Origin of the sequence: Flaviaesturariibacter aridisoli (assembly GCF_004343705.1) — a bacterium.
GTDB lineage: Bacteria > Bacteroidota > Bacteroidia > Chitinophagales > Chitinophagaceae > Flavisolibacter > Flavisolibacter aridisoli.
This window is the reverse complement of the sequence record NZ_SKFH01000001.1, coordinates 226736-341798: the sequence shown is the minus strand read 5'-3', so window position 1 is coordinate 341798 and position 115063 is coordinate 226736. Positions and strand designations below refer to the sequence as shown.

At 60.7% G+C, this 115063-nt stretch carries 101 protein-coding genes (2 of these 101 cut by a window edge); 43 read left to right on the top strand and 58 right to left on the bottom strand.

Features of this window, described 5'->3' with window-relative positions:
- Positions 1-5640, bottom strand: the 5' portion of a protein-coding gene (gene sov / locus E0486_RS01515; protein ID WP_131850366.1) for a T9SS outer membrane translocon Sov/SprA. It extends 1596 nt beyond the left edge of the window; 5640 of the gene's 7236 nt are visible here — the first part of the coding sequence; its start codon is at positions 5638-5640; the stop codon falls past the left edge of the window.
- A gap of 58 nt (positions 5641-5698) precedes the next feature.
- Complete coding sequence (ruvA, locus tag E0486_RS01510) at positions 5699-6295, bottom strand: Holliday junction branch migration protein RuvA (RefSeq protein WP_131850365.1); 597 nt, start codon at positions 6293-6295, stop codon at positions 5699-5701.
- A 468-nt stretch (positions 6296-6763) separates the two neighbouring features.
- Here ruvA and E0486_RS01505 point away from each other — a divergent pair, with 468 nt between their 5' ends.
- From E0486_RS01505 to E0486_RS01485, 5 genes are all read left to right on the top strand, one after another.
- Positions 6764-7756: a beta-ketoacyl-ACP synthase III gene (locus tag E0486_RS01505; RefSeq protein ID WP_207906179.1), complete on the top strand. Its 993-nt coding sequence runs from the start codon at positions 6764-6766 to the stop codon at positions 7754-7756.
- 386 nt (positions 7757-8142) lie between these two features.
- On the top strand, positions 8143-8532 hold the full coding sequence (locus E0486_RS01500; RefSeq protein WP_131850364.1) for a hypothetical protein: 390 nt from the start codon (positions 8143-8145) through the stop codon (positions 8530-8532).
- On the top strand, positions 8514-9191 hold the full coding sequence (locus tag E0486_RS01495; protein ID WP_131850363.1) for a hypothetical protein: 678 nt from the start codon (positions 8514-8516) through the stop codon (positions 9189-9191). The genes E0486_RS01500 and E0486_RS01495 overlap by 19 nt, the downstream gene beginning before the upstream one ends.
- Before the next feature lie 279 nt (positions 9192-9470).
- A complete protein-coding gene (locus E0486_RS01490) occupies positions 9471-9761 on the top strand; it encodes a DUF4242 domain-containing protein (RefSeq protein ID WP_131850362.1) in 291 nt (96 codons plus the stop codon).
- 127 nt (positions 9762-9888) lie between these two features.
- Positions 9889-10308: a VOC family protein gene (locus E0486_RS01485; RefSeq protein WP_165917148.1), complete on the top strand. Its 420-nt coding sequence runs from the start codon at positions 9889-9891 to the stop codon at positions 10306-10308.
- 329 nt (positions 10309-10637) lie between these two features.
- On the opposite strand, the gene E0486_RS01480 is transcribed toward E0486_RS01485, so the two are convergent.
- On the bottom strand, positions 10638-11369 hold the full coding sequence (locus E0486_RS01480) for an ester cyclase (RefSeq protein WP_131850360.1): 732 nt from the start codon (positions 11367-11369) through the stop codon (positions 10638-10640).
- A 129-nt stretch (positions 11370-11498) separates the two neighbouring features.
- Positions 11499-12077: a hypothetical protein gene (locus tag E0486_RS01475; RefSeq protein ID WP_131850359.1), complete on the bottom strand. Its 579-nt coding sequence runs from the start codon at positions 12075-12077 to the stop codon at positions 11499-11501.
- A 217-nt stretch (positions 12078-12294) separates the two neighbouring features.
- Here E0486_RS01475 and E0486_RS01470 point away from each other — a divergent pair, with 217 nt between their 5' ends.
- The 9 genes from E0486_RS01470 to E0486_RS01430 all read left to right on the top strand — a co-directional run bounded on the left by E0486_RS01470 (position 12295) and on the right by E0486_RS01430 (position 20400).
- The gene (locus tag E0486_RS01470; RefSeq protein ID WP_131850358.1) at positions 12295-13455 is read left to right on the top strand and encodes a sensor histidine kinase; all 1161 of its coding nucleotides are present in this window, start codon (positions 12295-12297) and stop codon (positions 13453-13455) included.
- A gap of 76 nt (positions 13456-13531) precedes the next feature.
- Positions 13532-15424, top strand: a complete 1893-nt coding sequence (locus E0486_RS01465) for a hypothetical protein (protein WP_131850357.1) — start codon at positions 13532-13534, stop codon at positions 15422-15424.
- A gap of 45 nt (positions 15425-15469) precedes the next feature.
- A complete protein-coding gene (locus E0486_RS01460; protein WP_131850356.1) occupies positions 15470-16531 on the top strand; it encodes an NADH:flavin oxidoreductase/NADH oxidase in 1062 nt (353 codons plus the stop codon).
- Between the two features lie 151 nt (positions 16532-16682).
- Positions 16683-17504 carry a DUF6159 family protein gene (locus E0486_RS01455; RefSeq protein ID WP_131850355.1) on the top strand — a complete coding sequence of 274 codons (822 nt, stop codon included), beginning with the start codon at positions 16683-16685 and terminating at the stop codon, positions 17502-17504.
- A gap of 181 nt (positions 17505-17685) precedes the next feature.
- A complete protein-coding gene (locus tag E0486_RS01450; protein WP_131850354.1) occupies positions 17686-17955 on the top strand; it encodes a glycine zipper domain-containing protein in 270 nt (89 codons plus the stop codon).
- Positions 17956-18062: 107 nt separating this feature from the next.
- The gene (locus E0486_RS01445) at positions 18063-18752 is read left to right on the top strand and encodes a hypothetical protein (RefSeq protein ID WP_131850353.1); all 690 of its coding nucleotides are present in this window, start codon (positions 18063-18065) and stop codon (positions 18750-18752) included.
- A gap of 100 nt (positions 18753-18852) precedes the next feature.
- Positions 18853-19539: a hypothetical protein gene (locus tag E0486_RS01440; protein ID WP_131850352.1), complete on the top strand. Its 687-nt coding sequence runs from the start codon at positions 18853-18855 to the stop codon at positions 19537-19539.
- A gap of 75 nt (positions 19540-19614) precedes the next feature.
- On the top strand, positions 19615-19851 hold the full coding sequence (locus E0486_RS01435) for a DUF6576 domain-containing protein (RefSeq protein ID WP_131850351.1): 237 nt from the start codon (positions 19615-19617) through the stop codon (positions 19849-19851).
- Between the two features lie 75 nt (positions 19852-19926).
- Positions 19927-20400, top strand: a complete 474-nt coding sequence (locus tag E0486_RS01430) for a GNAT family N-acetyltransferase (protein WP_131850350.1) — start codon at positions 19927-19929, stop codon at positions 20398-20400.
- 182 nt (positions 20401-20582) lie between these two features.
- Here E0486_RS01430 and porT read toward each other — a convergent pair whose 3' ends face one another.
- Together porT and ubiE are read right to left on the bottom strand one after the other, a co-directional pair.
- Positions 20583-21323, bottom strand: coding sequence for a type IX secretion/gliding motility protein PorT/SprT (gene porT / locus E0486_RS01425; RefSeq protein ID WP_131850349.1), 741 nt, complete (start codon positions 21321-21323; stop codon positions 20583-20585).
- Positions 21287-22036 (bottom strand): bifunctional demethylmenaquinone methyltransferase/2-methoxy-6-polyprenyl-1,4-benzoquinol methylase UbiE, encoded by a 750-nt coding sequence (gene ubiE / locus E0486_RS01420; RefSeq protein ID WP_131850348.1) that lies wholly within the window; start codon positions 22034-22036, stop codon positions 21287-21289. The genes porT and ubiE overlap by 37 nt, the downstream gene beginning before the upstream one ends.
- A 34-nt stretch (positions 22037-22070) precedes the next feature.
- Here ubiE and yihA point away from each other — a divergent pair, with 34 nt between their 5' ends.
- Together yihA and E0486_RS18695 are read left to right on the top strand one after the other, a co-directional pair.
- Positions 22071-22679 (top strand): ribosome biogenesis GTP-binding protein YihA/YsxC, encoded by a 609-nt coding sequence (yihA, locus tag E0486_RS01415; protein WP_131850347.1) that lies wholly within the window; start codon positions 22071-22073, stop codon positions 22677-22679.
- 112 nt (positions 22680-22791) lie between these two features.
- A complete protein-coding gene (locus E0486_RS18695; protein WP_165917147.1) occupies positions 22792-22944 on the top strand; it encodes a hypothetical protein in 153 nt (50 codons plus the stop codon).
- On the opposite strand, the gene E0486_RS01410 is transcribed toward E0486_RS18695, so the two are convergent.
- From E0486_RS01410 to E0486_RS01365, 10 genes are all read right to left on the bottom strand, one after another.
- Entirely contained in the window at positions 22941-23414 is a 474-nt protein-coding gene (locus E0486_RS01410; RefSeq protein ID WP_131850346.1) for a ribonuclease H-like YkuK family protein, read from the bottom strand. The genes E0486_RS18695 and E0486_RS01410 overlap by 4 nt on opposite strands.
- Positions 23415-23503: 89 nt before the next feature.
- The gene (locus E0486_RS01405; RefSeq protein ID WP_131850345.1) at positions 23504-25093 is read right to left on the bottom strand and encodes a reprolysin-like metallopeptidase; all 1590 of its coding nucleotides are present in this window, start codon (positions 25091-25093) and stop codon (positions 23504-23506) included.
- Between the two features lie 11 nt (positions 25094-25104).
- Positions 25105-25545 (bottom strand): hypothetical protein, encoded by a 441-nt coding sequence (locus E0486_RS01400; protein WP_131850344.1) that lies wholly within the window; start codon positions 25543-25545, stop codon positions 25105-25107.
- A gap of 219 nt (positions 25546-25764) precedes the next feature.
- Positions 25765-26130: a CoA-binding protein gene (locus E0486_RS01395; RefSeq protein ID WP_131850343.1), complete on the bottom strand. Its 366-nt coding sequence runs from the start codon at positions 26128-26130 to the stop codon at positions 25765-25767.
- Between the two features lie 103 nt (positions 26131-26233).
- Positions 26234-27385, bottom strand: coding sequence for an NAD(P)/FAD-dependent oxidoreductase (locus tag E0486_RS01390; protein WP_131850342.1), 1152 nt, complete (start codon positions 27383-27385; stop codon positions 26234-26236).
- On the bottom strand, positions 27375-28088 hold the full coding sequence (locus E0486_RS01385; RefSeq protein WP_131850341.1) for a methyltransferase domain-containing protein: 714 nt from the start codon (positions 28086-28088) through the stop codon (positions 27375-27377). The genes E0486_RS01390 and E0486_RS01385 overlap by 11 nt, the downstream gene beginning before the upstream one ends.
- On the bottom strand, positions 28085-29167 hold the full coding sequence (locus tag E0486_RS01380) for a type III polyketide synthase (RefSeq protein ID WP_131850340.1): 1083 nt from the start codon (positions 29165-29167) through the stop codon (positions 28085-28087). Before E0486_RS01380 ends, E0486_RS01385 begins: the two co-directional genes overlap by 4 nt.
- Positions 29164-30027 (bottom strand): UbiA family prenyltransferase, encoded by an 864-nt coding sequence (locus tag E0486_RS01375; RefSeq protein ID WP_165917146.1) that lies wholly within the window; start codon positions 30025-30027, stop codon positions 29164-29166. The genes E0486_RS01380 and E0486_RS01375 overlap by 4 nt, the downstream gene beginning before the upstream one ends.
- A 130-nt stretch (positions 30028-30157) precedes the next feature.
- Positions 30158-31486 carry a signal recognition particle protein gene (gene ffh, locus E0486_RS01370; RefSeq protein ID WP_131850338.1) on the bottom strand — a complete coding sequence of 443 codons (1329 nt, stop codon included), beginning with the start codon at positions 31484-31486 and terminating at the stop codon, positions 30158-30160.
- 204 nt (positions 31487-31690) lie between these two features.
- A complete protein-coding gene (locus E0486_RS01365) occupies positions 31691-32566 on the bottom strand; it encodes a sigma-70 family RNA polymerase sigma factor (RefSeq protein ID WP_243697348.1) in 876 nt (291 codons plus the stop codon).
- A gap of 241 nt (positions 32567-32807) precedes the next feature.
- On the opposite strand from E0486_RS01365, the gene E0486_RS01360 reads away from it, so the two are divergent.
- Positions 32808-33188 carry an START-like domain-containing protein gene (locus E0486_RS01360; protein ID WP_131850337.1) on the top strand — a complete coding sequence of 127 codons (381 nt, stop codon included), beginning with the start codon at positions 32808-32810 and terminating at the stop codon, positions 33186-33188.
- A 93-nt stretch (positions 33189-33281) separates the two neighbouring features.
- Here E0486_RS01360 and E0486_RS01355 read toward each other — a convergent pair whose 3' ends face one another.
- Entirely contained in the window at positions 33282-33914 is a 633-nt protein-coding gene (locus E0486_RS01355) for a hypothetical protein (protein ID WP_131850336.1), read from the bottom strand.
- Positions 33915-33942: 28 nt separating this feature from the next.
- On the opposite strand from E0486_RS01355, the gene E0486_RS01350 reads away from it, so the two are divergent.
- The 5 genes from E0486_RS01350 to E0486_RS01330 all read left to right on the top strand — a co-directional run bounded on the left by E0486_RS01350 (position 33943) and on the right by E0486_RS01330 (position 38189).
- Entirely contained in the window at positions 33943-35364 is a 1422-nt protein-coding gene (locus tag E0486_RS01350) for an LptF/LptG family permease (RefSeq protein WP_243697347.1), read from the top strand.
- Between the two features lie 100 nt (positions 35365-35464).
- On the top strand, positions 35465-36193 hold the full coding sequence (locus E0486_RS01345) for a superoxide dismutase (protein ID WP_131850335.1): 729 nt from the start codon (positions 35465-35467) through the stop codon (positions 36191-36193).
- Between the two features lie 13 nt (positions 36194-36206).
- Positions 36207-37205 carry a cation diffusion facilitator family transporter gene (locus E0486_RS01340; RefSeq protein WP_207906178.1) on the top strand — a complete coding sequence of 333 codons (999 nt, stop codon included), beginning with the start codon at positions 36207-36209 and terminating at the stop codon, positions 37203-37205.
- A gap of 121 nt (positions 37206-37326) precedes the next feature.
- Positions 37327-37728, top strand: coding sequence for an OsmC family protein (locus E0486_RS01335; RefSeq protein ID WP_165917145.1), 402 nt, complete (start codon positions 37327-37329; stop codon positions 37726-37728).
- The gene (locus E0486_RS01330) at positions 37728-38189 is read left to right on the top strand and encodes an RrF2 family transcriptional regulator (protein ID WP_131850333.1); all 462 of its coding nucleotides are present in this window, start codon (positions 37728-37730) and stop codon (positions 38187-38189) included. Before E0486_RS01335 ends, E0486_RS01330 begins: the two co-directional genes overlap by 1 nt.
- 95 nt (positions 38190-38284) lie before the next feature.
- Here E0486_RS01330 and E0486_RS01325 read toward each other — a convergent pair whose 3' ends face one another.
- The 3 genes from E0486_RS01325 to E0486_RS01315 all read right to left on the bottom strand — a co-directional run bounded on the left by E0486_RS01325 (position 38285) and on the right by E0486_RS01315 (position 41036).
- Positions 38285-38995, bottom strand: a complete 711-nt coding sequence (locus E0486_RS01325; protein ID WP_131850332.1) for an RluA family pseudouridine synthase — start codon at positions 38993-38995, stop codon at positions 38285-38287.
- 138 nt (positions 38996-39133) lie between these two features.
- Positions 39134-40297 (bottom strand): pseudouridine synthase, encoded by a 1164-nt coding sequence (locus tag E0486_RS01320; protein ID WP_131850331.1) that lies wholly within the window; start codon positions 40295-40297, stop codon positions 39134-39136.
- A 64-nt stretch (positions 40298-40361) separates the two neighbouring features.
- Entirely contained in the window at positions 40362-41036 is a 675-nt protein-coding gene (locus E0486_RS01315) for a hypothetical protein (protein ID WP_131850330.1), read from the bottom strand.
- Positions 41037-41188: 152 nt separating this feature from the next.
- Here E0486_RS01315 and E0486_RS01310 point away from each other — a divergent pair, with 152 nt between their 5' ends.
- Positions 41189-41356, top strand: a complete 168-nt coding sequence (locus tag E0486_RS01310) for a phosphatidate cytidylyltransferase (protein WP_131850329.1) — start codon at positions 41189-41191, stop codon at positions 41354-41356.
- A 406-nt stretch (positions 41357-41762) separates the two neighbouring features.
- On the opposite strand, the gene E0486_RS01305 is transcribed toward E0486_RS01310, so the two are convergent.
- The 6 genes from E0486_RS01305 to E0486_RS01280 all read right to left on the bottom strand — a co-directional run bounded on the left by E0486_RS01305 (position 41763) and on the right by E0486_RS01280 (position 52038).
- Entirely contained in the window at positions 41763-43931 is a 2169-nt protein-coding gene (locus E0486_RS01305; RefSeq protein ID WP_165917144.1) for an ATP-binding protein, read from the bottom strand.
- Positions 43932-43961: 30 nt separating this feature from the next.
- Complete coding sequence (locus tag E0486_RS01300; RefSeq protein ID WP_131850327.1) at positions 43962-44159, bottom strand: hypothetical protein; 198 nt, start codon at positions 44157-44159, stop codon at positions 43962-43964.
- A 155-nt stretch (positions 44160-44314) separates the two neighbouring features.
- Positions 44315-45010, bottom strand: a complete 696-nt coding sequence (locus E0486_RS01295; RefSeq protein WP_131850326.1) for a LytR/AlgR family response regulator transcription factor — start codon at positions 45008-45010, stop codon at positions 44315-44317.
- 59 nt (positions 45011-45069) lie between these two features.
- Entirely contained in the window at positions 45070-48189 is a 3120-nt protein-coding gene (locus E0486_RS01290) for a WD40/YVTN/BNR-like repeat-containing protein (protein ID WP_131850325.1), read from the bottom strand.
- A gap of 480 nt (positions 48190-48669) precedes the next feature.
- Positions 48670-51033, bottom strand: coding sequence for a TIM-barrel domain-containing protein (locus tag E0486_RS01285; RefSeq protein WP_165917143.1), 2364 nt, complete (start codon positions 51031-51033; stop codon positions 48670-48672).
- Positions 51034-51294: 261 nt separating this feature from the next.
- Positions 51295-52038, bottom strand: coding sequence for a DUF6261 family protein (locus E0486_RS01280; protein ID WP_131850323.1), 744 nt, complete (start codon positions 52036-52038; stop codon positions 51295-51297).
- 608 nt (positions 52039-52646) lie between these two features.
- Between E0486_RS01280 and E0486_RS01275 the strand changes: the two genes are divergently transcribed.
- Complete coding sequence (locus tag E0486_RS01275) at positions 52647-53249, top strand: WG repeat-containing protein (RefSeq protein WP_131850322.1); 603 nt, start codon at positions 52647-52649, stop codon at positions 53247-53249.
- Positions 53250-53376: 127 nt separating this feature from the next.
- Here the strand turns inward: E0486_RS01275 and E0486_RS01270 are convergent, their stop codons facing one another.
- Positions 53377-54060, bottom strand: coding sequence for a GNAT family N-acetyltransferase (locus E0486_RS01270; protein WP_131850321.1), 684 nt, complete (start codon positions 54058-54060; stop codon positions 53377-53379).
- Between the two features lie 87 nt (positions 54061-54147).
- Positions 54148-54990, bottom strand: a complete 843-nt coding sequence (locus E0486_RS01265) for a class I SAM-dependent methyltransferase (RefSeq protein ID WP_131850320.1) — start codon at positions 54988-54990, stop codon at positions 54148-54150.
- A gap of 189 nt (positions 54991-55179) precedes the next feature.
- Here E0486_RS01265 and ade point away from each other — a divergent pair, with 189 nt between their 5' ends.
- From ade to E0486_RS01250, 3 genes are all read left to right on the top strand, one after another.
- Positions 55180-56814, top strand: coding sequence for an adenine deaminase (ade, locus tag E0486_RS01260; protein ID WP_131850319.1), 1635 nt, complete (start codon positions 55180-55182; stop codon positions 56812-56814).
- A gap of 78 nt (positions 56815-56892) precedes the next feature.
- Positions 56893-57360 carry a YsnF/AvaK domain-containing protein gene (locus tag E0486_RS01255; RefSeq protein WP_131850318.1) on the top strand — a complete coding sequence of 156 codons (468 nt, stop codon included), beginning with the start codon at positions 56893-56895 and terminating at the stop codon, positions 57358-57360.
- Between the two features lie 23 nt (positions 57361-57383).
- Positions 57384-58235: a YsnF/AvaK domain-containing protein gene (locus E0486_RS01250; protein WP_131850317.1), complete on the top strand. Its 852-nt coding sequence runs from the start codon at positions 57384-57386 to the stop codon at positions 58233-58235.
- Positions 58236-58303: 68 nt separating this feature from the next.
- On the opposite strand, the gene E0486_RS01245 is transcribed toward E0486_RS01250, so the two are convergent.
- Positions 58304-59395, bottom strand: coding sequence for an anhydro-N-acetylmuramic acid kinase (locus E0486_RS01245; RefSeq protein ID WP_131850316.1), 1092 nt, complete (start codon positions 59393-59395; stop codon positions 58304-58306).
- 171 nt (positions 59396-59566) lie between these two features.
- Here E0486_RS01245 and upp point away from each other — a divergent pair, with 171 nt between their 5' ends.
- Complete coding sequence (gene upp, locus E0486_RS01240) at positions 59567-60217, top strand: uracil phosphoribosyltransferase (RefSeq protein WP_131850315.1); 651 nt, start codon at positions 59567-59569, stop codon at positions 60215-60217.
- A gap of 62 nt (positions 60218-60279) precedes the next feature.
- Complete coding sequence (locus E0486_RS01235; RefSeq protein ID WP_131850314.1) at positions 60280-61290, top strand: PorP/SprF family type IX secretion system membrane protein; 1011 nt, start codon at positions 60280-60282, stop codon at positions 61288-61290.
- A 210-nt stretch (positions 61291-61500) separates the two neighbouring features.
- Here E0486_RS01235 and trmD read toward each other — a convergent pair whose 3' ends face one another.
- The 6 genes from trmD to dinB all read right to left on the bottom strand — a co-directional run bounded on the left by trmD (position 61501) and on the right by dinB (position 67445).
- On the bottom strand, positions 61501-62175 hold the full coding sequence (trmD, locus tag E0486_RS01230) for a tRNA (guanosine(37)-N1)-methyltransferase TrmD (RefSeq protein ID WP_131850313.1): 675 nt from the start codon (positions 62173-62175) through the stop codon (positions 61501-61503).
- Positions 62176-62229: 54 nt separating this feature from the next.
- Positions 62230-62649 carry an RNA-binding S4 domain-containing protein gene (locus E0486_RS01225; protein ID WP_243697346.1) on the bottom strand — a complete coding sequence of 140 codons (420 nt, stop codon included), beginning with the start codon at positions 62647-62649 and terminating at the stop codon, positions 62230-62232.
- A 106-nt stretch (positions 62650-62755) separates the two neighbouring features.
- On the bottom strand, positions 62756-63874 hold the full coding sequence (locus E0486_RS01220) for an AI-2E family transporter (RefSeq protein WP_131850311.1): 1119 nt from the start codon (positions 63872-63874) through the stop codon (positions 62756-62758).
- A gap of 150 nt (positions 63875-64024) precedes the next feature.
- On the bottom strand, positions 64025-65401 hold the full coding sequence (locus E0486_RS01215; RefSeq protein ID WP_131850310.1) for a dipeptidase: 1377 nt from the start codon (positions 65399-65401) through the stop codon (positions 64025-64027).
- 137 nt (positions 65402-65538) lie between these two features.
- Positions 65539-66282, bottom strand: a complete 744-nt coding sequence (locus E0486_RS01210) for an FkbM family methyltransferase (RefSeq protein ID WP_131850309.1) — start codon at positions 66280-66282, stop codon at positions 65539-65541.
- On the bottom strand, positions 66282-67445 hold the full coding sequence (dinB, locus tag E0486_RS01205) for a DNA polymerase IV (protein WP_131850308.1): 1164 nt from the start codon (positions 67443-67445) through the stop codon (positions 66282-66284). Before dinB ends, E0486_RS01210 begins: the two co-directional genes overlap by 1 nt.
- 98 nt (positions 67446-67543) lie before the next feature.
- On the opposite strand from dinB, the gene E0486_RS01200 reads away from it, so the two are divergent.
- A complete protein-coding gene (locus E0486_RS01200) occupies positions 67544-68125 on the top strand; it encodes a Crp/Fnr family transcriptional regulator (RefSeq protein WP_131850307.1) in 582 nt (193 codons plus the stop codon).
- Positions 68126-68319: 194 nt separating this feature from the next.
- Positions 68320-68949 (top strand): DinB family protein, encoded by a 630-nt coding sequence (locus tag E0486_RS01195; RefSeq protein ID WP_131850306.1) that lies wholly within the window; start codon positions 68320-68322, stop codon positions 68947-68949.
- A gap of 96 nt (positions 68950-69045) precedes the next feature.
- On the opposite strand, the gene rimM is transcribed toward E0486_RS01195, so the two are convergent.
- The 3 genes from rimM to E0486_RS01180 all read right to left on the bottom strand — a co-directional run bounded on the left by rimM (position 69046) and on the right by E0486_RS01180 (position 70929).
- Positions 69046-69564 (bottom strand): ribosome maturation factor RimM, encoded by a 519-nt coding sequence (gene rimM / locus E0486_RS01190; RefSeq protein WP_131850305.1) that lies wholly within the window; start codon positions 69562-69564, stop codon positions 69046-69048.
- 167 nt (positions 69565-69731) lie between these two features.
- Complete coding sequence (gene rpsP / locus E0486_RS19320; RefSeq protein ID WP_131850304.1) at positions 69732-70196, bottom strand: 30S ribosomal protein S16; 465 nt, start codon at positions 70194-70196, stop codon at positions 69732-69734.
- A gap of 130 nt (positions 70197-70326) precedes the next feature.
- A complete protein-coding gene (locus tag E0486_RS01180; RefSeq protein WP_131850303.1) occupies positions 70327-70929 on the bottom strand; it encodes a DNA-3-methyladenine glycosylase in 603 nt (200 codons plus the stop codon).
- 180 nt (positions 70930-71109) lie between these two features.
- Between E0486_RS01180 and E0486_RS01175 the strand changes: the two genes are divergently transcribed.
- Positions 71110-71868 (top strand): EI24 domain-containing protein, encoded by a 759-nt coding sequence (locus tag E0486_RS01175; RefSeq protein ID WP_131850302.1) that lies wholly within the window; start codon positions 71110-71112, stop codon positions 71866-71868.
- On the top strand, positions 71865-72569 hold the full coding sequence (locus tag E0486_RS01170; RefSeq protein WP_131850301.1) for an SAM-dependent methyltransferase: 705 nt from the start codon (positions 71865-71867) through the stop codon (positions 72567-72569). Before E0486_RS01175 ends, E0486_RS01170 begins: the two co-directional genes overlap by 4 nt.
- An 8-nt stretch (positions 72570-72577) precedes the next feature.
- Here the strand turns inward: E0486_RS01170 and E0486_RS01165 are convergent, their stop codons facing one another.
- Together E0486_RS01165 and E0486_RS01160 are read right to left on the bottom strand one after the other, a co-directional pair.
- Positions 72578-72982: a hypothetical protein gene (locus E0486_RS01165; RefSeq protein ID WP_131850300.1), complete on the bottom strand. Its 405-nt coding sequence runs from the start codon at positions 72980-72982 to the stop codon at positions 72578-72580.
- A gap of 60 nt (positions 72983-73042) precedes the next feature.
- On the bottom strand, positions 73043-74416 hold the full coding sequence (locus E0486_RS01160; protein ID WP_131850299.1) for a M20/M25/M40 family metallo-hydrolase: 1374 nt from the start codon (positions 74414-74416) through the stop codon (positions 73043-73045).
- Between the two features lie 123 nt (positions 74417-74539).
- Between E0486_RS01160 and bshA the strand changes: the two genes are divergently transcribed.
- Entirely contained in the window at positions 74540-75676 is a 1137-nt protein-coding gene (bshA, locus tag E0486_RS01155; RefSeq protein ID WP_131850298.1) for an N-acetyl-alpha-D-glucosaminyl L-malate synthase BshA, read from the top strand.
- A gap of 131 nt (positions 75677-75807) precedes the next feature.
- Here bshA and E0486_RS01150 read toward each other — a convergent pair whose 3' ends face one another.
- From E0486_RS01150 to porU, 6 genes are all read right to left on the bottom strand, one after another.
- On the bottom strand, positions 75808-77094 hold the full coding sequence (locus E0486_RS01150; protein ID WP_131850297.1) for a murein hydrolase activator EnvC family protein: 1287 nt from the start codon (positions 77092-77094) through the stop codon (positions 75808-75810).
- 52 nt (positions 77095-77146) lie between these two features.
- Positions 77147-77953, bottom strand: coding sequence for a lipoprotein insertase outer membrane protein LolB1 (gene lolB1, locus E0486_RS01145; protein WP_131850296.1), 807 nt, complete (start codon positions 77951-77953; stop codon positions 77147-77149).
- Positions 77954-77959: 6 nt separating this feature from the next.
- On the bottom strand, positions 77960-78403 hold the full coding sequence (gene dut, locus E0486_RS01140) for a dUTP diphosphatase (protein WP_131850295.1): 444 nt from the start codon (positions 78401-78403) through the stop codon (positions 77960-77962).
- Between the two features lie 35 nt (positions 78404-78438).
- Positions 78439-78918, bottom strand: coding sequence for a 2-C-methyl-D-erythritol 2,4-cyclodiphosphate synthase (gene ispF / locus E0486_RS01135; protein WP_131850294.1), 480 nt, complete (start codon positions 78916-78918; stop codon positions 78439-78441).
- A 138-nt stretch (positions 78919-79056) separates the two neighbouring features.
- The gene (gene porV / locus E0486_RS01130; RefSeq protein ID WP_131850293.1) at positions 79057-80271 is read right to left on the bottom strand and encodes a type IX secretion system outer membrane channel protein PorV; all 1215 of its coding nucleotides are present in this window, start codon (positions 80269-80271) and stop codon (positions 79057-79059) included.
- A 76-nt stretch (positions 80272-80347) separates the two neighbouring features.
- Positions 80348-83767 carry a type IX secretion system sortase PorU gene (porU, locus tag E0486_RS01125; protein ID WP_131850292.1) on the bottom strand — a complete coding sequence of 1140 codons (3420 nt, stop codon included), beginning with the start codon at positions 83765-83767 and terminating at the stop codon, positions 80348-80350.
- Positions 83768-83982: 215 nt separating this feature from the next.
- Here porU and E0486_RS01120 point away from each other — a divergent pair, with 215 nt between their 5' ends.
- The 5 genes from E0486_RS01120 to E0486_RS01100 all read left to right on the top strand — a co-directional run bounded on the left by E0486_RS01120 (position 83983) and on the right by E0486_RS01100 (position 88830).
- Complete coding sequence (locus tag E0486_RS01120; protein ID WP_131850291.1) at positions 83983-85539, top strand: SUMF1/EgtB/PvdO family nonheme iron enzyme; 1557 nt, start codon at positions 83983-83985, stop codon at positions 85537-85539.
- A 161-nt stretch (positions 85540-85700) separates the two neighbouring features.
- Positions 85701-86984, top strand: a complete 1284-nt coding sequence (locus E0486_RS01115; protein ID WP_131850290.1) for a UDP-N-acetylmuramoyl-tripeptide--D-alanyl-D-alanine ligase — start codon at positions 85701-85703, stop codon at positions 86982-86984.
- 3 nt (positions 86985-86987) lie between these two features.
- Positions 86988-87443, top strand: coding sequence for a DUF983 domain-containing protein (locus tag E0486_RS01110; protein ID WP_131850289.1), 456 nt, complete (start codon positions 86988-86990; stop codon positions 87441-87443).
- 45 nt (positions 87444-87488) lie between these two features.
- Positions 87489-88097: an RNA polymerase sigma factor gene (locus E0486_RS01105; RefSeq protein ID WP_131850288.1), complete on the top strand. Its 609-nt coding sequence runs from the start codon at positions 87489-87491 to the stop codon at positions 88095-88097.
- Positions 88084-88830, top strand: coding sequence for an anti-sigma factor (locus tag E0486_RS01100; RefSeq protein WP_131850287.1), 747 nt, complete (start codon positions 88084-88086; stop codon positions 88828-88830). Before E0486_RS01105 ends, E0486_RS01100 begins: the two co-directional genes overlap by 14 nt.
- On the opposite strand, the gene E0486_RS01095 is transcribed toward E0486_RS01100, so the two are convergent.
- The 3 genes from E0486_RS01095 to E0486_RS01085 all read right to left on the bottom strand — a co-directional run bounded on the left by E0486_RS01095 (position 88799) and on the right by E0486_RS01085 (position 93115).
- Positions 88799-91549 (bottom strand): CHAT domain-containing protein, encoded by a 2751-nt coding sequence (locus E0486_RS01095; RefSeq protein ID WP_131850286.1) that lies wholly within the window; start codon positions 91547-91549, stop codon positions 88799-88801. The genes E0486_RS01100 and E0486_RS01095 overlap by 32 nt on opposite strands.
- Before the next feature lie 23 nt (positions 91550-91572).
- Positions 91573-92346 carry a hypothetical protein gene (locus E0486_RS01090; RefSeq protein ID WP_131850285.1) on the bottom strand — a complete coding sequence of 258 codons (774 nt, stop codon included), beginning with the start codon at positions 92344-92346 and terminating at the stop codon, positions 91573-91575.
- A 97-nt stretch (positions 92347-92443) separates the two neighbouring features.
- Positions 92444-93115, bottom strand: a complete 672-nt coding sequence (locus tag E0486_RS01085; RefSeq protein WP_131850284.1) for a hypothetical protein — start codon at positions 93113-93115, stop codon at positions 92444-92446.
- A gap of 92 nt (positions 93116-93207) precedes the next feature.
- Between E0486_RS01085 and E0486_RS01080 the strand changes: the two genes are divergently transcribed.
- Entirely contained in the window at positions 93208-93663 is a 456-nt protein-coding gene (locus tag E0486_RS01080; protein WP_207906177.1) for a PPC domain-containing DNA-binding protein, read from the top strand.
- Between the two features lie 249 nt (positions 93664-93912).
- On the opposite strand, the gene E0486_RS01075 is transcribed toward E0486_RS01080, so the two are convergent.
- The 5 genes from E0486_RS01075 to E0486_RS01055 all read right to left on the bottom strand — a co-directional run bounded on the left by E0486_RS01075 (position 93913) and on the right by E0486_RS01055 (position 110006).
- A complete protein-coding gene (locus E0486_RS01075) occupies positions 93913-94932 on the bottom strand; it encodes a PorP/SprF family type IX secretion system membrane protein (RefSeq protein ID WP_165917142.1) in 1020 nt (339 codons plus the stop codon).
- A gap of 5 nt (positions 94933-94937) precedes the next feature.
- A complete protein-coding gene (locus E0486_RS01070) occupies positions 94938-103751 on the bottom strand; it encodes a T9SS type B sorting domain-containing protein (protein ID WP_165917141.1) in 8814 nt (2937 codons plus the stop codon).
- A 2872-nt stretch (positions 103752-106623) separates the two neighbouring features.
- Positions 106624-107223: a TMEM175 family protein gene (locus E0486_RS01065; protein ID WP_131850281.1), complete on the bottom strand. Its 600-nt coding sequence runs from the start codon at positions 107221-107223 to the stop codon at positions 106624-106626.
- A gap of 143 nt (positions 107224-107366) precedes the next feature.
- Complete coding sequence (locus E0486_RS01060; protein ID WP_131850280.1) at positions 107367-107888, bottom strand: CAP domain-containing protein; 522 nt, start codon at positions 107886-107888, stop codon at positions 107367-107369.
- A 69-nt stretch (positions 107889-107957) separates the two neighbouring features.
- A complete protein-coding gene (locus E0486_RS01055) occupies positions 107958-110006 on the bottom strand; it encodes a DUF3857 domain-containing transglutaminase family protein (RefSeq protein WP_131850279.1) in 2049 nt (682 codons plus the stop codon).
- A gap of 209 nt (positions 110007-110215) precedes the next feature.
- On the opposite strand from E0486_RS01055, the gene E0486_RS01050 reads away from it, so the two are divergent.
- Positions 110216-111292: a ferredoxin--NADP reductase gene (locus E0486_RS01050; protein WP_131850278.1), complete on the top strand. Its 1077-nt coding sequence runs from the start codon at positions 110216-110218 to the stop codon at positions 111290-111292.
- A gap of 94 nt (positions 111293-111386) precedes the next feature.
- The gene (locus E0486_RS01045; RefSeq protein ID WP_131850277.1) at positions 111387-111629 is read left to right on the top strand and encodes a hypothetical protein; all 243 of its coding nucleotides are present in this window, start codon (positions 111387-111389) and stop codon (positions 111627-111629) included.
- 49 nt (positions 111630-111678) lie between these two features.
- Here the strand turns inward: E0486_RS01045 and E0486_RS01040 are convergent, their stop codons facing one another.
- Both E0486_RS01040 and E0486_RS01035 read right to left on the bottom strand, forming a co-directional pair.
- Positions 111679-112242, bottom strand: coding sequence for a DsbA family protein (locus E0486_RS01040; protein ID WP_131850276.1), 564 nt, complete (start codon positions 112240-112242; stop codon positions 111679-111681).
- Positions 112243-112353: 111 nt separating this feature from the next.
- On the bottom strand, positions 112354-112722 hold the full coding sequence (locus tag E0486_RS01035) for a response regulator (protein ID WP_131850275.1): 369 nt from the start codon (positions 112720-112722) through the stop codon (positions 112354-112356).
- A gap of 294 nt (positions 112723-113016) precedes the next feature.
- On the opposite strand from E0486_RS01035, the gene E0486_RS01030 reads away from it, so the two are divergent.
- Positions 113017-113847, top strand: a complete 831-nt coding sequence (locus E0486_RS01030) for a glutamate--tRNA ligase family protein (RefSeq protein WP_131850274.1) — start codon at positions 113017-113019, stop codon at positions 113845-113847.
- Here E0486_RS01030 and E0486_RS01025 read toward each other — a convergent pair.
- Together E0486_RS01025 and E0486_RS01020 are read right to left on the bottom strand one after the other, a co-directional pair.
- Positions 113816-114853, bottom strand: a complete 1038-nt coding sequence (locus E0486_RS01025; protein WP_131850273.1) for a PorP/SprF family type IX secretion system membrane protein — start codon at positions 114851-114853, stop codon at positions 113816-113818. The genes E0486_RS01030 and E0486_RS01025 overlap by 32 nt on opposite strands.
- Positions 114854-114861: 8 nt before the next feature.
- Positions 114862-115063: the end of a PKD domain-containing protein gene (locus E0486_RS01020; protein ID WP_131850272.1), read on the bottom strand. Its footprint extends 3965 nt past the window's final position; only the last 202 of its 4167 coding nucleotides appear in the window; its start codon lies off the right edge, out of view; its stop codon occupies positions 114862-114864.

Sequence of the window (115063 nt, the reverse complement as noted above, 5' to 3'; positions counted from 1 at the left end):
GAGGGTCGTGTTGACGTTCTTCGTCTGGCCGTTGAGCAGCTTGTTACCGAGGTTGATGGTGTCGGTGCGGGCCAGCAACGAGGAGGCGATCCACTCGTATTTCGCGGTGTACGACACGGTGGCCTGCGTCCAGTCGAGAAGCGGAAACTTCGCCGTGGGCAGGTTATAGGTGAGCGTACCGGTCTGCGAATAGTGCGTGGTGCGGCCGCCTTTCCAGAAGTTGTTCGCCACCGTGTCGCGCTGCTCTTTCGTGAGGCGCCCGTAGGGTTCGTCCACGATGGCATTGGTCACGGCGCTGAAGTCGAACAGCAGCGACCGCGTCAGGTCCCAGCGCAGGGTATAGTAGCGATCGAACGTAAAGCGCTTGTCGTAAGACTCCGGAATGATGAACGCATCGCCACCAACGTTGCGGGGGCGCAGCGCGCCAAACTGGCGGAACACGTCGGCCTTGAAGCCCACCTGCGGCTTGTAATTGAAGTTGAAGTCGCGGATAAAGGCCAGCCAGGGCGAGCGCGAGCGAATGAGCTTCTTCAGCGGCTCCACGTACTTCGGCTGCGGGGCATAGTTGTAGCCTACGGCCGCGCGGGTCCGCTTGATGTCGTCTTCCTCGATGATCGGGTTCGTATGCGCCTGGTGGGTATACGAGTAATTGAGGTTGATGTTCGAAATATCCCAGGGCTGCGTCGGCTTCCCATTGGTCTTGCGCTTGCGCACGTTGGTGAAGTTGACGGTCTTGATGGTGGTCTGGTCCACGGCATTGGTGCGGATCGAGTCGCGCTCGTCGGCGGGCGCTTCGGCGAGCTTGTCCTTCAGCCGGATGTCGAGGTCGTAGGGATCGTACTTCGGCGTATAGACGGCTTTCGTCACCCCTACGTATACCGGGATCTCGATGGCGGCCTTTTTCGGAATGAGCTTGCCGAGGTCGAGGTTGGCGGCGATGTCGTACTGCGAAAAATCTTCGCGGGCGCGCTCGTTCACGCGCTGCTCGAGGGTACCGAAGCCGGCTTTCTTTATGGTACCGGCAAAGGAGACTGAGCCGAGGTCGGCGAGGCGCAGGTCCACGCGGCCGAGGGCGGCCCAGGAGCCTTCCTCGTTGAGGCGCGAAAGGCGCAGCTCGTTGAACCAGGTTTCAGCGCAGATCGGTTCGGTCTTTTTGTTCTGCACACCAAGCAGGATGCCGCGCACCTCGCCGAGGTTGGGGTTGCCGAAGATGGAGAACACGCGGTCGCCGATGGTGGTGCTCCAGTATTTCGAGGGCGAGGTACCCGAGCGGTTGCGGGCCATCTTCACACGCGCCAGCTCTTCGAGGTCTAGCTCGAGGCTGTTGCCCGAAGGCCAGATGCCGCCGGAGTCTTTCGTGCCCCAGGGCGTGATGCGGAGCGGAATCTTGATTTCGTAATAGTTGCTCACAAAGTCCGAGCCGATGCGGATCACGGCCTGCATCTCGCCGTCCTTGATGTCGTTGCCGGGGCTGGCGGAGCTTTCGGCGTGGATGAACATCGACAGGCTGCCGTACTGGCGCAGGTCCATGTTGAGCGTCTTGAACACCCCGCGCGATTCGTTGGGCTGCAGGCCGCACACGCGCACGCTGAGCGCCTGTTCGTTCTGGAGCAGTTGCACGTTGTTGTTGGACAGCTGCTGCTGGCGGTCGATGCCCGGGGGCGTTCGGTACGGGATGGGCTCGCGCTGGTCGTTCTCTTCGAGGTTCACAGCGAGCACCTCGGTGGTGGTCGAGCCGGTTACGGGCGGGCGCACGTTGCCGAGCGTGTCGATCTCGTTGGTGAATTTGCGCCATTGGTTGCGCACGAGTTCCAGCTTACCGAAGCGGGCCACGAGCGTATCGTCGAAGCCGGTGAGGAACATCCGCATGAAGCGGATCGACTTGAAGTCGGGGATGTTCGGCGTCTTATAATAATAGGCCTGGATCGGGATGCGGAACAGGTACCACTTCTCGTTGCGGGTGCTGCCGTCGGCGAGGCGCACGGGCACGTCGCGGATGTCGGTGATGTAGTTGGTGCCCGCCAGCATGTTGGGCTCGAGGTGCACGCGGTACTGGAAGTAGGCTTCCGTTTCGTTGAGCGTGTTGTCGCGGTTCAGCTCCTCCTGGTCGGGGTAGAGCGTAAACGCGGAGGAGAACTGGTCGGCGCTGTTGGCCACCGGCGAGTTGCCCTGCGGGTTGTTGATGTTCTTGTACCGCTCGAGGATGCCGGTATTGTCGCCGAAGGCGGCGTCGCGGTAGTGGCGGAAGTTGTCGTTGGAGGGGTCGGCCTGCAGCGCCTGGCGGGCGGCCTGGTCGGTGACGATCGACTGCAGCTGCTGCACGTAGGGGGCAAACTTGCGCTGCTCGGCGCTGTCGGGGAGGCCGTCGAAGCCCACGTCCTGGAAGGGACGGTCGGCGGGGTCGTTGGAGAAGGCGTTGGTCACCTGCTGCGGGTTGCGCGGCACGCGGCCCCACACCGTTTCATCGGTGGGCGTGGCCGGGCTCGACGGCGTGGGCAGGCCGTTCTCGAACTGGCGCCGGCCGTCTTTCAGCACGTCTTCCGACAGGTTGCCGAGGTGGAAATAAAGGTCGCCACCATTGCTGCTGGCGCGGTTGGTAAAGGGGTTCTGCATCCAGAACTCGATGAACTCGATGTTGCCGGATTCAAAGTCGGTCTGGTCGATGGAGCGCATGATGCCGGCCCAGGCCTTCTTCGGGTTGCTGAGGCCGTTGGCGGCATTCACGGCGCCGGGGCTCGTGTTGTAGTTATACGGACCTTTCTCCTTCGGGTAATAAGCGAGGTCGAAGGTGGTGAGGATGCCCTGGCCCACGTCGAGGGTGCGCTTGGGGAAGATCTCGTTCTGGAACACCTGGCGCACTTCGGGCTTCGACAGCTCCACGAGGTTGCGCTGCAGGGGGTTGTTGGCGTTGCTCTTTTCCTGCAGCACCGGCTCGATGTTGTACCAGGCCAGCTTGGCGCGGTTGTCGTTGTAGCGCAGGTCGTTGGTCAGGCTGCCTTCGGGTACCAGCGGCGTGCCCGAGGGGTCTACGGCGCCCTGGGGGGCGGAGGCCAGCGTCCAGGCCGACAGCGGGAACCGCAGGTCGATGGAGGAGCGGGTGCCTTCGAAGTCGTCGATATAAATAAGACCCTCGTTGCCCTTGCCGATCTGCGGGGCGTGGCCCGGTTGCAGGTAGGCGGCTTCGCCGTAGGCCGTGATGGCCGACATGGCCTTGGTGCTGTAAAAGGGCAGCTTGTCAAGGAGGCGCGACAGGCGCGGGATGTCTTTGCGGTAGTCGAAGTCGACGCCGTACATCGTGTTGCGGATCGGGTCTTCGCCGTATTGCTGCTTCGTGAAGAAGGGCCGCTCCGAGAGGCGCACCATCGTACCGCCGAGGGTTAGGTGCTTGTTGGCCAGGTAGTCGAGGCGCAGCGCCATGTAGTTGCGCTGCTGCAGCCCGAAGGTGGCGTTGTTCTCGAACTGTATCTGTACGGGAATGCCGCTCTGGATGATGGCGGGGTTGATCACGTGGAGCGTGCCGAGGTCGTAGTTGATCTCGTAGTCGATGCCTTCCTGCAGCACGCGGCCGCCGGCCACGGCCGTTACCGATCCGCGGGGGATGTTGAAACCGAGCTGGTAGTCCACGTTGTTGGCCTGCTTCGACTTGCCTACCAGCTTGAAGCGGTTCAGGTTGGCGTAGGTCTGGGCGATGGCTTTGATGGTATCGTACAGCGGGTAATAGAGGTAATAGCGGCGGATCGTATCGGGCGCCGTCGGCGGACCGTCCTTGAAGGCATATTCCAGGTCGCGGCCGAAGGGTTCCAGCACCGGGAAGATGATGCGGCTCTGCGCCGACACCACGGTAATGCCTTCGATGTAGTCGAACACGCCGTTGGGCTGCGGGTCGTTCTGGTTGTTGAGCCGGTCGAGGTTGAGCAGGTTGAGCAGCGGCACGCCGAGATACTGCGGCTTCACCGTGGGCGTGATGGTGGCCACGGTGTCGCTCAGGGGCAGGTAGCGCTTCTCGCCGAGCGAGGGCTGCTCGTACACCACATCGAGCTTGAAGTCTTCGCGCTGCAGCGAGCCGTAGCCCACCGTATACACGTTCTTCATCATCAGGCGCCAGATGGGCAGGTTGGGCCGCTGCGAGGTGGCCTTCAGCATTTTGAGGAACAGCACCTTCTGCGAGTTGCCCGAGGAATCCGGCGGCACGTCCTGCGAAAATTCACCCACCTGGTAGCGCTTACCATTATAGGTGTATTCGAAGGCGACGCCCAGCACCTCGTCGGGGAGCAGGGGCTGGTTGAGCGAGATGTAGCCGAGGCGCTCGTTCACCTGGAAGTCGACACTCTGCGTGAGGCGGCGGGCAAAGGTCTTTTCAAAGTCCTGCACCGACTGGAGGCCGAGGCCGGTGAGGGTGGACGTGGCGGTGGACGAGTTGCGGGCGCCGGCCGAGCCGTTGAGCACGGCGTAGAGCGAGCCGGCCATGTTGGTGGGCAGGCCCGCGGGGCCCGGGTTGCCGAAGGGGGTCACCTCGCCGAGGTCCATGAGGGCCAGGACGTCGCGCACGTTGGTGGTGGCGCCGGTGCGGTTGGTTACCCAGGCTTCCACGCGGGTGATCTGCACGTTGCTTTGCACCACGGGCAGGTTGGACAGGGCCTTGTTGTAATTAAGGCGGAAGTATTGCGCCAGCAGGAAGTGGCGGTTTTCCTCGTATTCGTCGGCGCGGATATTAAAAGGAGCGGTGGCCGCGGAGCCCTGGAGGTTGGCGCTCTGGCGCTGCGAGCGCTGGTTGGCCAGCACGGCGGTGGCGTAGAGCTTGCCCATCTGGAGCTGCGTCTTCAGACCGAAGATGTTCTGGGCGCCCGGGATGAGCGTGCCCTTGGAGGTGAAGTTGACGTTACCGGCCTGGAGCACCTTGAGCATTTCGTCGCTCTTGCCCTGGTAATCGAGTTTCAGCTGGTTTTCGAAATCGAAGTTCGCCTGCGTGTTGTAGTTGATGGGCAGCTTGATCTTGTCGCCGATGGAGGCGTCCACCTGCAGCTGCGCGTTCATCTGGAAGTCGAAGCCCCCGTTGCGGCGGGCGCGTTCGGGGAGCGTGGGGTTGTTGATCTTCTGGCCCTGGTAGCCGGCGGCGATGTCGACGTAACCCGAGGGGTTGATGGCCACCTTGCCGTTGCCGGTGATGCGGTTCATCCAGTCTTTGGAGAAGCCGAAGTTGGGGCGGGCCTTGCGGTTGTTGAGGGAAAAGAGCGTGTTGGCACGGCGGCGGAAGTATTCCTGCTCGTCGCGGCGGGCCTGCAGGCGCTGGAATTCTTCCATCGAAAAGGTCATCGGCGTGCGGTAGTAGCGGTTGCCGATCTTTTCCACGATATAGTATTGCTTCGTTTGCGGGTCGTACTCCACCGTCCGCTTTACGTAGCCGGTATCCTTCAGGTCGAAGGGGTTGCGGTTGTTGTAGTTGTAGGGGTCGCCGCGGCGGTCCTGGATCGGGTAGCGGAGGGAGTCGGGTCCGGGAACGGGAACGGTATCGGTGCGGGGTTGGCCAGGAGCGAAAAACCCGGGAGCTCCCGGGGTACGTGCGAAGGCGCCACTCATGCATACGAGCAACAGGAGGGCTACAGGCAGCCAGCGCGTGGTTAGGTTCTGTCGGGGATTCAAGCGGTTTTCTCAGTCAATTAGCGTGATCAATGGGTTCTCGGGCGGTTACAGTCGGTTCTTACAGGGATTGGAGGGCTTTTTTGATGACTTCTTCCACGCCCAGGTCGGGGCTTTGGGCCACGACCTTGCGCACGGCGGCATCAGCGGCCGCCCGGGCAATACCGAGGGCCACCAGCGCATTTAACGCATCCGTCTCCAGACTATTGCCTTTCCACGACGATATATTTTGGGCGCTGCCGCCGCCTTCCACCGGGTTTTTCACCAGCTTCTCGCGGAGTTCGAGCACGATGCGCTCGGCGGTCTTGCGGCCGATGCCCTTGACGCGCTCCAGCTGGCGGGCATCGCCGTTGGCGATGGCGCGGCCCAGCTCGTCGGGCTTCAGGTACGACAGCATCACGCGGGCCGTGGCGGCCCCCACCCCCGACACGCCGAGGAGCATGCGAAAAAGCTCCCGCTCGCCCTCACCGGCAAAGCCGTAAAGGATGTGGGCGTCTTCCCGCACCAGCAGGTGGGTATAAAGGGTGCCCTTCTCCAGGTCCTGGATGGCGGAATACGTATGCAGGCTGATGTGTACTTCGTAGCCCACCCCGGCCACATCCACGTATACGGATGCGGGGGTTTTGTGCACGAAGTCCCCTTTCAGAAAAGCGATCATATCTACGAAAATAAGGGTATTGACACCTATCTGAAGGGCCCGGAAGGGAAAGAAGGTCCGGAACCGCAAAGAAAAGAAGCGAATAAGGTGTTCCGCGAAGCGGTTGGCGGAACGGGCGGTCCGGGACGAGCGTTACCGGCGCGGGCGTGTGCCATAGCGCAAGGCGGGGCGGACACGGTTCGGTGAGATCCCGGCGCGGGCGCGTGGAATAGAACCAGATGAGCGGACACGGTTCGGTGAGATCCCGGCGCGGGCGCGTCGACCAACGCGAAGCGCTGTGGGCATCCGCCGGTGAGATCCCGGCGCGGGCGCCGGGATGACGGTCGCCCTTGAGGGAACCATGGGCGCGGCCGGGAGCGGGCCCCTTATGACGACTGCAGTCCCGGCCGCGCCTGTATTGTCTCCCTGGCCTGCCCGTCGTCATCCCGTACGCTTGCGTACGGGATCTCTATCCTACCTTTGGCGCCTATGATCCAGAAAATCAACGCAGCCATCACCGCCGTCGGCGGCTTTGTTCCCGAGACCAAGCTCACCAATGCCGACCTGGAGAAGATGGTAGACACCAACGACGAGTGGATCCGCACCCGCACGGGCATCGAAGAACGCCGCATCCTGAAGGGCGAAGGCCTCGCCACCTCCGACATGTGCGTGCCCGTGATCAAGCAGATCTGCGAAAAGCGCGGCATCTCGCCCGAAGAGATCGACTGCATCATCGTGGCCACGGTTACGCCCGACATGGTGTTTCCCGCCACCGCCAATATCGCTGCCGACAAGGCCGGCGCCAAAAACGCCTGGGGCTTCGACCTGGAGGCCGCCTGCTCGGGCTTCCTCTTCGCCCTCACTACCGGCGCCGCCCTCATCGAGAGCCGCCGCTACAAGAAGGTCGTCATCATCGGCGCCGACAAAATGAGCGCCATCGTGGACTACAGCGACCGCCAGACCTGCATCATCTTCGGCGACGGCGCCGGCGGCGTGCTGCTGGAACCCAACCACGACGGCTACGGCGTCCTCGACTCGCTGCTCAAATCCGACGGCTCCGGCCGCCAGTTTCTCCACATGAAGGCCGGTGGCTCGCTGAAGCCGCCGACTGCCGAAACCGTGGCCAATAAAGAACACTACGCCTACCAGGAAGGCCAGACCGTATTCAAATTCGCCGTCAAAGGCATGGCCGACGTGAGCGCCGAGCTCCTCGACCGCAACGGAATGACCGGCGACGACATCGCCTGGCTCGTGCCCCACCAGGCCAACAAGCGCATCATCGACGCCACCGCCGACCGCATCGGCCTGTCGCACGACAAGGTGATGCTCAACATCCAGAAATACGGAAATACGACGGCGGCCACCATCCCGCTTTGCCTGTGGGAATGGAAGAACCAGCTCAATAAAGGCGACCACATCGTGCTCGCGGCCTTCGGCGGCGGGTTTACCTGGGGGGCGACGCTGGTGAAGTGGGCTTATTGAGAAGTTTGTAGTGTGGAGTTTGTAGTTTGTAGTTGCGCGAGGCGCGGCGAATGCTTTGAAGGCACCCGGAAGGGTGCCTTTTTGTTGCAGGGAATTACCTGTTGAAACAGCGTGCGAACCATAAATTCCGCTCCGCAGGGGCGCAAAATGATCCGTTGTTTCCTGCATACCCCGGGTTGCACCCGGGACTACCGACAGACCGCCCCTGCGGAGCGGGCAGCCGCCAAATCTTTCCGTAGCCCTCCGTATTTCTACCCTCCGAAATACCGTATTTCCTCTATTGTTTTCTCCAAAACAGCAGGCTACTTTTAAATCCGATCCAGCCTCCTTCCCCAACCAACTGCTAGCCACCCCCGAAAAGCACCGCCCCCACCAAACCAGTAGCTATGGCGCTGCAACCTACTTCCTCCTCCCCAGTTTCCACCTGCCCCGCCCGCGGGTGGGTCTGCTTCGCTGACAAAACCGTCAACCACCTGCCGCGGCCGCCGGATGGCACTTCCATTTTTGACAAGGGCACTGCGGCGTCCATCCGGGCCACTTCCGATTTTGCAAGTGGCATCCGGCAGCCGATCCAGGCCACTTCCGGTTTTGACAATGCCATCGCGCAAACGATCCATGGCACTGTCGATTTTGACAATGCCATCGCGCGGTGGATCGATGCCCCTGTCGGTTTTGACAGGTGCATTCCGCCGACGATCCGCCGCCTTTCCGATTTTGACAATCCCAATTTACCAAAACAATTAATAATCAACTCTTTATGCGCATCAATCCTGTAAAGCTTTTCGGGAACTTCTTCAACGATCCCAAGATCTCCAACTACCGCATGCTTCTTTTCGGTGAAGACGCCTATTCGTCGCTGAAGGAATTCCTGGCCGACATGGCCGCGGGCATCGAGCTTCCGCTGGCCACCTACCGCGACCTGCTGGGCGGCGTCATTACCGCCCGGGCGGTGCTGAAGGGCCGCACCGTGTCGGTAGACGACTATTCCGATGCCTTCCTGAGCACGATCCGGCGAACGGAAGATTCCCTCGGCGTACACAACATCCGCAAAGGACATCCGACCTACCTCGAGTTTTTTCCGCAGGGCCTCGACGGCTATAACGACATCAACCGCGGCAGCGCACATGCGCTGATGCAGCTGGCGGCCGCCGCCGCCAGCAAGCACCCTGACCTGTTGACCACCGAGCTCGCCGCCGAGCTCGCGGCCTTCCCCGAAGGCTGGCTCCGTGTACGCGGTGCCCAGCAGGTGCAAGCGGGCTCTGCCGACGATAAGGCGGCCTCCGTGCGCGCCGCCCGCCGCGTGCTGGAAACAGCCCTCTGCAAGGCGCTGCACGAAGTGGGCGCCCGCTACCCCGCCGACGCCGCAACGGCCGGTTCCTTCTTTTCCTTCGACCTCCTGTATGCGGCAGAGCGGAAGAAGGAAGAAGCGGTGTAGGGAGTTGCCGGTTTCCGGTTTATAGTTTACAGTTTAGAGTTTATAGTTTATAGTTTGTCAAAAGGCGTCGCTCCCGCGGCGCCTTTTGGTGTCATTGCGAGCAAAGCAGCCTGCTCCGCTCGCAATGACAGCTTTGCCTTCGCGGGCGCCAGCAACTACAAACTATAAACTACAAACTAAAAACTTTCCCTCACCTCATCCATCCTTCCTTCGCGACATGTTCGTAAATTAGAAGTAGCTACGTTACCCGCCTTTCCTTCGTCATCAAAACCCAACCATATGCCCAAGTTTGTGATTGAGCGCGACGTACCCGGTGCCGGCCAGATGACCAGCCAGCAGCTGCAGGAGATGGCCCAGAACTCCAACAAAGTGCTCCGCGACATGGGGCCGCGCATCCAGTGGCAACACAGCTATGTAACCGACGACAAAATTTATTGCGTCTACATTGCCTCCGACGAAGCGACAGTGCGCGAGCATGCCAACCGGGGCGGCTTTCCAGCGAACCGGATCAGCCGCGTGGAGGAGATCATCGATCCCACCACGGCCGAAGTGCCCGAACTCGCCCACTGATTCCCCCGAAAAACGGAGCCCCCGCCGCGGCGGGGGCTTTTTTGTGCCCGGATCACCAAACCATCAAAACCTCCAAAACCTTCAAAACCACCAAAACCTTCTCTTACGTTTGCACAAACAACCGCTTATGCATACCCACGCTATTCCCTACGTCAACTTCGACGGGCAGGCCCGCGAAGCCCTCACGTTTTACAAAGACTGCTTCGGCGGCGAGCTGCAGCTGCTGGAGGTCGGATCTTCGCCGATGGCGGCGCACTTTCCGCCCGAGGCGCATAGCCGCATCATGCACGGCCAGTTGAACAACGGCGCCTTCGTGCTCATGGCCTCCGACCTGACGCCGCCGCCCTTCACCGCCGGCAACAACTTCGCCGTGATGGTCGCCTGCGCCACCGAAGAAGAATGCCGCCGCTACTTTGAAAAGCTGTCCGACGGCGGTCACGTATACGACGCCCTCAAGATGCAATTCTGGGGCGCCCTCTTCGGCGTGGTCACCGACCGCTTCGGCGTGCGCTGGAGCATCGGCTGGGACCCGAAGTCGGCAGCTTAATGAAGCTCGCAGAGTCATCGTGAGGCGGGAGGCGTGAGGCGTCAGGCGTGAGGCGTCAGGCTTCAGGCGTCAGGCGGGAGGCGTGAGGCGTGAGGCGTCAGGCGTCAGGCGTGAGGCGTGAGGCGTCAGGCGTGAGGCGTGAGGCGTCAGAAGAACATTCACTACTGTCGGGCAGTCCCTGCCCACACCTGACGCCTCACGCCTGACGACTCTTTCGGGCAGTCCCTGCCCACACCTGACGCCTCACGCCTCACGACACTTTCGGGCCGTCCCAGTTCACGCCTGACGCCTCACGCCTGACGACTCGGGCAGTCCCTTGAAGACCGCTTCTAATACACCTGCCGCAGGATCTCGCGGTGGCTGCGCTCCACCAGTGGCTTGAAGCTGGCGTACCACTGTTGCCAGGCCTCCTGGCTCATATTGCCGCTAAGGCCCTGCTCGTAGGCGCTGAGGCTGTCGAAGCCCTTTTCGAGTATGAGGCGGTAGGAGTCGCCGGTGAAGTCGGTAAACACGCGGGTGCCCGGGTCGCGGGGCACGAGGTCCTTGTCGAGGGCTTCCACCAGCAGCTTGCGGGCTTCGCGGAAGGCGCCGAAGTGCAATTGAAAAGCATCGCGCACCACGTATGCGCTGCGCGTGTGGGGCTGCGCGGGCTGCATGCCCAGTTGCTGGTAAAATACGGCAAGCGAAATAAAGAACCGGTTTTCGGCGATAAGTCCGTCGCGGAGGGTATAGGCTGCCTGGAGGGGAATGGCCACTTCCTGGCCGGTGGCAGCGATGCCGTTGAATTCACCCACGTGCCGCCCGCGGATGGTGCCTTCCATCATCGCTTCGTGCTCGTGCACGAACAGGAGGTCTACCTCGAGGCGGGCATCAAAAGCCACCCGGTACACCTGCTGGAGCAGGGCGCCTACTTCGGCGCGGCCGCGGTGCACTTCGCCCGTGGAGAGGTTGCGGTACACGACGTCTTCGGTGAGGTAACGTGGGTCGTGGGTCTTGAAATAATCCTGCAGATCGTGCAGCACTTCCGGCCGGACGTCTTGCAGTTGGGAAGCTTCGTTCATAGCTGTATCGTTTAGAGGTTAGGAAATCGTACAACTATTTCAAAGGGTGCGTGGGTGGGTACTTTAAAGTTACGAACGAAGGGGCCGCCTTCCTAAAAAAACGAGCGCCCCGAAAGGCGCTCTGCTATATCAATGATGGGTTGCATACCAGGCCGTTCGATGCGGCAAGCCGTCGCTCAAATCCGGCAGTCCTTCGCCGCCGAGGTAGAACAATTGCACCGAGCGGTCGCGGCGCACCACGAGGCGCTGCCCCGCGGCGTTGAACAGCAGGAAGTCTTCCTCCTGCGCGGGCAGCCGCAGCCCGTATTGCTGCGCCAGCAGCGCCGCCACCTCGGTGCCGGCATCGGAAAAGGCGGGAAACACCTGCTGCACCAGCGCCAGCCGTCCTTTCACGAAATGACAGATCACGTAGGCGCCACGGCGCCCGCAGCGGCTGCCGTAAAGCGCGATCCGCACGCCCTCCCGTTTCTGCACGTGGCGGGGCAGGCCAAGCTGCAGCGCCACCTGGAGGGGGCTGCTGCCGAAACGGAGACCAGGCGCTTCAAGCGACGCGGTGCAGGCGTGGCGGAACGGGAAGGATCCGCCCAGCTCGCGGTAAAGTCCGGGTAGGCTGTCGCCGATAAGGCTTTCATAATAGGCGCTGCGGCTCACGGGGGCCAGGAAGTCGCCGAGGCGGGGCAGCGGGAGGCGGAGGGTATGGAGTTGCATAGGGCACTCGGATTTACCTACCGAATCTACTCAACCCCATCCGTAAGCGCGGCAGGCGGCAGCGCCGATTTCTGTATTTTAGGGGAAACCCGCTAGCGCCGGTAAGCAATGCTGCCGGCACTCCTTAATCTCAAACCGCTGCTGCGGGTAAGGAAGCTGTTCCGGCGCCTTTGCTCTTCGGCGGCCCATCCGTAATTTGCCGCTCGCCCTTTCTACCATGAGTGAACCCACCCTTGACCAGGCCCTTTTTAGCGAACTATTCGACTGGCAACCGCAGGCCTACGTGTGGCTGCGCCCCATCTGGAACGAATCGGGGGAAGGCGTGGCCGATTTCGAATACGTTTTCAGCAACGATACCGGCCTGCAATACCTGAAACTGTCGCGCGCGCAGCTGGGCCACCTGCGCCTTTCCGACACACCTTCGCTCACCGACGAAATGCGTCCCAAAGTATTGGCCGAGCACCTGCGCGCCTTCACGGACGGCGAAACGGTTACAGCCGATATGTATAACCCGATCATCAACCGCTATGCGCGCGTGTTCCGCGTCCGCTTTCGCGGCGGCGTGCTCACGATGATGCAGGATAAGTCGGACGAGCGCCGCGCCATCCAGGAGATCAGCGAGCGCACGCGGCAACTGGAGCAGTCCAATGCCGACCTCGAGGAGTTTGCCTACGCCGCCTCGCACGACCTGCAGGAGCCGCTCCGCAAGATCACCACGTTTTCCGACCGCCTCGCCCACGAGCTGGCGGGCACGCTGTCGGCGGGCCAGGAAGGATTGCTGCAGCGCCTGCAATCGGCGGCGGGCCGTATGAAGGGTCTCATCGAAGACCTGCTGGCCTACTCGCGCGTGAGCACCCGCCAGGAGGCATTCAGCCCGGTCGATCTCAACGCGGTGCTGGGCGAAGTGCTGCAGGACCTCGACGGCGCCATCCAGGAAGCCGGCGCCGACGTGCAGATCGGGCCGCTGCCGAAGCTGGAGGGCGATGCGCGCCAGCTGCAGCAGCTCTTTCAAAACCTGCTGGGCAACGCCATCAAGTACCACAGTACGGAGCGCAAGCTGGTCATCGCGGTCAGCGGCCGCCTCCTGCCACCCGGCGATGAAGCACCGGCGGCAGCGGGCCTCTCCGGCGACGGCTGGTACCTGGTGGAAGTGCGCGACAACGGCATCGGCTTCGACATGCAATACGCCAGCAAGATCTTCCAGGTATTTCAACGCCTGCACGGCCGCGCCGAATACGAAGGCTCCGGCATCGGCCTGGCCATCGTGCAGAAGGTGGCCTTCCGGCACGGGGGGGCGGTGCGGGCGCTCTCCCGACCCGATGAGGGCGCGACCTTCCAGGTGCTGCTGCCCGTGGAAGCACTGAAGATCCAAACCTAACGGCGCCGTACAGGCCATAAAGACGATTCTTCCGAACCCGCCGGATGCTGTACCTTGGTGCCAACCAATTGCCCGCATGCTTCGTCCCCTCTCCTTCCTCTGCCTGCTGCTGACCGCTTCGGTATCGGTAGCGCAAACTGTTTTCGGTATCTCCGGCTTTGCCACAGGCGCCGCGGCGCTGCAGCAACAGGCCACTATAGAAGCACGTCCCAAGGAAGTGCTCTTCGGGATCCACTTCAAGGGCGACGACGTGGTGTTCCAGCTGACGAGTGAAAACTGGTTCCACAAGATCTTCAGCGGCCCGGGCGATGCCCTGACGGCCGACCTCGTACCGCGGGCCCGCCTTGAATGCGGCGCGGCGCCGCTTGCTGCCGGCAACTGGTACCGCGGTGTGGTGCTGAAGCCCGTGCTCTATGAAGAAATGCTCCGCACCCTGAAGCGCTTTCCCGACGGAACCGTAGAAGTACGGATCGGCCCGGTGCCGCCGTCGCTGCGCGGACAGGAGCTGGAAGGCAACCTGGTGATCCTTCGCAACCGCGAGGTCAGCTTTTACCGCAACTTCACCCACCTCGACCAGTCGCTCTGGGAGCTGCTCGACATGGGCCTGTATACCGACTCGCTGCTGCGCAACGGCGCCGCCGCGAAAGACGGGAAGGCCTTTTTCTTTTCCCGGAAGGCGACAGTGGTCATTCCGTTCCGAAAAGGAGCGGCCCGCTTTGCACCCGCCGACATCGCGCCGCTCTACGATTCGCTGAGCCGCGGCGGGCAGCGGGTGCGCAAGGTGAGCATTCGCGCGTTCTCCTCCGTGGAAGGCGCGCTGGCAGCCAACCTCACCCTGCAGCGGCAGCGCGGGCAAAGCATCGCCGGCGCCATTCAATCGTTCCAGAAAGACCCGATCCGCACCGAGTTGAGCAGCGGTGAAAACTGGGTGGAGTTTGTACAGGCCCTGCCGGGAACGCCCTTCGCCTACCTCGCCGGCCTGCCCAAGGCGGCGGTAAAACAACGCCTGCAAAACCGGGCGCTGCTCGACTCGCTCGAATACCTGCTGGCGCCGCAGCGCAAGGCCGTCGTTACCCTGTACCTCGATCAGAACGAAGGCCTGCGCCTCCCCGCGGACAGCCTCCTCCCCCGCTTCCGCCAGGCCCTCGGCCGCGCGCGGCTCGACGAGGCCAGCGCGATCCAGCGCGAGGTATTCGGCCGGGTGGCCGACAACCACCTTCCCGACGACTTCCTGGCGCGCCTCGAGATACCGGCTGAAAAGCCCTACAGCCGCCTGCTCAACGACCAGGTGGTGTACCGCCAGCTGCTGCGCGAGATCAGCGAGGACGAAGCGTTGCAGGAACTGCGGAAGATCGAACAGCTTGACCCTTCGAATCTGCGCGTGCAGTACAACATCGCCGCGCTGCTGCTGCGCCTCTGGCAATACAATGAAAAGGCGGCGGACCGCAACGACGTGGCGGCACGCATCGCCCGGCTTCGCCGGCTGGGTACACCAGCGGCGCTCGTGGACCGCATGGAGATCAACTCCCGCATTGTGCTGTGCGAGATCCTGATGCGGCAGGAGAAATTCGCCGAAAAAGACCAGCTGCTGGAAGAAGTGAAGAACCGGTACATCCGCCCCGACTGGCCCGACAACGACCTGCTGTCGATCGGCCGCTATTTCTGCCATTACGCGCAATACCAATGGGCCGACGAGCTCATTGCGCCCCGGATGGAGCGGGTTGATGTGGATGCCGACCTGCTGTTCTTTTACATCAACCTGGCGTTTTTCACCGGCCACGATTTCGAGGAAGACGAAGGCATGCGGCGGATCCTGCTCAATGCCGAAAGCATCGACAATGCCCGTGTGTGCGGCTTCTTCCGCGCCACCGACCGCGGCGGCATCAGCATGCAACTGCTGCTCGAGCCTTTCTGGAAAAGCCTCTACTGCGAGAACTGCGCGCGGCGCGCGCTCGAGAAAAGCCTCTGAGGCTACAGGGCCCGTCGTTAGTTTTGATGCCCAACCCCTGAGCGCATGTCCCTACTCTTCGAGCCTATCGTCTTCCGCGGCCTTCGCCTTCCTAACCGCATCGTGGTATCGCCCATGTGCCAATACAGCAGTGTGGACGGTTTCGCCAACGACTGGCACCTCGTGCACCTGGGCAGCCGCGCCGTGGGTGGCGCCGGCCTCATCATCTGCGAGGCCACGGCCGTATCGCCCGAAGGGCGCATCAGCCCCGACGACCTCGGCATCTGGAGCGACGCCCACATCGAAGGCCTGAAGCGGATCACCAGCTTCCTCGAAACACAGGGCTCCGTGCCCGGCATCCAGCTCGCCCACGCGGGCCGCAAGGCCAGTACCAGCGCACCCTGGAAGGGCGGCACGGCGGTCAGCGAAGGCGGCTGGACGGTAGTGGCGCCCAGCGCCAAAGCCTTCCGCGACGACTACCCGCAACCCGTAGCGCTGGATGCGGCCGGCATCCGCAAGGTCATCGGCGACTTCACGGCCGCTACGCAGCGCGCACGCGCCGCCGGTTATAAAGTTGTAGAAATACATGCCGCCCACGGCTACCTCCTGCACCAGTTTCTCTCGCCCCTGAGCAATGAGCGGGAAGACGAATACGGCGGTTCCTTCGACAACCGCGTGCGCCTGCTGTTGGAAGTGACCGACGCCGTGCGCGCGGCCTGGCCTTCCGACCTTCCCGTATTTGTACGGATGTCGGCCACCGACTGGACCGAAGGCGGCTGGACGCCCGAAGACTCGGTGGCCCTCGCGCGCCTCCTCTCGGAGCTCGGCGTGGACCTGATCGACTGCTCCAGCGGCGGCAACGTACCGAAGGCGCACATCCCGGTGGGACCGCTGTACCAGGTTCCTTTTGCCGAGCAGATCCGCCGGGAGAGCGGCATCCGCACCGGCGCGGTGGGTATGATCAACAGCGCGGCGGAAGCCGAAGGCATTCTCCAGGCCGGGCAGGCCGACCTCGTGCTCATTGCCCGCCAGTTGCTGCGCGACCCCTACTTCCCCCTCCACGCGGCACAGGAACTGGGCGACGATCTTCCCTGGCCGTTACCATACGAGCGCGCGAAGCCGCGTTAAGGAACATCAGGTTTGGCATCATATCGTATGCGCGTCCTTTTGCTTTTTAGGTTATTTCTTCCGTTCCTGGCTGTGCGGCCGCATTTTTTTCCGGCCGCTTTAAAACAACGAGCGGGATTTTGTAGCTTAGTCAAAACCTAAACTTTCTTCTATGTCTTTTTTTGATCGCCTCTCCACCGGCTGGCGCATTGCGCTCAACAGCTTTTCCATTCTGCGTGCCAACAAGCAGCTGCTGATTTTCCCGGTGCTTTCCGGGCTGTCACTGCTCCTGATCATCGGCTCGTTTGCCGGCGCTTTCTTTGCTTTTGCCGACATCGATCAATTCAACCCCGACAATAAGGTGTTCACCTACGGAACGATGTTCGTGTTTTACCTCGTCAACTATTTTGTCATTACCTTTTTCAACATGGCCCTCGTGCATTGCACCCGCCTGTATTTCCTGGGCCAGGAAGTGAGTGTGCGGGAAGGCATCCGGTTCAGCGTCAGCCGCCTCCCGGTGATCTTTTCGTGGGCGCTCTTTGCAGCCACGGTGGGAACGATCCTGCGGGTCATCCAGGAAAATTCCGGGCTGATCGGCAAGATCATCACCGGTATTATCGGGATCGTTTTCAGTATCGCTACGTTCTTCGTGGTGCCCGTGATCGCGTATGAAGAACTCGGCCCCATCGATGCCTTCAAACGCTCTTCGCAGCTGATGCGCGAGAAGTGGGGCGAGAGCCTCGGATCGCGGTTCAGCTTCGGGGTCGTGAACCTGCTGGGCCTGCTGCTGGTGGTATTACCGCTGTTCCTCCTCGGCTTCACCGTGCATCTCGTGCTCGGTATCGTGCTTGGCCTCGCCGGGCTGTTCCTGCTGATGACGGTGATGAGCGCCGCCCACACCGTATTCATCTCGGCGGTATACCATAACGTAACGGGTAGCCCGACGGAGCATTTCGACCAGCAACTGGTAGACGGCTTGTTCCAGGGTAAATGATCCGGGCATGCACCTTACTCAGGAAAGGGCCCTTCGGGGCCTTTTGTTTTTTTGGAAAAAGGCACCGCCCTTCAGCCGGTCTCCGTAGTTCCAACCCGGCTTTTAACAAGCGTAGCGAAGAGCTGGGCATGGATTCTGGCACGTTTCTTTTTTGAGAAAAGGCGGAACAAATCAATGGATTATGAAAAAGCTTGTTTATAGCGGTTTGCTGGCCCTTGCCCTGAGCGCCTTCAGCCAGGAGGCCGATGCCCAGACCACGACCACGCGCAGCCGCGCCCGGCAGAACACGGTCATAGGTGCCGCAGCCGGTGCCGCCACCGGCGCCGTCGTGAGCCGCAAGAAAGGTAAAGGCGCCGTTATCGGCGGTGTTGTGGGCGCGGCCGGCGGTTATGCCTGGGGTAAGCACCAGGACCGCAAGAAAGGCCGGAAGGTGAAGGTCAAACACAACTAGCATCCCCCGAAAATCCCCCGAACAGACCGTCCAAATGGGCGGTTTTTTTTTGCGTCCGGCGGGCGTTAGGTGTATTTTTAGGGAGACTCAGCATCAAACAAAAACGTATGAAACTAACTGCCCGCTTCTACTTTGCCGCCCTTTTCGGCGGCACGTCCCTCCTCCTGTCACTGGCCGCCTGCCAGCCGCACGACCACACCCCGCCCCAGCCTGTGGTAACCACCCCGGTGGATTCTTCGAGCGTGGCAATGGACACGGCTCACTGGACCTATTTCGGGGTGCAGTCGGTAGCCTACGTGGCTCCCACGGCGGGTAAGTTCGAGTATACAAGTGAAGGTGTGAAAGCAACCGCCGAGAGCTACCGGCTCGGGGCCTTCCTGCTCACGAGGTTGCCCTATACGCTGACCAACCGTACCATCAAAGTAGCCTGGAAGCCCCGCGACGGCGGTTCTTTCTGCAACTATATGTTCTCCTTTGCCGACAGCACCGGCACCATTTACGAGCCGGTGACCAACCTGAGAAATTTCGAAGACCTCAACAACCTCAGCACCCGCAACGCGGTGGGCAACTCGGTGATCATTTCCGCTGATCTCTGGTATTATACGACCATCGTGACCGGCAATGGCAGCTACACGCTCAGCACCGCCACCGGCAACTACAGCGGCAGTGGCGGCACCGTGATCGAGAGCCGCAGCGGCTCGTTCACCCGCAACCGCGGTCGCATCAGCCTCCGCGCCGGCGACCCCTTCGGCGGGTCTGGCGCCAGCATCGTTATTCACGAGCTTTCTATTCGCTGACCGATACCTTATTTTTCGAAAGCCGGCCCCGCGCCGGCTTTTTTTATTGCCCGAAAAAAGTAAATTTGGGAAGCCCAAAGGCTGCCAAATACCTGCATATATGGGTCGTTTATCCCAATTCAGCTTCCTTGCCCTCACCTGTTGCCTGCTTACGGCCGGCTGCCGTGTGGTGTCAGACGAATACCCCGGGCTCCCGATTCCCCCCCCGCCACCGGCGACGGCCGACAGCACAATGGTGCCCAACGACAGCGCACACTGGCGGCACTACGACCTGGGGCGGCGCGCCTTCGAAACGCCGGCTCCCGGCCACTTTGAATTTGAAAGCGACGGCGTGCACGGCTACAACAGCAGCCCCGGCTTCGGCAGCATCCTCTTTACCGCCGGTACCTACGCGCTCGACAACCGCGAGATCCGCATTACCTGGATGTGCAACGATGCCGGCAGCAGCAGCGACTTCGCGCTCGCCCTGGCGGACAGCTCCGGCCTGATGTACGACCCCGCCAACAGCCAGCCGCTGTACAGCGATCTCAACAAACTTTCCACCCGCAGTGCCTACAGTGGCAGCACGGAAGTACGCAACAACGTGTGGTATTTTTCCAGCATCCGCAGTAACGGCGGCCAGTATACCGTGAGCACCTATTACAACGGCTTTCCCGACGAGGGCGGCATTCTCATCGAAACGAAGAGCGGCCCGCTTCCCTTTCGCCGGGGCCGCGTGTTACTACGCTCCAACGCTCCGGCCCGCGCCGGCTGCCTCCTTGTCATCAACCGGCTGTCCGTACGCTAAGGCTTAGCCCGAAGTTAACAGCCGCAAACCAACTGCCGCCCTATCTTTATCCGACCATCCAGGAATGAATTCACCATGTTGCTTCTGATTACCTTTCTTGTGGTAGGCGCACTGGTCTACCTCTTTACGCGGCGCTCACAGCCCCCCCGCTACGAACTCGGCGATTACAGCATCGACGACCAATACAACGCCGGCCGCAAGCTGCGGCAGGAGGAAGTGGACCGCCTTCTTGAAAAGGTGGCCCGGAAGGGCATGCAGGGCCTCAGCGCCCGCGAGCGCGCCTTGCTGAAGGAGCACGCTGAAAGCCTGTAGGCCGGGGGGGCCATTGACTGATAATCATTGGATAAGGACCATTCAATAGGGCGCTGAGGCCTGTAAATTTTTACCATGCTGTATTCCCATCCCGACGCGATCGTTCTTCAACGCACTGATGCGGCTGATCCCGACTTCCGCGCGCTTGTGCAGCAACTCGATGCCGGCCTCGCCGAACTCAATGGCGACACGCAGGATTTCTACGGGCAATACAACGGGCTCGACGCCATCCGCTATGTGCTGCTGGCACGTCGCGACGGTGCGGCCGTGGGCTGCGGCGCCATCAAAGAGTGGGCGCCCGGCGCTATGGAAGTAAAGCGCATGTTCGTGCAGCCGGGGGCGCGCCGGCAGGGCATCGCCGCCCGCGTGCTGGCGGGGCTCGAAGGCTGGGCCCACGAGCTGGGCTACGAAAGCACCGTGCTGGAAACGGGCACCAACAACCCCGAAGCGGTAGCCGTGTACCGGCATGCCGGCTACGAAGTGATTCCCAATTACGGGCCGTATGCAGGCGTGGAAAGCAGTATTTGCTTTCGGAAACAACTCGCCTGACCCATCCCCTGGCCCCTTCCCCGAGGGAAGGGGAAATAAAACCCGGATCGCGATGCGATCCGGGTTTTCAAGAGCAAGCCAATAAGATTGTTGAAAACAAAAAGATGGTTCCACCTATGTGCCCCCCTTCGCGCCGCCGGCCGTAGTCTAGGGCGCGGAGGCCGGGCGGACAAGGGGCCGGGCTATCCTTCGAGGTGAATGGAAAACACGATCATCCGGCTCTGGATGCGGTCGATGACGTTGGAGTATTTGAGGTTGGCATCGCGGTCGTGCATGTTGCGCAGGCCGTTGGAGAATTTCACTTCGGGCGAGAAGATGAAGCTTTTGAAATAGAAATTGAAGCCGAGGCCGCCTTCGATGCCGTAATCGAGCTTGCCGATCTTGATCATGTTCTCGGCCTGTCGCGCCTTGGCATTGGAGGCCAGGTCGTAATCGAGCTTGACGCCGCCGAGCATATACACCCGGAAGTTGCCGATCCGGTCGGAGCGGAACTTCAGCTGCAAGGGGAACGAGGTGATGACCGACTCGACCTTCTTGGTGACGTTGAAGCCGTCGCCGTCCTCGAAGATATCCTTGTATTTGAGTTGGTAAATGATGTTGCGCTCCATGAAGATGAGCGTCGGGTTGAAGCGCGCTTCGAAGCGGTGGTTGAGCCGCAGGGTGGCCAGCAGTCCGAGACCGAAGCCGCCCGAGTTGGTAGGCTCCATCACCAGCACGGTATCCTGTGCGAGGAAGTAGGGATGCTGCTCGATGTGAAAGCGGGCCATATTGCCGGCGAGGGTGATGCCGAAGTAGTACGGCTTGGCTTCATGCTCCTCGAGGTTAATCTCCTTCATAAACTGCGCCTTTGCTCCCAGCGAGCATACGAACAGCAGTACCCATCCAATCAATCCTGCCTTTTGATTCCGGCGTATAAACAACATATTCCTAAGCTTAGCGGTTTGAACGAGGTATTGATATAACCCACGTTGTTCATAATTGCGACAAAATCCTGCCGGTCGGGAAAGGCGTTTGCGGAGGCGTTGAGGTATTGATAGGCCTGTTTATTCTGACGGAACCACTTTGCCAATTGCGGGGCCAGCCATCCCATATACCATCCATACAACTGGCGCACGACCGGCAGTCGCGGGCGGCTGAATTCCAGCACTACCAGCGGTGCTCCCGGCTTCAGTACCCGCAGGATCTCACCGAGGCCTTTTTCGAGGTGCTCGAAGTTGCGCACACCAAAGGCCACCATTCCCGCATCAAACGTATTGTCGTCGGCGTTTATTGTCTCACTGTCGCCGCTGACCAACTCAATTTGCGTTCCAAGATTGGCTTTCCGCACCTTTTCGCGGCCCACCTGGAGCATCCCTTCGGAGATATCGATCCCTACGATCCGCGCGGGGCGGAGGCTGCGCGCCGCCATCAGCGCCATGTCGCCGGTGCCGGTAGCCACATCGAGCAGCAGTTGCGGCTTGTAGGGCGCGAGGGCGCGCATGGCCGCTTTGCGCCACAGCACATCGATCCGTGCGCTCAGCACGCGGTTCATAAAGTCATAGCGCCCGGCGATGTCGTCAAACATCTCGGCCACCTGCTGCTTCTTGTTCCCTTCTTCGGAAAAGGGCTTTATCTCGTCGTGGGCAAAGCGCTTCATGGGGCGGCAAAGGTAAGGCTACTATCTTTGCCGCATGGAGATCATCAAAGCCGAATACCTCATCAGCTCACCGTCTGTGGATATGTGCCCCAAGGCCGACCGGCCCGAGTATGCATTCATCGGGCGTAGCAACGTGGGCAAAAGCTCGCTGATCAACGCCCTCACCGACAAAAAGGAACTCGCGAAGGTGTCGCGCACGCCCGGCAAGACGCAGCTGATCAACCACTTTACCATCAACGCCAAAAGCGGCCATAGCTGGTACCTCGTAGACCTTCCGGGCTACGGCTTCGCCAAGCGCTCGCAAAGCCTGCGCAAGGAGTGGTCGAAGATGATCGAGAATTATATCCGGAAGCGCGAAAACCTGGTGAACCTCTTTGTGCTGATCGACAGCCGCCACGAGCCCCAGGAGCTCGACCTCGAGTTCGTCAACCAGTTGGGCGCCTGGCGCGTGCCCTTCGCGCTCGTGTTCACCAAGTCGGATAAAAGCACCCAGCGCGAGGTAGCCGCCAACGTGCGCCGCTTTCTCGACGCCCTTTCCGAATCCTGGGAAGAGCCGCCGCCGCACTTCGTTACTTCCGCCGAAAAGCGGACGGGCATTAAACAGATCCTCGGATTTATCAGCTCGCTGACCGCCAACGGATGAGAATGCAATTAGAAGGCGACCGTTTGTATAAATACGGAAGCCGGGCGGAGCAGAATGTCTTTACTTTTGTTGCCGAATGATTCCAGCTGCACTTAAAACCCGCGAGAAAAGAGTGGTACAAGCGCTTTTCGTTGTGGTATTGCTCACCTTTTTCGCCGCCGAGCAGGCGCGCTCGCTGCTCGACCGGGGACAGCGCTTCGCCGGGGCGCCCGCAGCGGTCCGGGCGGCTACCGGAGCCGCCGCTTCCGTAGCCTTTCGCCGCTAATTCACCATCTTGTCGGCGCAACAGCTGCTGGCAAAGGCATCCGGCTTCGCCTTGAACGCAAACCCCATCCCCAGGATATAGCCCATCGCCTCACGCAGGGCGTCGTTGCTTTTGAAGCCGGGATTGGTGTTGATGTCCGCATGTACTTCCATGTCCACATTGTATAAAGTAAAAAGGTTGCACAACTCGTAGGCAACCTCTATACTCTTCGCAACTTCTACCAGCATCCGCTCTTTTATGGAGTAGGATTGGGTCGTGCGATCATTGTGGATGAACATGAACCCGCCGTGGCCTTCCCGCAGGAATACGATTACCGTGGCGAACTCGGTATCGCGGCCTTTGACCTGGGAATCGGTGCCGATGCAGACCTTGAGCCGTTGCCCCTTCTCCGTCTCCCGGCGGATGGTGTCTTCCACCGCCTGGTAGATCGGAAGGTCGATCGTTGCGCCGTTGAATCTTCTCCAACGCATAGATATAAGGTTTCCCTAATATACGAAAAAAAATGGACCGCAGGCGAATCCCAGGCGCACCGTGTGGAAATAGGGTGCAAAAACGGGCGTCAGGGCTGAACGAACTTTTCGAGGAACACCTCACCGCCCGCCCAGAAGCGGATCCAGTAAGTGCCCGCGGGCAGCGACGGCAGCGATAGCGTCGATCCGCCCGTTGGAAGGGTGCCGTGGGCTAACAGCTGGCCGAGGCTGTTGCCCACCTGGTACTTCGTTTCGGTTGTCACCTGCACGGTCAGCGCACCGCCGCGTACCAGGTTCTGCAGCAGGCGCGGGTGGCCGTCCGAGGCCGCGGGGGCGATGAGCACCGTGTTGGAATAATAGCTACGGCCGTTGTCGAAGGTTACGTGCAGGCGGTATTGCAGGCGCCCGGTGGCGCCATAGCTATAGGCACGCTCGGCAGCGCCGGGTTCGGCGAGGGGGCGGAAGTTGCGGCCGTCGCCCGACACTTCCAGCTCCTGGCGCATTACGGCCTCATCGGCATCGATACCCCAGGAAAGGCTGTGGCGGCCGGCGCCGGCGCGGCCCTGCAGGCGCAGGCTGCGCAGGGGCAGCACCGTCAGCGGCATGGTGCTGCCGCGCAGGGCGTAAGATCCGAGCGAGCCGTATTCGGGGGCAAACTGGTTGCCCTTGCCGTCGATAGACAGGTAGTAAGTGCCGGCAGGCAGCAGCGTATCGATCACCGAGTTGAGCAGCGGCGCGGGATTATAAGAGCCGAGCGGGTTGCCGTCGGTATCGAGCAGCTGCACGAGGATGTCGAGGTTGGAGCCCACATTGCCGGAGCCCAGGTTGAAGGGAATAGCATCAAGGCGAAAGCGGCCCGTTTGCGCCAGCGCGAAGCGAAACAGGTCGCGGTCGGAGCTGCGCTCGATCACACCCTGCACGTAAAAGGTGTCGGCATTGCTGACCGCCGAACGAATGAGCTCGCGGCTGTCGGGCACGTCGTCGGCGCGGAACGTGATGCCGTTGACCGCTTTGGTGATGACGTCCACGTCGCTCTGCTGGGTGCTGCAGCCCTGGTTGGTGGGCCCCAGGTTCCAGGTGGTCATGTTGCGGTAGTAGCCCACGCCCATGATGGGCGCCCAGCCGATCTCGCCCGTGCCGGTACCCTGGTTGTAGTCGGTGATCTTACCGCAAGAGGTGTTGTACGACGCCTGGTGGCGCAGGCCGAAGGTGTGGCCTGCCTCGTGGGCACCGGCCTCGGAAAGCCATTTGGTGTTGTAGTTGAGCAGGGCCGTGAACACGAAGGCAGGTGTGTTGTCGCCCCACGAAAAAGAACCGATGTAGGAAACGCCGCCAACGCTGTTGCCGTACCAGCCGTTGGTAATAGTGAATACAACGCGCATGCGTTGCTTCGGCGGTGCGCTCCAGTAGCGCGTGGAGTCGGTGGTGACGTTGATCTGGAACGGGCGATAGTCTTCGGCGATGCGGTTGAATATCTCCGTTTGCTGCTCCAGGCTGATGTTGGCCGGGCCGCATACGATGGGGCCGTTCAGGTTCCATTGCGTACCGTTAATGGTGTGGCCGTCGAAGTCGAGGAAAATCACGGGGGCGGCGGCGTCATAGCTGCTCCAGGCCGGCGGCGTTTGGGCCGTGGTGAAGAGCGAGAGCAGGAGGCAGCAGGAAAGAACCAGTGGGCGCATCGGGAAAAAATTTATTCGCTGAGCAGATCGTAGAGGGCGCGCTTTTCGAAGCGCAGCCCGCTTTTGTCGGACACGAGCTCGAGAGCGTCGGCGCGCTCGTAGCTAAGGATGCGGCCCGACCATTCGAAGCCGTTGCTGCCGGCGCGGCGCGCCAGGGCGAAGGTGTTGCCGCCTTCGAGGCGGATCACCACGGTCTCCAAACCGCGATCAACGCCATCGCCGCGCGATACCACACGGCCGGTCAGGCGGAGGTCCTGCAGTTGCAGGCTCACAGGGCTGCCCTCGGGTTTCTGAAGCAGGGAGTCGAGCTGCTGCAGCACCACGGGTACGATCAGCGGCAGGGTCATGAATTGGCGGGGTTTGTTAGCATCGGGCTCCCGAAGCGGGGCCTTCTGGGCCTGGGCGGCGGCGGTGAGCAGCAGCCCCATAAGCAGGCAGGCAATGGGTTTCATGGTCGGTGTTTTAAGGTCGGGGCGCGGGCCCATGGCTTAAAGTTCCGACGATGGCTAACCGAAAAGCGCTCTCTTTCGGTGAACCGGCCCAAACCGGGGCGGAAGGGGGGAATTTATATGTTAAGTAAATGTAATGGAAGAGCTTCCATTCTCCTGTCACAGCTCATCAATAGCCTGTGGCTTCCGGGTCAACTCCAAGCAACCAAACGCCAAACTTTCCTAATACTCCCCGGTGCTGAGCATGACCAGTGTGCAGCCCAATACGGGTTGAATGCCGGCTTGCTTTGCCTTGGCGATGAGCTCGTCGTTTTCCGTGCCGGGATTGAAAATGATCCGCTTCGGCTTCAGGCCCAGGATATAGTCGTAATAGGGCTTCTGGTTTTGCGGGTTGAGGTAGAGCGTAACGGTGTCGATGCCTTCTTCGGGTTGCTGCCCGGTGCTGATGGGCACCCCCGACACCTCGCCGGGCTTGCGGCCGATCGCCACAACAGGATGCTGGTGCGCCGATAGCCGGCGGATGGCCAGGTAGCTATAGCGGCTCGGGTTATCCGACGCACCGAGGACAAGGGTCTTCTTCACACTCATGGCAAGGAAAGTACAAAGGGTGTGCCTGTCGTGAAGCGTGAACCGTGAAGCGTGAGGCGTGAGGCTTCTTATCCGCTGAAAATCCGGGATCGGAGATCTGAGATCAAAAAATCTCCCCGTGTGTGCTCCGTATGACCGGTTTTGCCAGCGCCGGAAAGGCACAGAAGAGTCGCACAAACGCAATGCTGGCGCGGCGGCTGCCGAAGAAGCGTTGCAGCAACCGCCCACGGCCGAGGCGCCCCGAAAAATGGGTCCGCCAGCCCTTGGCATAGGCGTCTTCCATTTCGCGCCGGCTACAGGTGCCTTCGAGGAAGGCGGCGGTGAGCCCGGCCGCCAGCTTGCCGGTGTGCAGGGCAATGCTCATCCCGTTGCCGCAGAGCGGGCTGATCATACCCGCGGCATCGCCGAGCAGGAGCACGCCCCGCTCCACGGCCGCTTTCGTTTGGAAGGAGATCTGTGAGATCGTAAGCGGGAAGGGTTCCAGCACGGAGCTTTCGGAAAAGATCCGGCGCAAGTGCGGGTTCGTGCCGAGCACTTCTGCTTCCAGGCGCGCCAGCTTGCCGCCGCAGGCCCGCAACGCTTCCGCGCGCACGAGGTAACAAAGCGAGGTGCGCCCCTCCTCTACCCCCGAAATGCCGCAGTAGCCGCCGGGGAAGTTGTGCAGACCGATGCTGTGCGCCGGCCAGTTGCTCTGCAGGTGGTACTTAACGGCCACGAAATTGTCGAGCCGCCGGTCCGTGCGCTGCAGAAAGGCACGGCCCCACCCAACGTCCAGGTTGGCGCGCTTTCCCCAGGCACCGCAGCAGGCGCGGGCTTCTATAACGCGTGTTGCGCCGTCCCGTATTTCTACGGTGATGCGGAAAGGTTCGGTTCCGTCAACAGCGGTTACGCGGGCGCCTTCCACCACCGTCACAGCGGCGGCGCGGGCGCAGCTGGCGAGCGCCGCGTCGAGCTTGTAGCGGCTGATGCCGAAGCCACCCAGGGGCAGTCGCGCCTCGAAGGCGCGCCCGTCGGGTGCCGTAAGCCGCAGCCGGTGGATCTCCGGCAGGTCCCAGGTTTCGAGCGGCAGGCCGAGGTGCTGCAGGTAGCTCCAGCTTTCAAACGACACGTACTCGCCACAAACGCGGTGGGCCGGGTAGTGTCCTTTTTCAAAAAGGATCACCGAATGGCCGGCCCGCGCCAGCCCGATGCCTGCCGAGAGGCCCGCAAGGCCACCGCCGATGATGGCGGCGTCGTATCGTGTTTCATTGCTCATGGTTGTGTACGAGGACCAGCCAGCGAAAGGCCCACTGCCAGCTGCATCGGTAGCGCGTGATGCCCGCGCCCCGCAGCAGACCCGCCCATTCGGCCCGGCGGAAAGCACGGAGCACCGACAGCGGCGCATCGGCTTTCACCATATAGCTTTTGGAGAACAGGCGGGTGAGCAGGCGGATGGAATACCAGGCCAGCGGGTGCCGGTGCAGGTCGTTAAGGAAAAATCCGCTGCGGCTTTGCGCCCCCATCCAGCGCAATTGCTCCAGCAGTTGCCCGTCAGTGAAGTGGTGACAAAAAAGCGAGGAAAAGAGGATGTCGGGCTTATCGGACCAGCGCAGGTTACGGTAGTCGGAGCAAACGAAAGCGATGCCGCTGTTGCCCGCGCGGCCTTCAGCATAAGCGATGCATTCCGGGTTGTAGTCGACGCCGGTAAGCCGGAGTTCCAGTCCGCGCGCGTCGGCCCAACGGCGTATGGCGCGCAGGTTATCGCCGCCGCCGCATCCGATTTCGGCGATGTGCGGCACGGTGCCCGGCACCTGGTATCGAAGCAATGCCTGAACGCCTTTGAGTGTAATCCGATGGCCGCCGAGGCGCGTGTTGATCACATCAAGCTCGCGCATGTTGTCGGCGATATCGGCAAACGGAATTCCCGGCCGGTCGAGCAGCTCGGGCTCGTAGCTGCGTATGCGGAAGTCGGGCTTCATCGGTGGGCCGTAAAGGTTTCAACGGTAAGGCCCGGGCCGAAGGCGGCACCCACGAGGCGCGGGATCGGCGCGTGCCCTTCGAGCATCCGCTTGAGCACAAACAGCACCGTGGCCGACGAGAGGTTGCCGTAATCACGGAGCACAGCGCAGGAAGCCTCCAGTTGGCCGTTGCTGAACCCGAGGCTCTTGCAGATCGCTTCGAGGATTCGCTTGCCACCCGGGTGGATGCACCAGTGGCTAACGTCGGAGGTCGGGCAGCCCTGCGCCGCGAGCGCCCGCTCCACGATGGGCCGGAAGTCGCGACCGATGAGGTCCGGCACATAGCCGCTGAGCGTCATCAGGAAACCGGTGGACGACAGTTGCCACGACATATCCGCCTTACCCTGCGGCAGCACCTCGCTGTAAAAGCCGTCGATCGTCAGCCCCGCTTCCGGCGCGGCATCGGGCGCCATCAGCACGGCGGCAGCACCATCGCCGAAGAGCAGCGAAGACGCGATATTGTCCATACTGGCACCTTTCTGAAAATGCAGCGTACACAGCTCGGTGCATACGAACAGCACACGCGCCGACGGGTCGCTGCCGCAGAGCGCGTGGCCGAGGCGGAGGGCGTGGAGCGCGGCATAGCAACCCATAAAATTGACCGACGTGCGGAAGATCGTTGACGACAGCCCGAGCAGTTCCTGCACCTGCAGGTCGAGGCCGGGCGCACTCATGCCGGTGCAGCTCACGGTGATGAGGTGCGTGATTGAAGTGGCGTCGAATTGTGCGCCGAGACAGTCGCGGATCGCCGCTGCCGACAGGGGGGCCGCCTCGAGGTTGTATACATCCATCCGTTGCTCCAATGATGGAAAGGGCTCGAGTTCCTCGGTGGGCGGGTAGAATTCCCATTCGGGCGCCGGACGGCTGTAATCGGGCAGGACGGAATAGCGCTGCCTAATGCCGCTTTGCGCGTACAGGAAGCGCAGCTTGCGCCGCTCCCGCTCGTCGGGCGCGTACACCTGCTGCATGAACTGCAGGATATCGCTTTGCTCGTGGCGGTAGCGTGGAACCGCGGTGCCGATGGACAAGATCTTGCTCACGAAAAATTGGGTAGGGTAAGGATGAAAAAATAGAGCGTCATACAAACCGAAGCGATGATGTTCATGCGCAGGCTGTGCTTGAAGTCCGCCGCCGCTTCGTTCTTCCACACCTTCAACATCCAATACAGGAAATAGATCACTACCGGTAAGGTAAAAACGAGAAAGGCGAGAATAAACGATCCGGAGCCTTCGGCGGCATAGGTGGCATACAGCAAGGCGGTGGCTACCCCAAACAGCAGCCCGCTGAACAGGAAGGAACCGCGCTTGCCGAGGCGGTACGAGATGGTAACGACGCCATCGGCAATGTCGGCTTCGTGCTGGTATACCTGTGTGAGCGGGTAGAGCGCACCGATGAGGCAGCTGGAAGCCAGGGCCGGTAGCAACTGGGGGTCCATCCCGTAATGACCGTCGGTTGTTCGGGCAACGATCCAGTAGATCCAGGCGCCCTGGAAAATGAATACGGTGAGAAAACCCGCCACCGGGAAGCGTTTCAGCCGGATGCCCCGGTAGCTGTAGGCCCGGGAGGCGATGATGTAGACCGCAACACCTGCCGTAAAAAAGGGACTGACGAGGAAATAAGAAAGCAGCAGGGCCGTCGCATCCATCACGATCGTGACCACGAATAGCTCCCGCGAGGGCGCCGGCGGCCGCTCGAGCCCGCCAATGGGCGTTTCGTCGCGGTCCATATACGAATTGTAGCCGTTCGATGCCGGGTACACGAGCAGGTGCAGGATGGCAAAGATGATCCAGGCGATGTGGGTGTCGAGATGTTCCGACTCGCTCAGCGCAAACAGGAACACCGGCAACAAAAACAGCGAAAAGGGAAAGCGCAGCAGTTGTATGGTGGAACGGCGAAGCATCAGCATAAGTTACGCAAAAAACATATGCCACCCCTGAAAGTAAGAAAGTCGGCCTTCGGCAGGCTCAGGCTGACAATTGTGTCACACTGAGCGTAGCCGAAGTGTCCGACTTCCGACTTAAAAACTTGCTTTATCGCTTTCCGAACCCGCCGGGCATCATCTTCCCCATTGGCATCTTGTTCATCATCTTCATCAGCTCGCGCATCTGCTCGAACTGCTTCATGAAGTTGTTGACGTCGGAGATGTCTTTGCCCGAGCCTTTGGCGATGCGCTTGCGGCGCGAGCCGTCGATCAGATCGGGGTTGCCGCGCTCGGCGGGCGTCATGGAACCGATGATGGCCTCGATACCCTTGAAGGCGTCGTCGGAAATGTTGATGTCTTTGATCGCCTTGCCCACGCCGGGGATCATGCCCAGCAGGTCTTTCAGGTTACCCATCCGCTTGATCTGCTCGAGCTGTGTTTTGAAATCGTCGAAGTCGAACTGGTTTTTGCGGATCTTCTTTTCGAGACGCTTCGCTTCTTCTTCGTCAAATTGGGCTTGGGCCTTCTCCACCAGGGTGGTGATGTCGCCCATGCCGAGGATCCGCTGGGCCATCCGCTCGGGGTAGAAGACGTCGAGGGTGTCGAGCTTTTCGCCCGAGGAAATGAACTTGATCGGCTTGTTGACGGTGTATTTGATGGAGAGGGCCGCACCGCCGCGGGTATCGCCGTCGAGCTTGGTGAGCACCACACCGGAGAAGTCGAGGCGGTCGTTGAAAGCCTTGGCCGTGTTCACGGCGTCCTGGCCCGTCATGGAGTCCACCACGAAGAGGATCTCGTTGGGGCTTACGGCGCCTTTGATGTTGGCCACTTCGGTCATCATCGCCTCGTCGATGGCCAGGCGGCCGGCAGTGTCGATGATCACCACGTTTTTATTCTTGCTACGGGCTTCGCGGATGGCGTTCTGGGCGATCTCCACCGGGTTCTTGTTCTCGGCTTCGATGTGCACGTCCACGCCGATCTGCTCGCCCAGCACCCGGAGCTGCTCCATAGCCGCGGGGCGGTACACGTCGGCAGCCACCAGCAGGGGGCTCAGCTTGCGTTGCGTTTTGAGGTAATTGGCCAGCTTGCCCGAAAAGGTGGTCTTACCAGAGCCCTGCAGGCCGGCGATGAGGATCACGGCCGGCGCGCCCTTGGCGTTGAGTTCGGCCACATCGCCGCCCATGAGGCGCACGAGCTCGTCCTTCACGATCTTGACCATCAGCTGGCCGGGCGAGATGGCGTTGATCACCTTTTCGCCCTGGGCCTGTTCGCGCACGGTGTCGGTGAATTCCTTGGCGATCTTGTAGTTGACGTCGGCGTCCACGAGGGCGCGACGGATCTCTTTTATGGTAGAAGCGATATTCAAATCGGTGATCCGGCCTTCACCTTTCAGATTCTTAAACGCACCTTCCAGCCGGTCCTGTAATGATTCGAACATATGTAGTCGGTTTTAAAACAGAAAAGTGAACCTAAGGATTCACTTTAAATTTTGGAGGGCAAAGATACGGCCCGGAGGGAACAGACGAACAGGGAACAAGGAACTCAGCATTCAGACGGGAAGTGGGAATGTTAGGAAGATGGGACGACGCGCCCCCTTCTCCATTCATTCTTCTTAGCTCCCTGTCCTGCGGTTCCGGCGCCGTCAGGCGCCGAGATACCCGCGCAAAAGGGTGGTTTTATTGGTGCTTTGCAGCTTGGCGATGGCCTTGTCCTTGATCTGCCGCACGCGCTCCCGGGTGAGGTTGAAGCGCAGGCCGATGTCGTCGAGGCTCAGGGGCTCGGCGATACCGATGCCGAAAAAGTAGCAAACGACCTCCTGCTGGCGCTCGGTGAGCGTCTGGAGGGTGCGCCGGATCTCGGTGCGCAGCGAATCGCGGTAGGCTACGGTACGGTCGGTGCTGTCGGCATTGGGGTTCACGAAGCGGTCAAGCAGCGTCCCGTCCTCGCCTTCCGACACGGGCGAGTCGGTGCTCAGGTGGCGGGTGTTGAGGGCCAGGGTGGCGCGCACTTCCTCTATCTCCATGTCGAGCAGCTCGGCTACTTCCTCGGCAGTGGGATCGCGCTCGAATTCCTGCTCCAGCTGCGTTACGGCCCGCTGCACACGGGCGGTAAGCCCCACCTTGTTGAGGGGCAGACGCACGATCCGCGACTGCTCGGCGAGGGCCTGGAGGATCGACTGGCGGATCCACCACACGGCGTAGGAAATGAATTTGAAGCCCTTCGTTTCATCGAAGCGCTGGGCCGCCCGGATGAGGCCGACGTTGCCTTCGTTGACGAGGTCGGGTAGCGACAGCCCCTGGTTCTGGTACTGCTTGGCCACCGACACCACGAAGCGCAGGTTGGCTTTCGTGAGGCGTTCGAGCGCGGCGGCATCGCCCTGGCGGATGCGGGCGGCGAGGCGCGCTTCCTCCTCGGGGGTGACGAGCTCGACGCGGGCGATTTCCTGGAGGTACTTTTCCAGGCTGGGCGACTCCCGGTTGGTGATCGACTTAACGATCTTGATCTGACGCATACTCATAGGAACGAATTATGGATTCTGGATTGGAGGCGATACGGTTTGGTTGTGCCGGAATACCCATCACTGGCCGTGAGCACGGAGCCGTCAGTGGCATAACTCTTTCCAAATTAGCGATTCCGGCGCTCCAACCGAAATCTTTTTTGCAGAGCTTAGGGTCGCCCGGGCGAAGCGGCTAAAAAATATTTTGTGCTTTCGGCTATTTTCCTATAATTGCACACCACCTGAGGATTAAAATGAGCCGATGAGTAAAAAGCAAATGTTCACCCTGGAATTCCCCGTTCGATGTTCCCCCGCCATCCTGTATGAATTTCTGTCCACTTCCTCGGGCCTGCAGGAATGGTTCGCCGACCATGTAGACGACCAGGACAATGTGTTCACCTTCGGCTGGAACGGCACGGAAGACACGGCGGAAGTGCTCGAAAAGGAAACCGACAAATACATCCGCTTCCACTGGAGCCACGCCCCGAAAGACGAATTCTTCGAATTCCGCATCGAAAAGTCCGAGGTTTCGAACCAGACCATCCTCGTCATCAAGGACTTCGCCGACAAGAAAGAGATTAAAGACCAGAGCCAGCTTTGGAACCACCAGGTGAAGGACCTTTTTCACCGTTTAGGAAACTGATACCAAAGAAAATGCCTCCGTCCGGAGGCATTTTCTTTGGAGGGAAGAGTACATGAGCAATGGATTACATGAGTCATGGGGTAAGAAATCGGCCTACCACTCCCCTCTGAACCTCATCCCACACACCTCCAAAAGCCGCTGCCAGCTTTGCAGCAGGTCTTCGGCCACGAAGTGCACGTCGCGCAGGGGAAATTCAGCAGCGATCTTAAGGTGGTCGGCGCGCTCCACCCGGTCGGAGAAGGCACCGGCGTTCATCAGTGCGATGGCGCGGTAGTTATCCTCTTCGAAATGATGCTGCCAGGGATCCTCCTCGTTGATGCCGATAAAATAGTTGTTCTGCGACAGCAGCCCGTGGGCTTCTACGATGTTGTGGGCAAACAGGTCTTTCCATGCGCCCGACAGGTGCAGGGTACTGCTGAACGAGTGGCCCCACCAGAAGAGGGTGCGCACCGCGAAAATGCTCCGGCTGTCGAAGGACCGCGGGTAGTCGAGCACGAGGTAAGGAAGCCCTAGGTAGTTCTCGCCCTTCGAGATCTTGGCCGAAGGACCCAGCGCATCGGCCAGCGGCCCCGGGTCGGCGAGGTAGGCGGCGCGCTGCATCTGCCCCTCGAGCGATTCGAGCAGGCGGCGGATGCCGTAGAGAATCCTGTTTTTCGTTAAAATCACACCCGCGTTGCACATCAGTTCCATCTCCGCAGGTGAAAACTGTATTTTTGCTTCGTCCACGCTCAAAATTAGCTCCGTAACTGCCGCTGTGATCAAGAAATTAGACAAGCTCATCATCAAAGCCTTTCTCGGTCCCTTCGCGGCCACCTTCTTCATCACGCTGGTGGTGTTGGTGCTGCAGTTCTTCTGGCTCTGGATCGACGACTTCGTGGGGAAAGGACTGTCGGTGGGCGTTATCCTCGAGTTCATCCTCTACCAGGGCGCCACGCTGGTGCCGCTCGCCCTGCCGCTGGCGGTGCTGCTCTCCTCGCTGATGACCTTCGGCAACCTCGGCGAAACTTACGAGCTCGTTGCGGTCAAGTCTTCCGGCATCTCGTTGCTGCGTTTTATGCGGCCGCTCTTCTTCGTGGTGCTCGTCATTTGCGGCATCGCCTTTTATTTCGGCAACAGCGTCATCCCCATTACCCAGCTCAAAAGCCGCACGCTGCTCAGCGACATCGTTTGGGCGAAGCCCGCCTTCGATATCAAGGAAGGCGTTTTCTACGACAAGATCGGCGGGCTCGCCATCAAGATCGGCAAGAAGGAAAACGACTCCATCATCCGCGACATCATCATCTACGAGCAGGCCGGCAATGTGCAGGACAACTTCATCGTGGCCACCGACGGCATCATGCGCGTATCGCCCGACAAGCGCTTTCTTGAATTCAACCTGAAGAACGGCTGGCGCTACCAGGAGCGCGGCACCGGCATGGGCGGCGCCTCCGAATTCGTGCGCCTCGGCTTCAAGGAATACAAGAAAAGCCTCGACCTCGTGGGCTTCCAGTTTACCCGCTCCAAGGCCGACTCCAACAACGCCGGCAACTTCCGCGTGATGAGCATGCCGCAACTGGCCAGGGTGATCGACTCGATGAAGCGCGGCAACGACACCATCGGCCGCCGCGTAACGCGCGACGTATTTGTTCAAAGCTCTTTCGCCACGCTCGTCGACTCCAACTGGAGCCGCGTGCCACCAGCCGACCCGGCGCCGGCACCGCTGCTTACGCTCATCAACGATTCGGTGCGCAACATGCTCAACCAGCGCGTGGTGAGCCGCATCGGCATGCTGCGCAGCAGTGCCGACGCTCTCTACACCTCCACCGAAGACCAGGCCAAGGAAATGCGCCGCTACGAAATCGAGTGGCACCGCAAGATCTCGCTGTCGCTGGCCTGCCTCGTGCTGTTCATGATCGGCGCGCCGCTGGGATCTATCATCCGCAAGGGCGGGCTCGGTAACTCGCTGCTTTCCTCCATCGTGTTCTTTATGCTGTTCTACTTCATCGCCAACACCGGCGAGAAGTTTGCCAAGGAAGGCGAATGGTCGGTGTTCGCAGGCATGTGGCTGGCTACGTTCGTGCTAACACCTATCGGCCTGTTCCTTACCTGGAAGGCCATCCATGACTCGCAGCTGTTCAACAGGGAATACTACAGCCGCCTATTCCGGAAGTTCCGGCGGAAGAAGAAAAGTTTGTAGTTTGGAATTTGTGGTTTGTAGTTGGCCTGAACCTTCTAAACCCCCTAAACTTTCGGAAACCTTTTTGTCCCCCGGTTACCTTTGCCAAAACCTTCTCCCTATGGCACCCTCCCGTCGCGAATTCCTGGTCACCTCTGCCAAGGCCGGCCTCGGCCTGGCTATCGGTTCCTCGCTGGCTTCCTGCGCCGGCGCTCAGAAAGCACTGGTGTTGAAAGAGCCGACGGGCTACAAGCAGGAGCCGCTCCACTATGCGTACAACGCCCTCGAAGCGGCGATCGACGCGCGCACGATGGAGCTGCACTACAGCAAGCACGCGGCCGCCTACGCGAACAACCTGAACGATGCTGCGAAAGCTGAAGGCGTCGACACGTCGAAGCCGCTGGAAGATGCGCTGCGCAACGTATCGAAGCGCTCGGCCAAATTCCGCAACAACGGTGGCGGCCACTACAACCACGAATTATACTGGAAGACGATGAGCCCCGCCGGTGGCACCCTCGATGGCCCGCTCGCATCGGCGATCACGGCCTCCTTCGGTTCCGACGAAGCCTTCCGCAAGCAGTTCGCCGACGCCGGCACCGGCCGCTTCGGCTCGGGCTGGGCCTGGCTGTACGTCGATAACGACAAGAAGCTGCGCATCGGCTCCACGCCTAACCAGGACAACCCGCTGATGGACGTTGCCGAGATCCACGGGCAACCCCTGCTGGGCCTCGACGTGTGGGAACACGCTTACTACCTGCGCTACCAGAACAAGCGCGCCGACTACATCGCTAACTGGTGGAAAGTCGTCAACTGGAACTACCTGCAGCAACGCTACCAGAATTTCGTTTAACCGTATTTCTACCGTGCCCCATTCGCCCCAAAAAAGCAACCTGCGCCTGCAGTTCTGGATCGCCGTCGCCTCCTGCCTGCTGTTGCTCGCCAAGTTTTTCGCCTACTACCGCACCAACTCCGTGGCGGTACTTACCGATGCCCTTGAAAGCATCGTCAATGTAGCCGCCGCCTTTATCGGGCTGTACAGCCTCTATGTGTCGGCCAAGCCGCGCGACGCCGACCATCCCTACGGCCACGGCAAGGCCGAATTCATCTCCGCCGCCGTAGAAGGAACGCTCGTGCTCTCGGCGGGCGCGCTGATCATTTACAAGGCCGTCAAGACCTTTATCGTTCCCGAAAAGCTCGGCACCCTCGACACGGGTATCTACATCATCGCCGGCACCGCGCTGGTAAACTGGATCCTCGGCTACGGCGCCGTGCGGCAAGGCAAGCGCAATGGGTCACTGGCGCTCATCGCCTCGGGCAAGCACCTGCAAACCGACACGTATTCCACCCTCGGCATCGTGGTGGCTCTTTTGCTGATCCGCTTTACCGGCGCCCTCTGGCTCGACTCGGCGGTGGCCGTTGCCATGGGCGTACTCGTTATCTACACCGGCTACAAAATCCTGCGCGCTTCGCTCGCGGGCATCATGGACGAAGCCGACACCGAGCTCCTCGGCCGGATGGTGGACCTGCTCAATGCCAACCGCCGCGACGGCTGGGTAGACCTGCACAACCTGCGGGTGATCAAATACGGCAATACCCTGCACATGGACTGCCACCTCACCGTGCCCTGGTATTTCAACGTGCACCAGGCACACCACGAGATCGACCGGCTGGCCGAACTGGCGCGCGCCGGCTTTGGAGAATCGCTGGAGCTCTTTGTGCACTCCGATGGCTGCCTCTATTTCCAATGCCCCATTTGCGACAAAAAAGACTGCCCTGTGCGGCAGCATCCGTTCCGCCAGGAGATCACGTGGACGGTGAACAACATTCTCCAGAACAAGAAACACGGACCTGAAGATCTCTGATGTCGGAAGTCTGATACCTGATTTGTCTGGAACCCACATCAGACATCCGAGATCAGGCATCGAAGATCTGCGTATGCTCAACGGCTGCCTTATCTTCGCTTTTGACACAAACGCTTCATGCATGAAAACAACCACGGTTTGGAAAGGCGGCTCGGCCTATGAAAGCGAGCAGCCCAACGGCGCGAAGATCGCCATCAACGCTACGGCCGGCTTCAGTCCGAAGGCACTGCTGCTGAGCGGCCTGGCGGGTTGCACAGGCGTCGACATCGTAGATATACTGGAGAAGATGCGCGTTCCCTTCGCAGCGCTGGAGATCGAGGTGAACGCGGAGCAGACCGACATGCACCCGCGCGTGTTCACCGGCATCGACATCATTTACACCCTCCGCACCGACGAAGAAAACCGAGACAAAGTGGTGAAGGCCATCGAATTGTCGCTGGATAAATACTGCGGCGTGGCCGCGATGCTGCGCAAGAATTCGCCCATCCGCTACACGCTCCACCTGCAAAACCCCGACGCCTGATGCTGACGCAGAAAGCCATCTATGCCTTTCGCGCCCTTACCTACCTCGTCGACCATATCGATTCGGGGCCGGTGCTTATTGCCGACATCGCCGACAAAAAGCGGATCCCCCTCAAGTTTCTCGAAAACATTCTCCTGCAGCTCAAGAAAGCCGGGGTGCTCGACAGCAAAAAGGGCAAAGGCGGTGGCTACTTCATCCGCAACCGCCCGGAAGAAACCTCCATTGCCACCATCATGCGCACCGTCGACGGACCCATTGCACCGCTGCCCTGCGTAAGCCTGTATTTCTACGAGCGCTGCCACAATTGCGACGAAAAGAACTGCGGTCTCCACGACATCATGGAGCAGGTGCGCGACGCCATGCTGGGCATTCTCGAAAACAAGACAATGGCGGATCTGAAGACCGGGAAGGAGGACCTGGTTTCTTCACTGAAAAAGGCGGTTCCGAGAAAGAGTTTATAGTTTTTAGTTTACAGTTAGGAAGGCGGTGCTTTGCACCGCCTTCCTAACTGTTGTCGCATTGCGTAACTGTAAACTAAAAACTGTAAACTCCGAAACTATTTCCGCAGCTGCTGCAATGTCGCCCGCATATCCTTCGGAAGCGGTGCTTCGATCGTCAGCTCTTTTCCGTCTACGTTCTGTATGGTGAGCGCGGCGGCATGAAGGGCCAGGCGGTTAAGCAGCGGACGCTCCTCCTCGAACTTGCCCAGTGTAAATTTCTTCCGGAACTCCGACAGCAGCACGGGCTTGCCGTCGCCGTACAGCGGATCGCACACGACGGGGTGGCCCAGGTGCTTCATGTGCACGCGGATCTGATGCGTGCGGCCCGTCAGGATCCGGAACTGCATCCACGAATAAAGACGGAAACGCTCCAGCACGGTGAATTCCGTGATGCTTTCCTTGCCTTTGCGCCACACGGTCATGATCCCTTTCTTGGTCGGGTGCTCGGCGATCGGCTCGTTGACAACGCCTTCCGACTGAAACGGAGTGCCCAGCACGAGCCCGTTGTAGATCTTGCGGGTGCTGCGCTCCTCGAATTGTTTGGAGAAGTGCCGGTGCGCTTCTTCGGTCTTTGCGAAGATCACAAGGCCGCTCGTGTCGCGGTCGAGGCGGTGCACGGTAAAGATGGCGCCATAGCGCTCCTGCAGCAGGTTGCGCAGGCCGGGAACGGCTTCCCGGTCGGGGATGGTCAGCAGGCCCGAAGGCTTGTTCACGGCCACCAGGTAGTCGTCTTCGTATAGGATAGCGTCGGAGATCTTGAATGACATAGAATTAATCTGCTAGTCTGCGAATACCTTAGACCTAACCAGGCAGGCCCGCTTTGTTGCTGTTTGCGCTACTGATCAGCATCCGCATGTACGTTGCCAGCCTGCATTAGCAGGTTTGCAGACTAGCTGATTCGCACATTATTTTTTCCCTTTCTTGAAAAACTTGAGATCGCGTACTTCCTTCTCGTTGAGAAAGCGCCACTTGCCACGGGGTACGTTCTTTTTGGTAAGGCCGGCGAAAATAACGCGGTCCAGTCCTTTTACATCGTAGCCGTAGTGTTCGAAAAGACGGCGTACGATGCGGTTGCGGCCGCTGTGGATCTCGATCCCGATTTCTTTTTTATTACCCGCATCGGTGAAGGCCAGCGAGTCCACGTGGGCAAGACCGTCTTCGAGGGGTGTGCCTTTCAGGATGTCTTCGAAATGCGCCTTCGTCAGGGGCTTGTCGAGCGTCACGGCGTACACCTTCCGCACCTCGTTGCTTGGGTGGGTGAGGCGCTGGGCCAGCTCGCCGTCATTGGTGAGCAGCAGCACGCCCGATGTGTTGCGGTCGAGGCGACCTACCGGGTATACCCGCTGGTCGGTGGCTTTGGCAATGAGGTCGAGCACCGTCTTCCGCTGCTGCGGGTCGTCGGTGGTGGTCAGGTAGTCTTTGGGTTTGTTGAGCAGGATGTACACCAGGTTGCCCGTGGGCGTTACTTTTTTTCCGCCGAAGCGCACTTCGTCGCTCTCCTGCACTTTATAGCCGGGCTCAGTCACCACGATTCCGTTCACTTCCACTTTGCCTTTCTTCACCAGCTCCGCAGCTTCGCGCCGACCGCAAACGCCGCCGTGGGCCAGGTACTTGTTGAGCGGCATCTGGTCGAGGGTACCCTTTCCGGCTGTGCCGCTTTTCACAACCACCTTCCGTGCAGGACCTTCGGCCTTTTCGGTGCGGCCGGCGGCCTGGGGACGGGCTTCCCGGTCAAAGCGATCGGGTTTGCCGCTGCTGCGTTCGGGCTTGGCGCCCTGGCTCCTGGCGCCGGCGGGGCGACTGGCTTTGCCTGCCGTGGTCCGCCCCTCTTTGGGGAATTTGCCGGGCTCTTCAGCGCCGGCTCGCCGGGGTCCGCCGCCGCTGCGCGGTGCTGCATTACCGTCGGCGGATGCCTGCCGGGAGGCAGCTTTGTCGGCACGTTGCTGCTCAAAAAACGCTTTCCGCTCGCGCGTTTGCGCCTTCTTTTCCTGCCTCAGCTGCTCCTTCAGGGCCGAGCCCTTCTTGGGACCGCCCTTGTGAAACTTCTCGAACCCAGACTTCTTGTTCATCCGGCAAAAATAGAAAAGACCGTGCGAGGGCACGGTCTTTTCTTCATGATGGCTGTGAAAGGGGTTAGCGTACCGCAGCATCCTTGCGGCCTTTTCCTTTGCGCATCGATTTCATTTTTTCCTGCTGGGCGGGTGTCAGCACGGCTTTCATTTGCTCTGACTGGGCCTTGAACAGCTCTTTCGACTTGGCTTTCTTCTGCTCCTGTGTCAGGCTTTGATCCTGGCGGATGGCCTCAAGCTGGGGGCGGTACTGGTCGCGGATGGCCTTCATGCGTTGCTGCTGATCGGCGGTGAGGTTGAGCTCCTGCTGCATTTTCTGGAAGCGTTCGCCGCGATCACCGCGGGCCTGCCCCTCGGGGCGACGGCCGTGTACCGTATCGCGACCGCCGCGGCGGTCTTTCCACTGCTCGCGGAACTGGGCAGCCTTCTGCTGCTGCTCGGGCGTCAGGATAGCCTTGCGCTCGGCGCCGTATTTTTCATGAATGGCCTTAGCCTGGGTGCGGCGCTGGTCGGCGCTCAGCGACGTATTGCCGCGCAGGGCATCCATTTCGGTCTTTTCGCGGTCGTGGATGGATTTCAATTTCGTTTTCTGGTCGGCGCTCAGGTTGAGCGCGGCCATATCCTGGCGGTGTTCTTTACGGTCGCCTTTGTGCGCTTTCCCTTCTTTGCCGGTGGTTTGTGCCTGGGCGGCGCCTGCCAGCAGGAGGATGGCGAGGGCACTGGTAAGGATACGTTTCATATGCTCTGTGTTGTTTTTTTTAAAAGGATACTACATAGACGGAGCCCGAAGACCAGGGTTTAAGGCGGCTGCCGTTAAATAACGTTAAATGCCATTGGCGCTCCCCGGCCCCCCTTGGCAATGCATTTGCAGGAAGGGAATAAAAAGGCACTATGAAACGGAATTCCTCGCTCTGGCTTTTCGCGCTGGCACTGGCAACGACCCTTACTTCCTGCGAAGTTGTAGGCGGCATTTTCAAGGCCGGCTTCTGGACGGCCATCATCCTGATTGTCCTGGTGGTCGTGCTGATCCTCTGGCTGGTAGGCCGCGGTCGCCGGTAATAAATGTTGTAGAAAGAGTACGGAAAGGGGGAAGCGGGCTGACGCGCCCGTCTTTCCGGGCTATTGCGGGAGCGGCTGCCGCCTGCTCCCGGTGATGGCTATGCGCCGTCCACAGCTTAAAAAGCCCTTCGTAGAAACGAGAGGCTTTTCATCAGGACTTGTTATCCCTTTGTTATGGCAAGTTGGAACATTAAAAGAAAAAAAATGCCCCGTCAAGAATGACAGGGCTTCACCCTTAACCATACGAAACCAAGATCTTATATTCTGAGTTAGAATGTACTGTTTGTTTCGTTTACGTTGTAAAGCTACGGTTCCGGGGCACGCCACGCAAATTTCTATCGTCCAAACCCGTAAAAAAGACGGTAGACCTCGCCGAAACACCCGCCCAAAGTTTAAGGGATAGCCCTTACGATGCAGCGCTCAGCAGTATCCGGGCTTCGGCTACCGCTTGCTCACATACGAGCCGCACTTCTTCGAGGTCCTCATGAAAGTGGGTTTGCTCCGGTTGCGACACGGCTTCCACCTCCATCCGGTGCAGGCAAGGCTGCAGCCGCTCGGTGAGCCCGAGGTACGCCACCGAGCTTTTCATACCGTGGGCGATGCTTTTGATCTGGATGAAATTGCCGGCCTGCACCGCTTCCTGGAGCAGTGCCAGTTCCTCGGGCACCTGCACCACAAACTGGCGTACGATGGCGTTCTCGAACTCCGTGTCGCCGAGCGACAGCTCGTGGAGGTAGTTCAGGTTGATCACCGGGGTGTGGTCGGATGCCGCTTGCATAGGCTGGTAGTGTTGCTGTAGGATCGTATAAAGCTCCTGCTCCTTGATCGGTTTGGAGATGTAATCGTTCATACCGAAGGAAAGGCAGCGCTCCTTTTCGCCGGTCATGGCGTGGGCGGTCATGGCAATGATGGGCACTTCCGAGCGCAGCTCGCCGCGGATGGCCTGCGTGGCGTCGTAGCCGTCCATCTCGGGCATCTGGATGTCCATCAGCACCGCCGCAAACGGCTCCTGGCGCAGGGCCTCCACCGCCTCGCGCCCGTTGTTCACCAGCAGGTAATCGAGCCCCCACTGGCGCATCAGGTGGCGTATAAGCTGCTGGTTCATCTGGTTGTCTTCGGCCACCAGTATGCGCATGCCCTGGATCGGGTTCTGGACCGTGTCTACGGCGCGCACCGGCGCTACGGTCACGTTATGAATGGGCCGGAAGGGCAGGCGCACCAGGAACTCCGACCCCTTTCCTACTTCGCTGTCCACGTGAATATGGCCGCCCTGCAGGTCAATCAGCTGGCGCACGATGGCCAGCCCCAGGCCGGTGCCGCCGAACTTGCGCGTGGTTTCGGCCTCGGCCTGCTGAAAGCGGTCGAAGATTGAATTGAGCTTGCCGGGCGGAATGCCCACACCTGAATCCTTGATCCGGAACTGGAGCACCACCTGGTCTTCGGCCTGTGTGAGCGCGCTTACTTCAAAGTGTACGAAGCCGCGCTCGGTAAATTTCACCGCGTTGCTCAGCAGGTTGATCAGTACCTGTGTCAGCCGCACGGGGTCGCCGCTAAGAGTGTCGTGGATGGAGGGCTCCACGTTGATGGTGAACTGCAATCCCTTCGCGCGGGCCTTTTCCTCGAACATCACCTGCACCGAGCCCACGAGACCACTAAGGCTGAAGGGCGTCTGCTCGATGTGCATCATCCCCGCCTCGATCTTCGACAGGTCGAGGATGTCGTTGATCAGTGTCAGCAGGTTCTGGCTGGAGGAATAGATATAGTCTACATATTGGGTTTGCTGCGGGCTCAGCGTCGAGCGGCGCAGCAGGTTGGTGAAGCCCAGGATGGCATTCATCGGCGTGCGGATCTCGTGGCTCATGTTGGCCAGGAACTGTTCTTTGATGAGCGCGCCTTCTTTGATGCGTTTTTCCGATTCGTTGAGCATCTGGATCATCCGTTCCTGCTGCCGGCCTTTATTGACCACGTAAAAGAACGCGAGCACACAGGCCACGCAGGCAATGATGGCGAGGCCGAGCCCCATATAGCTGGCGCGCTGCCCGCTGCGCTCGATGCCGCCAATGATCGCGTTGAGGCTGCCCTGGCGGGCGCTGTCGAGGCGCGCCACTACTACCTCGATGCTGTCGCGGAGTTCTTTGCCGCGGCCCGAATTCACCACGTGCTCGCCGGCGTCTTTGCCCTGGCGGTAGTAGGCGTTGAGGATGGCGAAGCTGAAGGCGATCTTGCGGTTCACGAGTTCTTCGAGCAGCTGCTCGTCGGCGCGGAGCGCCGGCTCGCCCAGGTCTTTGCGGATGCTGTCGACACCGGTGCGCAGGGCTTCGATCTTGGCGTTGACGCCCCGGATATGGTCGCGGTTATCGGTAATGATCGCGCCGCGGATGTCGCTCTCCACGGTCAGGATGTCGGCCTCGAGGCGGCGCAGTTTGTTCTGCGTGGCCACTTCGGCCAGCAGGCGCCGGTTGCCGTCGGTCAGCCGCTTGACGTTCTCCGCGGTGATGACCTGGATAAAGACGATCAGCAATACGCCGACGATAAAAAACCACAGGGCTAAGTATTTCAGGCGACCGTCCTTCATCAAGAGGTCTAAAGTACGAAAAAGGCGGGTCTACGCAACAGCGGCGATGGCTTTTCGGAATTTACGGTAACCCCACCACGAAACAACGATACTGCCGAGCAGGGCGAAACCGGAGAGCAGCAGCACCGCCAGGCGGCGGCTGTTGAAGGCCTCGGTCACGAAGAAATACTCCGAGCCGACAAGCACGGCGAAGCAGGTGAGGAAAAAAAACAGGTAGCGTCTGCTCATACAGGTAGCCTTTCGGCAGCGGGAGCCGGGGTTAGATTTTGGTGGATAGCGCCGGGACGCTACCGGCCAAAAATAGAGACAGGGGTCCCGCGGGGCCCCTGTATTAGCTAAGTGTAATCTTTTATTCGGCGAACCGGCTTTCCGGGCGGTTGAAATCAGAGCAGGTTGAGGCGTTTGTTCAGCGCCGTGCGGTAGGTATCGGCCACGGGCACCGAAGCCTTGCCGATGGAGATGACGCCCTCCTGGATAAAGTCGATCTTGCTCAGCGACACGATATAGCTGCGGTGCACACGGATGAACTTCTGCGGCGACAGCTTTTCCTCGATGGACTTAAGCGTGGCGTGCAGCACGTGGAACTTCGCCGGTGTATGCACCTTCACGTAATCGCCCATGGCCTCGAGGTAGAGGATCTCCTCCACGTTGATGCGCTTGAGGATGCCGTTGTCTTTCACAAATACGAACTCCTGCGCTTCCACCTTTACTTCCTCTTTGTCGGAAGCGAGGGTTTCCTGCGCGCGCTCCACGGCCTGCAGGAAGCGCCCCGGCTGGATCGGCTTCACGAGGTAGTCCACCACGTTGAGCTCGAAGGCCTCTACGGCGTAATCGGTCTTGGCTGTGGTGAAGATGATCAGCGGCGACTTGTGTCCGAGGTTCTTCGTCAGCTCCAGTCCGGTCATCCCGGGCATCTCGATGTCGAGGAATATAAGGTCGATCGGTTGCTTGTTGATGATGTTGTAGGCCTCCATCGCATCTTCGCATTCCGCCACCAGGTCCAGGTCTTTCACCTGGCCTACCAACTGCTTCATGGCCATGCGGGCCATCTTGTTATCGTCTACGATAATACACTTCATAGCTAAGGATGATCGTTGATTCTTGAATCGCTTACCGCCCGAAAGTTAGGGCAAAAACCCTACCGTACCCCAATCACCGGCAATGCTTTTTCCCGGATGATTTCATTGAGGCGCTTCACATCCACGTCCTGAACGAGGCGCAGGCGGGCCAGTTCGGCATCGATCTGCACCGCCAGCTCGCGGTAAACTTCCTGCACCTGCCGGCTCGGGGCGAAGTTGCCGCTGTTGGCCACGTCGAAAAGTCCCGAGAGCTTGTCGTTGAGGCGAATGGGGTAATTGAGCACGTCCTGCCCGCTGCGGGCTTTCGTCTGGTACAGCGTTTCCTCGATTCGCTGCAGCCGCTTCTGCACCGTATCGGCCGCTTCCTTCACCTCTTTGGGTACGCTCTTCCCCTGTAGCTCCAGGAAGGCGTCGATGCGGCTCCGGAGGGCGCGGATGTCTTTCAGTGCTTTCTGCGTTTCGTTGAATTTGTCCTGCACCATTTTCAGAAATGCGAACTGCGCGGCGTAATCGGCGACGGTCGCTTTGTAATTCGGGTCGGGCAGGATCGTCGCCGGCACTTCGGCCGAATCGCGGTCCACCACGATACGCACATAGTATTGTCCCGGGGGCGCCAGGATGCCGCCGGGCACGCCGTTCCAAAGGATCATCCCCTCGATGCGTTCCGACTCGGGGTAGAGCGCGTTCCAGGCAAAGCGGTTGAAGCCGTCGGCGATGTCGATCTTACGGGCGTCTTCTGTCGCATGGCTGCTGAAGCTGCGGATCTCTTTGTGGTCTTTGTCGAGTACCACCGCGCGCACGCTGCTGCTGTCGGCCAGACCGCTGACCCAGAAGGGCACCACGATGGCACCGGGCGGATTGGCCCCGGCATTGCGCGGCGTTGTGGTAAATGAAGCGTTGCCGCTGCCTGCCAGGCGATAGGCCGGCGCCGGCGTAAACACCTGCAGGCGTTTGCGCGCCGTGGCCGGCGTCCACTGCTGCAGCGGCCCGAGGTCGTCGAGCACGTAGAAGGAGCGGCCCTGCGTGGCTACGATGAGATCGTTGTCTTTAATGGTCATATCGGTCACGGGCGTCTCCGGCAGATTCAGCTGGAAGGGGCGCCATGTTTGCCCGCCGTTGCGCGACAGGTAGAGCCCGTATTCGGTGCCGGCATAAAGCAACCCGGGCACCTTCGGGTCGGCACGGAGGCAGCGCGTGAAGTGCAAGGGCGGGATACCTGATGTAAGCAGCTTCCAGCTTTTTCCGTAATCCTCGGTCTTGTAGATATACGGGGTGAAGTCATCAAGCTTGTAGCGTGTGCCCACGAAGTAGGCGGCGCCTTTCTGGAAGGGGTCCGCCTCCACGCAGTTCCATAGCATCCATTTGGGCAGTCCCGCCGGTGTGACGTTCGCCCAGGTAGCGCCGCCGTCGCGGCTCACGGAGATGACGCCGTCATCGGATCCGGTCCAGAGCAGGTCTTTCTCGTAGGGCGACTCCAGCGCGGTGAAGATGGTGCAGTAATATTCCACCGAGGTATTGTCTTTGGTGATGGGCCCGCCGCTGGGGCCCTGCTTGCTCTTGTCGTTGGTAGTGAGGTCGGGCGAAAGCTGCTTCCAGGTGGCGCCTTCGTCTTCGGTGGCGAAGAGCACGTTGGCCGCGCAATAGAGGCGCTTCGGGTTGTGGGGCGAAAAGAAGATGGGGAAGTTCCACTGGAAGCGGTACTTCTGCACGTCGGCGCCCGCGCCGATCGGGTTGTCGGGCCAGGGGCTCACGGCGCGGTTCTCGCCGGTACGATGGTCGAGGCGCGAAAGGTAGCCGCCATAGTTGCCGCCGTATACGATGTCGGGGTTGAGCGGGTCGGCCACCACGTAGCCGCTTTCGGCGCCGGCGGTGGGCTCCCAGTCGCTGTCGGTAATGCCCCCGCGCCCGCGGCCGCGGCTGCGGAGGCGAATGGTGCTGTTGTCCTGCTGCGCACCGAGGATGCGGTAGGGAAAACTGTTATCCGTAGAAACACGGTAGATCTGAGCGGTGGGCTGGTTGCGCAGCGTGCTCCAGTTCCCGCCGCCATCGAAGCTCACTTCGGCGCCGCCGTCGTCGCCCAGGATCATGCGGGCCCCGTCTTCGGGATCGATCCAAACGTCGTGGCAGTCGCCGTGGCCGACGGGGATCGACTGGAAGGTCTTGCCGCCATCGCGGCTGCGCATGAAGTTGACGTTGGGGGCATACACCGTGTTCTCGTTCTTCGGGTCCACGAACACTTTCGAGTAATACCAGGCGCGCTGGCGGATGTTGTTGTCGGAGGAAGTAAGCGTCCAGGTCTCCCCCGCGTCGTTCGACACGAAGAGGCCGCCTTTCTCGTTCTCCACGAGCGCATAGATCTTGTCGGGATTCGTGGCCGCTACCGCCACGCCCACGATGCCCCATACGCCTTTGGGCAGGCCCTTGCGGGCGCTGAGGTTGGTCCAGGTGGCGCCTCCGTCGGTGCTGCGCCAGAGGCCGCTGCCGGTGCCGCCGCTTTCCATGCTCCAGGGCGTGCGCTGAACGCGCCACATACCGGCATAGAGCACCGAGGGGTTGCCCGGCTCCATGGCGAGTTCGGCCGCGCCGGTGCTGCTGTTGACAAACAGTTGCCGCTTCCAGGTCTTGCCGCCGTCGGTGGTTTGATACACGCCGCGGGTGTCGTTCGGTCCGAACGAATGGCCGATGACGGCGGCCCAGGCGGTATTGGGATCGCGCGGGTGCACGAGGATGCGGCTGATGTGGCGCGCGTCTTTGAGCCCGCAGTTCTTCCAGGTGCGGCCGGCGTCGTCGGAGCGCCAGATGCCGTTGAGGCCTTCGCTTTCGTTGCCGCGGAGCGTGTTCTCGCCTTCGCCGGCATACAGCACGTTGTCGTCGGAAGGCGCGACGGCCACGGCGCCGATTGAGCCGCCGAAATATTTATCCGAAACGTTTTTCCAGTTGGAGCCGCCGTCGCTGGTCTTCCACACGCCGCCACCCACCGCACCGAAGTAGAAGGTATTCTTCTGCCGCGTGCTCCCCGCCACGGCTGCAACGCGGCCGCCGCGAAAGGGACCGGCCAGGCGGAATTTGAGGCGGCTGAACAGGGCCGAATCAGCATCGGGTTCGGCGGCAGCCTTTCGCTTCTGGGCAAAGACGGTCACGGAAAGAAACAACGTCAGTAAGAGTAAGGGTCGGCGCATACGGGGGAATTGTGCCCGTAAGATAATGGGAGAACGGGTTAACCGGTTAATGAGGTAACCGGTTAATAGGGTCATAGAAAGATGCTAATAGCAGCAGCTTCGTAGGAACAACGTTTCCCTGTCTGTCAAAACGCTTCCGGCATAGCCCGCATCCCGCAGGGATGCTCGCTTGGTAGCAAGCGTTGGTAACGAAACGCCATCCCTTAGGGATGCTCGCTTAACAGCCCGGGATGAAATCCCGGGTTCACGAATCCGTGCGCATTCCCCCGGCATGCCGGAGGCATGCGCGACAGGGGTTGCATGCGGCCGTCCGGCCGCGAGGTGCAGGATTCGGCGGTCAATTGCCCCATCGCCACGTCCGCGCACCCGGATCCCGCGCATGCCGCCGGCATGCATTCGAAATGAGCAGGGAGACGCCACAAAAAAATCGGCGTAAGCAGTGCTTACGCCGATCTGATCAATTGCAGCGGACGATGTTCCTTACATTTTGACCTCGATCGCCAGCGCGGCCTTCATGCCTTTGGCGCTGGTTACCAGCAGGGTGCCGAAGCGCTCGTTCCAGTAGGCGGTCGATTGCCCCCTGAGCGCGGCGCTTTCGGTGGGGCTGCCCACGAGCGGCACGGACTTGCCATTCACGAGCACACGCGCCGGGCGCGAGGACACACCGGCTACGAGCACCTGCAATTGCTTGCGGGTATACCGTTGATTGGACGGCGTCGCCTTTACGCGGATGACGCTGTCTTTGCGCACGCCTTCGCAGCGCAGCAGCGTATAGCGGCCGCTGGCCAGCGACGACTTCGACTGGCCGTCGTCGAGGTACCAGTCGAAGCGCGTGGGCGTGCTGGAAGGACAGTAATAAAGCATCGGGAGGGCGGCGCTGTCGGCGGCGGTGTTCCGGAGGCGGGCAGCCTGCTGGGTGGGCACGAGGGCGCCTTCCTTCAGGAATACGGGAATCGTGGAAAGCCCCACGGGCAGGTCGAGCCAGCGGCTGCCGGCGTAGGAGCGGCCGCCGAGGTCGAACCAGTTGCCGGCCGGCAGGTAAAGGTGGCGGCTACGGGCGCCCTTCTCGAGCACGGGGCATACGAGCAGGTTCGGCCCCCAGAAATACTGGTCCTGGATCTTGGTGGCCGTGGTATCGCCCGGGTAGTAGAAATACAGGGGCGCCATCAGGGGCTTGCCCTCTTTGGCCTGCAGGTAGGCAAGGCTGTAGTTATACGGCAAGAACAGGTAGCGGCCGCGGATGGCCTCTTTGGCCGGCGCGCGCCAGGGTGTGTCGATCAGCGCCACTTCGCTGGGATAGGAGAACGCCGCTTTGTCCACCTCGTAGAGGGCGGTACCATGCGGGCGGAAGATGGGTGTAAAAGCTGCGAACTGCAGCCAGCGCACATAGAGCTCGCCATCGCCTTCCCCACCGGCAAAGCCGCCGGCGTCGCTGTGCACGTAGGGCACGCCGCTCATCGTCATCCCCAGCAGCACGGGCAGCTGCGCGCGGAGGCCGCTCCAGTTGCGCCCCACGTCGCCCGTCCAGGGAAAGATGCCGAAGCGCTGCGAGCCGGCAAAACCGCTTCGGTTGAGCGAGAAGAGGCGCTTGGCGGGGTATTCTTTCGCATAGTATTTATACAGCATCTTCGTCCACGCATGGCCGTAAATGTTGTGCACTTCGTCGGCCTTGAACAGGCGCTTCGAATACCCGAGGTCGCGGAGGTTGTGGTACATGTTGGACGGATGCCGCTCGGGCTCGCCGAGGTCGCCCCACCAGCCTTCCACGCCGAGGGCCATCTGCTTTTTGTAAAACGACCAGAACCAGGCCTGCGCGTCGTTGCGAAAGAGGTCGAGCAGCCCGCCTTTACCGAAATAGAAGTCGGTGAGGTAGTAGGGCTTGCCCGCGCTGTCGACGGCGAGGAACGGCTTCGAAGCCGCGTAGTTCGTGGACGTTTCTACGAGGAAGGGCTCGGTGATGAGGATCGTGTTGACGCCCTTCTTTTTAAAGCCGGCGATCATACCCCTGGGGTCGGGCCACTTCTGGCGGTTCACCCAGTCGAGGTTGCCCATTGTTTGCTTGATGGAGTCGCCGAACCAAAAGAGGTCGAAGATGATGGCTTCCACGGGCACGTGCTCGGCGTCCATTTTGGCGAGGATGCCTTCCACCTGCGCCTGGCTCGTATAGCCGAAACGGCTCATCAGGTTGCCGAAGGCCCAGCGCGGCGGCAGCGGCTGCGTGCCGGTCAGCTTGTGGTAGCCGGAGAGCACACCGGCATAGTCGCCAAGGAGCACGTATACGCTCCACTCGCCCGAGGGTGCGCCCCATTCAAAGGAAGACGCCGCCTTCTTCCCGATGTCGGCATACGAGCGGGCGGGATTGTCGAAGAAGAGGCCGTAGCCGCCCGACGACGTAAAGAAGGGCACGCTGTAATTGAGGTTGTCGGCGCCCTCGCCGTAGCCGTACCAGGGGTTGTTGTTGAGGGCCAGGCGGTAGCCGCGGCGGTTGAGGGGCAGGGCGCGCTCGCCGCCGCCGTACCAGCGTTCGTCGGGCGCCAGCGCGAAGCGGAAGCCGGCCGTATCGCCCGACTGGAACAGCGCGAAGCGAACACTGTGGCCGCCGGCGCGCAGCTCGAAGGAATCGCGGCCGAGGGCCCGCAGGGCCGCTGTTTTACCCGTGGGCCTCGCAATGACGGCATCGCTGATGGGCTCGCCGTGCGGGCGGCTGCTGCGGACGGTGATCTTGTAGCTGTTATTGCCATAGGACACCGCTTCGACCGTGCCGTAGCTGCTGGAGAGCCCGGCCTGCGAAAAAACGGCGGCGGTGGAGAAGAGGGCGAATGCGAGGAGGAGTATGCGCTTCATAAGAATCGTTATCGGTTTGCAAACTACGATGAAGTCGCCCATGCATCATCAACCCGATCCGGCTCCATCCCCCACCCCACCCCTGGCCCCTCCCCGGGAGGGAGGGGATAGAGAACCCCACGCACGTAACGTTCCGAAGGGACGCAAGGCTACCCGTCGCCAATCGTTGCTCCCGAACCGCCGCCAACGCCCCTGTTTGGTCCGGTTACCACAATAAAAAAGCCCCTTTGCGAAGGGGCTTCTTATATCATTGTGCATCACTCAGGCCTGTGCGGGCTTTTCTTCCGCCCGGCCGGCGCGCTGGGCCAGCTTCGTTTTCGCCTCCGCGGTCACGGCGTTGATGCCGGCAACCAGGCCCGCATAGGGCTCGGCGCCGCCGGTGAAGTTGCAGGCGCTTTCCACCTGCTTCATCAGCGCGGTGTAGGCCTTGGCCGATTCGCGGCGCAGCGCCACCATCCGGTAGGCGGCCGGCTTCACAGTTTCGTCGTCGGTACGCGCCTCCTGGAGTTCGATGAAGCGGTTGTTGGCCCCTTCAATGGCCTGGAGCAGCGATACGAGGCCGAGGGTTTCCAGGGCGGCCAGCAGCTCGGGGCGGGCGCGGAGGTCGCGCACGAGGTTGGAGGTCAGCTTCGTCTGGCTGTCGAAGTTAGCGTTCGCCAGCCTGCTGGCCGGTCCGTAGGGCTTCAGCGCTTCCAGCAGCAGCACGGCAGCGACCACGCGGCGCTCGTCGTTGCACAGGGCGAAGCCTTCGCAGAGGTAAAAGAAAGAAGTGGAGTAGCGGTCGCGGCCGGCATCGGCGTCCTGCACGTCGTCGGAGAAGCGCGAGCCTTTGGCCAGTTGCACGAGCCCGTTCATCTCGTCGTTGATTGCGGAAAAATGCGCGAGGGCTGCCGCTACCGGGGGCGCCAGGCTGAGGCCGGTAAAGCGTTTGGCAATGCGGTCGTTGTAGTGGACGCATTCTGCGTTGTTGAGATCGCGCGGGGGGAGGCGGAGCAGTTCGTTCATGTGGTTTCCTTTTCTACCAAGTTACAGCACTCCGAAAGCAGCCGCAATAGCCCGCTCCCCTTTGTGGAAAACGCGTGCATTACCGGGATGGGCCATCCGAAGGCATTTTATAACGCATTGATCTACAGTATGGATAGCCCCGTCCATTTTCCGGGCGGGTCTATCCATACCCGGGGAAGGGCCGAAATTTTCCTGCCGAAGGCGATCCCTACCCGGGGAAGGGCCGAAAATTTTCCAGGCGAGGCTGCCCCGGACCGGGACAGGCCCGCTCCTTTTCCGGGCAGGGCTAATTCGGAGGGGGGCAAGGCCGAAAAGATTTTTGGCAGGGCGGAACGGGAGGGGGGCGGAAAGTGTGTAGTTAGGAAAGGAATGGACCTGCTATAGTTGTGTATATCAATGTATGTGAGCAGGTAATTTCAATCACCCGCTGTATGGCATCTCCAGCAGGTCAACAACCGTATTACATCAGGAACGGAATTGTTGCGTTTGGAGTAGAACGGCGATCAGCTTTCCCCATGAATCGCAGCGTCGTTCCGTTCAGGTAAATTCATAAATACTAACTTGTCTGCCGGCCACAACTCCTGGCCCCACTTCTTAAATCCCGCTGCATGCATCCCCCCGAGTTCACCCTGATCGACAGCCAGCAAGGCATCAGCCGCGTGACCCGCCTGGTGAACAACCGGGTGGAGTGGGGCCTGCTCGACAGCCAGGGCCGGGAGCTCCTGCCCACGGACTACGACTATATCGCGCAGCCGATGCGGAATGATTTGTTCGCCGTGTTTGCCGGGAACTTTACGTGGGACGAATACGACGAAGCGACCTTCGAACTGTTCCACGAGCTGATCGACGACCGCAAGTCCTGGAACGGCGACTACTACGAAGCCACGCTGGGGGAAGGCCATTGGGGCCTGGTCAATGAGCGGAACGAAGCCGTGCTTCCGATCCGCTACAACGCCCTGTATTTTTATTCCGACACGATCGTCGTCGTCAATGAAGGCGGCAGCCGGATCATAAAATGGCATTGCGGCGATGAGAAGGCGGAAAAGTGGTCGGTCGTCGGCGGGACCTGGAAAGCGCTGACACTCCAGGGAGCGACACTGGCCGAAATGAGCAGCAACGAGCAACAGTTCGATTTTCACACGCGGTTGAACAACCTGCAGCGCTGGGATCCGAAATACAAATCGCAGGTAATAAGCGCCTACTTTCAGTGATAGGACCATCCCCGATCAAATCCAACAATACATCGCCACACAGCCCGCATCCAAAGCAGCCGACCTGCACCCCGACGTTCTCACCACGCTGCTGCGGGATGCCCTGGGCGCAAAGGGTACATAGCCCCTACACTTCCCGCTCCATAAAATAGAAATGCATCGGGCGGCTCGCGCGGAAGCCGAGGCGCTCATACAACGCGATGGCGCGGTCGTTGTCGGCGCGCACGTGCAGGAAGGGTGTCGTTCCCGCGTCGCGCATCAGCACGAGCTGCAGCTGCAGGAGCGCGGCGGCGTAGCCCCTGCCGAGAAAGTCGGGATGCGTACACACGGCGCTGATCTCCGAATAACCCGTCGGGTGGAGGCGCTGCCCCGCCATCGATGCGAGGCGGCCGTCTTCAAACACCCCATAGTAGTGCCCAAACGCGATGGTGCGGCGGTCGAAAGGTCCCGGCCGCGTCAGCGCGGTCAGCGCGATCATCTCGGGCACGTGCTCCGCCCGCAGCGGCACCAACGTTATACGTGGGTCGGGTTCCGCAGCCACTCCTTCGAATACAAACTGCCGTCCCTCGAGGTAAGCGCCGAGCCGCCAGCCCGCGGGCAGCGGGATAGGCTCCGTGCGGGCGTACAATACCTTCCGGCCTGCCGGAAGGTATCGCCGTAATTCCTCAAACCCTGTTTCGTGGCCTTCGGGAAAGCCCACGAAGGGCGACACGTCGGCGTCGAAAAATGCCACGTTCCCGCGGCGCGTGCCGAGGCGGGCGTCGCCGGAAAGGAGCGCTTCGTAAACCGGGTTGTGCAGGAGCGGATGCATGCGTCAAAGATACCGGGACGGGCGGGCGCCCGGCCGCACAAAAAAAGGGGCGCAAGCCCCTTATGATGTACCGGTTCCGCACCGCTCCTACTTTTTTACGGTCACGCGCAGGAAGGTGGCCGGGATGGAGATGCTGTTCGGGTCGCCGCTCCGGTTTTGTTCGGTGAACAGCTTTTCCAGCTCCGCCTGCAGTTCGTCTTCGCGTCCCGCCTGGGCAGCGGCTGCATAGGCATTCATCGTCGGACCGTAGAAATACCGGAAGCGCTCCAGGAATTCCGACGGCGGGATGGGTGCCTCGAACGTATAGGTATCGCGCTGGAACGAGATACATTCCGGCGCGATGCCGGCGGCGGCGAAGCGCTCGGTGACGTGGCTTTCCACGCCCCAGAGCATCGGGCTCACGAAGCCCTCGGGCGGCGGCGGGGTGTAGGCCGAGGCGATGCGCAGGATCTGCGCCACCAGCGTAGTGTCGCCGGGGATCCAGTTGCCCATCACGATGCGCCCCCCGGGGCGGGCAACGCGCACGAGCTCCTTCGCCACCTCGTGCGGCTTCGGGGCGAACATGGCGCCGAAGATGCTCACCACGAGGTCGAAGCTTTCGTCGGCGATGCCTTCGAGGTGGGTCACGTCGCCGTGGCGGAACTCGATGTTGGTCAGCCCCTCGGCCTCGGCGCGCCGGCGGGCGGCCTCCACGAGGTTGCGGGCAATGTCGACGCCCAGTACGTTGGCGCCGAGGCGGGCCTCCGGCAGCGCCGTGGTGCCGTCGCCGCAGCCCACGTCGAGCACGTCCATGCCGGCACGGACGCCGATGGATTCCACGAGGCGCGTGCCGGAGGCGCGCATCGTTTCGGCGAGGCGGGTGAAATCGCCCTTCTCCCAGAGTGCCTGGTTGGGATTGACGGCGGGCTGTACGATTGCGGATTCACTCATAACGATCGGTTTTTGGGTTGAAAAATGCGTTGCAACGGGGGACCGGACCGGAGTGCTTTCGGGGAAAGGATAAAGTTAGGCCGCGGAAAGGCCTGGAGCGCTCATCCGGAGCTCACCCCAGCCCATCCCCAACCCCTTCCCGAGGGAAAGGGGCACGCTCATCTCCCTTCATTTCCCTAGCTTAGCCGCATGAGCACTCCCGTTACCATTTCCGGCCGCCTCGTGCGCATCGCCACCAAAACGATCGAGCCCAGCACGGTCGTCGTTGAAGACGGACGCATCGCTTCCGTGACGCCCTACACCGGCGCCGATGCCGACAGCCTCCCCTACCTGCTGCCCGGCTTCGTGGATGCGCACGTGCACGTAGAGAGCTCCATGCTGGTTCCGTCGGAGTTTGCGCGCCTGGCCGTCGTGCACGGCACGGTGGGCACCATCTCCGACCCGCACGAGATCGGCAACGTATGCGGCGTGGCCGGCGTGGACTACATGATCCACAACGGCAGCAAGGTGCCCTTCAAATTCTACTTCGGGGCGCCGAGCTGCGTGCCGGCCACCGGCTTCGAAACGGCCGGCGCCGTCATCGGGGTGGAAGACATAGACCACCTGCTGCAGCGCAAGGAGATCGTATACCTCACCGAGATGATGAACTTTCCCGGCGTGCTCCACGCCGACCCCGTCGTTATGCAGAAGATCGCGCTGGCCAAAAAGCACGGTAAGGTGATCGACGGCCACGCGCCCGGCCTCCGCGGCGTGGCGGCAAAGCAATACATCGACGCCGGTATTTCTACGGATCACGAATGCTTTACCAAGGAAGAAGCGCTCGACAAGCTGCACTACGGGATGAAGATCCTCATCCGCGAAGGCAGCGCCGCCCGCAACTTTGAAGCCCTCATTGAGCTGCTCCACGACCACGAGGACGCCATCATGTTCTGCTCCGACGACAAGCACCCCGACTCGCTCGTGGAAGGCCATATCAACGTGCTCTGCGCCCGCGCCGTGGCCAAAGGCATCGACGTATTCAAAGTGCTGAAGGCCGCCTGCCTCAACCCCGTGCACCACTACGGCATGAAGGTGGGCCAGCTGCAGGCCGCCGACCCCGCCGACTTCATCCTCGTGAAAGACCTCGTGCACTTTGAAGTGCTGCAAACCTGGATCGACGGGCAGCAGGTGGCCGCCAACGGCAAGACCCTCATCACCGCGCCGAAGGCCGGGCTCATCAACCAGTTCAGCTGCACACCGAAGGCGGTCAACGATTTCGCCGTGCCCTTAAAAGGCGAAACGACCATTCCCGTGATCGAGGCGCTCGACGGGCAACTCATTACCAACAAGCTGCTGCTGCCCGCCAAAGTGAGTCATGCCCATATCGTGTCGGACCCCGAAAACGACGTGCTCAAGATCGCCGTGGTGAACCGCTACAAGGAGGCGCCGGTGGCTACGGCCTTTATCAAAAACTTCGGCCTCAAGCGCGGCGCCATCGCCTCGTCGGTGGCGCACGACAGCCACAACATCGTGGCCGTAGGCGCCGACGATGAAAGCCTCGCCCGCGCCGTCAACGCGGTCATTGCCGCCGGCGGCGGCGTCAGCTGCATCGACGGCGCCGAGGAGTACGTATTGCCGCTGCCGGTAGCCGGGCTCATGAGCACCGAAGACGGCTACGTGGTGGCGGAGAAATACGCCGCCATCGACAAGGCGGCCAAGGCCCTCGGCTCCCCGCTGGGCGCGCCCTTTATGACCCTTTCGTTCATGGCGCTGCTCGTGATCCCGCACCTGAAGCTGAGCGACCTCGGCCTCTTCGACGGCGACACGTTTTCGTTCGTGCCCTAGCGACGGGCTTCGCCCTTTTTGCAAATCTTAACAAGCGCCCCATTGGGGAAGGGCACGGAATTGGCGGTCCTTCCCCGTATGGAAAACAGGAATGAGTGGCGCGCAGAGCCCGGCAACGACGGGACGGAAGAGCAACGCCCGGTGCAGGCCACCGGCGACGGCGAAGAGATCGTGATCCCCGTGATCCAGGAATTCATGACCGTGGAAAAGGAAGTGGTCGAAACCGGCCGCGTAACCGTGCGCAAGACGGTGCGCGAGGAAGAGGCCGCGCTCAACATCCCGCTCGTGTCGGAGCAATACGACGTGAAGCGGGTTGCCAAAAGTGATGTGTATCTGAAACCGCCGGTGCCGCGCCAGGAAGGCGACACCATCATCGTTCCGGTGGTGAAGGAAATACTCGTGATCGAAAAGCGCTACGAGGTGACCGAAGAAGTGCACCTCACGAAGCGCGTGAGCACCACCCCGCACGTGCAGCAGATCACCCTCCTGAAAGAGCAGGTGGACGTGATCCGCACCGATGCGGAGGGCAATAAACGACGTCTCTAGTTTTCACCCTTAAATAGTGACTTATGGCACAAACAGTGGTCGGCTTTTTCGACCAATCCAGCGAAGCGCAGACAGCGATCCGTGAGTTAATGGCCCGTGGCATCGCGCGTGACCGGATCGATCTATCCCGCGGCAGCGGCACCGGCACTACGGTCAGCTCGGAGCGTACCGAGGCGACCACCGACCGCGACGGCCGCAATACCAATGCGATCACCGACTTTTTCAATTCGCTTTTCGGAAACAGCAATAAGGAAGAAGCGTCGCGCTACAGCCGCGTAGCCGAGCGTAGCAACACCATCGTGACCGTGCATGCGGCCTCGCGCGAGGAAGCTGAATCGGCCGCGCAGATCCTCGACCGCTGCGGCGCCATCGATGTGGACGAGCGCGCCAAACAGTACGGCTTCAGCAACACCCGCAGTGAAGGCGCCGGCGATCGCCAGGCGGTGAGCGCTGAGCGCGGCACCACGATCCCGCGTGTGGAAGAACACCTCGAAGTGGGCAAGCGCGAAGTGGAGCGCGGTGGCGTGCAGGTGCGCAGCCGCATCGTGGAGAAGCCGGTGGAAGAACACATCCGCCTGCGCGAAGAACACGTCCGCGTGGAGCGCACACCAGTGGACCGCCCCCTTGCGGGTAACGAAGGCGAAGCCTTCCGCGAGCGCAACATCGAGCTCACGGAACGCTCGGAAGTACCGGTGGTGAACAAGGAAGCCCGCGTGGTGGAAGAAGTGCGCGTGCGCAAGGAAGTGACCGAGCGCGACGAGACGATCCGCGACACGGTACGCCGCACGGATATCGATGTAGACAAGACGAACGAGAGCGGCCGTAGTTCTACGGACTACGATCGCCGCAACGATACCAATAACCGCCCGCTGTAACAAGCGACGGCGCTTATGACAGAAGCCCCCGTTCCCGGGGGCTTCTTATTTTAGGTGCGATCAACGAATCAGGCTTCCTGCCCCAGCCACAGCGCGCCGCCGATGCTGTCGCGGCGTGCGCCGGTAACGGAGGCCAGCGTTGTATTCTCTTCGCGCCAGCGGAGCACGCCGAGGGCGGCCATTACCAGCGCCTCCTTATAATGTACGAGGTTGTCGTCGGCCACCACCAGCTCTACCTGGTTGTCTTCCACCCACTCGCGGAGCCGGCTGACCAGGAACGTATTGAAGCCGCCGCCACCGGTAACGAGCAGCTTGCGGTTCTGCAGGTGGGCGGGCAGGTGGTCTTCGAGGGATTCGTGGATCTGCACGGCCACGTGCTCGGTATAGGTGGCCAGTGCATCTTCGTGGGAGAGGCCGGCCGCCTCGATGAGCGGCAGCACCACGCCGGTGCCGAATTCGTTGGCCAGCGATTTGGGCGAAGGCTGCTGGTAGTAGTCGAGGGCGTTGAGCTGCGACAGCAGGGGCGCATTGACGGTGCCCATGGCGGCGAGGCGGCCGCCTTCGTCGAATTCCTTGCCGGCCTTTTGCGCCAGCGCGTTGAGCACGCGGTTGGCGGGGCAGATGTCGAAGGCCACGGGCGGGCCGTCGTGCACCGACAGGTTGGCGATTCCGCCCAGGTTGAGAAAGAGGCGGTAGTCGGTAAAGAGGAGGCTTTCGCCGAGGGGCACGATGGGGGCGCCCTGGCCGCCGTGGGCGACGTCGAGCGAGCGGAGGTCGCTCACCACGGCGAGGCCGGTGACGGCCGCAAGCGTGGCGCCGTCGCCGAGCTGGGCAGAAACGCCGCCCTGTGGGCTGTGCACCGTGGTATGCCCGTGCGAGGCCACCAGGCCCACCTGGAACTGCAGGCCCTTCTCCTCGATAAAGTGGTTGACGGCTTCACCCAGGTAGCGACCGTAAGCAGCGTGGAGCACCAGGTAGTCGCGGGCGCTGAGTTCCGCGGCGCCGCGCAGGCGGTCGGCCCAGTCTTCGGCGTAGGGCACGGTGGCCGCTGCGCGGATGTCCCAGCTCCAATGCCCGGCATTGACGTGAAATTCGGCAAACACCAGGTCCAGTCCATCCAGTGAAGAGCCGCTCATAAGGCCCAGGGCGCGGTAAATCATTGCACAAATGTAATGTGCTAATCTGCTTGTCTGCTAATGGGCTGACAGGCCAATGCTCCGACGTTGTCGAGACGCTCCTTCTTTTAATGTTGGTACAGAACCCGCATTAGCGGACCAGCACATTAGCAGATTAGCACATTTATCTTAGTTTTGGCCGCTATGTCAACAGGAATGGTAATTAATCTGAGCGAGGAGCACTCGCTGGTGAGCAACTGGGTCGCCGAGCTGCGCGACACCGAGATCCAGAAGGACCGGATGCGGTTCCGGCGCAACCTCGAGCGCATCGGAGAGATCGCTGCCTACGAAATCTCGAAGATCCTGCCCACGCGTGACATCGAAGTGACGACCTCGCTGGGCACCGCCCCCGCCCAGGTACTGGGCGAGCAGCCGGTGCTGACCACCATCCTGCGCGCCGGCCTGCCCCTGCACCAGGGCCTGCTGAACTACTTCGACAAGGCCGACTGCGCCTTTGTGTCGGCGTACCGCAAGCACAACCCGGACGGCTCTTTCGAGATCGCCCTGGAATATTACTCTTCCCCCGACATTGAAAACCGGATCCTGATCCTGTCGGACCCGATGCTGGCCACCGGCGCCTCGCTGGTAAAGACGGTGCAGTACCTCCGCGAGGAGGGTGAGCCCAAGAACATCCACATCGTGGCTGCCATTGCCTGCTCCGTAGGCATCGAGCACGTGCAGCGCCACATTCCCGACGCCACCATCTGGTGCGGCGCCATCGACGAGGAGCTCACCGCCAAGGGTTATATCGTGCCCGGCCTCGGCGACGCGGGCGATCTCGCCTTCGGACCGAAAATCCAGAGCTGACGATTTATTTGGGTGTGTATTAAAATAAATCTTAATTTTCCACTCTCCTAACTTATGTGAGCATGAACCGTCTTTACGCAACCATCATACTGTGTCTGGGCTTTTTTTCTGTGCAGGCACAGGATCCGAATTTTTCCCAGTTCTTCGTCTCCCCGCTTACGCTGAACCCGGCGCTGACGGGTAAGTTCGACGGCACCGTACGCGTGGCCGGCAACTACCGCAACCAGTGGCCGACGATCAACAACGCATTTACCACCTATACCGCTTCTGCCGATATGGGCATCCTGAAGAACCGGATCCCCGAGAACGATGTGTTCGGCTTCGGCGTGATGATGTTCTCCGACAAGAGCGGCAACGGCGCCCTGCAGAACAACGTCGTCTCCTTCTCTACTTCCTACCACAAGGCCCTCGACGAGGAAGGTTCCAACCAGATCGGCCTCGGCTTCCAGGGCTCGTATGTCAACAAACGCCTCAACGTAGTGGGCCTCAACTTCGAAGACATGCTCCGCTCCGATGGCTTCACGGGCGTTACTTCCGAAGACTTTTCCGACAAAGGCAAGCTCTCGGTTTCTTACCTCGATGTAAACGCCGGCGCCCTCTATAGCGGCACTACCAACGGCGACAACAACATTTACCTCGGCGTGTCGATGTACCACATCAACCGCCAGAAAGAAACGTTCAACAAGGGCGAATACTTCCTCCAGCCCCGCGTAACCGTGCACGGTGGCGCCCGCCTGCCGGTGGGTGAGTTCAACGCCATTCACTTCAGCGCCAACTACAGCCGCCAGGCCAACGCCACCAACACGATGCTGGGCGGCGCCTACGAGTGGAACCTCAACCAGCAGTCCGACGCACCCACCAGCTTCTACGTAGGCAGCTGGTACCGCTTCAAAGACGCGATCATTCCCTACCTCGGCCTTGAATTCGGCTCTTTCCGCGTGGGTGCGAGCTACGACATCAACGTCTCTTCGCTGAAAGCGGCTTCCAACATGCGCGGTGGTATCGAGCTGTCGCTCATCTACATCGCCAAGCCGGCGGATCACCTGCCGAAGCTGAATTGCCCGAAATTCTGATTTCCCGATACCTTATCCCTCCAACCTGCTGAAATCAAGTTTCCCAAACAACACACGGAAACGTGTAGAACTGCCTGCTTATTGAATGCCCCGCAAAAGCGGGGCTTTCTAATGGCGGAAGTCTGATCCCGGATCGCTGATTTGGCGGGCGACGGATATTGAAAAGATCGCAAGGCGATCTTTTCAATATCAGATATCCGACATCAGACATCAATCCAATAGGTCGGGGCGGCGTTCTTCGGTGCGCTTCACGGCTTCGTCGTGGCGCCACTCTTCCACCTTCCGGGGGTCGCCGCTGAGCAGGATGTCGGGCACCTTCCAGCCGCGAAACTCCGCGGGCCGTGTGTATACAGGCGGCGCCAGCAGGCCGTCCTGGAAGGAGTCGGTCAGGGCGGAGGTCTCGTCGTTGAGCACGCCTGGCAGCAGGCGGCCGATGGCGTCTACGAGCACGGCCGCGGCCAGCTCGCCGCCGCTCAGCACATAGTCGCCGATAGAGATCTCGTGCGTTACAAAGTGGTCGCGCACCCGCTGGTCGATACCCTTGTAGTGCCCGCAGATGATCAGTATGTTTTGGAGGAGCGACAACCGGTTGGCGGTCTTTTGCTCAAAGCGCTCGCCGTCGGGCGTCATGTAGATGATCGCGTCGAAGCGGCGCTCGCGCTGCAGCTCCTCGATGGCGGCCACCAGCGGCTCACACATCATCACCATACCGGCGCCGCCACCGTACTGGTAGTCGTCCACTTGCCCGTAGGCGTTCACGGCCCATTTACGGAGCTGGTGCACGGTTACGGTGAGGTGGCCCTTGTCCTGGGCGCGCTTCATGATGGAATGATTCAGGGGGCTCTCGAGCAGCTCGGGAAGTACGGTCAATAAGTCGATGTGCATCTGGATGGGTTCTTGGCGTTTGGGCAGGTTGGGATGGGTCTTATGGGCCGGCAATCAGGCTTCCGTGTCGGGCTCCGCGGCGTCATCTCCGGTGAAGTCCTCGATATCGCGGCGCTGCTTTTTGGTGGGGCGCCCGATCTTGCTGCGGCGCTTGCCGGTGTGGAAGGTCGCGGCCTGGAACTTGTTCAGGTCCGGTGCTTCTTCGGGCGTCATGTCGAGGTAGTGTTTGATCGCCTCGGGGTAGGCCACGCGGGCCGACAGCAGGGCCGTCACCTTGATCACCCATTTACGGGCCTCGGTGCGGATCTCGTATTCATCGCCGACGCCCACGGCGCGGGCGGCCTTCACGGGGCTGCCGCCCAGTCGAACTTTACCCGATTCGCAGGCCGCGGCCGCCTCCGAGCGCGTTTTGAAGATGCGGATGGACCAGAGGTACTTGTCGATGCGGATCTTTTCTTTCGTTTCTGTTTTCACGTTTGCACCCTTTTGGAATAGACCCGCAACATAGCCCATTTATTCTTAATATAGCTTGAATATGCAGGCGGCCGAGCGGTACAGCTGCTGAGCGGCGCCACCGGCGTTAATCTACGGACTTCTTCACCACTTTTTCGGCCACGGACGTGTCGTTCTTTTTCCGGAAAGAAAACCGGTTGTAGCTCGTGGGCACCTCTACGCCGAGGAGTTCGCCCCAGGGCTTCAGGCCCTCTACCCGGTCGAAGATGATCTTCAGTATTCCTACAAAAGGAATGGACAGGAACATGCCGGCGATGCCCCACAGGGCTCCGCCCAGCAAGACCACCACAACCGAAATGAGGGCGTTGATGTTCACTTTCGACGACACGATGCGCGGCACCAGCACGTTGTTGTCGATGAACTGGATGAACAGGTACGCCAGCACGATCCACAATTGCTTGCTGAAGCCTTCGCTGGTGACGGTAACCATCAGCACCGGGAGGCCGATGGCGATGAGGCCGCCGATATAAGGCAGCATATTGAGCAAGGCCCCCAGCACGCCCAGCAGCAGCGCATATTTCACCCCGATCAGGAGGAGGGCGGTCGAGTTCATGGCGGCCACGATCGCGGCTTCCAGCAGCAGGCCCACCATATAACTCTGGATGGCCAGCTTCGTTTCGCCCAGAATCTCGCCCACTTTGCTGGCATCGTCTTCGGCAAACACCTTGAACAGGAAATTCAGGATGAGGGTCTTGTAAAAAAGAAAGAGGAACACATACACCGGCAGCAGCAGCAGCACTCCCAGCGTGCCGATCACCGTGGTGAGGGTGCCGCCGATCAGCGCTTTGCTGTTGTTGGCGGCTTCGTTGATGAGGTTTGCCTGCTTTTGCAGGGAAAGACCGAACTTCTGCTGCATCCAGACCTGCAGCTTCGACGTGAGGCCGCCGAATTTGGCCTTCAGGGCCGGCAGGTTTTCCCCGAAGCCCATGATCTGCGAGGAGAGAAAATAAAAGATCCCGGCGAAAACAAGGATCGCCAGCAGCATCGCCAGAATGATGGCGGGGATCTTTCCGAGGCGGAACTTCGCCAGCTTATTTACCAGCGGGTTGAGCAGGATGGCAATGATCACGGCAAAGGCCAGCGGGGTCAGGATATCACCAAGGCCTTTCAGGATGTAGGTCGTCAGGACAAGTCCCAAAAGGATCGCGGTCACTTTTATATAAAAAGGATATTCCCTTTTCTCCATAAAATGGTTTTAGACGCATGTAGCAAATTGCCGGCCTTACACCGGAGCGGGTCTTACCTCAGCCGTTCCTGCGCACCTGCAACTGCTGCGGTGAAAGAAAAAAGCCGGGAGCGCAACGCTCCCGGCCGGTAAAGATCGTGTTCCTGCCGCTTAGCCCTGGGCAAAGAACTTGTGGAAATACGGGATCGTTTCGATGCCCTTGTAGTAGTTCTCCAGGTTGTATTTTTCGTTGGGCGAGTGCAGGTTGTCGTTGTCGAGACCAAAGCCCATGAAGATGATCTTGGTGCCCAGCTCGCGTTCCAGGATGGAGCAGATGGGGATGGAGCCACCGCCGCGTACCGGGATCGGCTCTTTGCCGAACGTCGTCTGGATCGCCTTGGCCGCCGCCTGGTAGCCTTTGCTGTCGATAGGCGTCATATAGGGCTCACCGCCATGGTGCTCTTCGGCGTGCACGGTTACGCCTTCGGGGGCGATGCTGCGGAAGTGCTCCAGCAGCATGTCGGTCAGCTTGCGCGACTGCTGGTTGGGCACCAGGCGGGCGGAGATCTTCGCGTAGGCTTTCGAGGGAAGCACGGTCTTGGCGCCTTCGCCCGTATAGCCGCCCCAGATGCCATTCACCTCGAGGGTAGGGCGGATGCCGGTGCGCTCGTTGACGGTATAGCCTTTCTCACCCCACACCTCTTTCACGCCGAGATCTTCCTTGTATTCCTTCTCACTGAAGGGCGCGCGGGCCATCAGCTCGCGTTCTTCTTTCGAAGCTTCCACCACGTCGTCGTAAAAGCCGGGAATGGTGATGTGGTTGTTCTCGTCGTGCAGCGAGGCGATCATCTTGCACAGCATCGTGATCGGGTTGGCTACGGCGCCGCCGTAGGTGCCGCTGTGGAGGTCACGGTTGGGACCGGTCACTTCCACCTGTATGTAGGAGAGGCCGCGCACGCCGATGTCGAGCGACGGCGTGTCGAGCGAGATCATCGACGAGTCGGAGATGAGGATGACGTCGGCCTTCAGGAGGTCTTTATGTTGGGCTACGAAGGTGCCGAGGTTGGGCGAGCCCACTTCTTCTTCGCCTTCGATGAGGAATTTGACATTCGACTCGAGCGAGCCGGTCTTGACCATCGTCTCAAGCGCTTTCACGTGCATATAAAACTGGCCCTTGTCGTCAGCGGAGCCGCGTGCGAAGACCTTACCGTCTTTGATCACCGGCTCGAAAGGGCCGCTGTGCCAGAGCTCCAGCGGGTCGGCGGGCTGCACATCGTAGTGGCCGTACACCAACACGGTAGGCTTGGCGGGATCAACGATCTTTTCGCCGAACACTACCGGGTGGCCGGCCGTTTCCAGTACCTCGGCGCGGTCGCAGCCCGAGTCGAGCAGGCGCTGCCGCACGAGTTCGGCGCACTTACGCATATCGTCCTTGTGCTCGCTCTTTGCGGAAATCGAGGGGATGCGCAGCAGTTCGAGCATCTCGTCGAGAAAGCGCTGCTGGTGCTGCTTCTGGTATTCGGTCCAGGCCGTGTGGGTATGTTCCATGGCAAAATGAATTGTTGATGAATGCGTCAAAGGTAGGAGGAGATGTCGGATGTAGGATGCCGGATGTCTGATTTGAAAATCCCGATCCGTTTCCTCTCCCGCCATCTGACATCCGGCATCCTCCATCAGCGATCCGCTCACGGGTAGGCGATGAAATAATAGTTCTTGCGCTGGTGAAACTGGTCGGACAATTCTTCGGCAGTGAAGGGCGGCTCTTCGGCCAGGAAGCGCTCCATGAGCGAGATGTGGTAGCCGAGTGCGCTGAAGAATTCCCAGAGCAGCTCGGGGTTGCTGCCGTACACGTCGGAGCCACCGAGCCCGAACTCGAACACCACCACCGGGCGGTGGCGGCGAAGCACTTCCGTGGCGCCGCGGAGCACACCCAGCTCGCCGCCTTCCACGTCGATCTTGAGTAAGTGCACGGGCAGGCCGTACGACAGCAGCACATCGTCGAGACGACGCGTTTCCACCGTAATGGTCTCGTCTTCCTCGTTGGGCCGGTCGTAGTGCCGTTTGCGCAGGCCGCTGTAGGCCGGGTTGGTCTTCACCCAGTTAAAGGATGCGCTGCCGGCTTCCTCGGCCAGCGCGTAGGGAAAGATGTGCACGCTGGGCACAGTGCCGTAGCGCTGGCGCAGGCGCGCAAAGAGCTGCGGTAGGGGCTCGAAGCCAAAGTGGTGGCCGCGCGGCGCGGCGCGGCGCATCAGTTCGAGTATCTCGCCCCGGTGGGCGCCTACATCCACGCAGTTGCTGTCGGGGCGGCATACTTTCCGCAACACGAGCGCCGTGTCGCGGTCGTAGCGCTGGTTTTGCGTGAGGGCAAAGGGGAGCAGGGCCACTACTTTCTTGGCCGCATTTTTCAGGAACAGGAAGCGCTCGTTCATCAGGGTTCTTTCTTTTTCACGGTCGCCGCCTTCTGTACCAGCGCGCTGCCGAATTTATTTTTGATCGCGTCGACGGCCTTGAACAGCTCGAGCTGCTCCAGCGCGTCGTCGAATAGGTTCATCTGAAGCGTTACCGGGATGAGGTGCGAGAAGCGCACGCCCAGCAGGCGCACTTTCTCTCCCCGTTTCCACAGCTTCTCGAAATTGTTTTTCACCCGCGTCAGCAACACGGGGTCGAAGGCGGTGTAGTCCACCACTTCCTGCCGCGACACCGTGGTGAAATCGGAGTACCGTATTTTTACGGTAACACAGCCCGTCAGCTTTTCCTCCTTCCGCAAGTCATAAGCGGTTTCTTCGGTGAGCTGCACAAGCTGGCGATGCAGGAAATCCAGGTCGTTGCTGTCCTCTGAAAAGGTGGTCTCGTGCGACAGCGACTTCTGCTCGCTGTAGGCTTCCACCGGCGAATCGGAAATGCCGTGGGCTTTTTCCCAAAGCTTTTTTCCCCACTTGCCCAGCCAGGCTTCGAGGTGCTCCGCCGGCGTGTGCGCCAGGTCTTTGATGGTGCGGATGCCGAGGCCGTACAGCTGCTGCTGCGTAGCGCCACCCACGCCGGGGATCTTGTCTACGGTAAGGGGCCACAGGAACGAGGTCTCCCGCCCATGGGCGATTTCCAGGAAGCCGTTGGGCTTGGCCTCGTTGGTGGCCATCTTGCTCACCAGCTTGTTGGCCGAGAGCCCGTACGAAATGGGCAGCCCCGATTCACGCATGATCTTTTCGCGGAGTTCACGGGTGTATTGCGACACCCCGAAGAACTTGTCCATGCCGGTGAGGTCTACGTAGAATTCGTCGATAGAAGCTTTCTCGTAATGGGGCACGGAGTCGGCAATAATCTGCGTCACCAGGCGCGAATACTTGCTGTATTCGCCGTGCGAGCCGGAGATGAAGATCGCCTCGGGACAAAGCTTTTTCGCGGTCACCGAAGGCATGGCGCTCTGGATGCCAAACCTGCGCGCCTCGTAGGAGCAGGCCGCCACGATTCCCCGCTGGCCATCGCCGCCCACGATCAGGGGCTTGCCCCGGAGCTCGGGACGCTTCAGCAATTCAACCGACACGAAGAAAGCGTCGAGGTCGAAATGCGCAATATGACGGGGGGAAGCGGTCACAGCCAAAGGTACAGCTTCAGCCAGGGTTTTGGGTAGGTTTTGACGGCTTTTGGAAGGTTTTAGGGAATTGAAAAATGACCGTATCTTGACCCCGACGAATGACGCCCCTTTCCTCGCTTCAAGCCTTTGTTCATGCGCTTTTCCCACTGCCCGACACCGAGTGGGAAGCCTTCGCGGACCTGTGGCAGCCCTTTGCGTGCAAGCGTAAAATGCTGTTGACGGCGCCGGGCGAAACGGAGCGTTATCTCTATTTCGTGCTGGAAGGCGTACAGCGCAGTTACTACCTGTCGCCGGCGGGCAAGGAGGCCACCATCGTGTTTACCTACCCGCATTCCTTTTCGGGCGTGGCCGATTCGTTTCTCACGCAGATGCCGTCCCGCTTTCATTTCGAAACGCTGACGGCTTCCCACTTCCTGCGCGCTCCTTACAGCGGCCTGTCGGCGCTGATGCATCAATACCCGGCGGTGCAATCGCTGGTGCTGCGCACGACGTCGTTTGTGCTGCGGGGTGTACTGGAGCGGATGGCGGAGCAGCAGACCGCCGGTGCCGAGGAGAAGTTCCGCAGCCTGCTCACGCGCAGCCCGCACCTGCTGCAGCTCATTCCGCACAAATACCTGGCGAGCTACCTGGGCCTCGATGCGGCTACGTTCAGCAAGTTGCTGGGAACGGTGCGGCTGTAGGCAGCCATTGACTAACCCTAATTGGATAATGTCTATTGAATAATGGACGAAAGCGCATTATTGTATATCGATTAGACCTTAGTCAAAATTCAATCGCCTCCGGGCTCCGGCTGTGGTTTTTCCTTCCCAAACCTTGGTGTAGGCAAAGATTTTGTACTAATAGCCCGGGTAGCTTTGTAAAAAACCCTCCCGTTATGGCAAAATTCAAAACAGAAGACCTGCTGCAGCAACTGCGCACCGATGTAGAACGCATCCGCTCTGCGGCCGCATTTTTCAAGGAAGCAGACAAGAATAAGCTCACTTATACGCCGTCGCCCGACAAGTGGAGCGTGGTGCAGATCCTGGAGCACCTCAACGCCTATGGCCGCTATTACCTGCCGGCCATGCGCAAAGCGATGACCGATAAAGTGACGCACAAGAACGCCTGGTTCCACTCGGGCTTCTGGGGTGATTATTTCACGAAAGCGATGAAGCCCACCAACATATACGAGGTAAAGAACAAGATGAAGGCGATGAAAGCCTACAGCTTTCCCAACAGCCTCCATGTAGATACGGTGCTCAACGAGTTCGAGGCGCAGCAGGAAGAGCTGTCCCGGCTCATCGACCTGTGCCAGCACGTGGATGTCGGCGCGGTGCGCGTGCCCATCACGATCACCCGGATGATCAAGCTGCGGCTTGGCGACACGCTGCGCTTTCTCATCGCCCACGAGCAGCGGCACCTCATCCAGGCGCGTACGATGCTGAAAACGCTCGGTATCGCCACCGACCGCTTCCCGGTGCTCTTCGAAATGGCGCCGCGCGCGTCGCAGGCAGCCCTGGCGTAGATCAGTTTGGAGTTTGGGGTTTGTAGTTCCGCGATGCGGCGCCAGCTTTGTGCGCCAGCCAACTACAAACCACCAACCACAAACTACAAACAGGCTTTAGCCTAGATAGATCTCCAGCAATCCTTCCGGCAGTTCCACATGGACCTGCTTTTTTTTGCGGTCGACGCTGCGGATGGTGTTTTCGTTGAGGGGAATGAGGGCTTCCTTGCCCTCCACTTCAATGCGGCACAGCACCTGGTGTGGCTGCTCGATCACCTCGAGGATGATGCCCAGCTCTTTGCCGTCTTCCACGATCATATAGTTGAGCAGCGAGATGGGGGCCGATTTGCCCGAGTGTTTCTTGAAATCGGGCTCTGCCAGCCACACGTCTTTCTGGGTGAGGCGCAGGGCCTTTTCGCGGGTATCCACATCCTGGAGCAGGAGTAGCACTTCCTCATCGCTTTTAGCACGCGCCTCGGCCACGAACCAGGGCAGGAAGCGATCTTTACCCTCTTCCACAAAGAGGGCCTGCAGCCCTTTCAGGGCTGTTTTTTTGCCCAGGCTGTGGCGCAGGATGAGCTCGCCTTTCACTCCGTGTGCCGCTACGAGGCGGCCAATCTTGAAATACTCCGTCATAAAGGTCGATTGGTCTGGTAGTCTACTGGTCTATTGGTAAAAAGTCGTTTCGGTGGCAGCGTTCCACTGCAGGCAAACTTAAGTAGGATTGGCGCACGCGTTTTCGTACCAATCAACAAAAAGGTCCCGGCAATGCGGGACCTTGAATGATTTGAGGTTTTGGGTGCTTACGCTTCGGAACCTGCGTCTTCAGCTGCGGGCGCTGCCGGTGCGGCGGGGCGCTCACGACGCTGATAGGGCGGGTTACGCATAGCGCGGCGTGCTCTCATGGCCTCTTCCTGCTTCTTGCGGAACTGAGCTTCGTGCTCGGTGTGCCACTGCTGGAATTTCTCCATAGCCGTAGCCTCATCGAACAGGCCCAGGGATACACCACGGAGCAAGTGCTTCAGGTACAGAACACCTTTGTTCGACAGGATCTTACGTACGGTGTCGGTAGGTTGGGCACCTTTGTTCAGCCACTCCAGGGAGCGCTGACGATCCAGCTGAACCGTAGCCGGCGAAGTCTGGGGGTTGTAGGTACCTAATTTCTGAATGAACTTGCCGTCGCGGGGGGCGCGTGCGTCGGCAACAACGATGAAGTAGAAGGGTCGCTTCTTGGACCCGTGTCTCTGCAGTCGGATTTTAACTGGCATTTTAAATAGACATTTAAATGCGTGAACAAATAAAATTAAGGGCTACAAATCTACGGATTGACGTGAAACCGAACAAGGATAGGTCTTCTTTTTCGATAACTTTTTGAAAAAACCGGTTGAAAGGGTCCATTTAGCGTGGCTTTCCGCTCACATTGGGGTGGCCGGACACATAAAAACGGAAGGGCAGGGCGGCATCGTCCCCGGCATAATCGACCCCGATCCGTGGCGAAGCGAGCACCTGCCCGGGCGGAAACCGGAAACCGTCGTCGCCAATGCTGAGCTCCGGCCCGGTCAGCAACCGGCCGCATTGAGTGGTATGAAAGCCGAGTGCCTTCCCCACGTTCCCGGGACCCCGGGTAAGCGAGGCGTCGAGGCTTTTTTTGCCCGTTCGCCGCAACATTGTTTCGATCCCTTCCAGCGGCTCCAGCGCGCGCACCAGGATGGCGTGGGGAATACCGCCGGTATTGGTCACGATATTGAACAGCTGGTGAATGCCGTAGCAGAGGTACACATAAGCCCGGCCGCCTGCGCCAAACATCACCTCGGTGCGCGGCGTGCGCCCCTTGTAGGCATGTGAGGCGCGGTCCTGGGCGCCCATGTAGGCTTCGGTCTCCACGATGCGGCCTGCCGTCCGCTCCCCGCCGAACTCCGTGGCCAGCACCATACCCACTAGGTCGCGGGCAAGGGCCACCACATCGGGGTTCTGGTACCAGGAAAGGGGCAGGATGCGCATGCTGCAAGTTAAGGACGTGAAGCGTGAACCGTGAACCGTGAGGCGTCAATCGTGAATTCGCAACGCGCAGCAAACGAGGAATGGATGCCATCGGCAGCCGTTCCTGGCTATCGACGTCAGCCATTCACGCTTCACGCCTCACGCCTCACGTTTTCCGTATCTTGCCGCAAACCCGTTGCCTTGCTCAAAGAGCTCATCATCGCCATACAGTCCTTCGTGGAAGCCCATGCCTTCATCCGTCGCGAGCGGCTGTGGCGCTGGATCCTGGTGCCGGGGATCATCTATACGCTCCTGTTCCTCGTAGGCGGCTACTTCTTCCTGCACTCTTTCGAATCGGCCTACGAATGGTTCAGCCTCAAAACAGGACTGGCGGCCTGGGTGCGTAAGGACCGCAGCGGCCTGCTGGGCGCGTTGTTCGTTTTTGCCGGCATTTTCCTGTGGCTGCTGGCCTTCGTGCTCTACTTCTCCTTTTTCAAATATTTTTTCCTCATCGTGGGGTCGCCGGTGTTTGCTTACCTGAGCGAGAAGACCGAAGCGATCCTGGAGGGGAAGGATTTTCCCTTTTCCCTGTCGCAGCTGCTGCACGATGTGGCCCGCGGTATCCGCATCGCCCTGCGCAATGGACTCTGGCAAACAGTGTACATGGTTGCGCTGTTCCTTATCTCGCTCATCCCGGTGGCGGGCTGGATCGCGCCACTGATTGCGCTGTTCGTAGAATGCTATTACTACGGTTTTTCCATGCTCGACTATTCGCTGGAGCGCGCGCGGATGAGCGCCCCCGAAAGCATCGACTACATCGGCCGCCACAAGGGCCTCGCCATCGGCAACGGCATGCTGTTTTACGGGATGCACCTGGTGCCCGTGCTGGGCTGGGTGCTGGCCCCGGCCTACTCCGTGATCGCCGCCACCCTGAGTCTCCATAAAATAAAAAAGGCATGAGCGCCACCGTCTACCTGATCCCGACCGTATTGCACGAAGGCGCCACGCAGTGCCTTCCCGCCTACCTGCTCGACGCGATAAAAGCCTGTCGTGTTTTCTATGTTGAAAACGAGCGCACCGCCCGCCGCTTCCTGAAGAGCATCTGGAAGGAAATGGTGATCGACGACTACGGCTGGCACAATATGAAAGAGCTCACCTCCGAGCTGCGGACCGTATTTCTACGGGACCTGCAGGCCGGCCATACCGTGGGCATTCTCAGCGAGGCCGGGTGCCCCGGTGTGGCCGACCCGGGGCAGTTGCTGGTGCACCTGGCGCAGGGTGAAGGCGCCCTGGTAAAACCCCTGGTCGGCCCCTCTTCGATCCTGCTGGCGCTGATGGCTTCGGGGATGAACGGCCAGCAGTTCCGCTTCAACGGCTACCTGCCCATCGAAGCGGGCGAGCGCCAGAAGGCCATCCGTGCCCTCGAATCCGACTCGCGCAAGAATAATTGCACGGAGATCTTCATTGAAACGCCGTACCGCAACAACCAGCTGCTGGAGGTACTGCTCAAAACCTGCGCGCCGCAAACGCTGATCTGCGTGGCGGTGGACCTCACCGGCCCGCAGGAGTCGGTGCAAACAAAAACGCCCGCACAGTGGCGGGCGTCGCTGCCGGAGCTGCACAAGAGGCCGGCGATCTTCCTGCTGTTTGCCGCAGGCTGACCGAAGCCTCAGGGCTCTGCTTTTACGCCATCGACAATATAGTTCGATTCCCCGCGCCAGAACAGCGCTCCCCGCTTTTCGGTATAATGCAACGATACACGGTGTCCCTCGAGCTCCAGCAGCCGCTTCGCAACGCTGTCTTCGGCCACGGAAAAGAAGAACTTCTCCGAGGCGATAGGCACATTGTTGGTGCTGCTTACCGAACTTAATATGAGCTCCCCTTCGTAGGTCTTGAACAGGTTGCCCTTGCGGGAAAATTTCTGCAACAGGCCAAAGCGGTTGCCTTCGCTGTAGGTATTGTAGTATCTCCAATAAATAAAGATGCTGAGTACGAGCAGGCAAAGCAGCACGATCGTCCAGATCAGCTTGCGGGCACCGCCCCGGGTGCGGTCGGAAATGGTAAGGCGATCCATGGCAGGAGTTTCCAGAGCTACTAAAAAACGCAGGCCACGCCGGGAGCGCAGGCCTGATTCCTAGAGTCCGTATTTGTCCACGAGGTAAATGAGCGCGGCGATGGTAACCGCACCTAGCTCCAGCTCGCGCTTGTTGACGTTCTCGAATACGTCGTTGGAGGCGTGGTGCACATCGAAGTACCGCTGCGAATCCGGTATGAAGCCGCAGGTGGGCGTTCCTTGCCGGCCCAGCGGACCGATGTCCGAGCCACCGCCTCCGCGGCGGAGCTCCGAGGCGCCATAGGGCGCCAGCAGCGGGGCCCAGCTCCGAAACCTAGCAAACTGCTCGTCGGAGGCCGTCAGCCCGAAGCCGCGCGGCGTGAAACCGCCCTCATCGCTCTCGAGGGCGAAAATGTGGCGCTCCCCTTTCGCCTTGGCCTCCTCCGCGTATTTGCGGCCGCCGCGCAGCCCGTTCTCCTCGTTGGCAAACAGCACAAAGCGGATGCTGTGTTTGGGGCGATAGCCCAGGGCCCGGAAGGCCCGGAGCACCTCGATGGTATGCACGATGCCGGCGCCATCGTCGTGGGCGCCTTCGGCCGGATCCCAGGAGTCGAGGTGGCCGCCGATGGTGATGATCTCGTCGGGGGCTTCGGTGCCGCGCAGCTCGCCGATCACGTTGTGGCCGATGGTGTCGGGCAGAAAGCGACCGAAAGTTTGCAGAGTGGCAACTACAGGCTGCCCGCCGCGCAGCAGGCTATCGAGCAGGTCGGCATCGCGGAGGCCGAGCGCAACAGAGGGAACGGTCCGGATCGTATCGCCCGAAGCCGTGGTGCCGGTATGCGGAAAGTTGTCGGTGCCACCGGAGAGGCTGCGGATGGCGACGCCCACGGCGCCGTATTTTGCCGCCCGCACCGGCCCCTGTCCGCGGTAGATGCCGGCGTCGCTGTAGGCCTCGAAAGTGTGCACGAACCGGGGATTGAACTTGTAGTTGAAGAACACGATCTTTCCCTTTACCGAATCTTTTTTGGCGTCGAGCTCGGCGAAGTCGCGAACGACCAGCACCGGTGCCGTCAGGGGTCCTTTCGAGCCCGGCGAATTACCCAGCGCCAGGGCCTGGAGCGTACGGGTTTTGCGGCCTTTGGCACCGCTGAGGCGGATCTCGAAGCGGTCTTTGCCACCGCGCACCCAATGTGGCACCAGGCATTCCTGCAGCCATACGCGTTCGGCGCCGGCAGCCTCGAGGGCGCCCTGTCCCCAGCGCTCGGCACGCGCCATGGCGGGAGAACCGGCCAGGCGTCCGCCCACGCTTTTTGTGAGCTGGCGGAGGTTTTCGTAGGCGCCGCTGTTGACCAGGATCTCATCGGCGAGGCGGCGGAGAAAAACGGAATCCGGGTTCTGGGCCTCGGAAAGCGTCGCCAGCAGGAGGCCGGCGAGAAGGGCAAGGGCACGTTTCATGGGACTAAAAATATTCAATTTTCCATGCTCCTAATTCAAGTTGGTCTTTGTGCCTCTGTGCATTGAATAGGGAGTGATGAACATTCCCCACGTACCTTAGCTTCTTAAACGGTATTTGGTCCCATGCGCATTGGAATAGTTTGCTATCCTACTTTCGGCGGAAGCGGTGTGCTCGCTACAGAGCTCGGCAAGGCCCTCGCCCAGAAAGGACACCAGGTTCACTTCATCACCTACCAGCAACCGGTGCGGCTCACCGGCTTTATTCCCAATATCTTTTACCACGAGGTGCAGGTGCCCACCTATCCCCTCTTCGATTACCCGCCTTACGAAACGGCCCTGGCCAGCACGATGGTGGACGTGATCAAGAACAACCACCTGCAGCTGCTCCATGTGCACTACGCCATTCCACACGCCTCGGCGGCGTATATGGCCCGCCAGATCCTGGCACAGGAAGGCATCCACATCCCGGTGATCACCACGCTGCACGGCACTGACATCACGCTCGTGGGCCGCGACAAAATGTATGCGCCCGTAGTCACGTTCTCCATCAACCAAAGCGACGCCATCACGGCGGTTTCGGAAAACCTGAAGGACGAAACCTTCAAGCACTTCCAGATCACCAAGCCCATTCATGTCATCCACAACTTCGTGGATGTGGCTCGCTTCCAGCGCAAGCCCATCGATGCCTTTCGCAAGGTCATTGCGCCCAACAACGAGCGCATCCTGCTGCACGCCTCCAACTTCCGCAAGGTGAAGCGCGTGCAGGATGTGGTGCGCATCTTCGCCAACGTGCTGAAAGAAACCCCGGCCAAGCTGCTCTTCGTGGGCGACGGTCCGGAGCGCGCCACGGCCGAAGACCTGAGCCGTCAGCTCGGGGTATACGACGAGGTGCGCTTTGTGGGCAAGCAGGAGCAGATGGAAGACATCCTGGCCATCGCCGACCTGTTCCTACTTACTTCCGAATACGAAAGCTTCGGCCTAGCCGCACTGGAAGCGATGGCGGCCGGCGTGCCGGTGATCAGCACCAATGCCGGCGGCCTCGGCGAGATTATGATCGAAGGCAAGACCGGCTTTATGGGCAACATCGGCGACATCGACACAATGAGCCGGCGGGCCGTAGAAATACTGTCCGACGACGAGTGCCTCCAGCAGTTCAAGCGCGATGCCCTCGAGCACGCGCATCGCTTCGACATCCACAACATCATTCCCATTTACGAGCGCCTGTACGACGACGTGCTGAGCAAAGAGTCGGTGGTTTAGGCGTATGGAATAATGACTATTGGATAATGTTTATCGGATCGTTTCATGAAACTTCCCAAAAAAGAAGAAGCCCTCCGGAGAGGGCTCTTTCTTTATACCTTATTCACTAAGCATTATTCACTGGTCAATTCCTACCGGTGCAGCCACGAGCTCGGGTTCAGGCGGGTGTATTCCATCTGCATCCCGAAGTCCAGCTTGCCGCCCGATCCGTCATCGTCTTCGGAGGTAGTACCGAGCACCTGGCCGCGTTTCACCTGCGCGCCCTTACTCACGTTCACGTTGGCCAGGCCCGAATAGATGGTGAAGTATTTACCGTGGCGGATCATCACCGTCATTACATCGGCGGTGCCCGTAACCATGGTCACCTCACCGTCGAACACCGCTTTGACCGACGCGCCTGCGTTGGGTGTGGACAGGGTGAGAAACGCGTTGTCGAAGTCGAGCCCGCCCACCTTGCTGATGCCGTAGGGAATCTTGACGCTTCCCTGGTCTACCGGCCACGGCAGGTTACCGCGGTTGCGCTCAAAGGTGGCGGCCAATGCCCGCTCGCCTTCGTTGAAGATCAGCACGCTTTCGCCCTTGGGCTTCGGCTTGGGCGTTGTTGCCTTAGGCGCAGTGGGGTTGGCTCTGGCCGCAGCGGCTTCGGCCGCCCGGCGCTCCGCTTCGCGGCGCTCGGCTTCCCGCTTGGCCGCTTCGATCTCGCGGCGGATCATTGCGGCGATCTGCTGCTTCAGCTGGTTGTCGCGCTTGCGTTTGCTGGCCAGTTGCTGCGAGAGCTCTTTTTCCTGCGACTTCAGCTGCGTCGCCACGCGGTCTTTTTCCTTCTTCTGGTCTTCCAACTCATTGTATTGCTCGGTCTGGTTCTGCAGCACGCGGTTCTTGTCGTTGCGCTTGGCCAGGAGTTGCTGCTTGCGTTCCTCGATAGCCTTGGCCGTTTCGCGGATCGTGGTCAGCTGCGACTGACGATAGAGGCGGTAAGTGCGCAGGTAGCGCACGCGCTTCAGGGCGTCGTTGAAGCTTTCGGCCGAAAAGATGAAGTTGAGGTAGTCGTAGGAGCTGCGGTTCTTGTAGGCATACACCACGCTGCGGGCATATTCCTGCTTCAGCGTATCGAGCTGGCGCTGGAGGCGGTTGAGTTCGAGGGTGCTGGTGTAAATGTCGTCGGAGAGAATGTGGATCTCCTTGTCGATGCTACGGAGCAGGCGGTTCTGCACCTCCATGCGGTCCTGGATCACTTTGAGCTGGCCCAGCGTCGCCTTGGTCTTGCCTTTGATCTGGCTGTATTGCGCCTGCAGCTCGCGGAGTTCTTTCTGGATCGCCTTGCGTTCGTTTTCCATGCGCGCGCGCTCGGCCGCCGGCTGCGCCGACGCCGCGACTCCGAAGAGCACCAGTAGAAATACGAGAAGCTGTTTTTTCATCCGCTACAGTTTTGGCCGGAGACGTATAACGCCGCAAAGCCCGGGTATATTTTTATTGGCGTTTGTAATTTTTCGGAACGTTGAACGGGAAGCTTACTTCCTCGTTGAACGCATATTGCCGGAAGTCCATTTTCACACTCAGTTTTTTCGCTTCCGACAGGATGATCTGCCGCTTCGTCGCAAACCGGACGCCGTTCTTTAGTTCATAGTCCGAGTAAGTGATGTCGGCCGTACGGTTCGAGCTGGGATCCACGTCGTCGATCTTGCTGCGGCTGATGCTGCCGTCGCCTTCGTTGAGCGCCAGCAGGTGCTTGAACCAGGTGCCCACGCTCAGCAGGGTCAGCGTGCCCGAGTTGCGGGCATAGCTGGTGGCGCTGTCGAAAAAGATCGGGTTGCCCACGAGCAGGTTCTGCATCGTAGTGAGGTCGAGCGGCATGTCGGTTACTTCCTGCAGGTAGGCCATGCTGCGTGCCGTATACACCTTATCGAGCTTATTGAGGATCTTCACCGAGTCTTTGGTGATGAGGGCGCGCATGCCTTCGATGCCCATGAAGCCGGTGGCCGAGATCCAGATGGCGCTGTCGCGGATCATCCGCAGGTTGGCGTTAAGATTCTGGTTCTTGTTGGTGGCGTCTTTGTAGTCCACGTTGATCTTCGCAGTAAAGGAGTTGAAGTCAATGCGGTGGCTGCGCAGCCCTTCGAGCGTCCGTTGAATGAGCGCGAGGCTGTCGTTGTGGCCGCTGTTGGTTTGCCCCACCTGCGCAGAATCTTTCTTGGCCAGCGCCACGCCAATCTTCTTGGTGGAGCGGCAGGAAGCCGCTACGGCGGCGATCAATGCGATCAGTATCAGTTTCTTCATGTGTTCCTAGTCTTTTCCGGTCGAGCCGAATCCACCGTCCTGGCGGTGGCTGGCGGCGAGTTCCGTTACGGGCACCCATTGCAGTTGCTCCACGCGCTGAAGCACGAGCTGGGCGATGCGTTCGCCCGGCTGCAGCACCTGCGGGGCCGCGTCGAGATTGATCAGTAAAACCCTGAGCTCCCCGCGGTAGTCGCTGTCGATGGTACCGGGGCTGTTGAGACAGGTGATCCCCTGCTTCCAGGCGAGCCCGCTGCGGGGCCGCACCTGCGCTTCGTAGCCGGCCGGCAGCTCCAGGTAGAGGCCCGTGGGCACCAGCGCCCGTTGCAGCGGGGCGAGCGTCATCGGGGCTTCCAGGAATGCACGGAGGTCGAGGCCCGCGGCACCGGGCGTGGCATAGGCCGGCAGGGGCCAGGGCGACTCATTCCGTATGGGGACTGCTACCGGGGGCATAGCGCCAAAGATAAGGGTGCCCGCGGCGAAGTATGTTAAATCCGCTGCAATAATGCAGAGGCGTAGGCCACCACCCCTTCCTTGCGTCCTACGAAGCCGAGGTTCTCGGTAGTAGTCGCTTTGATCGACACGTCGCGCAGGGTGAGGCCCGTGAGCGCGGCGATGGTTTCCTGCATCTGCGGCACGTAGGGCTTGATCTTCGGTTCCTGCAGGCACAGGGTGCTGTCGATGTTCACCACGCGGTAGCCTTCGGCCGTAACCAGGCGCACCGTTTCTTCCAGAAGGAGCTTGCTGTCGATCCCCTTGTAGCGGTTGTCGGTATCCGGGAAGTGCACGCCGATGTCGCCCAGCGCCAGGGCGCCGAGCAGCGCGTCGCAGATGGCGTGCAACAGCACGTCGGCATCGCTGTGGCCGATGCAGCCGCGTTCGTAGGGCACGTGCACGCCGCCGAGCATCAGGGGACGGCCTTCGGCGAGCTGGTGAAAATCAATACCGGATCCGATTCGGAAGGACATGAGGGGAGATTTTCGGGCGAAGATAGCGAAGCGCTAGCCGTGAGCCTTGAGGCGTAAACGCGGACGCCGGTAACGAAGAAAGGATGCCTCTGGCATCCTTTCTTTATGCGGTAGGTAGCGAGCTCACGGCTCACGTTCTTATTGCGCCGTCGTGCTCGTGGCGGAACCATTGTTGCCACCAAGGTCGAACATCAGCGAGAAGCGGAGGGTGTTGGACAGTGGGTTCTGGTTCACGCTGTTGCCTCCCGAAGGAACGAGGTAAGAGAAGTTGAGGCCGAAAGAGCTGTACTTCAGACCCACACCGGCAGTGAAATAGCGGCGGTTGCCTTTGGTTTTGTCTTCGTAGAAATAACCGGCGCGGAGTGCGAACTGGTTGTTGTACCAGTATTCAGCACCTGCCGAAACCTGCCATTCGCGGAGTTCCTCGCTGAAGCCGCCGGGGGCGTCGCCGAAGGAGGAGAACCAGCTGCCTACAACGCTCTTGTTGCGGTAGGAAGTGGCGCGGGCGCTGTTGATGGAATCCACCTGGTTTTGCGTCACGGTGCCGTTGGGATCGTACTCGTCGAAGGCCGGGGGCGTGGGCACCAGGAGTTTGTTGAAGTCAGCACCTACCATCAGCTTGTTGCTCTCGTTGAACACGAAGGTGTAGGTGGTACCGATGGCGAAGTTGGCGGGGATGAAGTCTTTCTGCTGCGCGTTGTTGGTATACGCGATCTTGGAACCGAGGTTGGTCAGTGCGAGACCGAAGGCCCAGCCCTGTCCGAGGGAGTTCTGGCGGTTGTGGTACAGGCCGATGTCGCCTGCGATGGCGTTGCCCGGCTTGTAGCTGGTAGAACCGATGGTGGTGTTGCCGGCGAGGTTGGAGTGGATGTATTTCAGACCCACGCCGATGCCGGTGCGGGGCGACAGCTTGCGGCTGTAGGCGAGGTCCACGCCGAATTCGCGGGGACGGCCTTCGCTGAGGGCGTTGCCGTTCTCGTCGGTGAACTGGATGTTGCCGAGGCTGAAGTAGCGCAGCGAACCGGAAACAGCCGAATTATCATCGATCTTGTAGTAACCGGCAGCCGATGCCATATATACATCGTTCACAAATTTCTTGAGCCAGGGCGTATAGGTAACATTGATGCCACCGCGCTGCTCGTTGAAGGGAACTTTACCGAGGTTGAAGTAGGAAGCAGCCGCATCAGGATTGGTAGCTACCGACAGTTCGCCCATGCCGCCGGCGCGGGCATCGGGAGAGATACGCAGGAAGGGTACAGCCGTTGTAACGACATTGAGCTTTTGCTGCGCGTGCAGCGTGGAAGAACCTAGCAAGATCGCGCCAACAGTTAGTTTCAAAGCAGTTGCTCTCATAGACATTTTTTGTAATAGAGGTGTGAAAATATAGAGTTTTGGTTTAAACGCAATTTTTTCTTCGGGAACGTTTCCGCTACAAGACGACCAGTTTTTGAAGCTGGCTGGCCCTTTTTCCATCACTGCTCTCCACCGTCAACCGGTAGATATACACCCCTCTCCCAACGCGCTGGCCAAAATCGTCGCGACCGTCCCATTCGGTGTCATTGGAACGGTTTCCATCCGTCAATATTGTGTGCCGGATCGTTTTTATTAAGCGGCCCGTGACGGTGAAGATTTCGGCCCGCACCCGCAGCTCCAGGCCGGGTTTATTGTGCTCAAACCAAAACTGGGTGCCCGTTGTAAAAGGGTTCGGGTAATTCAGCACGTGACCGAGCACGAGCTCCTCGTCGTTGGCCACGGTGAATTCGAGGGTGCGGGTGCTGGAGTTATTCAGCACGTCCCAGGCCTTGATGGTCAGTGTATGATGGCCCGGCGTGAGCTCAGGCAGCTGGAAGCGCACCGATCCGCTCTGGTAGGTGTCGGGCTCCGTTTCGTAAAAGTCGTTGAGGACGTAATAATTACGGTTGTTGCCGTCGAGGGTCACCACGATGTCGTGGTCAATGCCGGCGTTGCCGGTGTTGATCCCCGACGAATCGGCAAGGCGCAGCAGCAGCACTGGGTTCTGGTTCGTTACAGAGCCGCCTACAAAGCGCTCGTCGTTGAGCCAGGCCCTGATCTGCGGGCCTTCGTTGTCGGTGATAGCGCCCGGCGCGAGCCCACCGATCAGCACATTGCCCGACACACCCGTTGCGTCGCGGCTGCTGTCCTGCGCATAAAAGCTCATTCGGCCGGCGCCGTACTGGAAGTTGATGTCGCGGGGCAGGCGGAAGCGGAACTTAAAGCGCCCCCCCTGCGCCGTTACCTTTCCGCGAAACAGCGAATTCGTCTGCAGCTGGAAGGGAACCGGGGTGCTCGTCGGATCGTTGCCGAGGGTGCGCACCGTCTGCGGCTTGTCGAACAGTGTCAGCGACACGGTGCCGCTGAAGTCGGACAGGCGCGCGCCGGCGATGTCGGTCACCTCGCCCTCGATCTCCGCAAACTCGGTGGCGCTCAGCGTATCGATGTTGGCAATGGGATGCCCGTTCAACAGCAGCGGGCGCACACGGCCCTTCGGGAAGCCGATGGTCATCGCCGGGTCACCGAGCAGGGCAAACTTCCGGTTGTTGGTCAGGTCGCCGCTGGTGCTGTAGGTCAAATTCTTCGATGCCTGCACGGCTTCACCTAATGTTTTATAACGGCCGTTTGCGTCGGGTTGCAGGGCCACCTTCAGGTAATTGTTGTTCAGCAGGCGGTTGCTGAACGCAAACACCACGCGGTTGGTGGTCATCAGGGCAATGGCGCCCGTGCGCGGCCGCACCAGCAGGTCCTCTCCCAGCGAGTTGATCCCCGGAAGGTCGTAGGGTGCGAAGTCGCAGGTGGCCGTTACAAACAGGGGCAGCCGGTTGGCGTTGTTCCAGTTGTTGATGATGTCCTGGTCGGCGATGGTTTCCTCCGCGAGGCGGGCGTAGCCGCCATGCCCGCTGTAGTTCCAGATCAGCGTACCGTTCAGGATGTTGTTGTTGATCGCCGCGTTGGCCTGCGGGTAGGTGCCGCCGGCGGTGCCCCCTTCCTTGCGGTAGGCGTCGAGGTAGATCTTCGTTTCGTTGAGAAAGGGATCCTGCGCCGCCGCGGTGGCGGCCATCGTTTCGGCGTCGTCGAGGTGCAGGTTGTAGTCCCCGTCGTCGGCCACGAAGGTCGCGTTGTTGCGCCAGGGACCGAAGGAGGCCGGGCTATGGTAGGCCAGCACCTTGTTTACGAAGTTTTGCGCCTCGGTGGCGTTGCGGGCGGGAATGCGGCCGATGCCGATGTCGAGGGTATTGAGCACGAGGCCGCTGTTGATGTCCTCGTTGTCGTCGAGAAACCCGAAGAAGTCGTCGGAGGCATAGGTCGACAGCGGGTCGAGCGAGATGGGGCTTTCGTAAACCGGGACGAAGTTGCTGTTGTTGCGCACACGGTCTTTGTAATCAAAGGAGCCGCGGCCGAGCAGCAGCAGGTATTTGCCGGAGGCGCCCCAGGTGGAGCGGTAGCGGTCATAATACATTTTGACGAAGTCGCGGAGGGCGCCGGGGTCGGGCGAGCCGCCCGAAAATTCGCGGTATACCTGCTCGGTGCTGACTGTCACCACGCGGAGGCCGTCGTGCTGCCGGTGAAAAGCGGACAGCTGCTGCGCCTGCGCCACGAAGGCGGGATGGGTCACGATGAGCAGGTCGGCCGGTGTGGTGGCATGAAGGTCCTGGTTGGGCACGGTGCCGGCGGCTGCCGGAACGGGAAAGTCCGTGCCGAAAGCGGCGTATTCGCGGAGGCGGTCCGTGGCGGCCCCGAAGGAGAAGGTGCCGCCGCTCAGCGTGCCGCTCACCGCGCGGGCGTTGAAAGGATCGGTCACATCCCACACCCCGGTGGAGCTGCTGGCGCCCGACAGCTGGAAGGTAGCGCCCCCGCCGCCCACCGAGCTCCAGTCGCGAAAGAGAAGCTGCCGCCCCGCCGGCAGGCGTAGGGCCCGGCGGTAGACCACTTCGAACCAGTCGAGCCAGCCCTGGGCATTGGGGCCGCCGGGCACATAGGTATACGTCAGGCTGAACCCGCTGCCACTATATATGGTGTAGCCGGTCTGGCTGCTTTGCTGGGCAAACAGGTCGTTGAAGATCCCGCTCACCGGCAGCACCGGAACCTGGAGGGCCGGGGCACCGTTGAGCTCGATGCGGAAGGAGGAGCCGTTGCCGATGGAGCGGGCCGCCACACGGGTGCGGAGCTGCAGTTGGGTGCCGGCGAGCACATCGGGCGCATCGGGAGCAAAGGAGCGACTCAGCGTGCGGCCCGGGAGGTTGCTGAATTCCTCGCCCCACCAGTCCTTGCCGCTCGACAGGAAGTTGACCGAGTCTTTTTCATAATATATATGTTCATCGAAGCCCGTAACGACCTGGGGGCCGCCCCCGCCGGCGGCGGTGCCTACGCGCTTGCCGTTGCCGCCCACGGTAATAAAATACCAGGCGACGTCCGAATAGGGATTCTGTTCGTGGGTAAAGGAGCGGTTGACCGAATCTTTCTGCCAGGGGTGCGGGCCGCGGGCGTAGAACAGCACGTAGTCGGAGCCGCCGAGACTGCCGTCGCCGCCATCCTGCACCAGGAGGGCCACCTCCTCGAGGTCGTCTACGCGGGGGGTGGCGTTGCTTTCGGGCACGGCGCCGGCGCCGCCGCCCCATACGCGCAGTGCCGCCGATGGGATCGCTGCTCCGAGGCCGAGACCGGACAGGAAAGCGGCGTCCATTTTATACACCCCGTCGGCCGGCACGGCCACGCGGTACCAGGTCCCGGAAGCGAGAACCGAGTGGGGCTTCCAGTTGCGCTGGGCATGGAGAACGGCGACGGAAAAGGTGGTAAACAGCAGCAGCAAAACAGTTCGGCACGAGAAGGTCATCGCAGTAAAATAACGAGTGATACGGTAATATCGGCAAAAAAACGAATTCCGCTTCGGGGTTTAGGACAAACTTTCTATATTCGCAAACCTCCTTGATCCAATATCCGGGGTGATACAATAATTCCGTTTCGACGGCGTTTTTATTGTTCCTGATCAAAGGCTCGTGGGGTAATGTTTTCACCAGTAGTCCTTTTGAAAGACAAATAAACCGCTTTATGCAACTGAAAACTTTCGCAATCCTTTTATCCTCAGCCTGTCTGCTGGCTTCCTGTAAGTCTAACAAGAGCGGCGGAAAATCCTCGGTTACCGGCTGGAGCTACAACGACAAGAAAATGGGCGGCTACCAGGTGGCCAAGTCCAAAGAGCAGGGCACCGGTCCCGGTCTCGTATTCGTACCCGGCGGTACCTTCACCATGGGCCAGACCGAAGAAGACGTGATGGGCGATTGGAACAACGTTCCGCGCCGTGTAACGGTTCCTGCCTTCTACATGGACCGCACCGAGGTCGCCAACGTACACTACCGCGAGTACCTCTTCTGGCTGAACCGCCTCTTCCCTTCCGACGTTCCGGAAAACAAAAAGATCACCGACGGCGCCCTGCCCGATACCCTGGTATGGCGCAGCGAGCTGAGCTATAACGAACCCCTTGTAGAGTATTACTTCCGTCACCCGGGCTTCAACGACTACCCGGTGGTGGGTGTGAGCTGGAAGCAGGCGCACGACTTCTGCCTGTGGCGCACCGACCGTGTGAACGAGAACATCCTCATCCAGAAAAAATATGTGAACAAGCAAGGCATCCTGCAGCAGCAGGGCAATGCCGAGGGCGAATCGCAGATCTTCACCACCAAGTCGTACCTGCTCGGCCTCTACCAGGCCCAGCCCGGCACGATGGCCCGCTCAAAGAAGAACCCGCTGAAGACCCCGCAGGGCCAGCCCCGTCCCAACGTAACGATGGAAGACGGCCTGCTGATGCCCGACTACCGCCTGCCCTTCGAAGCAGAGTGGGAATACGCTGCCTACGGTTATGTAGCCAACAACCCCCGCCCCTCCAAGAAGGAAGGCAAGCGCGGCGAAGAGCTCGTGACCAACAAGCAGGTGTACCCCTGGACGGCCAACATGAACTACAGCGGCCTGCGTGAAACCAAGCACGGCTCCTGGCACGGTTCCTTCCTCGCCAACTTCAAGCGCGGCGCGGGCGACAACGCCGGTGTAGCCGGTGGCCTCAACGACAAGGCCATCTACACCGCCCCGGTTCAGTCGTTCTACCCCAACGGTTTCGGTCTGTACAACATGGCCGGTAACGTTAGCGAGTGGGTAGCCGACGTGTATCGCCCGATGACCAACCTCGACGCCGACGACGTAGCACCCTTCCGCGGCAACAAATTCATGAAGCTCTACAAGAACTCGAGTGGCGAAGCCGAGATCGATTCGATGGGCCGCGTGAAGATGACCGCCGTAACTGACGAAGAAAGCAAGAGCCGCCGCAACTACCAGCGTGGCAACGTGATCAACTTCCTCGACGGTGATACCCTCTCCGACGCTGCTTACGGCTACGGCAAGACCACGCTCGTGTCCGACAAGAGCCGCGTGTACAAAGGCGGTAGCTGGAACGACCGCGCCTACTGGCTGAGCCCCGGCACCCGCCGCTACATGGAAGAAGACCAGGCCTCGAGCATGATCGGATTCCGCTGCGCCATGGACCGCATGGGATCGCCCGAAGGCAACGGACGCAAGACCGGCAACTGGTTCGCCAAGAAAAAACAAAAGCGCTAACAAGCATACTGTCTTTCATAGAAAAGCCTCCCACCCGGGAGGCTTTTTGTTTGTCGGTGGATTGGCCCATGGGCTAATTGGTAAAAGGGACCGACCATCCTTTAAGGCAAACGCACATTCCCCCATCACCCATTATCCCATTACCCCATTACCTTTGAGCTATGTCGCAGATCGAAGCGCTTTATGAACTGTATCGCCGGTACCCTTCGGTGCAAACCGACACCCGCAAGCTAAAAGAGGGCGATCTTTTTTTCGCCCTGAAAGGCCCCAATTTCAACGCAAACGCATTTGTGCCGCAAGCGCTCGCCGCCGGCGCCGCCGCCTGCGTGATCGATGAGGCCGAGCACGCGGTGGAAGGCAAGACCTTCCTCGTGCCCGACGTGCTGCAGGCCCTGCAGGACCTCGCCGCGCAGCACCGCCGCCAGTTCCGCATCCCCTTCCTGGCCATCACGGGCTCCAACGGCAAAACGACCACCAAGGAACTCATTCATGCCGTGCTGTCGGCCCGCTACCGCACCTATACTACCGAAGGCAATCTCAACAACCACATCGGCGTCCCGCTGACGATTCTCAAAATCCGCGACGACGCAGAGTACGCCATCATCGAAATGGGCGCCAACCACCAGCAGGAGATCGCCTCTTATTGCCGCTATGCGCAGCCAACGCACGGCCTCATCACCAACTGCGGTAAGGCACACCTCGAAGGGTTCGGCGGCGAGGAAGGCGTGCGCAAGGGCAAGGGCGAGCTCTTCGACCACCTCCGCGCGGCGGGCGGCAGCGCCTTCATTATGGCGGATTACGACTACCTCCATGAGATGAGCCGCGGTATCCCCGAAGTGATCACCTACGGCAGCAGCAACGCCGACTACACCGGCACCGTCGCGCAGGCCGATCCCTTTCTTTCCGTTGCATTTGAAAAAGGCTTTGAAGGCACGGTGCGCACACAGCTCGTAGGCAGCTACAACTTGCCCAACGTGCTGGCGGCGGTGGCCGTGGGTCGCCATTTTGCGGTGCCCGAAGAAGCGATCCGCACAGCCCTCGAAGGCTATGCCCCTTCCAACAGCCGCTCGCAGCTGGTGGAGAAAGGCTCCAACCGAATCATCCTCGACGCCTACAACGCCAACCCCAGCAGCATGAAGCTGGCCGTGGAGAACTTCGCCCGCGCCAGCGGTTCGGGCAAAGTGCTGGTGCTCGGCGCGATGGCCGAACTCGGTCCGGAAAGCCTGCACGAACACAGCAGCCTCGCCGCGCTCATCGGGCAGCATCCCTGGACGGAGGTGCTGCTGGTGGGCGGCGATTTTCAAAAGATCGACCATCCTTTCCGGCGCTTTGCCACAGCCGGCGAGGCCGGTGAATGGCTGCGCCAACAGGGCTACCGGAACACGAGCTTCCTGGTGAAGGGCTCGCGGAGCACAGGTATGGAAAAAGTATTGGACTACATCTAAACTATGAGCGGAGCCAAACCCCACCGCGGCTACTGGGCCACCGTCTTCGGATGCTATTGTCCGCGCTGCCGCGAGGGCAAGCTCTTCGAGCGCCCGCTCAGCTTTCGCCTGAAGGGCACGATGAAAATGCACGAGCACTGTCCTGTGTGCGGGCAGATCACCGATATCGAGGTGGGCTTTTACTACGGCACCGGCTACGTAAGCTACTTCATCGGTATCTTCCTGTCGGTGGCCACGCTCCTGCTCTGGTGGCTCGTCATCGGGTTTTCCTTCCACGACAACCGCTTCCTGTACTGGGTGGTCTTCAACAGTGTGCTGCTGGGTTTCCTGCAGCCCTTCCTGATGCGCTTTTCGCGCGCCCTCTGGCTTTCCTGGTTTGTGCGCTACGACCCCGACTGGCGCCAGCATCCCCTTGAACACAACGAGCGGATTAACCGCGACCAGATGGGCAACTGGTAAAAAAAGGCCGGCACTGGTTACATCTCCAATGCCGGCGGGTACTATATGAAAAGCGGCACGATCAACGACCAGCAACTTCTCGAATGGCTGTGCAACCGGCAGCGGAGCGAAGCGGGCATCGCCCGGCTGTATGCGCTCTATGCCGACGAGATGGCACGCCTCGTGCAGGCCGGCGGCGGCACCTATGCCGACGGGCAGGACGTGTTCCAGGATGTGGTGCTGGCCTTTGTGTACAGCGTGCAGCAGGACCGCTACCGCGGAGAAGCGGGCATCCGCACCTACCTGTCGGTGCTGACGCGCCACAAGTGGTACAACGAGCTGCGCCGCCGCGGCCGCGCCGAAGGACGCGCGGAACGCTACGAAGCCGATCGCCCCGCCCTTGACGAAGGAACAGTGGCGCTGCTCGAGCACAAGGAAGCCACAGCCGCCCTGAAGGATGTACTGGCCGCCACCGGCGAAGGCTGCCGCGCACTGCTCACCGGCTTCTATTACGGCGGAAAATCCATGAAGGAGCTTGCCGACGAAGCCGGCCTTGGCTCCGAGCAGGCGGCCCGCAACAAGAAGGTCCGCTGCCTTAAAAAACTGGCGGAGCGACTCGAAGCCGCACCGTCCCTTGCCCGACAATTGAAAAACCTCCTATATGGCCCTTTCTGAGAACGATCATGAACTGCTGGCACGCTACCTCGATGGAGAACTGAACGCAGGCGAGCGTAGTTCCCTCGAGGGGCGCCTGCAACAGGAAGCCGCGCTCCGGGAAGGCCTCGACAACCTGCAGCTGGCTACCCGGGCGCTGCACTGGGGCGCGCTGCAGCAGCAGGTGGCCTCGGCACGATCGCAACACGAATCGGCCGCAACAACGACGGCGACCATCCGGCGCATGCCCTGGCTGCGCTATAGCCTCACCGCCGCGGCGGTGTTGCTCCTCGCGTGGATCGGAACCCGCTTAATGGCGCCGGCTGCAGGCCCCGAAACCTTATATGCACAACATTTCGTGGAATGGGAGCCGACGCAGCTGCGGGGCGGCGACACGGCCTCGCGCCAAAGCACCCCGTACCTCGCCGGCAACTACCGGCAGGTGGTAGACGACCTGCAGCAGGCGTACCGGATGCGCGGCACCGATGCAATTCCCAAGGATCAGTACCTCCGGGGCGCCCTGGCAGCCATGCACCTGAAGGAATGGTCTACGGCATTGTCGTTCCTGACGGAGCTTGAATCATCCCCCTTCAGCGACGACGCGGATTACTACAAAGCACTTGTATTTCTACGGGTAACGCGCTACGGCGATGCGCTGGCGCTGCTTGAAAAGATCCGCAACAACCCCGCACATCTGTACCACCGCCAGGTAGACGATTCGTTTATCCGTTCTGCCCGCCGGCTCGCGCAGTGATCCGTTTGCGCCGGCGCCGTAGCAACCCGATCGAGAGGCCTACGAGCAACAGGTCGGCCAGCACCCACCACAGCCAGTGCGCCGGACGTTCGGCGGGCAACTCGCCGGTATACACCAGGTGGGCCCAGTAGGCCGGCGCCTTACGCCGCGGGTGCACCTGAGGATCGGCGAGGTACGCGGCCTTGGCCAGCTGCAGCGCCGCTCCCGGGTCCTTTCCTTCTTCCAGGTAGCGGTACATCCGACGCAGAATATCGGCAGTCGATACATCGTCTGCCTTCCACAGGGTTGTGATCCGGTTTGCGCAGCCGGCATAGGCAAAGGCGCGGCCCAGGCTGAAGAGGCCTTCGCCCCGCACCAGCGCGCCCGTACCGGTCTCGCAGGCACTCAGCACCAGCAACCGGTTTTGCGGCAGCGACAGGTCATATATTTCCGATGCATAGAGCAGGAACGAATCGGGCGCAAGCCCCCGCGGCGCGAACGCTACGTAAGAAAGTCCGGGCAGCGAATCGTTGGCCACGGCATGCGTGGCGAGGTGCAGCAGCGGGTAGCGGCCCGCCAGCGCGCGAAACCGTTCCTTGCTGGCCACGGCGCCGGTCAAAGCCGCGCCTTTCATTGATTCTGTTTCGGAGGCCGAAGCAGGTAACCGCGAAAAGCTGACCGGACCGCCACTGAAGCCAGCCGCCGAGAAGGGGGCAAAGGTCAGTACCGGCCCCGGAGCCACAGGCCCGCCCCGCCGCAGCAAGGCCGTGGTGGCGGCGTATTGCAGCACGCACTGCTCCGCCAGGTACCCACTTTCGGTGGGTAGCGACTCAAAGGGGAGGTACAGCAATTCATCGTCGGGGATGAGTAAGAGGCGTTTTTCCGATTGCCGGTACGGCGCCAACAGAAGCCTATACAGCCGTTGGCCTGCTCCCTGCGGCAAAAGACCGCCCGAGCGTAAGGCCGCCTGCCAGGCGCGGAGGTCCTCTTCAAAACCGCGGTACAATTCCGCCTGCCTCCCTTCGAAACGATTGCCGGACAGTAGAAATACGGTAAGCCGGCGGCCGGAGAAATGATACGACAGCAGCGCCGTTTGCCGGGGCAACAGTGCCTGCAGCGCTGCCACCGAAGGCAGGCTGTCGGCGCCGCCGGGATGCCGCTCGTGCAGCCTGCGCAGCAACCGCTCGAGCCCGATCTCCTGCCGGCGACCCTCGCTGCGCAGCGCGGCCTGTTGCACCGGGTCGGCGCTCCGCGCCCGCAGCGACAGCCGGCCGATCTCCGCACGCAGTAGCCGCACCTGGCGCCAGAGGCTGTCGGCCCCGCTCCCACCGCGGGCTTCCTGCTCGTACAGCACTTGTAGCGATGCCTTGTTTTGCTGATCGAAAGAAAACGCCTGCTCCAGGTAGCGGCGCCCGCCCGTTTGCCGGTAGCGCGCAAAAGCAAGGTCGATCGACGCGCCGTGCGCGCCATACTTGGCTTTCTGCAGCAGCAGCCGCGCTTCGTCGTTGTCGTAGGTGCGGCTTACATAGTCGGCGAGCCGGAAGGCCGCTGCATAGGTATCCAATGCCGCATCGGCACCTTCGCTTGTACCGAGCCCGGCCAGCGTACCGGCCTTGGCCAGCAAGGTCTCATAAAAGGGCAGGTAGGCAAACAGCCCGGCGAAATGCTGCGGGTTGTCCGTATTTCTACGGTACACGAATGCGGGGTCGAACTGGTGGAGGGCCGCCTGGTAGTCATCAAGGGCGCCGCGCGGATCGCCCTGGGATCTTTTCAGGTCGCCACGGAGGCGCAGCGAGCGGCCGCGCTCGGCGTGGGGCGCGGTGCCCTGGCGGCGCTCCGCCTCGGCCATTGCCGACCGGAGGCAGGCGTTTGCCTGATCGCGATTGCCGGCCGTCAGCCAGGCTTCGGCACGGTCGTTCCAGAGCCCGGACATGCGCGCATCGTCGTAGCGCAGGGGTTCCAGCCAACGGAGCGCTTCAGCCGCCCGGCCCTGGCGGAGGTGAATGATCCCAATGTTGTTGCGGATCTCGGTCAGCTGCAGGCCGTAGGGCAGCAGGCGCCGGTAACGGGCCAGCGCATCGTTGTATTCACCCAGGCGCACCTGGATGGCCGCCAGGTTGCTCTCGTAATTTACAAAGAGGTCGCGGTACGAAGGGCTCGATCGGGGCAACAACTCCAGCGCCCGCTCGAAGTAATTGCGCGCCTGCCGGTAATTGCCCGCTGCGAAGAAAAGCGCGCCTCGGTTGTTATACAGGCGCTGGGCTTCGGATAAAGGCGCAGGGTACCGAGCCTGGATCCGTTCGGCGGCGTCGAAGTAGTATTCGGCGCTGTCGAGACGGCTGCGGCCGTAGTTGATAATCCCGCAAAAGATCAGGGGACGAAAGCGCAGCGAGTCGGCAATGCCAGGCAGATCGATCACCGTGCGGTACCAACGCAAGGCCTCTTCTTCTAAACGAAAGTACTGCGCCAGTTCGCCGGCACGGGTTGCGGCCTGCGCCTGCAGCGGGGCCGGGTTACCCGGTTGCCGTAAAGCAATCCGGTATTTGTCCAGGGCGGTGCGGGCGAGCGCATCCGATGCGTCTTCATCTTCCATAACCATCGACCGGCCGTAGGCGGCATCAGCGGCCCGCAACAACGTATTGCTGTTAGTGGTCAACCCGGCTGCATGGTTGGAAGTACCGTTCTGCGCAACAGTGGTTATACCCAGGGAGCAAAGCAGTATGAGCAGGGCGGAACGCACCTGCCTAAGATCGGGAATTCCGGTCAATGCGCAATGATGATGATGCAGGGCGGGCGGGGCTTGGCACGGCCGGTAACGCGGGCCGTTGTAGCCGATGCGGGCAACGGTGCCGAAGCAGTGCGCAGGATCATTCCTTCGCGCTCCTGCAGCGTTTGCCGGATCTCGGAAGTCACGTCCGCCATTGTGTTGTAGTAGTAGATTTTGACCTTGATCTTATTGGCGGCGCGGCTGCTGCCGTCGTTGAGCGTGTAGGCGATCTCCACTTCCTTGCAGGCATCGTTTTGCGGACTGGCACCCAGGAAGCCGTCGCGAAGGGTCTTGGCGAGGTTGATGCTGCCGTTGCCCGTGGCCACGGCGCAGCCTTGTCCTGCTGCCAGGCGGCTTTCATCGAAAGAACCCGCCGGAAGGCTGCGGGCCGGGTCGGCGTTGTATACCGGGCGCAGCACGCTGTCGCCGGCGGCGAGATTGAAATACTTGTCCACGTAGTTGACGCCCGAAAGCACCACGTAGGTGCTGGCCGTGGCGCCGCTTTCCGACACATAATCTACCCGGTAGCGCAGGCCCGTCTCGCTGCGCGATACATTGATGACGCCGCTGCGCTCGTCGATCTCCAGTCCTTCGGGAAAGGCCGAATAGCGGCCGGGCTGCGGGCTTACAGGCGCCACGACGGTCTCGCCGGTACCGGGCCGCAGGAACAGCACCGAGTCGCCGTAGCTGAGGGGCGCGGCGGGCGTATCGGCCTGGGGCTTGCGCGAGCAGGCCAGCAGCAGGAGGAGGAAGGGAAAAATCTGTTTCATAGTCGGAAGGTTGCGATTCGCCGCAACACCCCCGCCGGTAGGCAGGGGTGTTCGGGTAAAGATAAAGCATTTGGCTGGAAGCCGCGCCGGGCATAGGTTAGCGATGGAAGCCGGCCTCACCGTGGCTGCTGCTGCGCAGGTTGTTGACGATGCTGTTGTACAGCGTGCCGTTCACCGAAGCCGTGATGAGGATCGTGCCGTTATTCCGAACCGCGTTGTCGAAGGCGCTGCCGGAAATACTGGAGGTGCCCAGGGAGAGGTTCAACGGGGTGACGGCCTGGTAGCCCGTAGCGGCGCTGAGGGTCACGTTGTGCTTTTCGGCTTTGAGCAACACCGACTCGTTGGCGCGGAACAGCACGGGTGTCGTGACGCCGTTCGATACATACTGCCCCTGCAGCTCGAGGGCGGGCGTGGCCCCGTTGGGTGCAAGGAAGGCTTTGAACTCCACCTCGTCGTAGGTGCCGGCTTCCAGACTGATGCTGCCCAACACCGGCGCGGCCGCGAAGAGGTCCACGCTCTGCTGCAGGCTGCGGCTGTATTCCACCTCGCTGCCTGCGCGTTTCGCCTCAAACTTGATCTGCTGTGCGGACGCCGTTCCGGCCGTCCAGGTAAGCGTGCCGCCCTGCACACGGGCCAGCGTAGCCGCGGGATTGGTGGCTTTCAGTTGATAGTCGAACGACGCGGCGCCGTTCGTGTCTTCTTTCGACTTCGAGCAGCTGGCCAGGAGAATTCCAAAGGAAAGGGCGGTCAGGAGGGAGGGGCATTTCATAACGGTAATTTTTGTTGCTATACGATATGGTCCCCGCAGCGGGAGTAAACGTAACCAGCCCCGCGAATTTTTTTTCTCGCTACCTTGACGCGGTGAAACGCTACCTGCTCATCGGGCTGCTCCCCCTGCTCTCCTGCCACTCCGCCATGAACAAAACACACGCCCTCCGCCTTCGCCCCGGCGCCGACCTCAGGCGCGAGCTCCAGTCGTATGCCGAACGCAACGGGATCGAAGCCGGCTGGATCGTTACCTGCGCCGGCAGCCTCACCGACTACCACATCCGCTTCGCCAACCAGCCCGAAGGCAGCGGCGGCGCGGGCCACTTCGAGATCGTCAGCCTTACCGGCACGCTGTCGAAAAACGGCTCCCACCTCCACATCGCCATCGCCGACAGCGCGGGTCGAACCATCGGCGGCCACCTTCTCGAGGGCAACCGTATTTATACAACCGCCGAGATCGTGTTGCAGGAAGATCCTTCGCTCGTATTCACCCGGGAGAAAGATGGAACGACACCGTGGGAGGAACTGCAGATTCGGAAGACGCAGTAGAACAGTTTGTAGTTTGTAGTTTTTGGTTTGTAGTTGCTGACGCCAGCGATGGCCGTAGGTCGTCATTGCGAACGAAGTGAAGCAAACTCCTCAAGGTACAAGCTTTTCCGATTCCGCAGAAACCCGTCCGCAAGCAGCTGCGCGGCAGCGCAATGACGCTGAAGGCGTCGCTTGCGCAACGCCTTCGGAACTCTTTTTAACACTCTAAACGTCCTCAACCCTTTAAACCTCCTAAACCTTTTGAACCCGTTACAGCGCCACCGGGCACCGTACTTTATTCGCCGAGCTGCTGCGGATATTGAGGAAAGAGCTGTAGGTCATCGTCAGCTCGAAGCCGCCGCGCATCTGCGAAGCCTTCACCAGCTTGCTCACGTTCACATCATACGTAAGGCCGAAGGAGAGCTTGTAGTAATCGAGCTTCACCACGGGCACCACGGCGTCGTTCCAGCGGTAAAAGCCGCCGAAGGAAAAGCTTACACCATAGTCGTCGTCTTCCTCCACCATGAAATGCCGGTAGAGCACGCCGCCCTGCGCCTGGTGGTGGCCGCCCTGCATAAAGAAGTCGCCGTAGAGCACCACCCGGTTGCGGTCGGCCACGGGTGCCGAAAGTCCGGCGTTGACAAAGAACTTCTGGTTGAGCCGTACGTCGTTGGCCGCGTCGAAGGCCACCTTCGGTTGGTTGAAATGAAAGATCGCCGCGCCGGCGTAGTAGCGCACGTCGTAGCCCATCGTGCTGCTGTAGGCGATGCCGGCACCCGCGTCGAGGTAGGTCACGTTGGAGCTGGGCAGGCGCTGCCGCGTGGGGTTGGTAGGACTATAAGCGCCGTTCACAAACTGGTCGGAAAACGTGAGCGCGGCCGCATCGTAGCGCTGCTGCACAAAGCCGCCGATAAAGCCCGCCGACAGGTATGCGTCGCGGTCTTCGTTGAGCGATTTGTGAAAGGTCAGCGCCGGGAGCAGCTGCGTGCGACTCAGCTTGGAATCGCCCGCCACGTCGTTGGTGATCTGCGTACCCAGCGTCAGGTAGTTTTCCGAGCCGCCGAGGCCGAAGCGCATCTCGGTGCCCAGCGCCATGGTTCGAAAAGGCGTGGTCACACTCCCCCACTGGTTGCGGAAGGCGCCCGTGGCTTTCAGGTCGCCGCGGAAATAGCCGGCCAGCGCCGGATTGCGCAGCAGGGGCAGCTCGTAGAACTGCGAAAAGTTGATATCCTGGGCCTTCGCGCCCGCAAGGGCGAGCGTGGCGGTTACACACAACAGGAGCTTTTTCATACACCTCATTTTAAAATCGTTACGTTGCCTTTATAAGTATAGGGAATGCCATTCTCGCACAGTACTTCTACGGTATACACATACACGTCGGGAACCGGCGGCCGGCCGATCACGCGTCCATCCCAGCCGAAGCGCGGATCGTTCGGCGGCACTTCATTCTTCTCGAATACGAGCTCGCCCCAGCGGTTGAAGATCCGGAAGGTCTTCACCCGCAGGATACCGCTGCCTTGCACCAGGAACACGTCGTTGACACCGTCGCCATCGGGGCTGAAAGCGTTGGGCAGGAACACCTGCGCGTCTTTACAAAACGCTTTGATCACGAGCGTGTCGGTGGCACTGCAACCGTAGAAGGTGGTTACGCGAACGGTGTAGGTCACGTCGTTGCGTACGGTAGCCGTCGGCAGCGGGCAGTTGCTGCAGCTGAGGTCGGCCGCGGGCGCCCAGCTCCAGTTGCGGATGGGACCGTTGGTCACCATACTCAGCAGCGGACGCTGCGTGCCGGTGGCCAGCACGAGGTCGGGACCGAGATTCACGGTGGGGTATTCACCCACGGCAACCAGCACCGAAGCCGTATCGGTATAGCAATTCCACCCGTCATAGCCTACCACCTGGTACAACGTGGTCACGGGCGGCGTAGCCACGGGGTTCGGAATGGAATCGTTGTCGAGGTACTGGTCGGGGCGCCATACATAAGTGGCCGCGCCGCTCGCCAGCAGCTGCACCGACTGACCGACGCAGATCGAGTCGTTGTCCGAAACGGTCATGTGGACCGGTCCGTGAATCGTGATGACCACCGTGTCGTAGCCCGGGCAGCCGAAGCTGTTGGTGCCGGTGACGATATAGGGTGTCGTGGCGTTGGGTGTTGCCAGCGGGTTGGGGCAGGTGGTACAGCTAAGCCCCTGTATGGGTGCCCAGCTCCATTGCACCACGCCGTTACCGGTTGCATTCAGTTGCGTGGAGGTTCCGAGGCAAAGGTCCTGGCTGGGAGATGCGGTGACCACCGGCGTGGGGCGCACCGTCAGGCTGAGCGTAGCCGTGTCGAAGCAACCGTTGACCGTACCCACAACAAGCCGGATCTGGTACGTGCCGGGTGAGGTGAAGTTCGGCGCAAACAGGTTGGCCGAAGACTGCACCACCCCGTTGACGGACCATTCGTAAATCGAGACCGGGTCAACCGACTGCACGTTGGCGAGCAGGTTCGTGGTCGTATTGGCGCAGGCCAGCGGCGGCGCTGTGATCGAAGCCGTAGGAATACTGTGTACCGTTACGTTCAGCACCCGCAGCACCGTATCGGAGCAGCCGCTGTTGGAAAACACGATCTGGCGGATATTGTACGCGCCGCTGCTGCTATAGCGATGCTGCACCAGGGCACCCGTAGCACCCGTGCCGTCGCCGAGATCCCACACAATGCGGTCGATGCCGAAGAACACGTTCGAAGTGTCGCGGAACGTTACATCGGTCGACCCGCAGATGCGGTTTTGTGTGGCGGTATAGCCGGCTACGATGCGGTCTACTTTAATAGTATCAATACCCGGCAGCAGCAGGTGGCAACCGGCTCTGGAGGCCAGCGTCACCGACGGCACATAGAGGCCCGGGTTCGGATAGGTGTAGAAGGCGAAGGGCTGCAGCGTAGCCTGCGTGTGGCCGTCGCCGAAGTTCCAGAGGAGCGTATCGGTGCCCGACACGATAGCATCGAAGCGCACGGAGCGGCCGCCGCATATGTAACCCGACGGGTAGCTGAATGTGCCCGCCGGTGCGTTGATGCGCACACGGCGTTCGGCGAGGTAGGTACAGCCACCCGGAGCGATGCTCGTGAGCGTGGCCAGGTAGGTGCCCGCTTGTGTGTAGGTGTGGTTGACCGGGCTGCCCGTGCCGCTGTTGCCGTCGCCGAAGTTCCAGGTAGTAACGGCCGCCGGCAGGTTGGGATTGGTAAAGGTTACGGTAAACGGCACGCAGCTCGACACCGAGTCGCTGAGCGTGATGCCGCCCGGCAGCGAAGCCACCACCAGCACCGGCACCGTGATGGAATCGGAGCACACATTCCCCGGCGCATTGAGGCGGTAGGCGATCAGCTTCACGTTGTAGGTGTTCGGGGCCGTGTACGCATGCGCGGGTGCCGTGAGCGTAGACGTATTGCCGTCGCCGAACTGCCAGAGGTACGAAGTGGCGCCACTGCTGTTGTTGGTAAAGTGGATCGAGTCGCCGAGACAAGCCGAGAAGCGGTCGGCGGTGAAGCTGGCCGTCGGTTTCGGGAACACGTTGATCGCAAGGGTCATCGTCGTATCCGTACACCCGTTGAAGGCGGTGAGCTGCACGTTGTAGGTACCGGAGGTGAGGAAGGTATGCGTGACCGTGCCGGCACCCGTGGTGCTCAGCGTGTTGCCGTCGCCGAAGTTCCACTGGAAACCCGTGGCGCCCACGGTGTTGTTGACGAACTGCACGGCGTGTGGCGCGCAGCCGGCCTGCTGCGGACCGTTAACGGCCATCAGGAGGCGGATGGGATTGGGCGCCGCGATGATGTCGAACGACGTCGTGTCGGTACCGCACTGGTTGCTGGCCACGAGCTTCACATGGAAGGTGTCCTGCACCGCGGTGTTGAAAATGTGCGTCACCGGGCTGCGGTCGGGCGACAGCGTGTTCGGTGTGCCGTCGTCCCAGATCCACTCGTAGCTGTTGCCGATGCCAAGCGATGTGTTGGTGAATACCACGCGCATCGGCGAGCAGCCGGTGCTGTGGTCGGGGGTAAAGATGGCTTTGGGTTTGGAGGAGACGGTGATGTCTACGCCGAAAGACGTTGTATCGCACTCATTGAAGGCCTTCAGCAGCACATGATATACCGTATCGTTGGTGGTTGGTGCGGACGCAAAAACGATGGTACCGGGCTGGACTGAAGAAGAAACCTGGCCGTTGCCGAAATTCCAGGAATAGCGGAACGTATCCACCAGTGGCGTTGTGTTGGTGAACGTGACCGCCAGCGGCCCGCAACCTGTGGTGGTGGAAGCGGTGAATTGCGCGTCGGGCTTCGGCAGTGTGCGAAACGTATGCTCGATGCTATCGGGTTTACAGCCAAAGGCGCTGATGGCCACCAGCTTTATCAGAACCTCGTCGGAAGGGTTGCTCAACGTATATCCCGGGAAGGAAGTGGAGGTCGTAGTAGCGAAAGAGATGCCGTTTGCATACCAGTTGTAGCTGCCGTTTTGCACGGCAGCCGAAGTGTTCCGGATCGGAAGCAGGAAGGGCCAGCAGGCAGTGTCCTTTGCAAAGGTGAATTGCGCATCGGCATCCGGGCGCACGACCACCTGGATCTCCGCGCGGGCGCCTTCACATCCTGCCGGACTCGTCTGGCTCACATACCACGAGGTCGTGCCCGGTGTGGCGGTAACCGGTACCGGCGCCGAAGGCAGCGCGCTTCCGCCGGTGGGCGTATTGTACCAATTCAGGGTAGCGCCGGGCGAAGTGACTGCAGTGAGGCTCGGTGCCGCCACATCCTGACAGTATTCCACCGGCGATACAACGGCCGGTGCAGCTGCGAGCGCATTCACGACAACCGTAACCGATGCGGGTTGCGAAACACAGTTATTCAAGGTCACCGTTACACTATAAGTGCCGCTGTTCAGTACCGTGCTGTTGCTGATGGAAGGGTTCTGCAAGGTGCTGGCAAAACCGTTCGGACCGCTCCAGTTGTAGGCGCCCCCAGCGAGCGGGCTTGCGGTTAGATCGAGGGTGCTGCCCACGCAAAGCGGACCGTTGCTGCCCACCACGGGTGCCGCCGGCGGGTTGGGATCCTTCAAGTCGAAGGGACCCACTTCGTTCGACGGACAGCCATTCAGCACTACGCGGATACCTTGGTAAAGGCCTGCCGGAAGTGCGGGGATCGTGATGGTGCCGGAAGCATTGGGCGTTTGGTTGCTGAGCGCCTGCGGAGCGCCGTTGAACGTATACTCCACCGTGTAGGTACCGGCGCTGAGCCCGCTAATGGAAATGCTGCCCGTAGAGGTATTACAATTGGTCGGATTGCTGAATGTGCCCGCGATTGCCGGCGTGGGCTTCACGACCGCGTTTGCCGTGGCGTTCGATGTACAGCTTCCGAGTGTGACGGTAACGGTATAAACACCGGCGTTGGCTGCCGTGGCAGTACCGATCGTCGGGTTCTGCAATGCGCTGGCAAAGCCGGCGGGACCGGTCCAGGTGTACGTCACGCCGGGGGTGCTGCTGCTGGCGCTGAGCGAAAGCGTATTGCCGCTGCACGCATCCGGGATGCTGACGGTGGGCACCTGGGGGGTCAGGTTTACCTGCACCGTGCTGCTGCCGGCCGCGGAGGTACAGCCATTCAGGGTAGCCGTAACCACGTACGTACCGGCTGCTGCCATGGGAGCCGCGGCGAGGAGCGGGTTCTGCTGGTTGTTGCTGAAGCCGTTGGGACCCGTCCAGCTCCAGGTAACCGCTCCGGCGGTGCTGGTAGTTGCGCTGAGGGTCAGGTCGGTACCCGAGCACACGGGACCACTGTTGGTGACCACGGGGGTTGCCGGAGGGTTGGGGTCTTTCAGATCGAAGGGACCTACTTCATTCGAAGGGCATCCGTCGAGCGTTACGCTGATGTGATCGTATACGCCCGCGGGCAGGCTGCCGATAACGAGCGTGCCGTTGGCGGCCGGTGTCAGGTTGGGCACCGACACAGGGTTGCCGGCAGCGCGGTAGTTCAGGGTATAGGTTCCGGGGATGAGTCCCGAAAGCGTGATCGTGCCGGTGCTCGAATTACAATCCGTCGGGTTGGTAAAGGTGCCCGTGATAGCCGGCGTGGGCTTCACGATGGCGGTGCCGATGCCGTTGGCGGAGCAGGGTCCGAGCGTTGCCGTCGCGGTATAGGTGCCGGAGTGGATGGCTGCGGCATTGTCGATGGTCGTATTCTGCAGGTTGCTGCTGAAGCCAGCAGGGCCGCTCCAACTGTAAGTGACGCCGGCTGTAGTGCTCGTGGCGCTGAGGCTCAGCGTGCTACCGCTGCAGGTAGCCGGGATCGTCAGCACGGGCGTCGCAGGCGTCGGGTTCACTACCACGGTGGTGCTGCCGGCGGCCGAAGTACAGCCATTGAGCGTAGCCGTTACCGAATACGTCCCGGCGTCATTCAGTCCCGCACTATTGATCGTCGGGTTCTGGCTGTTGTTGGCATAGCTGCCGGGGCCGGTCCAGCTATAGGTAACGCCTGGCGTGGCCGAACTGGCATTTAGTGTCAGGTTATTGCCCGAGCATACCGGGCCGCTGTTACCAGCTGTTGGTACAGCCGGGGGTGTCGGATCAACGAGGCTGAAAGGCCCGAGCTCGTTCGAAGGACATCCGTTTACCGAAACCTTAATATGATCATACACACCGGAGGCGAGGTTTTGGATAACCAGCAAGCCGGCTGCTGTCGGTGTTTGGTTCGTCAGTGTCCGGGGCGATGCGTTTTCGGTGTAGGTCACCGTGTAGGTGCCCGGCGCGGTCAGTCCCGAAAGGCTGATGCTGCCGGTGGCGGTATTACAGTTTACGGGGTTCGCAGAAGTGGCACTGATGACAGGTGTCGGCTTCACTACGGCATCCGTCGTTCCGGTAGACGTACAGGTGCCGAGGGTGACCAACACGGTATAGGTACCGGCATTGGCCGCCGTCGCATTGTCGATGGTCGGGTTCTGCAGGGCGCTGCTGAAGCTGGCAGGACCACTCCAGGCATACGTTACAGCAGCAGTAGCGCTGCTGGCACTGAGGGCAAGTGTGTTGCCGCTGCAAACGGAGGGGCTGCTTACGGTTGGAGTCGCGGGGGTTTGGTTCACCACAATGGTCGTTGTAGCCGTCGCCGAGGTACAGCCGTTGACCGTAGCCGTCACAGAGTAGTTACCGGCAGCCGACATAGCGATGTTGTTGATCGTCGGGTTCTGGCTATTGTTGCTGTAGGTAGCGGGGCCGCTCCAACTGTAAGTGGCACCGGCGTCCGAAGTCGCGGTCAGGTGAATGGAACCACCGGAACACAGGGGTCCATCGTTGGTAACAACCGGGGTAGCCGGCGGGGTCGGGTCAACAAGCTGGAACGGGCCGACGGGTGCCGAGGGGCATCCGTCCAGGCTCACGGTTATCGCATCGTAGGTGCCGGCAGAAAGACCCGAGATCACCACGTCACCGGTCGCACTGCTGGTGAGCGGCACAACGCTTGGCGTTCCCGAATTGCGGGTATAAGAAACCTGGTACGTCGTATTGGGGGCCAGGCCTTTGAGGGTGATGGTACCCGTGCTGCTGTTGCAATTGGTCGGGTTCGAAAAGAGCGTAGCGCTGATCACCGGGGTTGGCTTCACCGTCACATCGAGCGAGCGCGGCGCCGACGGACAGGAGCCCAGCGTCGCGGTAACGGTATAAGTACCGGAGTTGGCAACTGTTGCATTATTGAAGTTCAGGTTCTGCGTGCCGCTGCTGTAGCTATTAGGGCCGGTCCAGCTCCAAGCCATAGTACCGGACGTGGTCGTAGCAGCGCTGAGGGTAAGCGTATTGCCGCTGCATACCGGCGCATTGGTCGTGATCGTGGGTTGGGCGGGCGTGGGGTTCACGACGGCATCAACAGTGGCGGGTGCCGATACACAACCGGCAACAGTTACCGTCACCGAGTAAGTGCCCGTTGCGGCAGTAGTCGCGCCGGTGATCAGCGGGTTCTGTGCCGTGTTGCTGAAAGCGTTCGGCCCGCTCCAGGTATAAGTGGCATTCGCAACGGTCGAAGCATTGAGCTGCAGGTTGTTGCCGGCGCAGACGGGACCGCCCGTAGTGGCGTTGGGCGCAGCCGGTGCGCTCGGATCGGAAAGCGTGAACGGACCCACTTCGTTGGAGGGGCAGCCGTTCAGCGTCACCTTGATGTGATCATAGTTGCCGGCGTTGAGGCCGGAGATGGTATAGGTCGTTCCCGTCACGTTCACGCTGGCGAGGGCAACCAGGGTGCTGTTGCGTACATAGCTGATGGAATAGGTACCGGTACTCAACCCGCTGAGCACGATCGAACCATCGGTTCCGGTGCAGGTCGTCGGGTCGAGCGGGACCGCACTGATGGCCGGGGTCGGCTTCACGGTGGCGGTTACGACGGCGCTGGACGAACAAGTACCGAGCGTTGCCGTAACGGTATAGTCGCCCGAAGCGCCGGTGGCGGCGTTGGGCACGGTGGCAATGGCCGTATTTGCGGCAAAGCTGTTGGGCCCGGTCCAGCTCCAGGTCACAGCATTACTGCTGCTGGCGGTAAGGGTCAGCGTGTTGCCGCTGCATACCGCCGGTGCGGATACCGTTGGGGTTACGGGGGTTGGGTTGACGGTTACCTGCACGGTGCCGGCCGGTGAGGCGCACCCGGCAACGGTCACCGTTACTGAATAGGTGCCGCTGGCCGCGGTGCTGGCGCCACTGACCTGCGGGTTTTGCAGGGTGCTGCTGAACGAGTTGGGACCGCTCCAGGAATAAGTGGCATTAGCCACGGTTCCCGCATTGAGTTGCAGGTTCGTTCCGGAGCAGATGGCGGCCGGAGCGGTAGCCGTAGGTGCCGCAGGCGCGCTTGGGTCGGAAAGGGTGAACGGGCCTGTCTCATTGGAAGCACAGCCATTCAGCGTCACCTTAATCTCGCTATAGGTAGCCGCGTTAAGATTGGCGATGGTGTACGAGGAGCCACCGATCACTACACTGTTTAAGAGTACCGACGTCCCGTTCCGCTTGTAGGAAATGGAATACGTGCCAGCGCTGAGACCATTGATGACAATGGAACCATTGCTTCCACCGCAGGACGTGGGGTTGTTGCCAATGGCGCTGATGACCGGAGTCGGCTTGACGGCAGGCGTTACCTGGGCACTTGACGAGCAACTTCCGAGGGTGGTTGTTACCGTATAGGTGCCCGAGGCCGTTGTCGGAGCATTGGCAATAGTGGCGATATCGCCGCCGGCAGTAAAGCCGCCCGGGCCGGTCCAGCTATAAGTGACGCCCGGAGTGCCCGACGTTGCCGTGAGGGTGAGCGTGTTTCCGCTGCACACGTCGGGGGCCGAAACGGTGGGGGTTGCGGGTTTTATGTTCACCGTTGCATTGACGGTGCCGGCCGGCGAGGCGCAGCCCGCTACCGAGACAGTTACTGAATAGGTTCCCGTGGCGGCAATGGTAGCGCCGGTAATGCCCGGGTTCTGCAGCGTGCTGTTGAAGCCATTGGGACCACTCCAGCTGTAGGTTGCATTCGCAACCGTATTGGCATTCAGCTGCAGGTTGGCACCGGCACAGATGGGGCCGTTTACGGTGGCATTGGGAGCGGCCGGTGCCGACGGATCCGAAAGGGTGAAAGGACCAACTACATTGGAGGGACAACTGTTGAGCGTGACCTCGATCTGGTCGTAGGTGCCGGCATTCAGCCCCGTGATCGTGATGCTACCGCCGGAAGCGTTTTGGGCAGGCAGGCTCACGGCACTACCGTTGCGTACATAGCTGACCGTGTAGCTACCGTTGGCCAAGCCACTAATAACGATCGAGCCGCTGTTGCCGCCGCAGGATGTTGGGTTGTGCGGTGTGGCCGTGATCGCCGGCGTCGGCTTCACGTTCACATCGATTTGCGCACGCGGTCCCTCACAACTCGTGGTGTCGTTGACCTGGCTCACCCAATAAGACGTTGTCGTGGCCGTACCGGTTAAAGGCGTCGGCGCCGTGGCAGATCCGGTGCCACCGCTGGAAGCCGTGTACCAGATGAGGTGATGGCTGGCGGTAGCGGTCGCGCTGAGCGCGCTGGGGGTTGCGTTCTGACAATAGGTCACCGGGCTGGAGACGGTGGGCGCGGTGGGCTTTGTATCCACTTTAATAACAAAAGATTGTGGGGCACCTACGCACCCATCTTTAGTTGGCGTTACTGTCACAGTTCCGGAAATTGTATTTGCTGTACTATTGACTGTCGTAAAGTTGATTGGGCTTACGGTCCCGCTCACAGGAAGTCCGATAGAATTATTCGTATTCGTCCAGCTAAACGTTGTGCCCGATAAACTGCTGGTAAGATTTAGATTCCCGGTAGCGACATCAGGGCAAAATCTTTGGTTGGCTGGCAAAGTAACTACGGGCGTCGGCTTAACAGTAACCGACGACTGTGCGCTTGTAGTACCACATGCGTTAGTCACGCTAACTGATACAGTTGCTGCCCCGGCCGGAGAGAAAGTGATTGAACCTGGATTGGCACCAGATGAGTTTACCGGCGTGCCGCCTGTAATTGCCCAAGCATACGTTAATGTCCCGGGCTGACAATTCAAAATAGTTGCCGTTGGAGAAAGAGTACCTCCTTCGCAAACACTGGATCCCACATTCATTGAAAGGGACGGTTTTCTGGATATTGTGATAGTTGCAGAAGACACGGATGTGCCGCACTTATTTGTAATGCTAAGTTGAACAGTATATACCCCTTCGTTTACAAATCGAATAACCGGATTCAGCGAGGTGGAAGTTGTACCATTTACGAAAGTATAGTTGCCAACCGAATCCTGAACACAACTTCCACTAGCCTTTGATATGGTCCAGGATAATGAATAGGCTCCACATTGATTCAGCCCTGCAGACGTGTTGGAAAAGGAAACATTTCCAGGTGCACAAAGTGTTGTAGCATTGGGCGTGAAGGAAGACGTCGGCAGACTTTGAACGCATATAACTTTCGAAATGGTATCATTTCCACACCCATTAGAAACAATCAACGAAACGGTATATTGTCCAGGGACTATAAATGACAGTCCTAATGAGTTGGACCCCCAAGTTGCAGGATTATTTGTTTGGGTTGCATCTCCTAATTGCCCGGTCACGATATTCCAGTTATTACCAACTGACCCAGGAGCCACCAACCACTTCCTTTTTGTCGTATATGTACAAATCCCGTCGTTATCCACTTCGATTCCGTCAGTGGAAGCATTTGTAAAGGTTACTGTAGAATTTACACAGACTATTGTATCAGGTGAAATCGTGAATTTTGCCTTCGGCTTTATGTTCGTTGTAATGGGCTCAATGGTAAGGTTCGAAAAACCACACGCATTTTGAGCACGGATTACTATTTTAAACGTATTGGGCGTTATCCCTCCAGTTGCTCCACATGAGGAGTTCTCAAAGCTATGTCTATATAAATAGTTAGCCGGAAGTGGACTGGGTAAGGTGTCGTTAGGCGTACCGTCATTCTTTGTAACAATGTAAATTGTCCCTGGCGGGTTGTTAGTTGCCAATGCTGGAAGCGAAAACGTAAATGGAACACATTGCCCAATGGAAGAGCCTGGGTTACTAAATGGAACTTGTGGATTTGATCCATTATAAACTGAGTAAGTCTTCGACGCTGTGCAACCATTTTGTCCGGTAACGGTAACCACAAGGTTAAAATATCCCTGCGTAACATAGTTATGTGACGTACCGGTATTGGGTAACGAGGTTGAATTGAAAGGAGTTGAGTTATCTCCCCAGTCAATATGATAATTTGTATTGGTGCCAACTGTCGATGAAATATTGTCAACAATTAAGTTGAAAGTTGTAGCGCTACCACCACTTGAACAGTTGGTAAAGGGACGTGAGCTAGTGTAATCCGCAATTGAAGGATCCGGCAACTGCTTTGTAGTCACCGTCTTTGTCACTGTATCCTTACATGCAGCCGCACTTGTTACAATTAATTGTACAGAAAAGGATTGCGTCGTATTTCCATATCCGCCGACGAATACATGCGATGGCGAAGCCAAAGTAGAAGTATTCGCAGATGTGGAATTCGGGTCACCGAAGTTCCAAGAATACGCATTAGCCAAAACGGAGGCGTTGGAAAATACTACAGGAGTAGAACTACATTCGTTATTGGGCGTAAACGTGAAATTCGAAGTCGGCTTCGGATTTTCCACAACTGTGACGGTATCGTAACGGATGGTATCTGTTGCTGTAAATGCGGCAAGGGTATAAGAGCCGGGCTGGGTCGCCGTCAGCGAATTGGCATTTAGCCCCAGATTAACAGTGTTACGCTTCCATTGGTAGCTATAACCAGCCGGCGCAGCGGTGCCGGTCAGCACCACACTTCCCCCCTCGCAATATTGCGGGCTGGCCGGCGAAATAGTATTGGCTTGAATACTTCGCGCATTTCTTCCCCGCCCGCCCGTACGCCGGGACTGGCCGAAAGTGGTCACTACGAAAAACAATACGACGATCAATAAGAGCGCGCGTCTCATAAGCAGTTAATTGGTGGTGGTTCGAAAAAAGCAGTTGGTGTTTCAGGGGAAACGGGTCTGCAAAGTACCATTTTTCCCCGATGAGCAGGCGGCAAAGCGCGACGAACTGTGGAAAACGCCGGTTGGGCTGGGATAACCCCACCCGTAGAAATACGGAGGACGGCGGCTACTGCTTGCCGTAGCATCCGTCCGGGCTACTGCCCGGTAAGAGCACATTCCTGGTTCCGAGCGTGTTACAGCGAAAATCGAAGCGTTAAGGTCCGCTGCCGGAGCCCGGGGGTACCTTTCCCAACCCCTACGGCAGCGGAAACGCAGTTCCGGGCCGCGCGCGCCTTGCCCCGGGCTCCGCTGCTGCAGTCCCGGGCTCCGAACGCGCAGCCCTGGAGGTTGGCGGGGCGACCCTCAGGGGTACCCCCTCCCACCCCCTTAGCTTCGACCGGGGTGCCCTCCGGGTGCGGCAACGCTGCCCGACAGGTGAGGACCCGCAGTTCCGCGGTGGCCGTTAGGCCCGCGGGTGCGCCTCTTCGTCGCCCGCCAGCTTGCGCTCGATCCGCGCGTCGGGCACCACCCAGATGGCGGCCACAGCGGCATAGATGGAAATGCTGATCCAGGTATTCAGGAAGGCGGCACCCACGGCCGCCATGTATAGCACCAGCGACAGGACCCCTTTGCCGTCGCGGCCGATGGCCCGGGCCAGCGTCGACGCGCGGCCGGCGGCATGCACCAGCGTGTGCGACAGCAGGTTATAAGCCGCGCCGGCGCCAAGCAGCACCACGCCGTAAACGATCACCGGTCCCCGCGCGCCGGGGTGCTCGCCCATCCAGGCCGTGGTAAAAGGTACCAGCGACAGCCAGAACAGCAGGTGCAGGTTGGCCCAAAGCACGCGCCCGTTGGTATGGTTCGCCGCTTGCAGCAGGTGGTGGTGGTTGTTCCAGTAAATGCCCACGTAGATAAAGCTAAGCAGGTAGCCCAGGAAGACGGGCAGCAGGGGCCGCAGGTCGGCAAACGACGAACCGTGCGGCGGCCGCAGCTCCAGCACCATGATAGTGATGATAATGGCCAGCACCCCGTCGCTGAAGGCTTCCAGTCTTCCTTTACCCATACCGTTTGTTTTGGAAGCGGAAGATACGGAACGTGAATCGTGAGGCGTGAGCGCTGACGCCTGCCAAAAAAAAGAACGGATGCCGTTGGCATCCGTTCTTTACCGCCCAATGCGGCCGCACGGCTCACGCCTCACGCATGACGTCAATAGGGCTTCACATCCAGGAAGTTGCCCCGCGGGCTGTAGTTGGCCACGATGATCCAGGCGCCGTTGCGGCAGCGGGCGGCGCCCATGCCCAGCTCGGTGCTCGCGCTCCAGATCATCTGGGTATAGTGACCCACCTTGCTGAAGTTGGTGGCCGTTACGGGACCGTAGACGAAGTCTTTCTTTTCTCCATACCAGGCCTTCGCCGCATCGGTGGCGTCGAAGTAGCGGCCGTTGCCCCAGAAGAGATTTTCGCCGTATTGCTGCGCCCAGGCGCCACCGGCGGGGCGGTGTTGCATGTTGCAGCCCCTGTCGGCCTGCTCCTGCGCCCAGGCCTGGGCATACGCCGACAGGCTTTGCGACCAGCGCAGGGGCGCAGTGCCCACCTCGGCGCGGATCCCGTTGTGAAAGTCGAGGGCCGCCTGCGCCTCAGCGGGCGGAATGGCCGAGCCCGTACTGCGGATCTGGGCGCCCGCGGGTAGCGCGGCAATGGCGAGGAGGAGGGACAGAAGCTTTTTCATGCGAACGGCGGTCTTTACGCTTTAACGCGCGGAGCTCCGAAAATAGTGAGCCGGCCTGTGAAGATTCTGCTAATGTCGCGCCCGGCGGCGGAGCATCCACGTAACAAACACAGCGAGTCCCAGCAGCACATAGAGCAGCGGGTACAGGTCGCGCAGCGTAAACGGCACATAAGCTGCTGCGGGCCGCGGCCGCTCCTGCGCACGCAGGGTGCCGTCGCCGGTATACGTGAGGTTGTAGGCCACGTTGTCGTCGGCGCGGCGGTAAGCGGCCAGGTACGCGTCGATGTCTTCGGGCCGCACATGGTCGGCGCTGGTTGCGTAGCTGTAGTTGAGCACCACGTGGGGGCCGTTGCTTCTGCCGGCGGAGGTCATGCGGAAGCCCGGTCCGGAGTACACTTCGTCGAAGGCCTCCAGGTCCCAGTCTTCGGGTAGCTCGAGCTCCACGCGCTCGCGGATATCGAGCGGGTACTCCAGGGCGAAGGGCATCGTGCGCCGCGCGTCGCTGGGCTTGTGCAGGTAGGCGTTGATCACGAAGGGATATACCGACAGCCGGCGTCCGCCCCGTGCCCGCTCCTGCCAGAGGTCGCGGATGCTGTAATATTCCTGCACGGTAAAACGGTTGGCAGCCTCGTCGTCCACGTAGCGGATGCTGTCGGCGGTCACCTTGTCGAAGTAAGCAGCGTAATAGTCCTGGTATTCCTTGAGCTTGTCGGCCCGCCTGGAGCTGCGAAAGGCATCGCGGTTGCCGTCGGCCCAGGAGCCGGTGAACACGGTGGTTACCTGCAAGCGGCCGGCGCCGCTGAAATCCTTCATGGTAAACTTCTCGGTCACCTCGATGCGGCCCTTGTCCTGCAACGCCACGTCGCTGAAGCCGCTGTCGCCGGGGCGTACCACGAGGCCCACTTCGTAGTTGGGGTAGGTGATGGCGTCCAGGCTGCCGCGTTGCCCGGTACTGGTAGGATCAAACCAGTAGATCTTTCCGGCCACGCGCGCCTGCACGGTGCAATGGTCGAAGGCCGAAGGCGTGGGCAGCCAACCCTTCACCGCGCGGCGGTCTTCGGTATTGGTAAGCACGGGCCAGGCCTCGATGCCCATCGCGTGCAGCAGTGTGCAGAGCAGGTAGGATTTATCCTTGCAGTCGCCGAAACGCTGCGCCAGCACGCGGCCGGGCGCGGTGGGACGATGACTTCCGGCACCCATCTCGATGCCGAGGTAACGCACTTCTTCCTCCACGAAGCGCAGGGCCGCCACGGTGCGCTCCGCATCGGTGGCATAGCGCGCCTTCAGGCGGGTGGCAAGCTGCTCCACTTCCTTGTTCTGAACGGGGGGAAACAAGGTACAGGCCCAGTCGATCACGTCTTTCCAGCTCGCCCACTCGCTTACCTCCAGTACCGGGAAGGGATCATACCAGCCGGGCAGACGGTCTTCCACCGGAAGTGCCTTCGTGTTTCGGAGCGTCCACTCCCAGCCGCGCTCGGCACCGCTGCGCACGGGCACCGCCGCCGGGCCTTCACCCCGGTTGCGCAGCACCAGGTGACGGCCGGCCGGCGCGAGCAGCTTGTAATACACGTGGTATATGGGCACGCTGAAGCGGGTGTCGAATTGTTCGGCATAGCGACCGCCAAACACAGGATTGAAGCCGCGGATGCTGTAGCTGTATTCGATGACGTCGCCCTGGCGCACGTCGTCGAGCAGTAGCAGGGCCGTGAGAGAGCCGTTGTAGAGGTGTTCATCACGCTCGCGCTCCTGGCGCATCAACTCGAAGCGCGCCGGCTGCAGTTTGTCAATGATGCGGTCGCCGCGCCGCAGCTGCACGGTATGCAGCACCAGCTGCTCGTAGCCCGGGTCGTAATCTACCGACACTTCGGAGGCGTTTTGCACGCCCGCCTCGGAGAGCACGCGCTTCGCGGTCCGTATAAATACGGTCTGTTCCGACAGCGATACCTGCTTTTCGAAATCGAGGTCGATGTAACCGTCGCCGGCGCCGTCTTCAAGACCGCTGGCGCGGTAGTTCAGTTCGTGGCGGGTGACCCAGGCGGGCGCCGGGCCGGTTGTAACGCGCTGGGCGCCGGAAGCGAGGCAGAGCAGGAGGAGCAGGAAGAGGCAGCTAGTTCTCATAAGCGTCTACCGAAGATACACCGTTCGGCCCGGAGCGCGGTTTTCCGTCGTATCTTCAGCAGGCCTTAACCGGCTTACCGCTATGACCACCCGACGCCAGGAGCGCCGCAGGACGCTGTACCTGCTGCTGACCATTGTTCTTATCATCACCTTTACGATCGCCGTGGCGCTGCTGCTCCGGCGCTGAGGCCGCGGCGTACATTTAGGGCATGTCCGCCCCTCCGACCTTTCCCCTGACCATTGTCCGCAGCGAGGAGCTCGTGCCCGGCTTCCGCCGCATCACCTTTGCGCCGCAGCCCGGACTGCGCTACGAGGCGGGCCAGTTCCTCACCTTCGTGCATACCATCGGCGGGCAGGAGCTGCGCCGCTCCTACTCCCTGCTCAGCGTACCCGGCCTCGATGCGGCACCGGCCATCGGTGTGCGCCGCATCGACAACGGCCTTTTCTCACGCTTCCTTTTCGACCATGCCCCGCCGGGCACCGTGCTGCGCTGCACCGGCGCCGCGGGGCTGTTTCGCCTGCCGCCCGGAGGCGGGCCGCAACAACTGTTCTTCCTCGCCGCAGGCAGCGGCATCACCCCCATCTGGGCCCTGCTCCGCGCCGTCCTGCACCGGCACCCGCAGTGGAGCGCCGTGCTCGTATACAGCAGCCACGACCCTGCAACGGCGATCCTGCGCAACGAGCTCGCGGCACTGGCGAAACAGTTCGCTGGCCGCTTTCACCTGCACCCGCTGTACAGCACCGACCCGCAACTGCGGCGCGCGCGGCTCAACCGCGACGCCCTCCTCGGCCTCCTGCGCCTGGAAGGCGCCGGCCCGGAGCGCACCTGGTTTTATTGCTGTGGCCCCGAAAGCTATATGCGCTTCTGCACCTTCGTACTGCGCGAAGCGGGCATCCCGGCCGCGCGGATCCGGCGTGAGGACTTCATTCCGTCGCCGGCGCCCCTGCCCCCGCTGGCACCGCCCGATACGGCGCCGCAGGAAGTGCGGCTGTACTGGCAGGGGCGCGGGTGGCGCTTTACCGTACGCTGGCCCGACAGCATCCTCCGCGGCGCCCAGCACCTGGGGCTGGAACTGCCTTATAGTTGCGCCGCCGGGCGCTGCGCCTCCTGCGTGGCCACCTGCCTCAAAGGCCGCACCTGGATGGCCCGCAATGAAGTGCTCACCGCGGCCGACCTCGCCCGCGGCCTCACCCTTACCTGCACCGCCTACCCCGACCGCGGCCCCGTGACCCTGCGCCTCGACGACACCCCCACCGATGCCCCGCTGACTGATTTGGAAGGTTGAAATGGGGATTTTTCGCAGAAGCTCATCGAGAAAATACGGCGTATTAATACGGTACCCGGAACCAATTCAATGGGCTAGTTTTGTCGCGAACCGCATGAAGCAGGAATTTACCATTACCATCGAGCAGGTGACCTACCAGGTAAAACGGATCTACCACCCGGAGTTACCCCTTAGTTACCACATTCATTTCAACGACTGGCACCAGCATACCGTATTCCGGATGCGGCCCGACGATAGCGGCAGCTGGGCCATCGTGCCGATGCAGCTGCCCGCCTACGTGTTCCAGGCCGAACCACATCTTCGCGACGCCATCGAGGCCAACGAGAACGGCGCATAAAAAAGCGGCCGTATTTCTACGGCCGCCGTTACAGTCTTTTTATCGATCCCTAGGCCCGCTTTTTCTTTACCGCGGCTCCTTTCGCGGCGAGTGCTTCGTCAATAGCCGCCCGCACGTTGCGCGCGGTCAGCTCGCGGCCCAGCAGTTGCCCGTTGACCAGGAGCGCCGGGATGGACTGCACCCCTTTCTGAATGCCTTCGCGCAGGTCGTCCTGCACATACCAGCCCCAGTCGCCGTTGATCAGCTGGTCGAGAAAGTGCTTATTCTTCACGCCTACCTCCCGGGCATAGCCCTTCAGGCTGATGGTGCCGAGGGTGAGCCGGTGCGCAAACAGCAGCTCGTGCATCTCCCAGAACTTGTCTTCCTGCGCCGCGCCGATCGCCGCTTCGGCGGCTTTGTGCGCCTTCTGGTGGAGGCGGGTCAGCGGGAAATGCCGGTAGCTGTAACGCAACTGGCCGGGATATTCGTCCAGCAACCCGCGCAGCAGGGCATGCGCCGCGCCACTGGGCGCGCTTTCGTAGTCGCCGAACAGCACGAGGTGCACCGGCGCCTTGGCGGTGCCGAGGTACAGGTCGCGGGTCGGTATGACGGGTACTATCTCTTTCTGCTTCATGATGGTATCGAATCTTACTCTGCTCCAATTTTACACCGCCCGGGGCCTCCGGTCGGTCGAAGTAGCTTTAGCGAAATCAGCCTCCGGCCGACGTAGCTTCAGCGAAGTCGGCTAGTTCTCCGAAAACTCCGGTGGCACCGTCCAGTCGCTGCCGGCGTTGTCGAGCACGATAAAGCGTCGGATGCGTGCGTTGCGCTGGCGGCGGAAGTATTCCTGCACATCGGTCTGCACGGTTGCTTCCGGGGCCCCTTCATAGTTAAAGAGCGCTGCCCCGGGTTGCAAGATGGGCAGGATGGCGCGCAGCTTGGCGCTGTGCAGCTCGGGGTCGGTACCGTCCAGAACGATGGCCTCGAAGGGCTGACGCTGGGCGACCTCGATGGCCGATTCATCGGTTTCAGCAAAGACCGGCTCGTAATAGGAAGGCCATCTTTCCAGGGCTTCCCGGTGAGCCGAAACGATCAGGATCTTACGGGTATTCATACCCTGTTCAGAGCAAAGAACATGCTATCCTTTGTTAATACACGGAGCGGCAGGAAACCGGCCAGCCTGGCTGCTAAGACTATGTTAATGCGCCGTTGCGGCAGACCACAACCGCAGGCCGTCACGCGCAAACGCCACCTGCCCCATTGGGAAACCATTAACCCTTTTTAACCTTGCCGCGACTATTCCTACGGTAGCTTCGCGCCATCTCATGTGCATACGATATGCGCACCGGCCCTTGTTTCTACAAGGGCTTTTTTTATCGCCGGAAATGCCGCATTTTCGGTGGTGCCGATGACCTTTACCCGAACCCGCATCGCTCCCACACCCAGCGGCTACCTGCACCGCGGCAACGCGCTGTCGTTCCTGCTCACGGCCCGCCGCGCCCGGGAAGCGGGCGCGCGCCTGCTGCTCCGCATCGACGACATGGACCGCGACCGCCTGCGCCCCGAATACGTTCAGGACGTCTTCGACACCCTCGCCTTCCTGGAGATCCGCCCCGATGAGGGCCCTGCCGATGCTCCTGATTTCGAGGCGCATTGGTCGCAGCGGCACCGCTTGCCCCTGTACGAGGCCGCGCTCCGGCAGCTCCGGGAAAGCGGCCGGCTCTTTGCCTGCACCTGCTCGCGGGCGGCGCTGCTGCAGGCACACCCGGACGGTATTTATACGGGTACCTGCCGGCACAAGGGATTGCCTCTTGACACGCCCGGGGCGGCCTGGCGCCTCCGCACGGATAACGCTGCGCCGCTGCGGGTGCGGCTCCCCGGGGGCGGGTTCCGCATAGCGCCACTTCCGGAAACTCAAACCGATTTCATGGTACGGAAAAAAGACGGCTTCCCCGCCTACCAGCTCTGTTCACTGGTGGATGACGGACACTTTGCAGTCGATTACATTGTGCGGGGTGAAGACCTCTGGGATTCCACGCTGGCGCAACTCTACCTGGCGCGGGTGCTGGGGGACGAAGCTTTTGCGGCCTGCACATTCGAGCACCACCCCCTGCTCCTCGATGCTGCGGGCGGAAAGTTGTCGAAGTCGGCAGGCGCCGCTTCCATCAGGCACTTCCGGGCTGCCGGTGGAACACTGGAGGAGCTGATCAGAAGTACGGGCAGCGGGCTTTATCCGTAGAACTACGGTCCGGGTTGCGGAGGAATCCGCGGTAGGAAACGGTAAGCTCCATCCCGCCCCGCGCCTTGGAGGCGCTTTTCAATTTGCTCAGGTTCATGTCGTAGGTAAGACCGAAGCCGATCTTGTGGTAATCGAGCTTCACCACCGGCACTACGGCGTCGTTGCCGCGGTAAAAGCCGCCGAGGTACAGGCTCACGGGGAGCTCTTCCTCTTGCTGGCCGAGATCCTTGCGCCAGAGCAATCCGCCTTGCGCCTGCCGGCTGCCCCCCTGCATGAAATAGTCGGCATAGACCACCACCCGCTCCGACTCGCTGATGGGCACCGAGAGCCCTGCATTGACCACGAACTTCCGGTTGAGTCGGATGTCGTTGGCGGCACTGAACGCCACCCGCGGTTCGGCGAGGTGAAAGAGCGCCGCGCCGATATAGTAGCGGGTACCCTCCTCCTGGCCGTCGCCGTCGCCGAAGAGGCTGCTGTAGGTAAGGCCCACCGTGAGGTCGCCGTAGTTGACGTTATTCGTAGCGAAGCTTTCGCGCGTGGGATTGGTGGCGCTGTAAGAGCCGCCTACGAACTGGTCAGAAAAGCGGAGCCCCGACGGATCAAAACGCTGCTGCACAAAGCCGCCGAGCACGCCGAGCGTGAGGTAGGCATCCTTCGCGCTGTTGAGCGACTTGTGAAAGGCCAGCATCGGCAGCGCCTGCGTGCGGCTGAGGCGCGAGTCGCCGGCGACGTCGTGCGTAACCTGGCAGCCGATGGTCATATAGTTGTCGCTGTTCTTCGATGCGAGGCGCAGCTCCGAGCCGAGAGCCACGGTTTCATAAGGCGTGGTCACGCTGTTCCATTGACGGCGGAAGGCGCTCGTCAGGCGGAAGTCGCCCTTGAAGGTGCCCGCCAGCGCCGGGTTGCGCAACAAGGGCAACTCGTAAAACTGCGAGAAGTTAATATCCTGCGCCGATGCCGCGCCGGCCAGCAGCAGGGCAAGCCCCGCCAGTACGCCTCTTTTCATACCACACGTTATTTTAGGATCGAGACGTTCCCCTTGAGGGAATACTCGACTTTGTTTTCACAAACTACCTGGGCGGTCCAGGTAAATACATCCGGCGTTGCCGCCACGCCGCGGATCTTGCCGTCCCAGCCCCAGCGCGCGTCGTTCGGGTTGAACTCGGTGCGCTCGAAGAGCAGCTCGCCCCAGCGGTTGAAAACGCGGAAGTATTTC

Bases quoted from the DNA above. Each gene is read 5' to 3' on its own strand.
- E0486_RS01445 (WP_131850353.1), top strand. From the start codon at position 18,063: ATGAAACTAACTGCCCGCTTCTACTTTGCCGCCCTTTTCGGCGGCACG.
- E0486_RS01480 (WP_131850360.1), bottom strand. From the start codon at position 11,369: ATGAACGAAGCTTCCCAACTGCAAGACGTCCGGCCGGAAGTGCTGCAC.
- ubiE (WP_131850348.1), bottom strand. From the start codon at position 22,036: ATGAAGCGCTTTGCCCACGACGAGATAAAGCCCTTTTCCGAAGAAGGG.
- ffh (WP_131850338.1), bottom strand. From the start codon at position 31,486: ATGTTCGAATCATTACAGGACCGGCTGGAAGGTGCGTTTAAGAATCTG.
- E0486_RS01025 (WP_131850273.1), bottom strand. From the start codon at position 114,853: ATGAAAAGAGGCGTACTGGCGGGGCTTGCCCTGCTGCTGGCCGGCGCG.
- E0486_RS01475 (WP_131850359.1), bottom strand. From the start codon at position 12,077: ATGCAACTCCATACCCTCCGCCTCCCGCTGCCCCGCCTCGGCGACTTC.
- porU (WP_131850292.1), bottom strand. From the start codon at position 83,767: ATGACCTTCTCGTGCCGAACTGTTTTGCTGCTGCTGTTTACCACCTTT.
- E0486_RS01330 (WP_131850333.1), top strand. From the start codon at position 37,728: ATGCTGACGCAGAAAGCCATCTATGCCTTTCGCGCCCTTACCTACCTC.
- E0486_RS01250 (WP_131850317.1), top strand. From the start codon at position 57,384: ATGGCACAAACAGTGGTCGGCTTTTTCGACCAATCCAGCGAAGCGCAG.
- E0486_RS01290 (WP_131850325.1), bottom strand. From the start codon at position 48,189: ATGCGCCGACCCTTACTCTTACTGACGTTGTTTCTTTCCGTGACCGTC.
- E0486_RS01055 (WP_131850279.1), bottom strand. From the start codon at position 110,006: ATGAGAACTAGCTGCCTCTTCCTGCTCCTCCTGCTCTGCCTCGCTTCC.
- E0486_RS01335 (WP_165917145.1), top strand. From the start codon at position 37,327: ATGAAAACAACCACGGTTTGGAAAGGCGGCTCGGCCTATGAAAGCGAG.
- E0486_RS01110 (WP_131850289.1), top strand. From the start codon at position 86,988: ATGAGCGGAGCCAAACCCCACCGCGGCTACTGGGCCACCGTCTTCGGA.
- E0486_RS01235 (WP_131850314.1), top strand. From the start codon at position 60,280: ATGAACCGTCTTTACGCAACCATCATACTGTGTCTGGGCTTTTTTTCT.
- E0486_RS01310 (WP_131850329.1), top strand. From the start codon at position 41,189: ATGAAACGGAATTCCTCGCTCTGGCTTTTCGCGCTGGCACTGGCAACG.
- E0486_RS01460 (WP_131850356.1), top strand. From the start codon at position 15,470: ATGTCCCTACTCTTCGAGCCTATCGTCTTCCGCGGCCTTCGCCTTCCT.
- ade (WP_131850319.1), top strand. From the start codon at position 55,180: ATGAGCACTCCCGTTACCATTTCCGGCCGCCTCGTGCGCATCGCCACC.
- ispF (WP_131850294.1), bottom strand. From the start codon at position 78,918: ATGTCCTTCCGAATCGGATCCGGTATTGATTTTCACCAGCTCGCCGAA.
- E0486_RS01165 (WP_131850300.1), bottom strand. From the start codon at position 72,982: ATGGATCGCCTTACCATTTCCGACCGCACCCGGGGCGGTGCCCGCAAG.
- E0486_RS01090 (WP_131850285.1), bottom strand. From the start codon at position 92,346: ATGAAACAGATTTTTCCCTTCCTCCTCCTGCTGCTGGCCTGCTCGCGC.
- E0486_RS01360 (WP_131850337.1), top strand. From the start codon at position 32,808: ATGAGTAAAAAGCAAATGTTCACCCTGGAATTCCCCGTTCGATGTTCC.
- E0486_RS01045 (WP_131850277.1), top strand. From the start codon at position 111,387: ATGAAGCAGGAATTTACCATTACCATCGAGCAGGTGACCTACCAGGTA.
- E0486_RS01500 (WP_131850364.1), top strand. From the start codon at position 8,143: ATGGCGCTGCAACCTACTTCCTCCTCCCCAGTTTCCACCTGCCCCGCC.
- E0486_RS01030 (WP_131850274.1), top strand. From the start codon at position 113,017: ATGACCTTTACCCGAACCCGCATCGCTCCCACACCCAGCGGCTACCTG.
- upp (WP_131850315.1), top strand. From the start codon at position 59,567: ATGGTAATTAATCTGAGCGAGGAGCACTCGCTGGTGAGCAACTGGGTC.
- bshA (WP_131850298.1), top strand. From the start codon at position 74,540: ATGCGCATTGGAATAGTTTGCTATCCTACTTTCGGCGGAAGCGGTGTG.
- E0486_RS01285 (WP_165917143.1), bottom strand. From the start codon at position 51,033: ATGAAGCGCATACTCCTCCTCGCATTCGCCCTCTTCTCCACCGCCGCC.
- E0486_RS01105 (WP_131850288.1), top strand. From the start codon at position 87,489: ATGAAAAGCGGCACGATCAACGACCAGCAACTTCTCGAATGGCTGTGC.
- E0486_RS01405 (WP_131850345.1), bottom strand. From the start codon at position 25,093: ATGCGCCCACTGGTTCTTTCCTGCTGCCTCCTGCTCTCGCTCTTCACC.
- E0486_RS01295 (WP_131850326.1), bottom strand. From the start codon at position 45,010: ATGAAGTGTATTATCGTAGACGATAACAAGATGGCCCGCATGGCCATG.
- E0486_RS01180 (WP_131850303.1), bottom strand. From the start codon at position 70,929: ATGCGCATCCTGCCCCTTTCCTGGTACCAGAACCCCGATGTGGTGGCC.
- E0486_RS01200 (WP_131850307.1), top strand. From the start codon at position 67,544: ATGACGCCCCTTTCCTCGCTTCAAGCCTTTGTTCATGCGCTTTTCCCA.
- E0486_RS01060 (WP_131850280.1), bottom strand. From the start codon at position 107,888: ATGAAAAAGCTTCTGTCCCTCCTCCTCGCCATTGCCGCGCTACCCGCG.
- E0486_RS01210 (WP_131850309.1), bottom strand. From the start codon at position 66,282: ATGAACGAGCGCTTCCTGTTCCTGAAAAATGCGGCCAAGAAAGTAGTG.
- E0486_RS01170 (WP_131850301.1), top strand. From the start codon at position 71,865: ATGAGCGCCACCGTCTACCTGATCCCGACCGTATTGCACGAAGGCGCC.
- porV (WP_131850293.1), bottom strand. From the start codon at position 80,271: ATGAGAGCAACTGCTTTGAAACTAACTGTTGGCGCGATCTTGCTAGGT.
- E0486_RS01195 (WP_131850306.1), top strand. From the start codon at position 68,320: ATGGCAAAATTCAAAACAGAAGACCTGCTGCAGCAACTGCGCACCGAT.
- yihA (WP_131850347.1), top strand. From the start codon at position 22,071: ATGGAGATCATCAAAGCCGAATACCTCATCAGCTCACCGTCTGTGGAT.
- E0486_RS01470 (WP_131850358.1), top strand. From the start codon at position 12,295: ATGAGTGAACCCACCCTTGACCAGGCCCTTTTTAGCGAACTATTCGAC.
- E0486_RS01100 (WP_131850287.1), top strand. From the start codon at position 88,084: ATGGCCCTTTCTGAGAACGATCATGAACTGCTGGCACGCTACCTCGAT.
- E0486_RS01390 (WP_131850342.1), bottom strand. From the start codon at position 27,385: ATGAGCAATGAAACACGATACGACGCCGCCATCATCGGCGGTGGCCTT.
- E0486_RS01385 (WP_131850341.1), bottom strand. From the start codon at position 28,088: ATGAAGCCCGACTTCCGCATACGCAGCTACGAGCCCGAGCTGCTCGAC.
- E0486_RS01505 (WP_207906179.1), top strand. From the start codon at position 6,764: ATGATCCAGAAAATCAACGCAGCCATCACCGCCGTCGGCGGCTTTGTT.
- E0486_RS01065 (WP_131850281.1), bottom strand. From the start codon at position 107,223: ATGGGTAAAGGAAGACTGGAAGCCTTCAGCGACGGGGTGCTGGCCATT.
- E0486_RS01345 (WP_131850335.1), top strand. From the start codon at position 35,465: ATGGCACCCTCCCGTCGCGAATTCCTGGTCACCTCTGCCAAGGCCGGC.
- E0486_RS01040 (WP_131850276.1), bottom strand. From the start codon at position 112,242: ATGAAGCAGAAAGAGATAGTACCCGTCATACCGACCCGCGACCTGTAC.
- E0486_RS01150 (WP_131850297.1), bottom strand. From the start codon at position 77,094: ATGAAAAAACAGCTTCTCGTATTTCTACTGGTGCTCTTCGGAGTCGCG.
- E0486_RS01365 (WP_243697348.1), bottom strand. From the start codon at position 32,566: ATGAGTATGCGTCAGATCAAGATCGTTAAGTCGATCACCAACCGGGAG.
- E0486_RS01255 (WP_131850318.1), top strand. From the start codon at position 56,893: ATGGAAAACAGGAATGAGTGGCGCGCAGAGCCCGGCAACGACGGGACG.
- E0486_RS01325 (WP_131850332.1), bottom strand. From the start codon at position 38,995: ATGTCATTCAAGATCTCCGACGCTATCCTATACGAAGACGACTACCTG.
- E0486_RS01495 (WP_131850363.1), top strand. From the start codon at position 8,514: ATGCGCATCAATCCTGTAAAGCTTTTCGGGAACTTCTTCAACGATCCC.
- E0486_RS01215 (WP_131850310.1), bottom strand. From the start codon at position 65,401: ATGGAACATACCCACACGGCCTGGACCGAATACCAGAAGCAGCACCAG.
- E0486_RS01320 (WP_131850331.1), bottom strand. From the start codon at position 40,297: ATGAACAAGAAGTCTGGGTTCGAGAAGTTTCACAAGGGCGGTCCCAAG.
- lolB1 (WP_131850296.1), bottom strand. From the start codon at position 77,953: ATGAAGAAACTGATACTGATCGCATTGATCGCCGCCGTAGCGGCTTCC.
- E0486_RS01305 (WP_165917144.1), bottom strand. From the start codon at position 43,931: ATGAAGGACGGTCGCCTGAAATACTTAGCCCTGTGGTTTTTTATCGTC.
- E0486_RS01315 (WP_131850330.1), bottom strand. From the start codon at position 41,036: ATGAAACGTATCCTTACCAGTGCCCTCGCCATCCTCCTGCTGGCAGGC.
- E0486_RS01075 (WP_165917142.1), bottom strand. From the start codon at position 94,932: ATGAAAAAGCTCCTGTTGTGTGTAACCGCCACGCTCGCCCTTGCGGGC.
- E0486_RS01050 (WP_131850278.1), top strand. From the start codon at position 110,216: ATGTCCGCCCCTCCGACCTTTCCCCTGACCATTGTCCGCAGCGAGGAG.
- E0486_RS01160 (WP_131850299.1), bottom strand. From the start codon at position 74,416: ATGAAACGTGCCCTTGCCCTTCTCGCCGGCCTCCTGCTGGCGACGCTT.
- E0486_RS01115 (WP_131850290.1), top strand. From the start codon at position 85,701: ATGTCGCAGATCGAAGCGCTTTATGAACTGTATCGCCGGTACCCTTCG.
- E0486_RS01485 (WP_165917148.1), top strand. From the start codon at position 9,889: ATGCATACCCACGCTATTCCCTACGTCAACTTCGACGGGCAGGCCCGC.
- E0486_RS01270 (WP_131850321.1), bottom strand. From the start codon at position 54,060: ATGCATCCGCTCCTGCACAACCCGGTTTACGAAGCGCTCCTTTCCGGC.
- E0486_RS01085 (WP_131850284.1), bottom strand. From the start codon at position 93,115: ATGAAATGCCCCTCCCTCCTGACCGCCCTTTCCTTTGGAATTCTCCTG.
- E0486_RS01465 (WP_131850357.1), top strand. From the start codon at position 13,532: ATGCTTCGTCCCCTCTCCTTCCTCTGCCTGCTGCTGACCGCTTCGGTA.
- E0486_RS01455 (WP_131850355.1), top strand. From the start codon at position 16,683: ATGTCTTTTTTTGATCGCCTCTCCACCGGCTGGCGCATTGCGCTCAAC.
- E0486_RS01245 (WP_131850316.1), bottom strand. From the start codon at position 59,395: ATGATTTACCGCGCCCTGGGCCTTATGAGCGGCTCTTCACTGGATGGA.
- rimM (WP_131850305.1), bottom strand. From the start codon at position 69,564: ATGACGGAGTATTTCAAGATTGGCCGCCTCGTAGCGGCACACGGAGTG.
- porT (WP_131850349.1), bottom strand. From the start codon at position 21,323: ATGTTGTTTATACGCCGGAATCAAAAGGCAGGATTGATTGGATGGGTA.
- dut (WP_131850295.1), bottom strand. From the start codon at position 78,403: ATGCCCCCGGTAGCAGTCCCCATACGGAATGAGTCGCCCTGGCCCCTG.
- trmD (WP_131850313.1), bottom strand. From the start codon at position 62,175: ATGCACATCGACTTATTGACCGTACTTCCCGAGCTGCTCGAGAGCCCC.
- E0486_RS01120 (WP_131850291.1), top strand. From the start codon at position 83,983: ATGCAACTGAAAACTTTCGCAATCCTTTTATCCTCAGCCTGTCTGCTG.
- ruvA (WP_131850365.1), bottom strand. From the start codon at position 6,295: ATGATCGCTTTTCTGAAAGGGGACTTCGTGCACAAAACCCCCGCATCC.
- E0486_RS01435 (WP_131850351.1), top strand. From the start codon at position 19,615: ATGTTGCTTCTGATTACCTTTCTTGTGGTAGGCGCACTGGTCTACCTC.
- E0486_RS01400 (WP_131850344.1), bottom strand. From the start codon at position 25,545: ATGAAACCCATTGCCTGCCTGCTTATGGGGCTGCTGCTCACCGCCGCC.
- E0486_RS01275 (WP_131850322.1), top strand. From the start codon at position 52,647: ATGCATCCCCCCGAGTTCACCCTGATCGACAGCCAGCAAGGCATCAGC.
- E0486_RS01410 (WP_131850346.1), bottom strand. From the start codon at position 23,414: ATGCGTTGGAGAAGATTCAACGGCGCAACGATCGACCTTCCGATCTAC.
- E0486_RS01265 (WP_131850320.1), bottom strand. From the start codon at position 54,990: ATGAGTGAATCCGCAATCGTACAGCCCGCCGTCAATCCCAACCAGGCA.
- E0486_RS01035 (WP_131850275.1), bottom strand. From the start codon at position 112,722: ATGAATACCCGTAAGATCCTGATCGTTTCGGCTCACCGGGAAGCCCTG.
- E0486_RS01375 (WP_165917146.1), bottom strand. From the start codon at position 30,027: ATGCTTCGCCGTTCCACCATACAACTGCTGCGCTTTCCCTTTTCGCTG.
- E0486_RS01395 (WP_131850343.1), bottom strand. From the start codon at position 26,130: ATGAGTGTGAAGAAGACCCTTGTCCTCGGTGCGTCGGATAACCCGAGC.
- E0486_RS01440 (WP_131850352.1), top strand. From the start codon at position 18,853: ATGGGTCGTTTATCCCAATTCAGCTTCCTTGCCCTCACCTGTTGCCTG.
- E0486_RS01220 (WP_131850311.1), bottom strand. From the start codon at position 63,874: ATGGAGAAAAGGGAATATCCTTTTTATATAAAAGTGACCGCGATCCTT.
- rpsP (WP_131850304.1), bottom strand. From the start codon at position 70,196: ATGCCAGTTAAAATCCGACTGCAGAGACACGGGTCCAAGAAGCGACCC.
- E0486_RS01430 (WP_131850350.1), top strand. From the start codon at position 19,927: ATGCTGTATTCCCATCCCGACGCGATCGTTCTTCAACGCACTGATGCG.
- E0486_RS01490 (WP_131850362.1), top strand. From the start codon at position 9,471: ATGCCCAAGTTTGTGATTGAGCGCGACGTACCCGGTGCCGGCCAGATG.
- E0486_RS01280 (WP_131850323.1), bottom strand. From the start codon at position 52,038: ATGAACGAACTGCTCCGCCTCCCCCCGCGCGATCTCAACAACGCAGAA.
- E0486_RS01300 (WP_131850327.1), bottom strand. From the start codon at position 44,159: ATGAGCAGACGCTACCTGTTTTTTTTCCTCACCTGCTTCGCCGTGCTT.
- E0486_RS01450 (WP_131850354.1), top strand. From the start codon at position 17,686: ATGAAAAAGCTTGTTTATAGCGGTTTGCTGGCCCTTGCCCTGAGCGCC.